The 115,343-nt window shown below is 42.0% G+C and carries 124 protein-coding genes, 5 tRNA genes and 2 riboswitches (2 of these 131 running past the window's edge); of the genes, 30 read left to right on the top strand and 99 right to left on the bottom strand.

Features of this window, described 5'->3' with window-relative positions; all coding sequences use genetic code 11:
- From spoIIIAA to DYE48_RS03475, 5 genes are all read right to left on the bottom strand, one after another.
- Positions 1-4, bottom strand: partial view of a stage III sporulation protein AA gene (gene spoIIIAA, locus DYE48_RS03450; RefSeq protein WP_115822432.1) — the beginning only. 974 nt of this gene lie to the left of the window's left edge; only the first 4 of its 978 coding nucleotides appear in the window; the start codon lies at positions 2-4; its stop codon lies off the left edge, out of view.
- Positions 5-792: 788 nt separating this feature from the next.
- Positions 793-1,350, bottom strand: a complete 558-nt coding sequence (efp, locus tag DYE48_RS03460; RefSeq protein WP_089651755.1) for an elongation factor P — start codon at positions 1,348-1,350, stop codon at positions 793-795.
- An 18-nt stretch (positions 1,351-1,368) separates the two neighbouring features.
- Positions 1,369-2,430, bottom strand: a complete 1,062-nt coding sequence (locus DYE48_RS03465) for a M24 family metallopeptidase (protein WP_115822434.1) — start codon at positions 2,428-2,430, stop codon at positions 1,369-1,371.
- Positions 2,427-2,888, bottom strand: coding sequence for a type II 3-dehydroquinate dehydratase (gene aroQ / locus DYE48_RS03470; protein ID WP_115822435.1), 462 nt, complete (start codon positions 2,886-2,888; stop codon positions 2,427-2,429). The genes DYE48_RS03465 and aroQ overlap by 4 nt, the downstream gene beginning before the upstream one ends.
- Positions 2,889-2,933: 45 nt before the next feature.
- Positions 2,934-3,449 (bottom strand): YqhR family membrane protein, encoded by a 516-nt coding sequence (locus tag DYE48_RS03475; RefSeq protein WP_115822633.1) that lies wholly within the window; start codon positions 3,447-3,449, stop codon positions 2,934-2,936.
- A gap of 346 nt (positions 3,450-3,795) precedes the next feature.
- On the opposite strand from DYE48_RS03475, the gene DYE48_RS03480 reads away from it, so the two are divergent.
- Complete coding sequence (locus tag DYE48_RS03480) at positions 3,796-4,203, top strand: SA1362 family protein (protein ID WP_089651751.1); 408 nt, start codon at positions 3,796-3,798, stop codon at positions 4,201-4,203.
- A 31-nt stretch (positions 4,204-4,234) separates the two neighbouring features.
- Here DYE48_RS03480 and DYE48_RS03485 read toward each other — a convergent pair whose 3' ends face one another.
- The 3 genes from DYE48_RS03485 to DYE48_RS03495 all read right to left on the bottom strand — a co-directional run bounded on the left by DYE48_RS03485 (position 4,235) and on the right by DYE48_RS03495 (position 8,658).
- A complete protein-coding gene (locus DYE48_RS03485) occupies positions 4,235-5,122 on the bottom strand; it encodes a patatin-like phospholipase family protein (RefSeq protein WP_089651750.1) in 888 nt (295 codons plus the stop codon).
- 296 nt (positions 5,123-5,418) lie between these two features.
- Positions 5,419-5,850 (bottom strand): transcriptional regulator MntR, encoded by a 432-nt coding sequence (mntR, locus tag DYE48_RS03490; protein WP_115822436.1) that lies wholly within the window; start codon positions 5,848-5,850, stop codon positions 5,419-5,421.
- A gap of 234 nt (positions 5,851-6,084) precedes the next feature.
- On the bottom strand, positions 6,085-8,658 hold the full coding sequence (locus tag DYE48_RS03495) for a vitamin B12-dependent ribonucleotide reductase (protein ID WP_115822437.1): 2,574 nt from the start codon (positions 8,656-8,658) through the stop codon (positions 6,085-6,087).
- A gap of 371 nt (positions 8,659-9,029) precedes the next feature.
- Here DYE48_RS03495 and DYE48_RS03500 point away from each other — a divergent pair, with 371 nt between their 5' ends.
- On the top strand, positions 9,030-9,410 hold the full coding sequence (locus tag DYE48_RS03500) for a rhodanese-like domain-containing protein (protein WP_115822438.1): 381 nt from the start codon (positions 9,030-9,032) through the stop codon (positions 9,408-9,410).
- A gap of 195 nt (positions 9,411-9,605) precedes the next feature.
- Here the strand turns inward: DYE48_RS03500 and gcvPB are convergent, their stop codons facing one another.
- Genes gcvPB through gcvT form a run of 3 tightly spaced genes read right to left on the bottom strand, consistent with a single transcriptional unit; the run spans position 9,606 to position 13,530 of the window.
- Positions 9,606-11,069 (bottom strand): aminomethyl-transferring glycine dehydrogenase subunit GcvPB, encoded by a 1,464-nt coding sequence (gene gcvPB, locus DYE48_RS03505; protein WP_115822439.1) that lies wholly within the window; start codon positions 11,067-11,069, stop codon positions 9,606-9,608.
- Positions 11,062-12,411: an aminomethyl-transferring glycine dehydrogenase subunit GcvPA gene (gene gcvPA / locus DYE48_RS03510; protein WP_115822440.1), complete on the bottom strand. Its 1,350-nt coding sequence runs from the start codon at positions 12,409-12,411 to the stop codon at positions 11,062-11,064. The genes gcvPB and gcvPA overlap by 8 nt, the downstream gene beginning before the upstream one ends.
- Positions 12,412-12,429: 18 nt before the next feature.
- On the bottom strand, positions 12,430-13,530 hold the full coding sequence (gene gcvT / locus DYE48_RS03515; protein WP_115822441.1) for a glycine cleavage system aminomethyltransferase GcvT: 1,101 nt from the start codon (positions 13,528-13,530) through the stop codon (positions 12,430-12,432).
- Positions 13,531-13,594: 64 nt separating this feature from the next.
- Positions 13,595-13,686: riboswitch (glycine riboswitch) on the bottom strand.
- 3 nt (positions 13,687-13,689) lie between these two features.
- A riboswitch (glycine riboswitch) is annotated at positions 13,690-13,779 on the bottom strand.
- 167 nt (positions 13,780-13,946) lie between these two features.
- On the opposite strand from gcvT, the gene DYE48_RS03520 reads away from it, so the two are divergent.
- Both DYE48_RS03520 and DYE48_RS03525 read left to right on the top strand, forming a co-directional pair.
- On the top strand, positions 13,947-15,590 hold the full coding sequence (locus tag DYE48_RS03520; protein WP_115822442.1) for a DEAD/DEAH box helicase: 1,644 nt from the start codon (positions 13,947-13,949) through the stop codon (positions 15,588-15,590).
- The gene (locus DYE48_RS03525; protein ID WP_115822443.1) at positions 15,587-16,417 is read left to right on the top strand and encodes a YqhG family protein; all 831 of its coding nucleotides are present in this window, start codon (positions 15,587-15,589) and stop codon (positions 16,415-16,417) included. Before DYE48_RS03520 ends, DYE48_RS03525 begins: the two co-directional genes overlap by 4 nt.
- Positions 16,418-16,532: 115 nt before the next feature.
- Here DYE48_RS03525 and DYE48_RS03530 read toward each other — a convergent pair whose 3' ends face one another.
- Entirely contained in the window at positions 16,533-16,715 is a 183-nt protein-coding gene (locus DYE48_RS03530) for a YqzE family protein (protein WP_089651741.1), read from the bottom strand.
- A 48-nt stretch (positions 16,716-16,763) separates the two neighbouring features.
- Positions 16,764-17,246 carry a shikimate kinase gene (locus DYE48_RS03535; protein ID WP_115822444.1) on the bottom strand — a complete coding sequence of 161 codons (483 nt, stop codon included), beginning with the start codon at positions 17,244-17,246 and terminating at the stop codon, positions 16,764-16,766.
- 95 nt (positions 17,247-17,341) lie between these two features.
- Here DYE48_RS03535 and comGA point away from each other — a divergent pair, with 95 nt between their 5' ends.
- The 7 genes from comGA to DYE48_RS03565 are packed head-to-tail and all read left to right on the top strand — an operon-like array spanning position 17,342 to position 21,172.
- Positions 17,342-18,352, top strand: coding sequence for a competence type IV pilus ATPase ComGA (gene comGA / locus DYE48_RS03540; protein ID WP_115822445.1), 1,011 nt, complete (start codon positions 17,342-17,344; stop codon positions 18,350-18,352).
- Positions 18,306-19,358: a type II secretion system F family protein gene (locus DYE48_RS03545; RefSeq protein ID WP_115822446.1), complete on the top strand. Its 1,053-nt coding sequence runs from the start codon at positions 18,306-18,308 to the stop codon at positions 19,356-19,358. The genes comGA and DYE48_RS03545 overlap by 47 nt, the downstream gene beginning before the upstream one ends.
- Before the next feature lie 16 nt (positions 19,359-19,374).
- Positions 19,375-19,692 (top strand): competence type IV pilus major pilin ComGC, encoded by a 318-nt coding sequence (comGC, locus tag DYE48_RS03550; protein WP_115822447.1) that lies wholly within the window; start codon positions 19,375-19,377, stop codon positions 19,690-19,692.
- On the top strand, positions 19,664-20,116 hold the full coding sequence (gene comGD, locus DYE48_RS20995) for a competence type IV pilus minor pilin ComGD (RefSeq protein WP_147299264.1): 453 nt from the start codon (positions 19,664-19,666) through the stop codon (positions 20,114-20,116). Before comGC ends, comGD begins: the two co-directional genes overlap by 29 nt.
- Positions 20,103-20,435, top strand: a complete 333-nt coding sequence (locus tag DYE48_RS03555) for a type II secretion system protein (RefSeq protein ID WP_167449437.1) — start codon at positions 20,103-20,105, stop codon at positions 20,433-20,435. The genes comGD and DYE48_RS03555 overlap by 14 nt, the downstream gene beginning before the upstream one ends.
- Positions 20,419-20,835: a competence type IV pilus minor pilin ComGF gene (locus DYE48_RS03560; protein WP_167449438.1), complete on the top strand. Its 417-nt coding sequence runs from the start codon at positions 20,419-20,421 to the stop codon at positions 20,833-20,835. The genes DYE48_RS03555 and DYE48_RS03560 overlap by 17 nt, the downstream gene beginning before the upstream one ends.
- A complete protein-coding gene (locus DYE48_RS03565) occupies positions 20,798-21,172 on the top strand; it encodes a hypothetical protein (RefSeq protein ID WP_115822450.1) in 375 nt (124 codons plus the stop codon). The genes DYE48_RS03560 and DYE48_RS03565 overlap by 38 nt, the downstream gene beginning before the upstream one ends.
- A 31-nt stretch (positions 21,173-21,203) precedes the next feature.
- Here the strand turns inward: DYE48_RS03565 and DYE48_RS03570 are convergent, their stop codons facing one another.
- Complete coding sequence (locus DYE48_RS03570) at positions 21,204-21,587, bottom strand: Spx/MgsR family RNA polymerase-binding regulatory protein (protein ID WP_089651733.1); 384 nt, start codon at positions 21,585-21,587, stop codon at positions 21,204-21,206.
- A 246-nt stretch (positions 21,588-21,833) separates the two neighbouring features.
- Between DYE48_RS03570 and DYE48_RS03575 the strand changes: the two genes are divergently transcribed.
- Entirely contained in the window at positions 21,834-22,079 is a 246-nt protein-coding gene (locus tag DYE48_RS03575; protein WP_089651732.1) for a DUF2626 domain-containing protein, read from the top strand.
- 72 nt (positions 22,080-22,151) lie between these two features.
- Here the strand turns inward: DYE48_RS03575 and DYE48_RS03580 are convergent, their stop codons facing one another.
- Positions 22,152-22,775, bottom strand: coding sequence for an MBL fold metallo-hydrolase (locus DYE48_RS03580; protein WP_115822451.1), 624 nt, complete (start codon positions 22,773-22,775; stop codon positions 22,152-22,154).
- A gap of 184 nt (positions 22,776-22,959) precedes the next feature.
- On the opposite strand from DYE48_RS03580, the gene DYE48_RS03585 reads away from it, so the two are divergent.
- A complete protein-coding gene (locus DYE48_RS03585; RefSeq protein ID WP_307725367.1) occupies positions 22,960-23,133 on the top strand; it encodes a DUF2759 domain-containing protein in 174 nt (57 codons plus the stop codon).
- Positions 23,134-23,187: 54 nt separating this feature from the next.
- Here the strand turns inward: DYE48_RS03585 and DYE48_RS03590 are convergent, their stop codons facing one another.
- The 6 genes from DYE48_RS03590 to DYE48_RS03615 form a co-directional block, all read right to left on the bottom strand.
- Positions 23,188-23,976: an ABC transporter permease gene (locus DYE48_RS03590; protein ID WP_115822452.1), complete on the bottom strand. Its 789-nt coding sequence runs from the start codon at positions 23,974-23,976 to the stop codon at positions 23,188-23,190.
- Between the two features lie 13 nt (positions 23,977-23,989).
- Positions 23,990-24,676: an ABC transporter ATP-binding protein gene (locus tag DYE48_RS03595; protein ID WP_115822453.1), complete on the bottom strand. Its 687-nt coding sequence runs from the start codon at positions 24,674-24,676 to the stop codon at positions 23,990-23,992.
- Between the two features lie 375 nt (positions 24,677-25,051).
- The gene (locus DYE48_RS03600; RefSeq protein ID WP_115822454.1) at positions 25,052-26,932 is read right to left on the bottom strand and encodes an LTA synthase family protein; all 1,881 of its coding nucleotides are present in this window, start codon (positions 26,930-26,932) and stop codon (positions 25,052-25,054) included.
- A 299-nt stretch (positions 26,933-27,231) separates the two neighbouring features.
- Positions 27,232-28,188: an ROK family glucokinase gene (locus DYE48_RS03605; protein ID WP_115822455.1), complete on the bottom strand. Its 957-nt coding sequence runs from the start codon at positions 28,186-28,188 to the stop codon at positions 27,232-27,234.
- Entirely contained in the window at positions 28,185-28,403 is a 219-nt protein-coding gene (locus DYE48_RS03610; protein ID WP_115822456.1) for a YqgQ family protein, read from the bottom strand. Before DYE48_RS03610 ends, DYE48_RS03605 begins: the two co-directional genes overlap by 4 nt.
- A gap of 66 nt (positions 28,404-28,469) precedes the next feature.
- Complete coding sequence (locus tag DYE48_RS03615; RefSeq protein ID WP_115822457.1) at positions 28,470-29,951, bottom strand: spore germination protein; 1,482 nt, start codon at positions 29,949-29,951, stop codon at positions 28,470-28,472.
- A gap of 138 nt (positions 29,952-30,089) precedes the next feature.
- On the opposite strand from DYE48_RS03615, the gene DYE48_RS03620 reads away from it, so the two are divergent.
- Positions 30,090-30,941, top strand: a complete 852-nt coding sequence (locus tag DYE48_RS03620) for a hypothetical protein (protein WP_244199369.1) — start codon at positions 30,090-30,092, stop codon at positions 30,939-30,941.
- Here DYE48_RS03620 and DYE48_RS03625 read toward each other — a convergent pair.
- The 5 genes from DYE48_RS03625 to rpmG form a co-directional block, all read right to left on the bottom strand.
- Positions 30,938-32,470 carry a rhomboid family intramembrane serine protease gene (locus DYE48_RS03625; RefSeq protein ID WP_115822459.1) on the bottom strand — a complete coding sequence of 511 codons (1,533 nt, stop codon included), beginning with the start codon at positions 32,468-32,470 and terminating at the stop codon, positions 30,938-30,940. The two genes, DYE48_RS03620 and DYE48_RS03625, sit on opposite strands and share 4 nt — an antisense overlap.
- A gap of 109 nt (positions 32,471-32,579) precedes the next feature.
- Entirely contained in the window at positions 32,580-32,765 is a 186-nt protein-coding gene (locus DYE48_RS03630; protein ID WP_115822460.1) for a hypothetical protein, read from the bottom strand.
- A gap of 30 nt (positions 32,766-32,795) precedes the next feature.
- Complete coding sequence (locus tag DYE48_RS03635) at positions 32,796-33,779, bottom strand: L-lactate dehydrogenase (RefSeq protein ID WP_115822461.1); 984 nt, start codon at positions 33,777-33,779, stop codon at positions 32,796-32,798.
- Between the two features lie 92 nt (positions 33,780-33,871).
- A complete protein-coding gene (locus DYE48_RS03640; RefSeq protein ID WP_115822462.1) occupies positions 33,872-34,441 on the bottom strand; it encodes a 5-formyltetrahydrofolate cyclo-ligase in 570 nt (189 codons plus the stop codon).
- A gap of 491 nt (positions 34,442-34,932) precedes the next feature.
- Positions 34,933-35,082 carry a 50S ribosomal protein L33 gene (rpmG, locus tag DYE48_RS03645; protein WP_035509116.1) on the bottom strand — a complete coding sequence of 50 codons (150 nt, stop codon included), beginning with the start codon at positions 35,080-35,082 and terminating at the stop codon, positions 34,933-34,935.
- A gap of 183 nt (positions 35,083-35,265) precedes the next feature.
- On the opposite strand from rpmG, the gene DYE48_RS03650 reads away from it, so the two are divergent.
- Positions 35,266-35,643: a hypothetical protein gene (locus tag DYE48_RS03650; protein ID WP_115822463.1), complete on the top strand. Its 378-nt coding sequence runs from the start codon at positions 35,266-35,268 to the stop codon at positions 35,641-35,643.
- Positions 35,640-36,089, top strand: coding sequence for an endolytic transglycosylase MltG (locus DYE48_RS03655; protein ID WP_115822464.1), 450 nt, complete (start codon positions 35,640-35,642; stop codon positions 36,087-36,089). The genes DYE48_RS03650 and DYE48_RS03655 overlap by 4 nt, the downstream gene beginning before the upstream one ends.
- Before the next feature lie 190 nt (positions 36,090-36,279).
- On the opposite strand, the gene phoU is transcribed toward DYE48_RS03655, so the two are convergent.
- The 16 genes from phoU to DYE48_RS03735 form a co-directional block, all read right to left on the bottom strand.
- Entirely contained in the window at positions 36,280-36,939 is a 660-nt protein-coding gene (gene phoU / locus DYE48_RS03660) for a phosphate signaling complex protein PhoU (RefSeq protein ID WP_089651716.1), read from the bottom strand.
- Positions 36,940-36,958: 19 nt separating this feature from the next.
- A complete protein-coding gene (gene pstB / locus DYE48_RS03665; RefSeq protein ID WP_115822465.1) occupies positions 36,959-37,807 on the bottom strand; it encodes a phosphate ABC transporter ATP-binding protein PstB in 849 nt (282 codons plus the stop codon).
- Between the two features lie 22 nt (positions 37,808-37,829).
- Positions 37,830-38,708 carry a phosphate ABC transporter permease PstA gene (pstA, locus tag DYE48_RS03670; RefSeq protein WP_115822466.1) on the bottom strand — a complete coding sequence of 293 codons (879 nt, stop codon included), beginning with the start codon at positions 38,706-38,708 and terminating at the stop codon, positions 37,830-37,832.
- Positions 38,708-39,655, bottom strand: a complete 948-nt coding sequence (pstC, locus tag DYE48_RS03675) for a phosphate ABC transporter permease subunit PstC (protein WP_089651714.1) — start codon at positions 39,653-39,655, stop codon at positions 38,708-38,710. Before pstC ends, pstA begins: the two co-directional genes overlap by 1 nt.
- A 78-nt stretch (positions 39,656-39,733) precedes the next feature.
- Positions 39,734-40,732: a PstS family phosphate ABC transporter substrate-binding protein gene (locus tag DYE48_RS03680; protein ID WP_115822467.1), complete on the bottom strand. Its 999-nt coding sequence runs from the start codon at positions 40,730-40,732 to the stop codon at positions 39,734-39,736.
- A gap of 208 nt (positions 40,733-40,940) precedes the next feature.
- Positions 40,941-43,088: a peptidoglycan D,D-transpeptidase FtsI family protein gene (locus DYE48_RS03685; protein WP_115822468.1), complete on the bottom strand. Its 2,148-nt coding sequence runs from the start codon at positions 43,086-43,088 to the stop codon at positions 40,941-40,943.
- Between the two features lie 85 nt (positions 43,089-43,173).
- Complete coding sequence (locus DYE48_RS03690; RefSeq protein ID WP_115822469.1) at positions 43,174-44,409, bottom strand: MFS transporter; 1,236 nt, start codon at positions 44,407-44,409, stop codon at positions 43,174-43,176.
- A gap of 102 nt (positions 44,410-44,511) precedes the next feature.
- The gene (locus DYE48_RS03695) at positions 44,512-45,126 is read right to left on the bottom strand and encodes a superoxide dismutase (protein ID WP_089651710.1); all 615 of its coding nucleotides are present in this window, start codon (positions 45,124-45,126) and stop codon (positions 44,512-44,514) included.
- A gap of 176 nt (positions 45,127-45,302) precedes the next feature.
- Positions 45,303-45,375, bottom strand: a tRNA-Phe gene (locus DYE48_RS03700).
- Positions 45,376-45,437: 62 nt separating this feature from the next.
- A tRNA-Ser gene (locus DYE48_RS03705) sits at positions 45,438-45,530 on the bottom strand.
- Positions 45,531-45,541: 11 nt separating this feature from the next.
- Positions 45,542-45,618, bottom strand: a tRNA-Ile gene (locus DYE48_RS03710).
- 3 nt (positions 45,619-45,621) lie between these two features.
- Positions 45,622-45,697, bottom strand: a tRNA-His gene (locus tag DYE48_RS03715).
- A 24-nt stretch (positions 45,698-45,721) separates the two neighbouring features.
- Positions 45,722-45,798: transfer RNA gene (locus DYE48_RS03720), tRNA-Met, on the bottom strand.
- Between the two features lie 800 nt (positions 45,799-46,598).
- Complete coding sequence (locus DYE48_RS03725) at positions 46,599-48,236, bottom strand: Na/Pi cotransporter family protein (RefSeq protein ID WP_089654346.1); 1,638 nt, start codon at positions 48,234-48,236, stop codon at positions 46,599-46,601.
- Between the two features lie 196 nt (positions 48,237-48,432).
- The gene (locus DYE48_RS03730) at positions 48,433-50,217 is read right to left on the bottom strand and encodes a methyl-accepting chemotaxis protein (RefSeq protein WP_115822470.1); all 1,785 of its coding nucleotides are present in this window, start codon (positions 50,215-50,217) and stop codon (positions 48,433-48,435) included.
- Between the two features lie 93 nt (positions 50,218-50,310).
- Entirely contained in the window at positions 50,311-50,931 is a 621-nt protein-coding gene (locus DYE48_RS03735) for an NfeD family protein (protein ID WP_115822471.1), read from the bottom strand.
- 250 nt (positions 50,932-51,181) lie between these two features.
- On the opposite strand from DYE48_RS03735, the gene ispG reads away from it, so the two are divergent.
- Positions 51,182-52,306: a flavodoxin-dependent (E)-4-hydroxy-3-methylbut-2-enyl-diphosphate synthase gene (gene ispG, locus DYE48_RS03740; RefSeq protein WP_089654277.1), complete on the top strand. Its 1,125-nt coding sequence runs from the start codon at positions 51,182-51,184 to the stop codon at positions 52,304-52,306.
- A 34-nt stretch (positions 52,307-52,340) separates the two neighbouring features.
- Here the strand turns inward: ispG and DYE48_RS03745 are convergent, their stop codons facing one another.
- A complete protein-coding gene (locus DYE48_RS03745) occupies positions 52,341-52,913 on the bottom strand; it encodes a DUF4190 domain-containing protein (protein WP_115822472.1) in 573 nt (190 codons plus the stop codon).
- A 115-nt stretch (positions 52,914-53,028) separates the two neighbouring features.
- A complete protein-coding gene (locus DYE48_RS03750) occupies positions 53,029-53,757 on the bottom strand; it encodes a transglycosylase SLT domain-containing protein (protein WP_115822473.1) in 729 nt (242 codons plus the stop codon).
- A 190-nt stretch (positions 53,758-53,947) separates the two neighbouring features.
- On the opposite strand from DYE48_RS03750, the gene DYE48_RS03755 reads away from it, so the two are divergent.
- Positions 53,948-54,232, top strand: a complete 285-nt coding sequence (locus DYE48_RS03755; protein WP_089654280.1) for a DUF2624 domain-containing protein — start codon at positions 53,948-53,950, stop codon at positions 54,230-54,232.
- A 489-nt stretch (positions 54,233-54,721) separates the two neighbouring features.
- Here the strand turns inward: DYE48_RS03755 and DYE48_RS03760 are convergent, their stop codons facing one another.
- Both DYE48_RS03760 and DYE48_RS03765 read right to left on the bottom strand, forming a co-directional pair.
- The gene (locus DYE48_RS03760) at positions 54,722-55,615 is read right to left on the bottom strand and encodes a deoxyribonuclease IV (RefSeq protein ID WP_115822474.1); all 894 of its coding nucleotides are present in this window, start codon (positions 55,613-55,615) and stop codon (positions 54,722-54,724) included.
- Positions 55,616-55,630: 15 nt separating this feature from the next.
- On the bottom strand, positions 55,631-56,950 hold the full coding sequence (locus tag DYE48_RS03765) for a DEAD/DEAH box helicase (protein ID WP_115822475.1): 1,320 nt from the start codon (positions 56,948-56,950) through the stop codon (positions 55,631-55,633).
- Between the two features lie 175 nt (positions 56,951-57,125).
- On the opposite strand from DYE48_RS03765, the gene DYE48_RS03770 reads away from it, so the two are divergent.
- Positions 57,126-58,082, top strand: a complete 957-nt coding sequence (locus tag DYE48_RS03770) for a 4-hydroxy-3-methylbut-2-enyl diphosphate reductase (RefSeq protein ID WP_115822476.1) — start codon at positions 57,126-57,128, stop codon at positions 58,080-58,082.
- A 34-nt stretch (positions 58,083-58,116) separates the two neighbouring features.
- On the opposite strand, the gene DYE48_RS03775 is transcribed toward DYE48_RS03770, so the two are convergent.
- The 38 genes from DYE48_RS03775 to gpr form a co-directional block, all read right to left on the bottom strand.
- Complete coding sequence (locus tag DYE48_RS03775) at positions 58,117-59,235, bottom strand: Nif3-like dinuclear metal center hexameric protein (RefSeq protein ID WP_115822477.1); 1,119 nt, start codon at positions 59,233-59,235, stop codon at positions 58,117-58,119.
- Positions 59,232-59,939 carry a tRNA (adenine(22)-N(1))-methyltransferase gene (locus DYE48_RS03780; protein WP_115822478.1) on the bottom strand — a complete coding sequence of 236 codons (708 nt, stop codon included), beginning with the start codon at positions 59,937-59,939 and terminating at the stop codon, positions 59,232-59,234. The genes DYE48_RS03775 and DYE48_RS03780 overlap by 4 nt, the downstream gene beginning before the upstream one ends.
- Before the next feature lie 69 nt (positions 59,940-60,008).
- The gene (cccA, locus tag DYE48_RS03785) at positions 60,009-60,377 is read right to left on the bottom strand and encodes a cytochrome c550 (protein WP_089654286.1); all 369 of its coding nucleotides are present in this window, start codon (positions 60,375-60,377) and stop codon (positions 60,009-60,011) included.
- Positions 60,378-60,485: 108 nt separating this feature from the next.
- On the bottom strand, positions 60,486-61,019 hold the full coding sequence (locus DYE48_RS03790; protein WP_115822479.1) for a hypothetical protein: 534 nt from the start codon (positions 61,017-61,019) through the stop codon (positions 60,486-60,488).
- Between the two features lie 78 nt (positions 61,020-61,097).
- Positions 61,098-62,231 (bottom strand): RNA polymerase sigma factor RpoD, encoded by a 1,134-nt coding sequence (gene rpoD, locus DYE48_RS03795; protein WP_089654288.1) that lies wholly within the window; start codon positions 62,229-62,231, stop codon positions 61,098-61,100.
- Between the two features lie 37 nt (positions 62,232-62,268).
- Complete coding sequence (gene dnaG / locus DYE48_RS03800; protein ID WP_115822480.1) at positions 62,269-64,080, bottom strand: DNA primase; 1,812 nt, start codon at positions 64,078-64,080, stop codon at positions 62,269-62,271.
- Positions 64,081-64,117: 37 nt separating this feature from the next.
- The gene (locus tag DYE48_RS03805) at positions 64,118-64,579 is read right to left on the bottom strand and encodes a YaiI/YqxD family protein (protein WP_089654290.1); all 462 of its coding nucleotides are present in this window, start codon (positions 64,577-64,579) and stop codon (positions 64,118-64,120) included.
- Positions 64,580-64,834: 255 nt separating this feature from the next.
- Positions 64,835-65,647: a pyruvate, water dikinase regulatory protein gene (locus DYE48_RS03810; RefSeq protein WP_115822481.1), complete on the bottom strand. Its 813-nt coding sequence runs from the start codon at positions 65,645-65,647 to the stop codon at positions 64,835-64,837.
- A gap of 24 nt (positions 65,648-65,671) precedes the next feature.
- The gene (ccpN, locus tag DYE48_RS03815; RefSeq protein ID WP_115822482.1) at positions 65,672-66,301 is read right to left on the bottom strand and encodes a transcriptional regulator CcpN; all 630 of its coding nucleotides are present in this window, start codon (positions 66,299-66,301) and stop codon (positions 65,672-65,674) included.
- An 81-nt stretch (positions 66,302-66,382) separates the two neighbouring features.
- Positions 66,383-68,467, bottom strand: a complete 2,085-nt coding sequence (gene glyS / locus DYE48_RS03820) for a glycine--tRNA ligase subunit beta (protein WP_115822483.1) — start codon at positions 68,465-68,467, stop codon at positions 66,383-66,385.
- Positions 68,460-69,347, bottom strand: coding sequence for a glycine--tRNA ligase subunit alpha (gene glyQ, locus DYE48_RS03825; protein WP_089654294.1), 888 nt, complete (start codon positions 69,345-69,347; stop codon positions 68,460-68,462). The genes glyS and glyQ overlap by 8 nt, the downstream gene beginning before the upstream one ends.
- 284 nt (positions 69,348-69,631) lie before the next feature.
- Positions 69,632-70,378, bottom strand: a complete 747-nt coding sequence (gene recO, locus DYE48_RS03830; protein ID WP_115822484.1) for a DNA repair protein RecO — start codon at positions 70,376-70,378, stop codon at positions 69,632-69,634.
- Positions 70,379-70,396: 18 nt separating this feature from the next.
- A complete protein-coding gene (locus DYE48_RS03835; protein WP_309545149.1) occupies positions 70,397-70,591 on the bottom strand; it encodes a YqzL family protein in 195 nt (64 codons plus the stop codon).
- Between the two features lie 52 nt (positions 70,592-70,643).
- The gene (gene era / locus DYE48_RS03840; RefSeq protein WP_115822485.1) at positions 70,644-71,549 is read right to left on the bottom strand and encodes a GTPase Era; all 906 of its coding nucleotides are present in this window, start codon (positions 71,547-71,549) and stop codon (positions 70,644-70,646) included.
- Between the two features lie 78 nt (positions 71,550-71,627).
- Positions 71,628-72,005: a diacylglycerol kinase family protein gene (locus DYE48_RS03845; RefSeq protein WP_115822486.1), complete on the bottom strand. Its 378-nt coding sequence runs from the start codon at positions 72,003-72,005 to the stop codon at positions 71,628-71,630.
- Complete coding sequence (gene ybeY / locus DYE48_RS03850) at positions 71,980-72,450, bottom strand: rRNA maturation RNase YbeY (protein ID WP_167356112.1); 471 nt, start codon at positions 72,448-72,450, stop codon at positions 71,980-71,982. The genes DYE48_RS03845 and ybeY overlap by 26 nt, the downstream gene beginning before the upstream one ends.
- A gap of 1 nt (position 72,451) precedes the next feature.
- Positions 72,452-74,569 carry an HD family phosphohydrolase gene (locus tag DYE48_RS03855; RefSeq protein WP_244199364.1) on the bottom strand — a complete coding sequence of 706 codons (2,118 nt, stop codon included), beginning with the start codon at positions 74,567-74,569 and terminating at the stop codon, positions 72,452-72,454.
- Between the two features lie 64 nt (positions 74,570-74,633).
- Positions 74,634-75,596 carry a PhoH family protein gene (locus DYE48_RS03860; protein ID WP_089654298.1) on the bottom strand — a complete coding sequence of 321 codons (963 nt, stop codon included), beginning with the start codon at positions 75,594-75,596 and terminating at the stop codon, positions 74,634-74,636.
- 2 nt (positions 75,597-75,598) lie between these two features.
- A complete protein-coding gene (yqfD, locus tag DYE48_RS03865) occupies positions 75,599-76,780 on the bottom strand; it encodes a sporulation protein YqfD (protein WP_115822487.1) in 1,182 nt (393 codons plus the stop codon).
- A gap of 4 nt (positions 76,781-76,784) precedes the next feature.
- The gene (gene yqfC, locus DYE48_RS03870; RefSeq protein ID WP_115822488.1) at positions 76,785-77,078 is read right to left on the bottom strand and encodes a sporulation protein YqfC; all 294 of its coding nucleotides are present in this window, start codon (positions 77,076-77,078) and stop codon (positions 76,785-76,787) included.
- A 71-nt stretch (positions 77,079-77,149) separates the two neighbouring features.
- Complete coding sequence (locus DYE48_RS03875; protein ID WP_115822489.1) at positions 77,150-77,641, bottom strand: hypothetical protein; 492 nt, start codon at positions 77,639-77,641, stop codon at positions 77,150-77,152.
- 28 nt (positions 77,642-77,669) lie between these two features.
- Entirely contained in the window at positions 77,670-78,638 is a 969-nt protein-coding gene (gene floA / locus DYE48_RS03880) for a flotillin-like protein FloA (RefSeq protein WP_167356116.1), read from the bottom strand.
- A 14-nt stretch (positions 78,639-78,652) separates the two neighbouring features.
- The gene (locus DYE48_RS03885; RefSeq protein WP_115822490.1) at positions 78,653-80,011 is read right to left on the bottom strand and encodes an NfeD family protein; all 1,359 of its coding nucleotides are present in this window, start codon (positions 80,009-80,011) and stop codon (positions 78,653-78,655) included.
- Positions 80,012-80,171: 160 nt separating this feature from the next.
- On the bottom strand, positions 80,172-80,618 hold the full coding sequence (locus DYE48_RS03890; protein WP_089654304.1) for a GatB/YqeY domain-containing protein: 447 nt from the start codon (positions 80,616-80,618) through the stop codon (positions 80,172-80,174).
- A 20-nt stretch (positions 80,619-80,638) separates the two neighbouring features.
- Positions 80,639-80,812, bottom strand: coding sequence for a 30S ribosomal protein S21 (rpsU, locus tag DYE48_RS03895; protein WP_008638284.1), 174 nt, complete (start codon positions 80,810-80,812; stop codon positions 80,639-80,641).
- A 94-nt stretch (positions 80,813-80,906) separates the two neighbouring features.
- Complete coding sequence (locus DYE48_RS03900; RefSeq protein ID WP_115822491.1) at positions 80,907-81,476, bottom strand: flavin reductase family protein; 570 nt, start codon at positions 81,474-81,476, stop codon at positions 80,907-80,909.
- Between the two features lie 336 nt (positions 81,477-81,812).
- Positions 81,813-82,484 carry a deoxyribose-phosphate aldolase gene (deoC, locus tag DYE48_RS03905; protein WP_115822492.1) on the bottom strand — a complete coding sequence of 224 codons (672 nt, stop codon included), beginning with the start codon at positions 82,482-82,484 and terminating at the stop codon, positions 81,813-81,815.
- 89 nt (positions 82,485-82,573) lie between these two features.
- On the bottom strand, positions 82,574-83,323 hold the full coding sequence (locus DYE48_RS03910) for a 16S rRNA (uracil(1498)-N(3))-methyltransferase (RefSeq protein ID WP_115822493.1): 750 nt from the start codon (positions 83,321-83,323) through the stop codon (positions 82,574-82,576).
- Between the two features lie 4 nt (positions 83,324-83,327).
- Positions 83,328-84,266 (bottom strand): 50S ribosomal protein L11 methyltransferase, encoded by a 939-nt coding sequence (prmA, locus tag DYE48_RS03915; protein WP_115822494.1) that lies wholly within the window; start codon positions 84,264-84,266, stop codon positions 83,328-83,330.
- Between the two features lie 144 nt (positions 84,267-84,410).
- Positions 84,411-85,541: a molecular chaperone DnaJ gene (dnaJ, locus tag DYE48_RS03920; protein ID WP_089654311.1), complete on the bottom strand. Its 1,131-nt coding sequence runs from the start codon at positions 85,539-85,541 to the stop codon at positions 84,411-84,413.
- A 143-nt stretch (positions 85,542-85,684) separates the two neighbouring features.
- Positions 85,685-87,517: a molecular chaperone DnaK gene (gene dnaK / locus DYE48_RS03925; protein ID WP_115822495.1), complete on the bottom strand. Its 1,833-nt coding sequence runs from the start codon at positions 87,515-87,517 to the stop codon at positions 85,685-85,687.
- Between the two features lie 42 nt (positions 87,518-87,559).
- Positions 87,560-88,090, bottom strand: a complete 531-nt coding sequence (gene grpE, locus DYE48_RS03930) for a nucleotide exchange factor GrpE (RefSeq protein WP_115822496.1) — start codon at positions 88,088-88,090, stop codon at positions 87,560-87,562.
- Positions 88,091-88,207: 117 nt separating this feature from the next.
- Positions 88,208-89,230, bottom strand: a complete 1,023-nt coding sequence (gene hrcA / locus DYE48_RS03935; protein ID WP_115822497.1) for a heat-inducible transcriptional repressor HrcA — start codon at positions 89,228-89,230, stop codon at positions 88,208-88,210.
- 409 nt (positions 89,231-89,639) lie between these two features.
- Positions 89,640-90,779: a radical SAM family heme chaperone HemW gene (gene hemW / locus DYE48_RS03940; protein WP_115822498.1), complete on the bottom strand. Its 1,140-nt coding sequence runs from the start codon at positions 90,777-90,779 to the stop codon at positions 89,640-89,642.
- Positions 90,780-90,852: 73 nt separating this feature from the next.
- Positions 90,853-92,667 carry a translation elongation factor 4 gene (gene lepA, locus DYE48_RS03945; protein ID WP_115822499.1) on the bottom strand — a complete coding sequence of 605 codons (1,815 nt, stop codon included), beginning with the start codon at positions 92,665-92,667 and terminating at the stop codon, positions 90,853-90,855.
- Between the two features lie 96 nt (positions 92,668-92,763).
- Positions 92,764-93,081, bottom strand: coding sequence for a hypothetical protein (locus tag DYE48_RS03950; protein ID WP_115822500.1), 318 nt, complete (start codon positions 93,079-93,081; stop codon positions 92,764-92,766).
- Positions 93,082-93,096: 15 nt separating this feature from the next.
- A complete protein-coding gene (gene spoIIP / locus DYE48_RS03955; RefSeq protein ID WP_115822501.1) occupies positions 93,097-94,245 on the bottom strand; it encodes a stage II sporulation protein P in 1,149 nt (382 codons plus the stop codon).
- A 78-nt stretch (positions 94,246-94,323) separates the two neighbouring features.
- Entirely contained in the window at positions 94,324-95,415 is a 1,092-nt protein-coding gene (gene gpr, locus DYE48_RS03960; RefSeq protein ID WP_089654320.1) for a GPR endopeptidase, read from the bottom strand.
- 161 nt (positions 95,416-95,576) lie between these two features.
- On the opposite strand from gpr, the gene rpsT reads away from it, so the two are divergent.
- A complete protein-coding gene (gene rpsT / locus DYE48_RS03965; protein ID WP_089654321.1) occupies positions 95,577-95,837 on the top strand; it encodes a 30S ribosomal protein S20 in 261 nt (86 codons plus the stop codon).
- Between the two features lie 206 nt (positions 95,838-96,043).
- Here rpsT and holA read toward each other — a convergent pair whose 3' ends face one another.
- Positions 96,044-97,063 (bottom strand): DNA polymerase III subunit delta, encoded by a 1,020-nt coding sequence (gene holA / locus DYE48_RS03970; RefSeq protein WP_089654322.1) that lies wholly within the window; start codon positions 97,061-97,063, stop codon positions 96,044-96,046.
- 349 nt (positions 97,064-97,412) lie between these two features.
- On the opposite strand from holA, the gene DYE48_RS03975 reads away from it, so the two are divergent.
- Positions 97,413-97,547: a YqzM family protein gene (locus DYE48_RS03975; RefSeq protein ID WP_089654323.1), complete on the top strand. Its 135-nt coding sequence runs from the start codon at positions 97,413-97,415 to the stop codon at positions 97,545-97,547.
- A gap of 43 nt (positions 97,548-97,590) precedes the next feature.
- Here the strand turns inward: DYE48_RS03975 and DYE48_RS03980 are convergent, their stop codons facing one another.
- Genes DYE48_RS03980 through DYE48_RS03990 form a run of 3 tightly spaced genes read right to left on the bottom strand, consistent with a single transcriptional unit; the run spans position 97,591 to position 101,053 of the window.
- Positions 97,591-99,861, bottom strand: coding sequence for a DNA internalization-related competence protein ComEC/Rec2 (locus DYE48_RS03980; RefSeq protein WP_115822502.1), 2,271 nt, complete (start codon positions 99,859-99,861; stop codon positions 97,591-97,593).
- Positions 99,858-100,415: a ComE operon protein 2 gene (locus DYE48_RS03985; protein ID WP_115822503.1), complete on the bottom strand. Its 558-nt coding sequence runs from the start codon at positions 100,413-100,415 to the stop codon at positions 99,858-99,860. The genes DYE48_RS03980 and DYE48_RS03985 overlap by 4 nt, the downstream gene beginning before the upstream one ends.
- A 56-nt stretch (positions 100,416-100,471) precedes the next feature.
- Positions 100,472-101,053 (bottom strand): helix-hairpin-helix domain-containing protein, encoded by a 582-nt coding sequence (locus DYE48_RS03990; protein ID WP_167449439.1) that lies wholly within the window; start codon positions 101,051-101,053, stop codon positions 100,472-100,474.
- Positions 101,054-101,125: 72 nt separating this feature from the next.
- On the opposite strand from DYE48_RS03990, the gene comER reads away from it, so the two are divergent.
- A complete protein-coding gene (gene comER / locus DYE48_RS03995) occupies positions 101,126-101,935 on the top strand; it encodes a late competence protein ComER (protein ID WP_115822505.1) in 810 nt (269 codons plus the stop codon).
- Positions 101,936-102,266: 331 nt separating this feature from the next.
- Here the strand turns inward: comER and DYE48_RS04000 are convergent, their stop codons facing one another.
- From DYE48_RS04000 to DYE48_RS04035, 8 genes are read right to left on the bottom strand one after another with little or no spacing between them, the layout of a single operon-like run.
- Positions 102,267-102,983 carry a class I SAM-dependent DNA methyltransferase gene (locus DYE48_RS04000; protein ID WP_244199365.1) on the bottom strand — a complete coding sequence of 239 codons (717 nt, stop codon included), beginning with the start codon at positions 102,981-102,983 and terminating at the stop codon, positions 102,267-102,269.
- Positions 102,984-102,999: 16 nt separating this feature from the next.
- The gene (gene rsfS / locus DYE48_RS04005) at positions 103,000-103,353 is read right to left on the bottom strand and encodes a ribosome silencing factor (RefSeq protein ID WP_089654329.1); all 354 of its coding nucleotides are present in this window, start codon (positions 103,351-103,353) and stop codon (positions 103,000-103,002) included.
- A 45-nt stretch (positions 103,354-103,398) separates the two neighbouring features.
- On the bottom strand, positions 103,399-103,959 hold the full coding sequence (gene yqeK, locus DYE48_RS04010) for a bis(5'-nucleosyl)-tetraphosphatase (symmetrical) YqeK (protein WP_115822507.1): 561 nt from the start codon (positions 103,957-103,959) through the stop codon (positions 103,399-103,401).
- A complete protein-coding gene (locus tag DYE48_RS04015) occupies positions 103,943-104,515 on the bottom strand; it encodes a nicotinate-nucleotide adenylyltransferase (protein ID WP_115822508.1) in 573 nt (190 codons plus the stop codon). Before DYE48_RS04015 ends, yqeK begins: the two co-directional genes overlap by 17 nt.
- 12 nt (positions 104,516-104,527) lie before the next feature.
- Positions 104,528-104,818, bottom strand: a complete 291-nt coding sequence (gene yhbY / locus DYE48_RS04020; protein WP_115822509.1) for a ribosome assembly RNA-binding protein YhbY — start codon at positions 104,816-104,818, stop codon at positions 104,528-104,530.
- A gap of 1 nt (position 104,819) precedes the next feature.
- Positions 104,820-105,656 carry a shikimate dehydrogenase gene (aroE, locus tag DYE48_RS04025; protein ID WP_115822510.1) on the bottom strand — a complete coding sequence of 279 codons (837 nt, stop codon included), beginning with the start codon at positions 105,654-105,656 and terminating at the stop codon, positions 104,820-104,822.
- Positions 105,657-105,667: 11 nt separating this feature from the next.
- Positions 105,668-106,768, bottom strand: a complete 1,101-nt coding sequence (gene yqeH / locus DYE48_RS04030) for a ribosome biogenesis GTPase YqeH (protein ID WP_115822511.1) — start codon at positions 106,766-106,768, stop codon at positions 105,668-105,670.
- A complete protein-coding gene (locus tag DYE48_RS04035; RefSeq protein ID WP_115822512.1) occupies positions 106,768-107,292 on the bottom strand; it encodes a YqeG family HAD IIIA-type phosphatase in 525 nt (174 codons plus the stop codon). Before DYE48_RS04035 ends, yqeH begins: the two co-directional genes overlap by 1 nt.
- Positions 107,293-107,630: 338 nt before the next feature.
- On the opposite strand from DYE48_RS04035, the gene sda reads away from it, so the two are divergent.
- From sda to sigK, 8 genes are all read left to right on the top strand, one after another.
- The gene (gene sda / locus DYE48_RS04040; RefSeq protein ID WP_089654350.1) at positions 107,631-107,783 is read left to right on the top strand and encodes a sporulation histidine kinase inhibitor Sda; all 153 of its coding nucleotides are present in this window, start codon (positions 107,631-107,633) and stop codon (positions 107,781-107,783) included.
- Positions 107,784-108,061: 278 nt separating this feature from the next.
- Positions 108,062-110,398, top strand: coding sequence for a Na+/H+ antiporter subunit A (locus tag DYE48_RS04045; protein WP_115822513.1), 2,337 nt, complete (start codon positions 108,062-108,064; stop codon positions 110,396-110,398).
- A gap of 3 nt (positions 110,399-110,401) precedes the next feature.
- Positions 110,402-110,740: a Na(+)/H(+) antiporter subunit C gene (locus DYE48_RS04050; protein WP_089654337.1), complete on the top strand. Its 339-nt coding sequence runs from the start codon at positions 110,402-110,404 to the stop codon at positions 110,738-110,740.
- Entirely contained in the window at positions 110,733-112,217 is a 1,485-nt protein-coding gene (locus tag DYE48_RS04055) for a Na+/H+ antiporter subunit D (RefSeq protein ID WP_089654338.1), read from the top strand. The genes DYE48_RS04050 and DYE48_RS04055 overlap by 8 nt, the downstream gene beginning before the upstream one ends.
- Before the next feature lie 6 nt (positions 112,218-112,223).
- Positions 112,224-112,700 carry a Na+/H+ antiporter subunit E gene (locus DYE48_RS04060; RefSeq protein ID WP_089654339.1) on the top strand — a complete coding sequence of 159 codons (477 nt, stop codon included), beginning with the start codon at positions 112,224-112,226 and terminating at the stop codon, positions 112,698-112,700.
- A complete protein-coding gene (locus DYE48_RS04065) occupies positions 112,701-113,012 on the top strand; it encodes a Na(+)/H(+) antiporter subunit F1 (protein ID WP_089654340.1) in 312 nt (103 codons plus the stop codon).
- Positions 112,993-113,379 (top strand): monovalent cation/H(+) antiporter subunit G, encoded by a 387-nt coding sequence (gene mnhG / locus DYE48_RS04070; RefSeq protein ID WP_115822514.1) that lies wholly within the window; start codon positions 112,993-112,995, stop codon positions 113,377-113,379. Before DYE48_RS04065 ends, mnhG begins: the two co-directional genes overlap by 20 nt.
- Before the next feature lie 138 nt (positions 113,380-113,517).
- The gene (gene sigK / locus DYE48_RS04075; protein WP_089654342.1) at positions 113,518-114,231 is read left to right on the top strand and encodes an RNA polymerase sporulation sigma factor SigK; all 714 of its coding nucleotides are present in this window, start codon (positions 113,518-113,520) and stop codon (positions 114,229-114,231) included.
- 44 nt (positions 114,232-114,275) lie between these two features.
- On the opposite strand, the gene DYE48_RS04080 is transcribed toward sigK, so the two are convergent.
- The 3 genes from DYE48_RS04080 to DYE48_RS04090 form a co-directional block, all read right to left on the bottom strand.
- Complete coding sequence (locus DYE48_RS04080; protein WP_115822515.1) at positions 114,276-114,503, bottom strand: YrhC family protein; 228 nt, start codon at positions 114,501-114,503, stop codon at positions 114,276-114,278.
- 63 nt (positions 114,504-114,566) lie between these two features.
- Positions 114,567-115,259: a 5'-methylthioadenosine/S-adenosylhomocysteine nucleosidase gene (gene mtnN, locus DYE48_RS04085; protein WP_115822516.1), complete on the bottom strand. Its 693-nt coding sequence runs from the start codon at positions 115,257-115,259 to the stop codon at positions 114,567-114,569.
- A 16-nt stretch (positions 115,260-115,275) separates the two neighbouring features.
- Positions 115,276-115,343, bottom strand: the final stretch of a protein-coding gene (locus DYE48_RS04090; protein ID WP_167449440.1) for a YrrS family protein. The gene runs 634 nt beyond the window's last position; the window shows 68 of its 702 coding nt (coding positions 635-702); the start codon falls outside the window, past its right edge; its stop codon occupies positions 115,276-115,278.

A 115,343-nucleotide genomic window follows, 5' to 3' on the forward strand; every position in this document is an offset into this window, starting at 1 on the left:
TCATCCTCTCCTACTCCTTTATTAGGTTTACTTCATATGTATGTGCTTCTTACGGGCTTATGACTGTGATATGGTATAAAACTAGAAGATTTCGAGAGAGGAACTAGAGGGGGTGATAGAGCGATTGATAGAAACTACTTGCCATACCTTTTAAGCTATATGGCAGGATTCTTGAAGGTTCAGTTTCGAGATATTTATTGAGTGGATGGGACTACGGGGAATGACTCGTTTCCGCGGGAGCGCATTGAGCCTCCTCAGGCTAAAGCCTTGCGGGGTCTCACCGAGCACTCATTTCCCGCAGGAGTCTCGCCATTCCCCTCCGCCCCTTTGCCATGGAAGATTCTCGAAACCACTTCTAGAAAATCAGCTTTTACCATTAACGATAGTGGATCATATAAACCGCTCCACAGAACGTAAAAGCTTGATGCAGAGCACTTTATACTTCTAACAGTGAGATAGTGAAAGACAATCCAACTTGGTAAAGGGGTTCGTTTCTCACCTACATCGAATGGGGTGGTTGGGAAGCTGTGAGACTCCCGTGGGAGAAAGGAGATAGGCGAGATCCCGCAGGACGCAGTCCGAGGAAGCTCGGCGCTCCCCCACAGGAAAGCGAGTAGCTTCCCAGCCGCCCCGATGCTCAACCAGGCAACGAACCCCGGAAACATCTCGAAGCTGAGTCTTCCACAATCGGGAGCTTATATGGAAGAATAGTTTTTCGCTTTGGGGTTTCTGGATGTTTAACACAAAAAAAAGAACCTGCCCTGATTGGACAAGTTCTTTTGAAGATCAAGATTATGCGCGGGATACGTATTTGCCATCTGTTGTACTGATGACCAATACTTCACCTTCATTGATGAAGAATGGCACTTGGACAGTAAGGCCAGTTTCAAGCGTTGCAGGTTTTGTACCTCCACTTGCTGTATCGCCTTTAATGCCAGGTTCTGTTTCTGTAACTTCGAGCTCAACGTTCTTCGGTAATTCGACACCGATCGTTTCACTTTCATAGGACTGGATTTGTACTTCCATGTTCTCTTTCAAATAGTTTAGCTGCTCCTGGATGGTAGCTGTAGGGATTTCCACTTGCTCATATGTCTCCATATCCATAAATGCATGCATATCGCCATTAGCATATAGGTATTGCATTTTACGGTTTTCAATGTGAGCACGCTCTACTTTTTCACCGCCACGGAACGTTTTTTCCTGAATATTGCCATTGCGAAGGTTGCGGAGTTTCGAACGAACAAAAGCCGCGCCTTTCCCCGGCTTTACATGTTGGAAATCCATCACTTGCCAGATATCACCTTCTACTTCAATCGTCAGACCTGTACGAAAATCGTTTACTGAAATCATTTGACTTCCTCCTTTTAATTACAACGTGATTAATTCTTTGGTAGACTTGCTCAATCGTTCATTCCCTGTTTTCGTAACGATTGTATCATCTTCAATTCGGCAGCCGCCGACGTTCGGAACATAAATGCCCGGTTCTACGGTCACGACCATACCTTCTTCAAGCGTGACATCAGAACGGAAGGAAAGTCCAGGACCTTCATGGACATCCAGTCCAATACCATGACCTGTCGAGTGACCGAAATACTCGCCATACCCTTTTTCTTTAATATAATCACGTGTCAGCGCATCCGCTTCCTTGCCGGTGATGCCTTCTTTTATTCCTTCCATACCTTTTAACTGGGCTTGTAAAACGGTATCATAGATTTCCTTTAATTGATCATTGATTTCGCCTACAGCTACAGTTCTTGTGATATCAGAACAATACCCTTTGTAAAGGGCACCAAAATCGAGCGTCACAAGCTCTCCGGATTGGATTTCCTTATCGGAGGCCACCCCGTGAGGCAGAGCTGAACGGTAGCCTGATGCAACGATAATATCAAAACTTGAAGAGGTTGCCCCTTGTTTACGCATGAAGAACTCAAGTTCATTCGATACATCAATCTCCTTCACACCGGGCTTTATGTAACCAAGAATATGTTCAAAAGCATCATCAGCAATCTTAACGGCATCCTTTAATATACTAATCTCCTCATCCGTCTTAATCAAGCGTAATTTTTCCACAAGGCCTGATGTAGGGACAAGTTCTGCTTCTAAAGCTTCGTCATATTGTTCAAAAAGGGTGTAGGTGACATGATCTTTTTCAAACCCTATTCGTTTCAACCCTAATTCTTTAACTTTTTCAGCTACCGTTTTCGGCATAGGCGTTTTATGTTCGAGGATTTCAAACTCTTTCGCTTGCTCTGCCGCTTGTTCTGTATAACGGAAATCTGTAATTAAAACAGCGTCATCCCTCGTCACTATAAGAGCTCCGGAAGAACCGGCAAAACCTGATATATACCTTCTGTTTTTCGGACTCATAATTAAAAGACCGTCTAATTCATTTGAAGCAATCGCTTTTCTTAAATTTGAAAGTTTACTCACGAATGATTTCTCCCTTCACTTTCTATCTTTTGGATCATCCCCAAAGCTGCTAATCGGTAGCCATCGATTCCAAATCCGACCACTTGTCCTGAGCATACCGGCGCTAACATCGAGATGTGGCGGAAAGATTCCCGTTCATGGACATTTGAAATATGGATCTCTACCACAGGTTTTGAGATTGCACTGATGGCATCCCGTAAAGCGATGCTCGTGTGTGTATAAGCTGCGGGGTTAATGATGATACCCTCAGCTTCTTCTTCAGCCCGCTGAATCCAGTCTACGAGATCTCCCTCATGATTGGATTGAAAAGATGTGACTTCATACCCATAATCGGCGGCCGCTTGCTCCACCAATGTCACAACATCATCAAGAGACTTTTTTCCGTACGTATCCGGCTCCCTCTTGCCTAACCTATTCAAATTCGGCCCATTGATTAAAAACAGCCGCTTCTTCCCCATTCACCAATCCCACCATTTCCAAAATTGTCATACACTTTAAGTTTATCATACTCTCCCTTTATTTGAATAAGAATTCACTGTCTCATTGAACTCTCTGTATTCATAGGAAATGGAATACCCGATAAAAACCCCGTATAAAATAAATAAACAGCCTGTTGTAACCCATGTATCACTATTCAATTCCATAAAGGTTGGAATTGCCGGAAAAATCGGGGTCAATAGAAAATAAACGATTGCCCATAGCCCTATTCCATAAAAGGCCCCTGGCCACATGCCATTCCTTTTTTTCAAGAGAAGGTAGTAAATGAGAGCCGTTCCCAATGATAAAATACCAACAATGAGCACAGCTAACACTTCAGCAAGCCATGTTCCGGTCCAATCCGTCTGCCAAAATGAACGGAAAATGAAGGATGCAGGAGACACCTCTGTGAAATTGAAATAATAAGCGAATGCCCCTAAACCACTCCATAAAATCCCGGCAGTAAAACCTGTGACTAATGCTTTTGCTATGACACTTTGCTGTGGCTCTTGTTGTCTTTGGTCTTTTTGTTTTTCAGCCATCTTCATCACCTCTATTCTCATTTTAACCAACCCCAATTTTTTCATGCTCTTTTCAATTGTTGGGCTAGTGATTCATAAAGATTTGAGGTAAAATAAAAGTCCAACCAATTTTATTATTCTATTGTTTAAAAAGCCCTTTTGAAGGAAAGAGTTTACTAAAAGGTACTCTTTCACCATTCAAAAATAATGATGGGCCTGCATATTTTATTCTATAAAGGAAACAATCTTAAATAGCACATAACAGCCTACAATCCGCCGCATCTGATGATGAATAGTGTTGAAATAAGGGTATAGTTCAATAACCAGATATTCATAGTCGACCACTACGAGAAGGGAGGAAAATATCATGCGTAATTGGATGACTCCTATCATTTACACATTGATCGGTTTAGCCATCTTCTTTGTTGGCATTCAGCTGTTTACGAACACGACTGGCTTTCTCACTTCGATCGTCATGATGATCGGAATCGCCGCTCTCATTTATGGAGCCATCTACTTCTTCTTCCTCCGCAAACGCGGTTTTGGAGGAGCAGCAGGTGGAAACCGAAATGAAATGAAAAAATACAAGCAAGCGGTGAAGCAATCCAAACAGAAATACAAGCAACCAACTCCTGCAATTAAGAAAAGTCCTGTAGCCAAAGCACAGACCAAGGCCTCTTCGTTAGGTAGAAAAAACCGAAAACGTTCGAATGCGCCTCAGCTTCGTGTTATTGAAGGAAATAAAAGCAAAGGAAAAAATCGAGCCACCTTTTAATGGCTCGATTTTTTTATTTCATATTTTCGTATCATCTGCTCCACCTTCGTAAAAATTTGCTCGCATGTTCACGACCTAATTCCATCAAAGTCTCTTTTTCTTCTTTACTCATATCAAAATCCGTCGTTTCCACTCCACTGACCGGAATGAAGATAATATCCTTACTCAAAGCCTTGGAAATGTACCTTGCATCATGAGCTTGCTGCATCGTTTTAAAAAGTGCGTGGAACATTTGAATCGCATTTTTGATCTTCTGTTCAGGTAGTTTATCTGGTTCATCACTTAACTTCATTCCAATTACAGGCCTGGTACGGCATCCGTCCTGCTTTTCCCAAATCCACAGAGGGAAATTACTCAATACGCCACCATCTACAATAATAGACCTTCCGCGTTTCCCATGGATTTTTACTGGAATGAAAAAGTACGGGAGTCCTGAGCTCATCCTTACTGCTTTTGCTACAGAGAAAGTAGCCGGATCAATGCCGTAAACTTTCTTTAAATCATCAGGGATGACGACAATTCGCCCTAGCGTCAAATCAGAACAGATCACCTTTAATGACCCAGGCGGTAAGTCCGCAAAAGTTCGAACACCTTTTTCATTAAGCCACTCCTCCAACACATTTTCCAACTGATTCCCTTTATACAGCCCCATACGGTAATACAAAAGAAGCCATTTCATAAATGGAAACAGGCGATCCGTCAATGGAACGTCTACTAGACTAAGAAACGAAAGATTATTGAGTCTTTCCTTCAGTTCTTTAGCTGTGTAGCCGGCAGCTGTCAAACTCGCTAAAATGGCACCAGCGGATGTTCCAGCCATTCGTTTGAATGTGTATCCTTGCTCTTCTAGTTCTTCAAGAGCACCAATGAAAGCAAGGGCCTTCACACCGCCACCGGAAAAAACTCCGTCCACTTTCATCCTGCTTCACCCCACTTTACTACATTATAAACCCGGGTTTGGCAAATTAGAACGAAAGCAAACGAATCCAAATGGAAGGACATTTATGCTGTTAAACCCTGTCTTTCTCTGACACTTAGTACCTCCTTTTCAGTTTCGAGACTTTCGAGCGGGGAATGGTTGCCGAAAAGCGATCCCCCCACACGTCCCTGAAGAACCATAAACATTTCGCAATTAATCCTACAAGATGACTGACCTATCCTATGGGTAAAGAAGTCCATCAGCAAAAAAAACGCATGGAATTCCATGCGTTTTTTCTATTCATCATTCTGTTCTTCATTCTTTTTTTGTACTTCTCTTAACGAATCTACACGGTCTGGTTTCTCATCAAAATATTGAACGAGATCACCGATGCGGTCGATGGAATTCCAACTCATGTGGTGTTCAATTCCTTCAACATCATCGTAAATGTTCTCCTGGTCGACCCCGATAATCTCTAAAAACTGCTCTAATAACTCGTGCCGATAAACGAGACGCTTTCCGACTTTTTTTCCTTTTGGTGTTAAAATCAATCCTCGGTATTTTTCATAGTTCAAGTATTGGTCTCGATCAAGTTTTTGAACCATCTTCGTAACGGATGATGGATGCACCTGCAGATTTTCAGCAATATCAGAAACTCGTGCATATCCTTTATCTTCAATCAAAATATATATTTGTTCAATATAATCTTCCATGCTAGGTGTCGGCATGTTGAACCCCCAATACCCTGTCTTATGTACACGCCCTGAACTGTATGAAGGACGGTTTTTATAGCATATGTTTCCACATCCAAATGATACACCAGATTCCTAACGGTGACAAGCAAGGCCTGTGCTCATGTGTTTTTTGTCTCTCGAACACGAACAAACTTATGGATAGAGCAAGAGTTGATGAAGCATATGGAAAAAAATTAACCGGCCGTTAAAAACGGCCGGTTGTTTTCTTTACAATCCACACTTCAGTTGGGCGTTACAATTCGTACAAGTATTACAACCACCAATATCTTCAACCGTTCCCTGGCGACAAACTGGACACGTATCTCCTACTTCAGATCCGATCGTCACGTTAGTCTTGTCGAGTTCATGGATAGTATCCATAAGAACAACGTGTGGTTTTTTGTCTTCATCTTCGAACAGTTCCGTCTGTTCTCCCTCGAAGTCGTTTTCTTCTGCTTTCAAAGATAATACTTGACTATCTCTACTTCCATCGACATACACCGTACCACCTTTGGCACCTCCACGATATAGTCGTTGGTATACTCTTTCCACTTCTTCGACTGTGTACCCTTTCGGAGCGTTGACAGTCTTAGATATACTGCTATCCACCCAGCGCTGTATAATGCATTGTGTATCTGCGTGGGCTTCCGGACTCATTGTCATTGCAGTGATGAACCAATCTGGGAGCTCATTTGGATCTTGTTCCGGATGAGCATCCAAATATTCCTGAAGAATATCTGCTTTCACCTCGATAAATTTACCCAACCGTCCGCTTCGGTAATAGGAGAATGAAAAGTAAGGCTCTAGTCCTGTACTTACGCCAACCATTGTGCCTGTACTTCCTGTAGGTGCAACGGTTAAGAGATGGGAGTTTCTAATTCCATACGCAAGCACATCTTGGCGTATATCTTCTGGCATTTCCTTCATATAACCGGTTTGAATAAAACGTTCGCGCAGCTCTTTCGTCTCTGCATCCGTTTTTCCTGTTAAGAACGGAAAGCTTCCTTTTTCTTTCGCAAGTTCAATGGATTCACGATAGGCCGTGGTCGCGATGGCTTCAAAGATTTCATCGACCAGTTGATTTCCTTCTTCTGATCCATAAGTGGTTTCACAATAAATCAACAAGTCATGCAGCCCCATAACACCAAGTCCAATTCTTCGTTCTCCCAAGGCCTGTACTTTATTTTCTTCCAGGAAATAAGGGGTTGCATCAATTACATTGTCCTGCATGCGGACACCACGACGAACCGTTTTCTTTAGCTTTTCAAAGTCGACCTGCTTACTCTCTTTATCTGCAACATTTGCCAGGTTGACCGCCGCCAGATTACAAACAGAATAAGGGGCAAGCGGCTGTTCCCCGCAAGGATTCGTAGCGACTACCTTCTGCCCATATGCAGTTGCATTTGTTTTTTCATTGGCATTATCAATAAAGAATATACCCGGCTCAGCCGAATACGTAGCGCAAATATTGATGAGGTTCCATAGTTCGCTCGCTTTTACTTTACGATACGTGCGCACACCGAATCCGCGCGCTTCCCATTCACGAACATCACCACTTTGATGCCATTCTTCATTGTAGATTTCCATTTCTTCCGCTGTATAATTTTCAACATCCGGGAAGCGAAGGTCATAATCCGCGTCATTTTCCACTGCTTCCATGAACTCATTCGTGATACAAACAGAGATGTTGGCTCCTGTCAGGAATTCAGAATTATGAACAGTATAATTTCCACCCAAATAAAGCTTCTCTTCAGCTTCTTGAATGCTCTGGTCCGTAAATCCTCCTTGTCCTTGAATGTGCTTATAATTGACCACACTCTGGTACAAGTCTTTCTCAGTTTCAGTGAGAGGCGTAAACTTCAATTTATCTTTAGCCAACTGCTTGATCGACTCATCCTCGGTGTTCTCAATGAGGAAACGGAGAATTCTTGTATTTTGCATCTTAGAAATAATAAACTCCAGGATGTCGGGATGCCAGTCAGCTAACATGATCATTTGCGCCCCGCGTCTTGAACCGCCTTGTTCCACTAGGTGTGTAAGCTTCGCTATATCATCGAGCCAGGAAACCGAACCTGAAGATTTACCATTCACTCCTCTAGCCAGCGTGTTCCGAGGACGTAGCGTCGAGCCGTTTGTTCCAACTCCACCTCCACGGGACATGATCTCCATCACTTGCTTACGGTGATCCGATATTCCTTCACGGGAGTCTTGAATGTATGGCATCACATAACAATTAAAATACGTTACGTCGGTTTGTGAACCTGCGCCGTACAAAACACGTCCAGCTGGAATGAAATTCAACCCTGATAATTCTTCATAAAAATCGTTAAAGCTTTGTTGTTTCTTTTCTGGATCTGTTTCTACTTCTGAGAGCCCGGACGCATTACGAAGTGCAATCTGTTCGTAATAGACTTCCAGAGGTTTATCGATTGTATCAAGATTACGTTTGATCAATCCTGTCTTTCGTTCTTCTTCATGCTCGAGAACATTTACAAATTCATCTTCCACTCTCACAATCGCCTGGTGGGACTGCCAATCAATGGAATGAATAAACCCAAATCCCCGAGCAGGAAACTTCGGATCGTCCTTAACTGTAAGAACAACGAAATCTCCCTCTGCAAGAGTTAACTTTTCTGTATCTTTAAACGCATACCTATCAAGCATCACTAGTCTTGAAACACCTTTGTGCGTAATCGTCATGGATTCAGTTATCTCATGGACCTGTGGAAATTGCCTGATATCAGCATTAAGGCGCTCCACATCAATTTTCGTGTGTACATCTATGGAGGTGGTCGTCTGCATTTTGCATCTCTCCCTTTAAACTAAAAACTAAATAATTTTCATTTGATATAAGTAACATACCACATCTACAAAAAGATAATCAATATATTGTGTTGTGGTAATTTTCAGTCACCATATATTGTGCTGTTGAACGAATGTGTAGAAACTTGTCAATCAAAAAATCTTGAGATATTAAACGTATGACCCAGAGATTAAAAGAAAAACCAGCTCTCTGTTGTTTCTTTCAGCTTTTTCATCATTTGCATACAACTACCATCTACAATCCTCGACAAAATAACACTTTCACTCAAGTTTCGTAAAAATTTTTTTGAAATACTCCTCATTCCCTCCTATAATAGATAGAGGAATAGAGAAATGAGGGGGATGGAAAGATGGATTTATGGATCTTAATCGCAGCGGTCCTATTGGTTATCGCTTTCGGTTTGTATAGATTCTTCAAAGCAAGAAAAATCATGACCACATTACCAGAAGACAAGTTCCGCGAAGGCTACAGAAAAGCCCAGTTGATTGATGTTCGTGAACCGAAGGAATTTGATGGCGGCCACATCTTGGGAGCAAGAAATATTCCTTTATCTCAAATGAAAAACCGCCTTATTGAAATCCGTAAAGACAAACCTGTTTATCTATACTGCCAAAGCGGTGCCCGTTCTGCACGTGCCGCAATGATGCTCCACAAACAAGGATATGAAGACCTCAATATGCTTGAAGGTGGATTCAAAAAGTGGAATGGCAAAATCAAAGCGAAAAAGTAATCACCCTCCCGGTTCCCTAAGAACCGGGATTTTATTTTTTCTTCCCATTAAACTATCGCTCCCCACGGAAAGCGAACCTTTTCCCGGAGCCCCTAAACTCCCACAAAAGTCTCGAAATCAATTCTTCCACAATCCTGCCATATTGTTTAAGAGATAAAACCCGGAGTCCATATGTAGATGGACTCCGGGTTTTTGTTATAGCTCTTTTTGGTATCTTAATACAGGTTTACGTGCTGCTTGCGTTTCGTCCATACGACTCACAATCGTTGTATGAGGAGCCTCTTGGACTATTTCAGGGTCATTCTTAGCTTCTTGTGCGATTTGAATCATACGATCAATGAAGTCGTCCAGCGTTTCTTTTGATTCCGTTTCCGTCGGCTCGATCATGAGGGCCTCTTCCACATTAATCGGGAAATAAATGGTCGGCGGATGATAGCCGAAGTCAAGGAGACGCTTCGCCATATCCAATGTGCGGACCCCAAGTTTTTTCTGACGTTTTCCTGACAAAATGAATTCGTGTTTACAATGACGGTCGAATGGAAGATCAAATTCCTCTTGAAGACGTCGCATCATGTAATTCGCATTGATAACGGCGTATTCGCTCACTTTTTTCAAGCCTTCTGGTCCCATCGTACGGATGTACGTATAGGCACGGACGTTAATTCCGAAGTTCCCATAGTAAGGCTTCACTCTCCCAATGGATTGTGGGCGGTCATAATCAAACACATACAGATCATTTTCCTTCGTCAAAATCGGTGCTGGTAAGTATTCAGCGAATTCTGCGGTTACGCCGACAGGGCCTGACCCTGGGCCTCCGCCTCCGTGAGGACCTGTGAATGTCTTATGAAGGTTCAAGTGAACGACATCAAAGCCCATGTCTCCTGGTCGTGCATAGCCAAGAATTGCGTTAAGGTTCGCTCCATCATAATAGAGCTTACCACCAGCTTCATGCACAATCGCTGCCATTTCTTCAATATCCTCTTCAAACAAGCCGAGAGTATTCGGGTTGGTGAGCATTAAGGCTGCCGTTTGCTCATCGACCACTCGTTTCAAATCTTGTAGGTCTACAAGACCTCTTTCATCCGATTTGACCGTTACCGCTTCAAAACCTGCGACTGTAGCTGAGGCAGGGTTCGTACCGTGAGCAGAGTCCGGTACAATGACTTTCGTCCGGTTCGTCTCTCCTCTTGCTTCATGATAAGCACGGATCATCATTAATCCTGTCCATTCACCGTGTGCGCCGGCAGCTGGCTGTAAAGTAACGGTATCCATTCCAGTGATCGCTGCCAGAGACTCTTGCAAATCATACATTAAATGTAGAGCCCCTTGGACACTTTCTACCGGCTGGTAAGGATGGATATGACTGAATCCAGTCAGCCTCGCTACATCTTCATTCATTTTCGGATTATATTTCATTGTGCAAGATCCAAGAGGGTAAAAGCCTGAATCCACGCCATGATTCCTTTTGGAAAGGGCGGTGTAGTGGCGCATAATTTGAAGCTCACTTACCTCCGGAAGGTCCGGTTCACTTTTTCTGACATAGGCTTCTCCGATCATGTCATCGACATCTGTGTCGGGTACATCGAACTCTGGCAAACTATAACCCGTACGACTTTCTTGGCTTAATTCAAATATCAATGGAAAGTCCTGATTAGACATGAAGATCCCCCATTTCCTTGACAAACGTATCTATCTCTTCTTTTGTCCGGATTTCTGTTACAGCTACTAACATACAGTTCTTCAGTCTTTCATCGACCTCACCAAGGTCATAACCTCCGATGATCCCTTGATCAAGCAGCTTGTGGTTAACCTCTTTTACGTCTTTGTCTAATTTGACTACAATTTCATTGAAAAATGCTCCATCAAAAACAACCTCTAAGCCATTTTGCTGGAGTTGTTTCTTCATATAGGCTGCTTTTTGGATGTTCATCCAGGACATCTTTTTCAGTCCCTGTTTGCCAAGCGAAGACATCGCTACGGATGAAGCAAGAGCATTCAAGGCCTGATTGGAACAAATGTTGGAGGTGGCTTTATCACGACGAATATGCTGCTCTCTTGCCTGTAAAGTCAACACAAAGCCGCGACGTCCTTCCTCATCCACCGTCTGACCGACGAGTCTCCCCGGTACTTTTCTCATCAATTTTTTCGTTGTTGCAAAATACCCACAGTGCGGGCCTCCATACTGAGCTGGTATTCCGAAAACTTGAGCATCTCCGACAACGATATCGGCTCCAAATTCACCTGGAGGCGTTAAGTATCCTAATGCGAGAGGGTTGCTTGATGTAATCATCATCGCTTTTTTCTGTGTATCCACAATAGCTCTAACCTGCTCCAGTGGTTCGATTTGACCGAAAAAGTTCGGGTACTGGACCACAACACTTGCCGTGTTTTCATCAATTTCTCTTTCTAATTGCTCAAGGTCTGTTCGGCCATCCTTATGGTCAATCTCCACCACTTCAACCCCAGGTCCTTTAACATAGGAATGGATAACAGCTAATGATTCAGGGTGAATCGCTTTCGAAACGAGAACTTTCTTTTTCTTCGTTTGTCCTGCAGACAGGTTGACCGCTTCAGCTAAAGCCGTCCCGCCATCATACATCGAGGAGTTCGCCACATCCATTCCTGTCAATTCACAAATCATCGTTTGGAATTCAAAGATCGCCTGCAGCTCCCCTTGAGAAATTTCAGGCTGATAGGGAGTATAGGCCGTGTAGAATTCCGATCTTGAAATCACATGATCTACAATTGAAGGAATGTAATGATCATAGACACCCGCCCCAAGAAAAGAGGTATGAGATTTCAAATGGACATTCTTTTCCGCAAGTTCCGTTAATTCTTTCATCAGTTGAAATTCATTTTTAGGTTCTTTGATTTCTAAATCACCGTTAAAACGGATACTTTCGGGTATATCTGAGAAAAGTTCATCGGAGTGCTGAACACCGATCACATCCAGCATTTCTTTTTTATCTGTTTCTGTCATGGGCAAATAACGAAACTCCATACTTCCATCCCCCTTGATTTATCTTTTATAAAAAGGTGTTTTGACGACTTTCGCTTTCAATTTCCTCTTACGGACTTGAACCGTCACTTCTGTCCCCTCAGCCGTGTATTCTCTATTAATGAGGGCCAGACCAACGTTTTTCCCTAGGGTCGGTGACTGTGTCCCTGTAGTAACAAACCCAATGACCTCTTCTCCGTCCAGGACATCGTAATGGGTACGAGGAATCCCCTTGTCGATCATCTCAATCCCTACGAGTTTTCGTCCGGGCCCCTCTTCTTTTTGCCTTTTTAAAACTTCTTTACCAATAAAGTCTGCTTCTTTTTTCACTTTCACGGCGAAATTCAATCCTGCTTCGATTGGTGTGATTTCTTTACTAAGCTCCTGGCCATACAGGGCAAGGTTCGCTTCAAATCGCAGCGTGTCACGAGCTCCGAGTCCAACAGGTTTCAAGCCAAACGGTTCACCAGCCTCAAGGATTGCTCGCCACAACTGGGCGCCGGAATCAGCGTGCAGATAAATTTCAAACCCGTCTTCCCCCGTATATCCTGTGCGGGATACAAGGGCCTTTCCATCGACACCCTTCAATTCCACACCTTGTTCGAAACGGAAAAACTTGATGGCTGAAAGATCCGTTTCCGTGATGGTCTGAAGCGCATCTTCCGCTTTCGGGCCCTGGACAGCCAGCTGTACGTATTCATCAGAGACATCTTCCACGGTTACGTCGCCTTCCTGATGTTCTTTTAACCATTCATAGTCCTTTTGACGGTTCGCTGCATTGACAACAAGTAGGTATTTGTCTTGAGCAAGATGGTAAACGATCAAATCATCAACCGTTCCTCCATCTTCATAGCACATAATCGTGTATTGCGCTTTCCCTGGTTCCAGCTTAGACACGTCGTTCGTCAGCATTTTTTGCAGAAAAGGAAGACTATCCGGTCCTTCCACCATCACTTCTGCCATGTGAGAGACATCAAACAACCCTGCGGCTGTTCGAGTGGCCTGGTGCTCCTCTTTGATACTGGAAAACTGCACAGGTAGATCCCATCCGCCAAAATCGATGGTTTTTGCTCCGAGTTTCTTGTATTCAGAGTACAACGGTGTTCGTTTTAAATCTGCCATTGGAACCACTCCTTATCACTGATTTCGCCCATAAAAAAAGAGACTTCACCGCTTGCACGGGAGTCTCTGTCCGTTTCACCAGAAAGTTTCACATCAGGAAAACCTGACGCTTGCTTCTTGGGTGGTTTGCACACAAAATGCAAACACTCTCCAGAGTTGCGTCCTATAGAGGTCTTTTTGCCTGAGAGATTCACAAATGATTGCTTGCTCCTTCGGCGCCACGAACGTGGTCTCTCCCTCTACAGTCATTCGCTTTCGTATTTTTCTAGATTTTACCGGGCATACTATTGTGTAACGTTCACACAATGTTTTGTATATTTTCAGCATCATTATATCACGCGTCTTTCACAAAAGACATGATAATTCTACAATAATTCACAATCTTTTATCATTCCTATTGATGGAGGGCTACAAATATGATCGAAATACATCCAGACCAGTCATTTATTGAATTATTGAGCGAGAACCTGGAACATCCCGACAGACTCGCCACATGGGATGGTTTTAAGCTTGCTTATCAAGCGGCTCAATTTAAAACCGTACCAAAATTCGATGGCCTTCTTGCTCTTGAACACCTTCCCCATGTAGATTTTATGGAACACCAGATTGAAGCGGCAGAAACAGCGGTCCATCAGATGAATGGACGTGCCATTCTAGCTGATGAGGTAGGGCTCGGAAAGACGTTGGAGGCAGGACTGATTCTAAAAGAGTATATGATCAGGGGAAGAGCTAAAAAAATTCTCATCTTGACACCTGCTTCCCTCGTAAATCAATGGATACAGGAATTAAACGAAAAATTTTATATCCAGGCTGCTTCTCCAAGGAAGAAACAGGCCTCTTGGAAAGAATGGGATGTGACGGTTACTTCCATAGATATGGCTAAACGTGAAAACCACAGGGAAGTCATTCTGGATATTGACTACGATCTTATCATTATTGACGAAGCTCATAAGCTCAAGAACCATCAAACGAAAAATTACCAGTTCGTACAGTCTTTGAAAAAGACGTATTGCCTTCTATTAACTGCCACACCCATTCAAAACAAATTGAGTGATTTGTTTAATTTAGTATCCATTCTTAAACCCGGTTACCTCGGAAACTTGACCGACTTTAAGAAGAAGTATAAAGAAAATGCTGCCGATAAGGATAATATCCAACACATCCATTCCCTTGTCGGACATTTAATGATCCGGAACCGTAGAAAAGACACCGGCCTTGACTCTTCCAAGCGGAAAGTTGTCAATGAACGACTTTCGTTTTCAGATGAAGAAATGGATATGTACAAAAAACTGGAAGGATTGAAATCGAACCATCCGTCCTTCACATGGCTGACACTCGCAAAAGAATTGTGTTCTTCCAGAGAAGCTTGTTACATGTCTCTGAACCAACTGAAGAAAAACGCCCCAGATGAAAAAGCAGACTTATATGATGAGTATATTGAAGCGATTGGTCAGGTCCCTCATCACGTTAAAGCCAAACGGATGACGGAACTCATTGAAAAAACCGATGAGAAATTCATTGTTTTTACTGAATACCGTGCCACTCAATTTTATTTGCAATGGTACCTTCAACAGAACGGAATCACGTCCGTTCCATTCAGCGGAAAATTTAATAAGAGTAAACGGGATTGGATGAAACAATTATTTAAGAACAAAGCCCAGGTAATGGTGGCCACAGAAGCCGGCGGAGAAGGAATCAACCTCCAATTCTGCCACCACATGATCAACTACGACCTTCCATGGAACCCAATGCGGCTTGAACAAAGAATCGGGCGCATTCACCGCTTCGGACAAGAGCATGATGTTAAAATTTTTAATTTTGCGATCAAAGATACAATCGAAGATCACATCATGAAGATGCTGTATGAGAAAATCGAAATGTTCAAAAATGCGGTCGGTGACCTGGATCATATCCTTGAGCAGATTCCAGGTGGATCGTTCGAGCACCAAATCCAGTCCATTCTCAAACAGTCGGAGAGTCAAGGTGAAGTAGACATTAAACTCAACAATTTGGTCAGTTATGTCGAACATACGGTGAATGAAAGGAGAGAATCGAGTTGAATGCTCCTAATCCATACAAAACGTTTGTCAAACAGTTCTTTTTATCCCATGGTTGTTCGATCGTAAACGATGCTCCTTCCCATTTCACTGTACAGCTCACAAATGAGATGGATGAGGAGATCATGAATCGACCTTTCTACTGGCATTACATGAAGAAAATGAATCGAGAAGGCGTCCCTATGAAGCTGACGTTCAGCGATACAGATCAGAAGCAGGCGGGTGGTATTTACCTTCATGCAGGAACACCTAAACTTCACCGCTTATACAATACGGCGATTTCGAAAGCACGGACAGCTAGACTTTATGAAGTGGTACATCAGACAACAGGACAAAACCGTGCTATGAGCCCCTGGCTGGTGGTTAATGGGCTGCTGCACTTTCGGGGAAAATATACTAGGGACGAACCCGTTTCCATAGGAATCAACTTAATCCACGGTACGATGATGCTTGGAATGATGGACAAGATTATTAACATGAATTTTGAAACAACCGTTTCGGACTACACGTTTCCTATGAGGCCTGTGATCTCTTTATCCCATGCTTATAAACGCATGGAACGCCATATTGAAACATACGTTGGATCGCTCGATCACCAATGGGCGAAGGATTCTCTGCATCATCTTGAAAAAGAAACCCACTTACTTGAATCCTTTTATGAGTCTGAAGACATCGGTTTGGACTCTTTCACAAAAGAACGGGAGCAGCTCGACAATCGATACAAGCCTTACATTGAAATGGAAGTCATCAACGGGGGATTATTTTATATTTCACAGGAAACCAGTAAGACTTGGATGCAGAACGAAGGAGCAGGCACTGTAAAAGAATAGAATCCATAAGCAAAAAAGCTGGCGGAAGGTAAACTCCAAATGATTCCGTAGCACAGGCTCACTTATGAAAAAACGAAAAAAACCGCTGACTTGCTCAGCGGCTTTTCTTATTCTTTCAATGATTGTTGATTCGTTTCCTTTTGAACATTTTCAAAGCGAAAGGAAGCAATCCGAACCAGTAAAAGGAAGATTTTTTGGAGGGTTTGGATTCTTTTCGTTGCTGCTTCTCATCCTTAGACATGTGCATATACTTGACAACTTCTTCTGTCAAAAACTTTACATAATCATTCTGATTCATGAAAACCCCTCTTTTTCCATTGTTGCCTTTAGTATGCTCCAAACCTTGTTATTTTAGACATCCCACCACTTCTTCGGCGATTTCTTCAGGGGTTTTCTGGTCCACATCAATGACTACATCTGCTGCTTGTTCATATAAACTCAAACGTTCATCAAACCGCTTTTTCTTCTCCGAGTCTTCACCTTTCCACAATGGCCGGTCTGTGTCGCCGGTCAACCTTTCCACGATGGTTTCCCATTCTGCTTTTAAATAAACAACGGTCCCCTCTTGCATAAGAACTCGATTTTCCTCCCGGAGGATGACTCCTCCTCCTGTAGATAGGACAACTTCATCCTTTAAGTGCCTCAAAAATTCTGTTTCCTTATCCCGGAAGTACTGCTCTCCTTTTGAAGCAAACATATCCCGGATCTTCATTCCTTCCGCTTCTTCTATGGCCTGATCCATTTCTATGTATGGGTATTTTGTTTTTTCACTTACCATTTTTGCTATTGTCGACTTGCCACTTCCCATGAATCCTATTAAAAAAATCACGATAATTTTCCCCCTTATAAAAATCATTGCAGGAATTAGGCCCTTTATGTCGAATGTTATAAAAGGCCAAATAATACGAAAGAGGTGGTAAATGATTGAAATCCATCGCTCAATATGCCCATGAACTTATCGTTTCTGCTATCCAGCAAACTGCTACGGACATCCACTTTTCCCCCTATGAAGAAACAGCTTCCATCCATTTCCGCATCCATGGCAACCGTATTTTCCACTCGACGACCCCGCTACCCACGTATAAGAAGCTTCTTTCCTACTTCAAATTCACTTCTGGAATGGATATCGGAGAACACAAACGACCTCAGAACGGAACAATCCAGCATCGCTCCAACCAGAACACATTTGACTTACGCCTATCTACTCTCCCCATAACCGGTACCGAAAGTTTAGCCATTCGACTTCTAAGACCAATGGACCATACCCCGCTTGAACAGCTTTTCCTTTTTCCTTACCAATTAAAAAAAATCCAGCGCTGGTTAAGACACCGTAGTGGCATGATCCTTTTCACCGGACCAACGGGAAGTGGAAAAACCACCACCTTATATGCCTTGCTCCAATCCCTTACCTCAACAAGTTCTTTTCAAGCCATTACTCTTGAAGACCCGATAGAAAAGAATTTAAACAACATCATTCAAGTACAAGTGAATGAGCGTGCAGGTGTGACTTATGATACGGGATTAAAAGCAGCCTTAAGACATGATCCAGATCTATTAATGGTCGGAGAAATTCGAGACAAATCAACCGCACAGTTCGCATTTCGTGCTGCGTTAAGCGGCCACCTCGTCATCAGCACCATCCACGCCCGTGATGCACACGGAACCATTCACCGTCTTAAAGAAATGGGTATCAAACAAACCGATATCGAACAAACCATGATTGCCATCGCCTCTCAACAGCTCATTTCTCTTGAAGGTGCCAAACAACTACCAAAGAGAGCGGCGATTCTGGAACTATTAGAAGGGGCCCAATTAAAAAGAGCGATTGATAGTCAGACCAAACACCAGCAGAATTTCCAGTCGTTCAGACACTTGAGGAGGAAAGCCTATGCACTTGGCTTCGTTGCAAAAAACGAAGTGGACCCGTTTTCGTGACCCGCCTTTACCTGTGGGTCAGCAAATTTTGTTTTTCAAAAGGTGCAGTCATATTTTGGACAAAGGCTATCCACTTCTCGATGCTCTACAAATGACTGGCTGGGATTCAAAATTGAAATCCACATGTGACATCTTGACACAGCACCTCAGCGCTGGTCACCCCATTCATGAAGCTTTTATAGAAGCCCGCTTCTCCCTTTCTGTTACAAACTTCCTCTACTTCAGTCAGGTTCATCATAACTTGTCCAGAAGCTTTCAACAGTGTAAAGACATGTTGCAATTAAAGAAAGATTACAAAGAGAAATTTGTAAAGGTTATCCGGTACCCCGTTTTCTTATTTGTTTTCCTCATCATTGCTTGCACAATCTTACAAAGGACAGTGATTCCCAATTTTTTAAATCTATTTGAAGGTGAGAAAGACGGAACCTTCCGTCTGATGGTCATCATCATGCACGTCATGAATGGGTTAGGCCTCCTCGTCCTTCTGACTGTCCTTCTGCTTATAGCCGTTATGATTATCTTACCGCGGATGACATTAAAAAAAAAGCTGTCGTTATATGAAAGAGTCTCTTTCTTAAAGCTGTACCATTCCTACTCCGTCTCCTTTCTATTCACAACCCACCTCCACTCTTTACTCCAGGCAGGCCTTCCACTAAAGGAGGCAATTGAAATGATCCATGGTCATAAGAAATATGAACTGCTCTCTCATTACTGCAGGCAACTATTACATGAACTGTCAAACGGCAAAACTGTTGCTCAGGCGATCTACAGCTGTCCGTTGTTCAGACCGGAACTCACCAATATTTTTCATCATACCAACGACATCGATGCTTTGAAAGATGAACTTGAACTTCTTGCCGAATTCTTCATGGAGTATCTCAGCCAAAAAATCTCCACATGGCTCCATATCATTCAGCCTGCTTTCTTCATCATCATCGCCACCGTCATCATCTTGATCTACGCATCCATCATGCTGCCTCTATACCAATGGATGAACCAAATTTGAACGAGGAGGAACCCTCATGTTAAAAAACGAAAAAGGATTCACATTAATTGAGATGCTCATTGTTTTGCTTGTCATCTCCGTACTGCTGATCATTACAATCCCTAACATGTCTAAGAACAGTGATTCCGTAAAGGCAAAAGGGTGTGAAGCCCTTCAAAAAACCGTAGAGGCCCAAGTCCAGGCGTACTTCATTGAAACAGGAGCGTTCCCAGCCTCTATTCAAACGTTGGTGGATGAAGAGTATATATCGCAGGATACATGTCCAGATGGTACGAAATTGATCATAAGCTCAGAAGGAGATGTAAGTGAACAAGCACCAACAGAAGGCACATAACGGTTACACCTTTACAGAAATGGTCATCGTTTTATTATGCTGGTCCATTCTGCTCTCTTGTTTCATCCCTTTACAGTACCGCACCTATCAAAACCTTGAAGCAACCCTTACTCTTCAACAACTAAAGGAAGACCTTCTCCTCACCCAACACCTTTCCATGAACGAACATGCTTACTATACGGTGAATTTCGACCAAGAATCAGGAGGCTATTTTTTATATGACACAAAAGAAAGAAAAACAATCTTCCATAGAAAATTGCCCGAGAAATGGGGGATGCGTTTGACTACCCTACAGCCAACGGTGCGATTCAATCAGAAGGGAATCATTCAAAGAGCAGGAACGATGTACCTGTATGCACCACATAAAACGTATAAAGTCGTTTTCCCTTTCGGATCAAGCAGGTTACGCATTGAAGAGATCTGAGGGCTTCACGCTGCTTGAGACCCTATGTGCTTTTACACTTTTAACGATCATCACACTATTTACTCTTCCTTTACTTACCGAAATAAGGACTGCCCAAAAGGATCTTCAAACAGAAAGAGAAGCCATCTCACTACTTCATAACGAATTCTTTGAACACAGGATAAGGAATGGTCCACTTCCTTATACAGCAAAACATCAATTGCCTCATGAAATCACTCTAGTCTTTCAATCAGAAGAAGAATGGATCGCAGGCTGCGTATTATGGAAAAACCAGAGAAATGAAAACAAGGAGTTCTGTTTGCATGAAAAAAGGGAATAGGACAAGTGAAAGAGCGTTTACATTGTCGGAAGTATTGATCAGCCTAATGGCGACCATGATTCTATTAACGATCTCCGTCCCCTTATTTTCTTTACTAAAAGGATATGACTATTACTCTGAATTATCGGTTGATCAGCTGAGCGCAGTGATCCAATGGGAAATCAACCAATGTCGTTCCTACAACGTTTCAGATCATTCCATCTCATTGATTGATAAGCAAAACCGCCATATTGTCATGGAGAAGTATGGAAAAATCTTCAGGCGAACCGTCGACGGATCTGGACACGAAACCCTCATTCAAAATGTAGGAGCTATTTCTTTTGTACATGAATCTCCTTCAATTCTTATGGAGGTAAAAATTCATGATCAACCCTACACGAGAAAAATCCATCTTCCATAATGCGCATGGCATCGTCTTCCCCTGGGTGCTCATTTTTTGCTTTTTACTTCTCATTGTCACATTAACAACCATCAACCAGTATAAAAACCACCTGATCCTTATCAAAAGTCATCAAGCTTCGGTTGTAAAACAACATATCCTCGACACTTCACGAATGAAATTGGATGCAGAATTAAAAACAATCCCTTTAGAACAAAAGCAATACTCTTCTGCCTTTCTTACACCGGATGGTGAAAGCTTGGCGGAATGCACACGTGAAGAAAGTCAATGGGTATGCCTATGGAATATAGTAGTAAACGGTAATCAATCTCAGGTAAGAACTTTCCAAAGACCATAAAAAAATCGCCCCTCATCGAGGGACAATGCTTTTATGAAATGTTTTGTTTATATTCCATCCGTTTATCTGTAATCCCACGTAGTCCATCCAAATCATAACCGATGACTAATTTATCTCCATTCGTCAAAATCGGCCGCCTTAACAGCTTAGGCTTCTCAATGACCAGCTCTAGAAATTCATTCAATGTTAGGTCCTCTACATCTAGGTCAAGCGTTTTAAATTCTTTGCTTCTTTTCGCTAAAATTTCATCAATCCCGTGGGTGGTAAGTGACAAGATTCTCCTCAATTCCTCAGCGGTAGGAGTTTCACGAAACAGGTGCTGTTCGTTAAAATCCACCCCTTGACTCTTTAACCATGATTTCGTGCGTCGACAGGATGTACAACTTGGGTATGTGTAGAATTTTAACTTTTCCATGTTTAACGCTCCTCGCTTTTTTGTATAACTTTATTGTATATTGATTGTATAACCTTTGTACAATATTTTAAACTCCTTTTTTCTATTAGACAAATAATTTTCACAACTTGGAGGGTTAAGGAATAAGGACAAGCGGGAATACAAATACTGAGAAATGAAAGATGAATACGTTTTATTTACAATTGTATCCGGGTCGTTTATAATATGAATGATAGTTTAACGATAGAAAAGGAGGGGGAAAAAAGCATGGATCGTATGTTTCGAGTAATGGCCTTTTGGACAGGTATCTTCGCTGTCATGTTCTATACAGGCGATATGATGGAAGCTTCCTTATTATCTCTAGTTCAAACGGCTTTTTTCCTTACTATTGGTTACCTTAAGCTGTCAGAACGTATGTATGTGTACATATTTTTCTCATACTTGACAGTCTTCATGATCGGATTTACGTATTATTGTTCCTTTATCTTAGTACCAGGATTTGGTGGCCACTAAACAAAAGAACCTGTCATCCTTATAAAAAGGATGACAGGTTCTTTTTCTATCTCTTCTTTTTCATGGCACTGATTAGGTTAGAAACGGGTTTTCTTCCCGCTCTTCTCCTATTGTTGTCGGCTGGCCGTGGCCTGGAAAGATGCGCATGTCATTACGTAAAGGAAGAAGCTGTTCTTTAATGCTTGTCTCAAGAACTTCCCTGCTTCCTCCGGGTAAATCTGTACGTCCGATGCCCCTTTGGAACAAGGTGTCTCCAGCAATCGTAAGACGCTGGTTCCTAAAGACAAAGGAAACACTTCCTGGCGAATGTCCCGGGGTATGACGGACTTCAAATGGGAAGTTACCTATTTGCATTTGACCTATTTCAAAGTAGTGATCCGCTGGTCGAGCAGTAATTTCCCCTAACCCGAATAAGGCAGAACCGTTCTTTTCTGGATCCCCCAGCCATTCTGCTTCTTTTTCATGTATGTACACCGGAGCCCCATAAGCATCCCTTACGGCATCTACGGCTCCAATATGATCGAAGTGTGCATGTGTTAGTAGGACCGCAATGACATCAAGTTCTCTTTCCTGTAAGTAGTTCTGTAACTTCTCAAAATCTCCACCTGGATCAATGACCAGCGCTTTATGATTTTCATGGATGATATAAGCATTCGTCGCTATCGGCCCAAGCGGTAACCTGGTTATTTTCTTCATTCTTTACACCTCATTTATTCGTTTCTTTTTAAATTTATTGGCTTTATCGTACAATGTGTAAAAAAGATGTAGATAACTCGACAATTTTTTGTTTATACTATAAAATAGATAAGTACCAATAATAACTACATATAGTATAACATCTATCCTTTGTGGATGATAATAATGAAAAGAGACTTAGGGGGTGCTGAATTTGGTAACAGCTATTCTTCTTTTACTCGTAACAATCTTGTGTGTTTGGGCAATTTTCCGTGAACTTAAAACAAAAAACTTCTTTGCTGTTCTTTTTGCAGGTGCATCAGCATTGATTTTCGGATGGTTCTCAGTCATGACCATCTGGTACAACTTATTCGGTTAAACAGTGAAAGCAAGCAGACCTATTAGGTCTGCTTGCTTTTTTATAGGGATTATATCAGGAACGAGAACTTCTAATTTCTTCATCCGTTTGCAACAACTGTTTGTTTTTGTTGAAAAAGTACCTGTACATACATAAAGTAATGAACATGGCACTCAATGAAACGGAAGAAAAAATACTGAGAGAGATGACTAACTGATACTTGATGGCCATAACAGGTGAAACACCACCCAGAATCAAACCAGTCATCATTCCCGGAAGCTGAACAAGACCTATGGTTTTTAGCCGGTCGACGTTAGGTATTAAAGAAGCATGCAACGTATTTTGAACAATCAGATGAGAGGCCTGCTTCGGTTCTGCTCCTAAGGATAAGGAAGCGAGCAACCGGCCGTTGTTTTCTTTAAACTCATTCTTCATTCGTTCAAGAGCAAGCCCCATAGCAGTCATACTGTTGCCAATGACCATTCCACTCATCGGAATGACCTCTGAAGGTTTAAACTGGATCATGTCAAATAGAAGCCACAAACTCAGCACTCCGACCTCAATGGCCAAAAGGCCTCCAAAAAGAATAAACCCGACATAAGGCAAGTCCTTCCCTTTTTGCCTGGCATGAAAGGTTGCAATGATGATCATGACTGTCAACATGAATGGGATGCCGTAACGAGCAGGTAGATCAAAAAGGAATGTTAATATGTAACCGATAGCAAACAGTTGGACCGTTCCTCTACCCGTAGACCAAATGACATTTTTGCTCACACCCAGTTGGTAATAATAAGACAATGCTAAAGGAACGATGACGAATATGATTAAAAAGAATAGTGACTGATTCGATATTTCTGGTTCCAAATCTTCTTCCTCCCTACTGCTCTAAAAACTTCGCAAGTTCTTCTGTTTTCGGATGATCAAGCATATCCGGTATTTTTCCGTCTTCTACGATCCGTCCATCACTAATAAATAATCCCCGATTCCCAAGCCTCCGTGCTTGATTTAAGTTATGAGTAACCATGAGCATCGTGAGTTTATGTTCTTCCATCAAGCACTCCAGAACCTCTTCAATTTCTTCTGCCGTGCGATAATCCAGGGCGCTGGTCGGCTCATCGAGTAGTAAAACTTCGGGTGAATTGGCCAAAGTCCTTGCCAGGGATACCCGTTGTTTCTCCCCGCCCGAAAGCTGATCCACATCTCTTTCCAAATAATCGGAAGGGAGTTGAACGTAATCCAATAATTTTTTCCCTTGCTGTTCTTCCCAATCACCAAACAATGATGGTCCGTATTTAATGTTATCCAATACGGTTCCCGGAAATAAATTAGGTGCCTGCAAGACGAGACCCACTTGTTTTCTTAAGGCAGTGATGGAATGTTCTTCAATCGATTTCCCGTTAAAGTAAATATCCCCCTGATCTGGGTCATTCAGACGGTTCAATAAGAATAATAATGTACTCTTCCCCGCGCCTGAAGGGCCGAAGAGGATGACTTTGTCCTGCTTTTCAATTGTAAAATTAATATCTTGAAGAACCCCTTGGTACACATGCTCAAAACGAAACATACCATTCCCTCTCTCTCCATAAAACGTTGTTTGTAAATATCATTACCCTTATATGTATGAATTTATGTGAATAGCGGAGTAAAAGCTGCTTTAGTGTTTCTATCAACGCTCCCTGTTCCTCCGTATGCCTCGATTACTAAATTTTCACTTTAGAGGATGGGATTTAATGAGACTTTCCATCAAAATTCAAATAAACCTCCTCCTCCTTTATAAAGCTTATCAGGTTTTTATTAAGATATCTAAATTTTAAGGCCGCTTATGACTGGATATTCGCTTCAGATGCCTTTTGGGCCTAACCGTTTTCATATCGAAAGTTTCTCATTTCTTACACAAACAAAAATAAAGCCGCTAAGACAATGTCCCAGCGGCTTTTCCTTATTTTTCTGAGTGATCAAAATCGTAAAACCTGAACAAGTCACCATAAATGATATTATCCGAGTAATTCATTTCTTTGCTCACTTTTTCTTTAATGGGTTGGCAGGCCTGTGCGTTCTCTTCAGGAAGAGGCTCTCCTGAGGAGCGATCATAACACGTTTCATTTGAGTACAAATAATCTTTTGTAATGAAGCTGCCGTCTCTTAAAGCAACGAAGTCTTTATTTTTTTCGGCGAACATATTATCACCGAAAGTTAAATCTCCATTCTCTTCAATACCAAGGAGATGGAGTAATGTCGGTTTAACATCAATTTGACCGACAACCTTATCTTGTACTCCCCCACCTTCATATCCTGGAATGTGGATCATAAATGGAACTCGCTGTAGTTGTGTTTGCACATAAGGGTCTACTTCTTTTCCTAGGAATTGACCCATGGCTTTATTGTGAAAATCACTAATCCCATAATGGTCACCCATAAGAACAATAATGGAATCTTCATAAATACCGGCATCTTTCAACTGCTGGAAAAATTGTTCCAATGCTTCATCCGTGTAACGAGCGGTTTGAAAATAAGAATTCAACGTTTTTGAATTGGAATCATATTTATCGATATTCGCTTTTTCCTCAGGAAGTTCAAATGGAAAATGGTGAGTCAAAGTAATGAACTTACTGTAGAACGGTTTTTCCTGTGATTGCAAATATTTAATGGATTGTTCAAAAAATGCTTTGTCTTCCAGTCCCCAACCAAAAGAGTTTTCAGGGGTCACTTCGTAAGATTTCTCATCATAGAACTGGTCATACCCTACATTGTCATACATGACGTCCCTGTTCCAAAAGCTTGCGTTATTGGCATGAAAAACAGATGTTTCATAACCTTCTTCATTCAATATTTCAGGCAAAGCATTGTATTCATTCCCTGCATGTGTGAAATACACAGAGCCTCTTCCCAACGGGTAAAGGGAATTTTCAACAATAAACTCCGAATCGGATGTTTTCCCTTGTGCTGTTTGATGATAGAAGTTTTCAAAGGTGATCGTGTTATTGCTTTGTTTCAAATCATTAAGGAACGGCGTCGTTTCTGTACCATTGATCTCTGAATCAAACAGGAAGTTCTGGAAAGACTCGACACTTACAAAAATAACGTTTTTATCTTCTGCAATGCCATATAGCTCGGAATCTTTATTCGTTTGATCAGGAGAAGTTTCTTTTAAATACGTTTCTATTTCACTGATTTCACTGCCATCAGCAAAGACGCGCTGAGCCTTTGTTTTCGTTTGCATCGTAGCATCATAAAGGTGGTAGTTGTATATACCAATATTCTTCACAAGGTATTCCCGGTCAAAGGCCCGTACAAAAAGCATCGGACGTTCAATCTCTGCAAGCACAACATTCCCTGCCAAAAGCAAAAATGTTACAGCTGTAGCTGCAATTTTCCCACGTTTCGGGAGTTTTACAGTAAGGTCAAACTTTTGTCGGCTCAAATACCATACGAGTGCCACATCAGCGAAGATGAAAATGTCTTCGATGTGAAGCAATGTCAAAAAACTTCCTGTAAGGTCTGCGGCGTTGTTCCCCTGGAATAATACAGGAATGGTAATAAAGTCTGTAAAGTTCCTATAGAAAATCAAGTTTAAGAATAAGACCAATGAACCGATCAACGTCGTCCATCGTAAATATTTCATTTGATTTTTAGGTTTCATCCATACACTGATGGCGAAAATCAAATAGGCACTGGCAATCGGATTAAATAAAAGTATGAATTCTTGCATTGGATTCTCAATCGATAAATCGAACATGAATCTATACACGACATATGTCTTCAGACCAAATAACAATGTCGCAATGATAAATAATGGCATGTTCTTCATTCTCCATTGCATCATGGTTCCTCCTCTAGTACGATACTGGTCCTTTTTAACAAAAATTAACCAGGTTCCTTATCTTCTTTAACAATTTCCACTTATAATCCATATTAAACTCTTTCTTCATATATGACGTAAATGGTCCCATAAAGGTTTCATTAAATTTACAATTTCCATCATTTTCAAAATGATGTGATGGAGCTTTTCTTATCATAAGACAAAAACATTATAAAAAGAAGTCCTAGCGGTTAAAATCTTTTTACAAATATTATACAAATGAAACATAAAAAAGTTGGAGCCCCGAGGCTCCAACTTTTTTAATTATTCTTTTTAACTAAGAAAGCTCCACCAATGACACCGGCATCATTCCCTAATTCCGCAATGCCAAAACTCGACGCTTCAGCCGTTCTTGGTAAGGCATATTTCCGATAAGCTTTTTCAAGGGGTTCCAGCAGCAATTCTCCTGCCTTGGATACTCCGCCGCCAATCACGATTTTTTCCGGGTTGATAGCAATTGCCATGTTTGCAATCGCCATTCCAAGGACATCTGTGACTTCCGCAATCACACCACTCGCTGCTTTATCGCCATCCTTGGCTGCTTCAAATACATCCTTGGAGGTCAACGTCGCATCATTTAAATACGCATTCAGCTTAGATTCCGGGTATTTTTCCGCTGCTTCTTTTGCCTTTCTTACAATACCAGTCGCTGAAGAAACGGTCTCAAGACATCCGGTTTTTCCACAGTTACAAGGAGCTCCACCATCAGGTACAACTGTGACATGGCCTAGTTCTGCTGCTGTACCATTGGCTCCATTAAGAATCTGCCCGTTTGCAATAATGCCACCACCTACACCAGTACCAAGAGTAACCGCAATCAGTTCTGTGCACCCTTCTCCGGCACCGAGCCAATTCTCACCTAAAGCAGCCAAATTAGCATCGTTATCTACCCATACAGTCATTCCTGTCAAATCTTTGAGAAGGTTTCCGAAGTCAAAATCTTTCCAACCAATATTTACGGCTTCATGAATATAACCTGTTGTCGTATCAACAAACCCTGGTGCTCCTGCGCCAATCCCTACAACCATCGACGTGTCAATGGCCTCTTCTTTCAAAGTGTTTGAAATGGACGCTGCGATATCAGAAGGAATGGCTTCTCCCTGATTGTCAGTATTGGTTGGGATCTCCCACTTTTTAGTGATTGTTCCGTTTTCCTCAATAATAGCCAATTTTACTGTTGTTCCACCGATGTCTGCACCAATATAGTAATGACTCATCGCTTTTCCTCCCCTAATAGACGATCCTTTTGTTTCGCGATTTCACTTCTTAAAAGCAGTATGGCCATCTGATAGTCTTCTGACGGCATGCATTGGGCCTTGTACAACTCCCTTACTTCATCTTCCATCATTTCTAAATCGGCCAACCTGTCACCTATGTAAATGATCGTTCCAAATTTTTTCAAGTACTGCTGAATATCATAAATCGTTTTCATTCTTCATCACCACCATTCATTATACCAATACCTTTCAAACTTGAAAACGTAAAAAACCCCGATCGATCATCGATCAGGGTCATCTGGGTGTAAAAATGCCGGTCTCCGGTTTTTCAAAGGTATCGGAGAACGGAGCAAGACATCTCTTAGTGGTTTCCATGAGAAAGGTAGGAACGGCCATAAGTATGGTGTTTTGAATGACTTCATGCTGGAAATATAAAGCAGCCAAAGAGTAATCCCTAATACATACCCTTTTAACCCGAATAAGCCAGTTATGAGAAGCAGCACAAGCCTTGTTATCCGATCAGCCAGTCCAAATTCGTAACTAGGAGTAGCAAACGTCCCAATAGCAGCAAGAGCTAAATATAAAACCACTTCGCTTGAGAACATCCCAACCTCTACAGCTACTTGGCCAATCAATATGGCAGCCACTAAACCAAGAGCGGTCCCTAACGTAGATGGAGTATGGATCGCTGCCATACGAAGCATATCGATGCCTATTTCTGCAATTAGAAACTGGACGATGAGCGGCAGGGTTCCCGTGTCCGTAGGTCCAATAAATGCGAGGGCTTCAGGAAGCAAATCCGGCCTTTTAGAGAAAAGAAAATACAGGGGCAAAATAAAGATCGACGCAAAGAAAGCGAAAAATCGCACGGCACGCAAATAAGCGCCTACCAACGGTTTTTGTCGATATTCTTCTGCATGTTGTAAATGGTGCCAAAAGGTTGATGGAGTAATCATGACACTCGGTGATCCATCTATAATTACGAGAATATGCCCTTCATAAAGGTGGGCAGCTGCCGTATCAGGACGTTCTGTGTACCGGATGACTGGATAGGGGTTCCAATATCGGCCACTGATATATTCATCAATGGTCTTTTCGGCCATCGGGAGTGCATCCGTATCAATGTCCTGTAATACTTTCTTCAATTCTTCGACCCGGTCGGAATCTGCAATATCCTTGACGTAACAAATACACACGTCCGTTAATGATCGGCGTCCGATTTGCAAATATTCCATTCTTAAAGAACGGTCTCTGATTCTTCTTCTCGTCAAAGCCGTATTGAAGATAATAGTCTCTACGAAACCGTCTCTCGATCCTCTCACTACTCTTTCGAGATCAGGCTCTTGCAGTCCACGAACAGGATAAGTACGAGCGTCAATCATAATGATTTCATCGACGCCTTCGACGACTAACGCTGTGGGGCCTGCTAACACCCAATCCGCAGCTGCATTCAAATCTTTTTTCTTCTCTAACTCCACATAAGGAAGATGGGTTTTCAATAACTTCTCAAGAGGATCCGGGTCCAGTTGATCTGGGTCCAACTTTGAGAGGAGCTTCATTAAATAGTGAAGAATATCATCTTTTACAAAGCCATCTACGAGAAATAAGGACATGCCTCGTCCAGCGTAGACAAGATCAAGATGAACCATGTCGAAACTTTCTTCCACTCCAAGCCGATCTTTGAGATACGATACATTTTTTTCATAACTATCAAATAAACGTTGTTCTTCCAAAACGCATCCTCCTCTTAACCTTCTTTGCATAGTTTCTTCCAAATTTAATTATTCATACACAGAAGGAAGAGGTAGGATTATACGCATGTCCGTGGAAAATGGGACATATCCTGAACTATAGATCACCTATGCAGAGAGGATGTATGAGGAGATGATGGTTTGAGAAAAGTGTGGGTACATTGGGTACTTGTTCCTTTGGCCTTAGCCATATTCATCGCATTATATACTCAATATTTTAATGAAGAGTCAGTCATCAAATATTTCCCTTTAGATGAAGGAAGTGGGTTTCATTCTTACGGGACTACCTTGAATTTCGCTTCCGAGGAAGATGAGGACGAGTATGAGATTCTATGGAATATGTTCTCAGAGAGTGATAAAGCCATGTACTTGAGACAGGACGTCTCCCTTTTATATGTAAATGGGAGACTAAAAGGTGTGGTGAGCAAGTGGGAGGAAAACACATCAAAAATAAAGAAAGAAACGTCATTACACGGAGAAGATAGTCAGAAATACCAGGCTATCTCTTTCCACCACGGGGAAATACATGAGGATAGTGGTCCGATAAGAAGCATCCAAGCAAGCTCGAAGGACGAGCTTTATGTTATCGACTCTCCCCATTCAAAACGAACCGCATTCAAAGAACCAGCAAATCAAGAGGAGGAAGAATGGAAACAGCGACTGGATCATTCCATTCAGCAACAACTCGAAGTCCAATGGGAAGAGTTGCTAACATACTACGGCATCAACAAAGAAGATTACACCCTTGTTCCATTGACTGAACTCGCAGCATTTGAAGACAAGCCGCTACCTGGAACGAATGAAGATGACTCAGAACGAATAAAAGGACAACTTTGGGAAGGTTTGTATAAAAACTATGTGGTGGGCATTAGTGATACAAAATCCTCCCACCCTATACAAAGCTATATTCCACTCATTCTTTTTGATAAAAAAGGAAAGCATTTGATCGTCCTTTATGAGGATGATACTGGGAAAAAACATCGCCTCATTCAGTCCTATTAACGGAGGTTGTCGAAGAGTTCTTTAAAATCCTTTTGATCAGGATTAATGTCAGCGGCTCGTTCCGCATGGTCAGCCGCTTTCTCTTCTTCTCCTACCTGTTGGTATAAGAGGGCTAAATTATAATGAGCTTCTGCCATCTCAGGGGAGAGTTCAAGGACACGGAGCAAATCTTTCTTTGCTGCACTGGTTTCGCCTTTTTGTAAATACGCAAAAGATCGATTGAAAAGAAGAGCAGCTTCATATTTACCAGGTTCCTCCAAGGCTTTACTAGTGATTTCAATCACTTCGTCATAGTCACCCGATTGATTTAACTCCTGTGTCTCCTGGACCTCGCTCAACCCTTCCTCATCATTGAAAAGTCCCATATAGCCAGTAACCGCCATACCTGAGATAAGCAATAAATAAATCACAAAAGCAATCAACTGTTTAGACCTATCCCTCTGCTTTGGCATTCGTACGACCGCAGTGGCAAAGAAACCGCCGATCATTCCTCCGATATGTGCTCCATTATCAATTTGAGGAACGAGCAATCCGAATGAAATATTGATGATGACGATAAAAATGAGATTCCAACCCATTGTTCGGAAAAACAACTGTTTATGCTGGACACCAAAGAACAAGAGCGCCCCAAACAAACCGAAAATGGCGCCTGATGCTCCAGCTGCCACATGAGGATTCAACATAAAACTCGCCATACCGCCAAACAAACCCGAAAGTAGATAGGTCCAGGTGAAACGCCACGTCCCGTACAACTTTTCAACGGCAGTACCTAAGTAGTAAAGGGCGAACATATTCATAAATAGATGGAGAAACCCTATATGTAGAAACATAGAGGTGGCGATCCTCCACCATGCCCCGTCCACGATTGCTGGATTGAATTTTGCACCGTATTGTATAAGGGTTTCTACTGAAGTACTATCACCCACCCATTCAATGTAAAGAAAAATTAATACATTGACAGCAAGTAAAAAGTAGGTCATTCGAGGTTTGCCATAATCGAATATCGACATAACTTGTCTTCTTTGATCTTGTTGTTTTTTGACAAGCTGATGTTTCAAGTATGGAAGCATGGCCTCCATTTCGGTTTCACTAATCTTCTGATCAATGAGAGGTTGTTCTAATTGAAAGGCATCATAAAGCTTCTTCTTTTCTAATGTTTTGTTTTTATCATCCATATAGTAAAGAAAAATTGGATTTTTTTGTGATGAAGGGATATCATTTTCAACATTCTCCCACTCTTCCACAGGAGGGTACTCCGAAACATACAGAACATGGAATTGGACTTTTCCGCCTCGGAATAATTTTTTGTTTTGAGACAACTGTCGATATGATTTTTCCAGGTCCCTCCGCAATTCATTCTTCCAATTGATTTGTTTATGAGATAAACGGATGACATGCGTCTGCCAATCATGTTCTTTCTCAAGCCAAACTTCCCCTCGTTCTGTACTCATGTTAAGCACTTGAAAGTCTTGTGCTACAACCAGGTCATAGGTAAGTTTCCATAAATAATATTCTTGTTCAATAAACACGTTGCATCCCCCTCAATAACACCTACATCATATCATGCCCCTTTGTTAAGGAGCTAACTGAAAGCATTGAAAAAAGCCGCCAGGAATATATCCTGACAGCTTATTATATTCATAGCCCACGGAACATTTGTGAAAGAAATTTTTGCCGAATCCAAGGAATGTTCATGGACAACCGGACAAGGATCTTCCGAAGAAAAGGGATTTTCGTAACGAAGTCCAACGCTTTGTATCGGTACTTATAAATCGTTGCTACAACCGAGCCGATGATCATGACCCATCTGAAAAATTGACGCATCTCATCCACCTCTTCTTTTGTTAGGTGAACTTATCTTTCACTAGAGTCCCCATCCTTATACACATAGTTATGAATGACAGGTTTCATCGTTTCCTTTAATAAGGAAGCAGACGCATGAAACTTTTCCATTTCATCTTGATCAAGATTCAATTCAATGATTTCTTGAATTCCTCTTCGATTAACAATCGCAGGCACACCTATATAGAGATCATCCATGCCATACTGACCCTGTAGATAACCCGATACAGTCAAAACCGCGTTTTCATTGTGAAGAATCGCTTTTGTTAAACGAACAAGCCCCATTGCGATCCCATAATGAGTGGCTCCTTTGCGTTCGATAATGTGATAGGCGGCATCTCTGACCTGTTCAAAAATACCTTCAAGGTCTTTTTCATCATACAAATCAGGATGGTCTTTGATACGGTCGAACACAGAGCGTCCAGCGACGTTTGCGTGACTCCAAACCGGGAGCTCAGAGTCTCCGTGCTCCCCCATAATATACGCATGGACATTACGTGTATCGATATTGAAGTATTCACTGAGCTTGAAACGTAGTCGAGCTGTATCAAGGATTGTCCCTGACCCAATAACACGTTCAGCAGGAAGGCCGGAAAACTTCCATGTCATATAGGTTAAGATATCAACAGGGTTTGTTGCTACAAGGAAAATACCATCAAAACCACTCTCCATTACGGAATCAACAATGGACTTAAATATGGCCGTGTTTTTTTCAAGCAAATCCAACCTTGTTTCGCCGGGTTTCTGATTCGCCCCTGCTGTAATGACGACAATATCCGCACTTTCACAATCAGCATAGTCCCCAAACCATATCTTCTTGTTTGCAGGAGCAAAAGCAAGGCCATGATTCAGATCCATCGCATCGCCTTCCGACTTTTCTTTGTTCAAATCAATCATGACCAATTCATCTGCAACTCCCTGGTTCAATAAAGCAAACGCATAGCTGGAACCTACCGCACCCGTACCGATTAGTGCCACTCGATTTACATGTTCCAATCCAACCCCTCCTCATTTAATCTAACCCCATTATAACTCATAAGTTTGCTCAATACTTCACAATGAATGAATGTTTTGTGACATCCTCAGAACTAAAGATAGTATGTAGATCGAACGCCGCTTTCTGTAAGCACGTATTCCACTCTCTGGTCAAATTCTTCGAAAGGAAGTGGTGAGTATTCTTGTCGATCCGATGCAATCATTAATGTCTTCCCCGGAAACCCTTCAATGAAACGATCAAAATATCCCCCGCCGTAACCTATTCTGTATCCTTTTTCATTAAACAATAGCCCTGGTACAAGAAGAAGATCAATATCATTTTTCTTCACCAGCGCTGAGGCTTCAGGCTTGGGTTCTCTTAAACCAAAATAGACTCTCTCCAATTGATCATACTTCTCCAGGTGGTAAAATTCCATCTGCCTACTCTCAGGAATACATTTTGGCACGACCATCTTCTTGCCGGTCCGCCACCCTTCCTCAATAATAGGTTCTGTAGACCATTCATGCGTTTGAGATAACGTGACACCCACTATATGGGCATCCTTCCAAATTTCACTGTTGAACAATTCCTCCTGCATTTTTGCTTCTATAAAGAGTCGCTCTTTCACACTAATGTCCTGAAGAATCTTCTTACCTTTGAACCTGAGTTCGTTCTTTTCCATTTTCCACACCTCATCTTCTACTCATAAGATTAATTTTACAAAAGCTCCCGTTTGTGGAAGACTCAGTTTCGAGACTTTTGTGGAGTGGATGGGGGCGGAGGGGAATGAACTCCTAAGGACGCTATTCTGCATGCGAAAAGCTTGTTATAGAGCGCTTTATGCTTATAACACCAGGATAGTGGAAGGCCCCCTCCCACAGTAAAGGTTTCGTTTCTTACCTTCATAGAATGGGGTGGTTGGGAAACTGCGAGACTCCCGTGGAAGAAGGAGATAGGCGAGATCCCGCAGGACGTAGTCCGAGGAAGCTCGGCGCTCATCCACAGGAAAGCGAGTAGCTTCCCAACCACCCCTGACGCACAACACGGCAAGCGAACCACGAAAAGTCTCGAAATCGAGTCTTCCACAATCCTGCCATATTGTTTAATAACGAATATACAGGCGATTAGCAGAGGTTTAGATATAAAAAAAACAGTAGGAAATAATCCTACTGCTTACTTTGTTTCACGGTGAAGCGTGTGCTTCCCAACGCGTGGGCTGTATTTCATAAGCTCAAGACGCTCTGGGTTTTTACGCTTGTTTTTTGTGCTAATATAATTGCGGTCACCAGTTTCGGTGCATGCAAGTGTAATGTTTACGCGCATTATTATTCCTCCTAATCATAAAAGCTATTCACTGTCTCATTCACATTATCAGACTAATTCATAATACCAAAAACAGTTGGACCTTTCAAGTAGTTATTCATGTAAAAACGGCGAAATATCCCATAGCCATGCCTCTGTTTCTATGATATAAATAAACGTGGATAACCAAAGGAGTGATACAGCTTGATTTATGTGATTGGTACAATGGCTGCTGTTGCCCTTGGTCTTTTCGTTCTTTCATTTTTTATGAATGACCGCATGAAAGAACTAGAAAACCAAGTCGAACAGGTCAATATGACAATGATGCAAAGCAACTACCAGCTCAAAAAGAAAATGAAGGTTTTGGAAGAAGAGCTTCTGGCTGAAGATTTAACTCAAGAAATAATGAACCAGCCTCCGAAGAAAAAAGAAGCACCTCAAACCCTTCCATTAGTCGATACTGTTCGATCCATGTATCAAAAAGGCTATAAGACCCATTACATAGCAAAACAGACGAATTTGAGTGAGCATGATGTCCATTCGATGATACAACAGCAAAAAAGTGGCGGTGTTCAAACATGAAACAATGGACACGATCTTACGCCCTAGGTTTACTTACGGCGGTTCTTGTGTTTGCTATATCCTACTGGAACACAAATGCGACATCCACGACAGCCGTAGAAAAAGAGTATAAAACGGAAGAGTTGATTGAACAGCTCGAAAGGGAAGGATATCGAACTTTAACTACGGATGAGTGGGAAACTCTCAAGGAAAACGATAATAGAGAAGCATCGACTCCTACCCCTGTTGAGGAACCTATATCGACCTTTTCCATTGACATCGTCTCAGGTACTACAACAGATGATATCAGTGAAAAACTGCTGCAGGCCAATATCATTAAAGATGATGCTGCGTTTGAATCCTTTATGAAAGAAAATGACTATAGCCGTTATATACAAATTGGTCAAGCTACTCTAAATTCAGAAATGTCGCTTCAAGAAATTGCTGAAGCTATTACATCGAAGTAAAAGAAGCCGTATTTTTTGTGGCTTCTTTTTTCTTTTAAAATTAACGTAATCTCCCCACCCTTTTAAGCATCTAAGGAGGTCTATACATCATATATAGAATCATATAACCGTCATCTAATAACGAAAGACGGCAAATACGTTAATACTAAAAGACATGAACCGAAACAATCTATTCATGTCTTCTCTTCTATTATTTATTCAAATCGTAAGTTCTTCCCTTTACCAGATAAAATATACTTTCGCCGATGTTCGTAATATGATCAGCGAACCTTTCAATATACCTGGCTACATAAGCCATCTGCATAATGTGCTGGATCTGTTCTGGATTAATCGCCGTCAATTCCAGCATTTCTTTTACAATCGAACCATACTTTTTGTCTACAACATCATCCATTTCAGCAAGCTTCTTCGCTAACGATATATCTTCATACTCAAAGGATTTGATTGCCAAATCCACCATATCCATAGCAAGGACAGCCATTTCACGTAGCTCAGGGTCAATTTCAATGCCATGCTCTTCACCTAAATGAATCGTTGCCTTCGCAATATTGGTCGAGTGATCGGCCATACGTTCTAAATCGCTAGAAATTTTTATAGCAATGATGATCCTTCTCAAATCCCTTGCTACCGGCTGTTGCTTTGCCAGCATCAGAATAGCATCATCGTTTATCTTTTCTTCCTTACGATCGATGGCTGCATCATCCTCCAGGATTTTTTTTGCCGCCTCAACGTCCCCTTGATATAGGACATAGATCGCTTGGTCGAGTGAATCTTTTACATTATGAGCTAACTCTTTAATTTGTTTCTTTAAATCTTCGAGTTCTTCTTCAAAATGAACACGGATTGACATGGATATCCCCCCTAAAAAATTAGCCGAAGCGTCCAGTAATATAGTCCTCTGTTCGCTTATCGTGAGGGTTCTGGAACAAGTTATCTGTGTCAGCGAACTCGATTAATTCTCCATTTAAGAAGAAGGCTGTTTTATCTGAAATACGAGCGGCCTGCTGCATGTTGTGCGTGACAATAATAATGCTGTATTTTTCTTTTAACTCCTGAACAAGCTCTTCTACTTTTGCCGTAGAAATCGGGTCTAGAGCTGAAGTCGGCTCGTCCATTAAGATAACATCCGGTTCAACCGCTAGAGCACGTGCGATACATACACGCTGCTGCTGACCACCAGATAGACCATAAGCATTTTCATTTAGACGATCTTTCAGCTCATCCCAAATCGCCGCACCTCTTAAACTTTTCTCAACGATTTGATCTAATACTTCTTTCTTTTTAATTCCATGGATTCTTGGTCCGTAAGCTACGTTATCATACACACTCTTAGGAAACGGGTTAGGCTTTTGGAAAACCATACCTACCTTCGTACGAAGGTATTCTTCTTTATATTTACTGTTGAAGATTTCCTGGTCACGATATTTAATGGAACCGGAAGTCTTTACAATCGGCACCATTTCCACCATGCGGTTTAATGTCTTTAAGAATGTTGATTTTCCGCAACCCGAAGGCCCGATAATTGCTGTCACCTGTTTCTCTGGTACCACCATGCTTACTTCGTATAAAGCTTGATCAGAGCCATACCATAAGTTCAAATCATTGACTTCGATAATGCTATTCGTTTTCTCTTTTTTAATTCCCTCTTTTTTAACCTCAGGCTTCGCTGTTCTCTGGTTCACCTTTTTATTTGTTTTCTCTTCCATTACTTTATTCATATTGAAACCCTCCTCATCCTAATTAAAGACGACGTTGATATTTGTTTCTGATCAAAACAGCAATTGAATTCATGAGTAGCAACACGGCTAAAAGAACAATGATTCCTGCTCCTGCTACATACTGCCATTCTTCCTGTGGTCTACCTGTCCAGTTATAGATCTGAATCGGCATCACCGTGTATTTAGCAAGTAATGACTCCGGTAACGTGTAGATCGCAGTGGCTGCACCTACGATAATTAAAGGCGCAGTCTCACCAATTGCACGAGACAAAGCGATAATTGCTCCGGTAAGAATTCCCGGAATTGCAGCTGGTAAAATCACTCGTGCAATGGTTTGCCATTTAGAAGCTCCCATGCCATAGGATGCTTCTTTAATTTCGGCCGGAACCGAACGAACAGCTTCTTGGGCAGCTACTACGATAACAGGAAGAATCAACAATGCCATCGTTAGTCCACCAGCAATGAGTGTATAACCGAAATTAAACATATAAACGAAGAACGTTAATCCTAGTAGTCCGAACACAATGGAAGGCACCCCAGCTAAGTTTTGAATGTTTACTCTGATAAATTCCGTAAACTTATTTTTAGGTGCGTACTCTTCCAAATAGATCGCTGTCGCAACACCTATAATGACAGCAAAAATAGCAACAATAATCATTAAGAATACTGAACCGATCAAACCAGCATAAATACCCGCTTCTTCCGGATAGGGTGCTGGGAAGTTCAAAATATAGTCAAGACTTAGATAACCAATTCCTTGAGTCAATACACGATAAAAAAGTAAGACTAGAAAGACTAATCCCACTGCAGTAGCCATACCAAACAAGACCATAAGGACTTTGTTGAAGGCTACTCTCCCTTCCATACGTTTCTTGATATTTTGTTCATTTTGACCAAGCATCAATATTCCTCCCTGAACTTACGAGAAATGTACTGAGCAATAAGGTTCATGACGAGTGTGAAGACAAACAACGTCATCCCTACTGCATACAAACTGTAATAAATGGTAGATCCGAAAGTGGTATCACCTGTTGCTGCTTGCACAATGAAAGCAGTCATGGTTTGGATCGATTCTGTCGGATTGAATGTCAGATTAGGTGTAGCCCCTGCTGCGATCGTTACAATCATTGTTTCTCCGATAGCTCTTGATATAGCAAGAACAATGGATGCGATGATTCCGGATAGTGCAGCAGGTAAAACCACCTTAAATACAACTTCTAATTTTGTTGCACCTAATCCGTAAGCTCCTTCCCTTAAAGCATTAGGAACAGAGTTCATAGCATCTTCTGAAAGAGATGCGACCATAGGAATAATCATGATTCCGACAACAAAGCCACCACTTAGGGCGTTGAAAATCCCTAAATCAGGAATGAAGGATTGAAACATTGGTGTAATGAATGTCAAAGCAAAATAACCATAAACGACAGTCGGGATTCCTGCTAAAACTTCGAGCACAGGTTTGATCACACGTCTTACTTTATCATTTGCATATTCACTCAAAAATATGGCCGACATGAGCCCCAAAGGTACAGCTACAAGCGTGGCGATCAAAGTGATGAGTAATGTACCCCCAATCAATGGAGCAACCCCATACTCACCGGACCATGGTGACCAACTTGTTCCTGTATAAAAATCAACTAAAGACACATTGGAAAAGAAGCCAATAGACTCTCTCAACAAAGTAAATAATATCCCTACAGTTGTTAGGACACTAACTGCAGCACAAAGAAGCAAGAAAAAAGGAATGATTTTCTCTATTCTTTCCCCGAAACTCTTCTTCTTCTTATTCCTTTCAATCATTTGTTGGACGTCAATCATTTTCCCCTCTGATTGTAACCCCTTGTCCATGTTAAAAACTCCTCTCATCCATAAGGCAAGGTGAGACCCCAATAAAGTCTCACCCTCCTTGTTAGGTTTTCAAATCAATTACTCTGCCCAGCTTTTCGCTGTTTCAAGTTGCTCTTGATACTTATCTTCTGGAAGAGCTACATACCCAACTTCTTCAGCAGCTTTCCCAGCATTGTTCAATGTGTACTCTACGAAGTCACGAACTTGTGGTTTTTCTTTATATGCATTCACGTTTACATAAGTGAATAGCGGACGGGAAAGTGGTGTGTAAGAACCGTCTTGGATTGTTTCACCATTTGGCTTCACATATTCTTCACCGTCTTCAGAAATTCCAAGAACTTTCAATACATCTTCATTTTCAGCATAGTAAGCATATCCGAAGAAACCGATTGCGTTTGGATCGTTTTCAATACCGCGCACAAGTACGTTGTCATCTTCAGAAAGTGTAGTATTTTCTCCTTCTTTCATCGGCTCTTCTTCTAGAATTACTTCATTGAAGTAGTCGAATGTACCGGAATCATGTCCAGGGCTGAAGATTTTAATTTCTTCTTCTGGCCATTCTGGATTGATATCAGACCACATTGTAGCGTCTGAAGATTCAAGGAAAATTTGTTTCAACTGATCAATTGTCAATTCTTCAACGAAATCGTTTTGTTGACTAACAACAACAGAAAGACCATCATAAGCTAGTTCAAGTTCTTCCAATTGAATGCCGTTTTCTTCAGCAGTTGCCATTTCTTCTTCTTTAATAGGACGAGAAGCATTACTTAAGTCAATTTCGCCTACTGTGGATTTTTTGAATCCACCGCCGGAACCGGAAGAGTTTACTGTTACGTTCACATCAGGGTTTTCCTGATTGTAAGTGTAAGTCAAGTTTTCCATGATCGGGAATACAGTAGAAGATCCATCAATCGCGATTGGTCCGGATACTTCTTCTGAGCCTTCAGCGTTTGTGCCTTCTTCTGAGTTGTTGCCTTCTTCAGCTGCTGGTTCCTCTTCAGATCCTCCGCATGCAGCAAGTACTCCCAGCACTAGGATGAACATTAGCATTAGTGCTAAACTTTTAAAGTTTTTCATTTCTTTCTCCCCCTATATTTGTGGTTATGTTTTTTGTTCGACGGCTTGGCCATCTCACATTTTATATATTAACGAGAGAGTTTTAATGACATATGAATCAAACGTAAAGGTTTTGTAAATTGGCGTTTTTTGTTGAATAAACACCCTTATGTTTGGATAATCCACACAATTCTTCCGTTAATATAAAAAAGGAGTGATACTTGTCGTATCACTCCTCAGTTTCTGCTTCTTCATCTGAATTATTCGCTTGTATACCGTTCTCTTTACGTTCCTCTTTCAGTTCAAAATACGCTTGCCCGATCCGTGCACCAATTTTGTTGCTGATATCAAACGTGCTTGTTGCGTTTTCTCCTAAATAAGGGGAGACAATGGAGAAAGCAATTTCAGGATCATTCGAGGGTGCATATCCAACTAAGGTTTTATTCAATAGATTCTTATAGGTTGTTCTTTCCCCATTTTCATCAAACACAGCTTTGAATGCTTGTGCTGTTCCTGTTTTGACAGCCATATTATACTTTGCATAAGGCTCTTTAGAGAACACATGACTGGCTGTCCCCTGATTTGTTTGAGCCACTTGCCTGAACCCTTCCTGGACTCTTTCAATATATGACTGATCCATTTCTAATTGGTTCAACACCTGTGGACTATAATCTTTGTACAAAGGACCCAGTCCATCTTCTAGTGACGGCTCATGAACACTTTTCACCAATCTTGGCCTCATTCTGTCACCGCCATTAGCTATGGTGGATACATATTGGTTTAACTGCATCGGCGTATAAGTGCTGAATTGTCCGATGGAGAAGTCCAGGATGTGTCCTGGGTTCCCAATTTCACCAGTGACTCCTAAACCTTCATAAGGGAAGTCTATACCTGTTTTTACGCCAAGGCCTAGCTGATTAAAATTAAAAATGAAATTATCAAATGTTCCATCTTTTAAAGACAGATAGTTCATATCATAATTGTTGCTATACTCTTCACCCAAGTACATCGCAAGGAAGTACATATAGACGTTTGAGGATTGTTGAAGAGCTGCAATATCATTGACTGTACCTATATTAGACGTGTAGGAACCTTTTTGCCTTCCAGCAATTGTTATAGGTTTATCATTGATCCAAGTATTAGGTGTCACGGCCCCTTCATGTAAACCAGTCAAGACAGTTGCTCCTTTTACTATGGATCCAGGCATATAGGAATTATAAAGAGCCTGATGGGATGTATCGGAGAATCTGGATTCCCCCTCTTCAGGATTTCTGTTGTAGGTTTGACCTGTAATCGCCAAAATTTCTCCTGTATTTGGATCGGAGACGACCGCAACCGAATTTTCCAGGTGTCTGTTTGGACCAGGCGCTTTGCGAATTGCTGCTTCCAGCTCCTCCTGAACAATCTTGTTGACTCGTTCTTGCAATTCCATATCAATCGTCAGGACGAGATCTTTGCCTTTCTCTCCTTCACGAATCACCTTGGAATTAATTACATTATTGTTCTTATCCGTTTCGTATTGGACCTTTTCTTTCGTACCTCTCAGTACATCCTCATACTCTTGTTCCAGCCCACTTGTACCTACTCGATCATTACGGCTGTAATCCAGCGACATGAAATAATCCAGTTTATCTCGCGGAACACCTTGTTCTTTCGAAGTAATGCTGCCAATATAACTGCGGAAAACAGAATCATATGGATATGTACGCTCCCAATCCGATGTCACATTGATCCCGGGCAACTCAGCTAAGTGTTCGGCCACAACAGAATATTCCCTTTCAGAGATATCCGTATTTTTCAAAACGTGAGGAGCAAGAGCATAGGCTTTGTCTAATTCCTTCTTAATTGCTATGATCTCCTTCGTTTGGTTGTCATAGCCAGCAATTTCGTCTTTTCTAATGCTATCTAATTGAAGTTGATAGACTTCACCATTATCCAATTCTGATGTATCCTCATCTTCAATACGCGCAGTAACTTCTTCCTGATTTTGAAGAAAGAAGTACTCCTTAAGATCTCTATCCGTTAACTTCCCTTCAAATTCCATATCTATATATTTAGATATTTCTTCAGCTAATTGCAGCTTATCTTTAGGTTGAACACCTTTTGGAGGTGTATAGGTAATTGAATACAACGGCTGGTTATCAACCACTACACGGCCATATCGATCATACATTTCTCCCCTGGGTACTGGTATGCTGGTCGTTGTGTTTTCTGTACGGTTAATTTCTTCCTGGGCCTCTTCCCCGTTTAGAATTTGAACGACCCCAAGTTGAAGTATGATCCCAGAAAATATTAGGAATACAACAAAAAACACCACGTTCAATCGGAAAGAAAGGTGTGACTTGTGCTTCGATTTGTTTTTTTGCTTCTTTCCCATGAACTCCTCTCCTTCTTTTCATGCTTCATTCATTATAGCATTTTTTATGCACCATAGAATAGACGAAGCTCATGGGTTATTGGGTTCAATTATGTGACGATTCTGTGCACTGCGTGTCAATACCCTTCACAAAGAAATAAATAAAGAAATGACCGCCTCCAACAATCAACAAAATATAAGGGATTCCGGTTTCCGGCGGGATAAGAGTTATGGCAAAAAGGAAAATTACAATGGACAATACTCTCCCGATATTAAGAAAAATTTCTCTGACTACAATGTATTCAATCCGCATTTCAGCTGCATTCCACGATTTTCCTATAACGTCGTACGTCAAAGAAATATATGGCACATAGAGTAATGGGAAAAATACACCTGCAACCCCTGCATAGATGAGCAAAAGAGCCATCGTATCACTGAACAGTAAAATCAAAACGCTCAGATATAAAGCCAATCCTGATATGAGAATCGCCTTCTTCCTCCTCCTCGGTTTAACCCACCGACTGACAAGAAAATAAAATAGAAAAGAAAAACCAGAATAAACCAAGTTGAATACACCTAAAGACAACTCATCTTCAGTCATTAAAAAGATCCAGATAGAAACAGCAAATAAGAAAGTCCCTTCTCTGAAGCCCTGAGAAACATGAGCATTCAATATACGTCTCCAATTTGAGTTATTCTTTCTCTCTGATACAATTCTACGGAACGAAAAATTGCCCTTAGCCTTTCTTCTTGATAAACCAAAACTTACAAGGACAGCAATTATGAACAAGCCGAAAGAAATAGTGAAAATAACGGTGTATCCAGTAAAATTGTTCAACCTGGAAATGATATATCCGGCAAGTATCGGACCGGTCATTCCACCAAGAGATTGCAGCACACCAAGAAATCCATTGAAAAAATCCCGGGTATCAGGTTCGGTAATTTCAAAGGTCAATACATTGTAAGCAAGCCAATAAAAGCCATACCCTACCCCCAATAGTGAACCCAGCATAATATTAAACGTAGCGGCCCTTTCACCCACGAGTAACACGGTTAAAAAAAACAAAGAGAGAACGGTCACGCCGGTTCTCAACACGATTACACGATCTATTCTCTTCGCGCACTTGCCCGCTAATATGAAAGTTAATGGTTGTAAGACATAAATGGCTAAATTATATAGAGCTATGTCAATGTAGCTATTGGATTGTTTCCATAAGTATATATTCACAAATGTACTGGATAAGAATATACCGAGAGAGTATAAGCCTCCAATGAGAAGTAACAGCAATAAATCTTTTGATACATTTTCGTGGCTGAGCCACACACGCAGCTTACTCACCATATCCATGTCTCCTTTGTGTTCACCTTTAGTGTTTTCAGAACAAAAGGAGATATACAAAAAGAGAGGCATGGATTAATATCCATGCCTCTCAGTTATTTTCAATTATTTAGCTGCGTCGAAACGCTTAGCCACTTCATCCCAATTTACAACGTTCCAAAATGCTGAAACGTAATCAGGACGACGGTTTTGATAGTTCAGGTAATATGCATGCTCCCAAACATCAAGACCTAAGATTGGAGTTTTACCTTCCATAATCGGAGAATCTTGGTTAAGAGTATCGATTACTTCAAGGTCACCATTATTGACTACTAACCAAGCCCAACCAGATCCGAAGCGGCCTTTGGCCGTTTCTTCAAACTTTTCTTTGAACTGGTCGAAACCGCCGAACGTATCATTGATTTTCGTAGCAAGATCACCTGTTGGTTCACCGCCACCATTCGGAGACATGATTGTCCAGAAAAGGCTGTGGTTTGCGTGGCCTCCTCCGTTACGGCGCACCGCTGTGCGGATATCCTCTGGTACAACAGAAAGATTATTGGAAAGAAGCTCTTCCAAGGATTTGTCTTGAAGATCTGCATGCCCTTCAAGTGCATTGTTAAGCTTTGTCACATATCCGTTGTGGTGCTTCGTATGGTGGATGTTCATTGTTTCCTTATCAATAGTAGGTTCTAGTGCATCATAAGCGTAAGGTAGTTCTGGTAGTTCAAATTTAGCCATAATGTAACTCCTCCTTTAAAATAATATGTAAAACAGAAGCATTCCGCTTCATATTTTACATTATCAAACGGAAAATTGATTAGCAAATGTTTTGCATCACGATATTAAGAATTCCCTGAATGCAAATTTTAAAACATAAAAAAACAACCAAGCATCACTTGATTGTTTAAACTGAGTGGCTCGGGACGGAATCGAACCGCCGACACACGGATTTTCAGTCCGTTGCTCTACCGACTGAGCTACCGAGCCATAATTATATTTATTATTTATTATTGGCCATGCCTCGATAATCTTTCATCAATTATGTATCATGGCGGAGGAGGAGGGATTCGAACCCCCGCGGGCCGTAAAGCCCCTGGCGGTTTTCAAGACCGCTCCCTTCAGCCAAACTTGGGTACTCCTCCGTAACATGTTGTGGTGGACCCTGCAGGACTCGAACCTGCGACCGATCGGTTATGAGCCGATAGCTCTAACCAGCTGAGCTAAGGGTCCACATGGGGCGGTTGATGGGAATCGAACCCACGAATGCCGGAACCACAATCCGGTGCGTTAACCACTTCGCCACAACCGCCACGTTTTTTTATTTATGTATGTTTGGTGGCGGTGGAGGGAATCGAACCCACGACCTCACGGGTATGAACCGTACGCTCTAGCCAGCTGAGCTACACCGCCAATTGATATCGCTTGTGAGCGACTTTAATAATATAACATTTCCATTTAAAAGCGTCAACTGTTTTTTTCTCTTTCAAATCAGCGACAAAAATAATATATCACGCTCTTCTCTTCCAATCAAGGTTTTTTTAAAGAAAAATAATGTATTGAATATACTTTTACATATGCTCCCTATTGTAGAAGACTCAGTTTCGAGACTTTTGGTGAGTGGACGAGGTCTGCGGGTACTAGCTCGCTTTCCGTGGGAGCGCAAGGAGCACATACCACGCATCCTTTAAGGAAGACTGACCTAGTTGGAATAGTGAATGACAATTCCTGGCCGTGGATAAAGGGTCAGGGAAACAACGATTTGCAGTGCTTTGAATCAGTCAGTAGCAAAACACACACGTTTGTGTCTCTATTCGTTTTTCATGCGGACGTTTCCCAGACCCTATTCCCGGGCCTTATTCGTGCAGATGCTATGGTTAAAACCACTCTATAATGCCGTGAGTAAACAGGTCTTTATTACAGAGCTCGGCAGGTTACTGTTTGGGGGATTTCGAGAACCTCATATGGCAAAGGGGCGGAGGGAAACGGTGAGACTCCTGTGGGAAGTGCGTGGTAGATGAGACCCCGCAGAGCGTTAGCTCGAGGAGGCTCATCACTCGCAAACGGAAAACGAACCTTTTCCCGGAGCCCTAAACTCTCACAAAAATCTCGAAATCGAGTCTTCCACAATCCTGCCATATTCTTTAATAACATTTTTTATATTACATATCCGTTAAACAAAAAAAGGCGGCTGTGTCAGCCGCCTTTTTCCTTTATAGACTTTCCTTTTCTCCCAATACTTCCTCAGCAATGTTCACGGCATGGTCACCGATACGTTCTAAGTTGCTGATCATGTCTACAAATACAATACCTGCTTGTCCTGTACACACACCTTCGTTCAAACGGATGATGTGTTTCTTACGATAACTACGTTCCATACGATCCAACTCATTCTCTTTTTGGACGACGGCCAATGCTTCTTCGCGGCTCATCGTTTCAAGAGATCTTGTCGCCTGCTTGACGGTCATTAGCGTAAGGTCAAACATTGTATTCAAATCCTCAATGGCCTGAGGGGTAAGGTTCACTTTATTTGAGTTCTTATAATCGATCAGCTCAATGATATTCTCAAAGTGGTCACCAATACGTTCTAAATCTCTGACAGAATCCATTAGTGCCGAATGCTTATGACTTTCCTCATCCGAAAGAGAAGCTTGAGAAAGATCCACGAGATAATCTGTTATTTTACGATCAAGGTTGTTCAAAGCATCTTCAATCTGCATGGCAAGTTCAGAGTGCTTTTGCTGTTTATTGTTCAAATAAAGGCTTGTCTCTTCAAGACCTTTATAAGCATATTCACCCATACGAACAACTTCTTCTTTTGCTTGGTCTAAAGCAAGGGATGGAGATTGTTCAATAAAGATCGGATCCAAATGCTGTGGTTTATGGTCAATTTCTGAATCTTTCCCTGGTACCAGTTTAATGACAATCCATGCGAGGACTGCAATAAACGGGAATTGTACAACCGCATTAGCAATGTTAAAGGATCCGTGAGCGAAGGCAATTGTCATTTCAGGCTCTAGATCCATACTCGTTTGTAACCAGTTCACATATCTTTCAAATGGAACTAGGAAAATCAAGAATACGGTAGCACCTAACACATTGAATATGACGTGAGCAAATGCAGCTCGCTTCGCGCCGACACTTGCACCTATGGAAGCAAGAACTGCTGTAATTGTTGTACCGATATTATCTCCAAACAATACAGGAATAGCTGCTTGTAAATCCACAAGTCCTTCTCCCAACAACGTCTGCAAAATTCCGATTGTTGCACTGGAGCTTTGTACGATAACCGTGAATAGGGTACCTACAATAACACCCAAAATAGGGTTATCACTCATACTTACCGTCAAATCTTGGAAAGCCTGTAATGATCGAAGTGGCTTCACTCCTCCACTCATTACTTCAAGTCCAAAGAACAAAGCACCTAGACCAAAGATGGTCTGACCAAAGTTCGCAACTTTTTTACTTTTGAAAAAGAATAGCAAGAAAGCACCAACGGCAAGGATTGGCAATCCATAAGCTTTAATATCTATACCAATAATAAATGCGGTCATGGTGGTACCAATGTTGGCACCCATAATAACACCAATCGCTTGTCTGAATGTCATGAATCCTGCGTTGACAAGACCAACTGTCAGTACGGTTGTCGTACTACTACTCTGCAAAAGAATCGTAACGACTGTACCCGCGATCACACCCATAAATGGATTGCTCGTGAAGCGGTCTAACAGTTCCCTCAAACGATCTCCCGCCGTACGTTGTAGTCCATCCGCCATATACTTTAAGCCGAATAGAAAGATACCGAGTCCACCGATGAATTCAAATATCATCTGTTGCACATCGATTTCCATGTTCTCCACCCTTTCTTCATCCAAGTTTCATCATTTTTCTCTTTATTAAAACAACCTCACTCATATTAACCATGGAAAAAGCTTTTGTAAAGGCAATTCATGAATCTTAACATTAAATTTACATTCGCATAATACCAACACAACCGTAGTGTGTTATTTGAATTTTCCGATAAAAAAAGGCCCTCATAGGGACCTTTTATGAAGCCTTCTCATTTATTGTAGAAGTATCTTTATATTCTTCTTTTACATCTCCCTGGGATTGTTCCTCTTTGAATTCTTCCTTTTCAAATTGATTGGAAGCAATAATAAGGGAGAGCTCTTGGGTAAGTCCTATCAGATCAGTAGTAAAAGCATCAAAGGTTTGCATCGTTATTTGTTGGCGGTTAGAAGTTTCTACTAATTCCCCTGTTGAACGAGCCTGATTTGATGTAACTTCTTTCATGCCTTCAATCACATTTTCCATACGCGGCATAACCTCTTTGCCTTCTTTTAACTGATATTTAGTGGACTCTAATTGTAAATTAAATGTACTCATTCCATCCGATAAATTCCTGAAGGCATCTTTTGAGATATCCATTTGCAGCTGCCTTTCCTGAATTTCTCTTTCCATTCGGTCAAATTGTGTGGAAAGATCTCCTCCGAGAGACATGACATCCTTCATCCGCTGATCAATATCAACAGCTGCTGTTCTGGACCGATCCGCCAGTCGTCTAACTTCTTGGGCCACTACGGCGAATCCTTCTCCATGCTGTCCGGCACGAGCCGCTTCAATAGAAGCATTCAATGCAAGCATTCTCGTCTGCTCTGCAATATTTTGTATTTTGGTTCCCGAATCCTGGATGTTCAACATGTAATTTTGAAAAGATTCGATTTTTGAAGTCATTTCTTGAATTTCTTTTCTCAAACTGTGGAAAGATTGTTCGACCTGCTCCACTCCTCCATTTCCCACTTGAACAGCTTCATTCATTCTTTCCTGTTCTCCAAAAAGGTTTTCCAACGTTTGGTGTATCTGACCGAATACCCTATTCAATTCATCGAAAACTTCTTTTTGGCTGTCCATATATTCTGAAGTTTGATTACTTTCCTCCTGGACTTGATTCACACTTCTGCTTAAATCCTGATGGACAAGCTTCAACTCCCGAGAGGAATCATCCATCTGTTCTCCTCCCTTTTCAAGTTGAACAACAGCCCCTTGAAGGGAAGATAGAATCTCCGCAATTTTATGTATAAGCTCTTCATAACTTTTTCTTAACGACTGGATCTCAGGAAGGCTTGTATTAATGGAGCTTGCTTCACTAAGAACCCCATTTCTCGCTTGCTTCATAACATGTTGCATCTGTTTCACTGGATGAACGATTTTCCCTACAACCAAATAAACAATTATACCAATCGCTATTGTGGTAATGAGACCTAATATCAATGTGTACATGGCCATTTGGCGCACTCCACTCATAAAATCCCTCTCTGGGACTCCAAGAACATAAATTCCTTGTAATTCTTGGACAGGTGCGTAAGATAATACAAAACCTTTCCCATCCAACTGCACGGTTTCTGTACCATTCTCTTTGTTCAGAAGTTCCTTCGCAAGAGGTTCAGGAAGAGGTGCTTCATCCATTGTAGGGTACGAATAGATTCCCTCGTTATTAATGAGATAAGCTTCAGAGGATAAACCATCTTGTTGGATTTGCGCCTGTTGCGCATTTGAGTATCCTTCCATGCGTTTTGTGAATTCTTCCTGGTCTCCAACGAAGGCGTACATCAATTGTTCTGCTACATCCTGAGCCATCAACAACTCGCGTTCCAGGCGATCCTGAACCAAATCCATTTGATTTTCTTTAGCTTTCATGTAAGAGAAGAAACCAATCATGGAAACTGATATAAGCACGAGAGCACAAACGATGGCTGTCAGCCTTATTTGCAAGTTGATTTGAGACCATAGCACTTTTAACGCCACCGGCTTGAATCGTATCCCTATTTTCATAAAAAACACTCCATCTCTTTGATTGATTGCACAAACAAAGTATGACGACAGAGTGTTAAGGGATTGTTAACGATTTTTTAAAGTTTGGTAATTTCACAACTTCTTGACCAGGATTTTTGTACCATCTACTTTCACGACCTTAATTTTATCCCCGGAGGTAATCCACTGGCCGTTTGAAACAGCACTGTATTCTTCATCCTCAATTCTTATCGTACCTACAGGTCTCATATCTGTGAGAGCTTCTCCTTTTTGATCAAGTAAGTACTGGTACTTTTCATTCATTGAATTATACCCCATCTCTGACGACAGCTGATCATTGAGAGCCATTTTCGACCACATCTTTCTGTGCTTGAAAACTTTCAAGAACAGCAAAGAAGCCGCTCCACCTAAAATAACCCCTATTACACTGTACAAACCCGCTACCCAATTAGGTGCACTGAATCCGACAGCAATAATCATCGTTACAGCACCAATTACCGCCAGTGTCCCATCATTCAATAGTTTCCCATCAATAATCATAAGAATGATTCCCAGAAAATATACGAGCATCATGACGATGAACATTTCTGTTTCAAGATAACCTGAAAAATAGACAGTTATAAAGCCGAAACCGATAATCGCAAACACTCCACGCATGTTAACGAGTAATTCCCCTATTAAAAACATAGTACCGAGAAAAGTAATAAATAAAGCGATCCAATCATAAGTAAACATGATGGTTCACATCCTCTCCTTAATTACTATATGTACGTCCGAAGATGTCCTTTTGTTTCAAAGTTACAATTATTTTTTCTCCACTAACCCCATGATATAATGATGACAACATTTATGAGTTTACACAAATTTAACTCACAAATGTGCATATTTAAGGTTCCTGACTTCTCATTTATAAAAATAGCCCTTATAATGAAGATTGGAATTCATCTTGCATACCTTTTTGTGAATATACAAAGGAGCGATATTAATGGCAATTACGCACAGAAAAGATACTCGTCCCGTAAGAGTCGGAGACGTTACGATAGGTGGATCGGATGAGGTTGTTATCCAATCCATGACCACCACCAAAACACACGATGTAGAAGCAACAGTCGCTGAAATCAAGCGTCTAGAGGAAGCCGGATGTCAGATCGTCCGAGTGGCTTGCCCGGATGATCGAGCTGCTGACGCCATTCCTGAAATTAAAAAACGCATCAATATCCCACTGGTTGTTGACATCCACTTCGATTATAAAAAAGCTCTGAAAGCCATTGAAGGTGGAGCAGATAAGATTCGTATTAATCCTGGGAACATCGGGAAACGCGAAAAAGTCGAAGAAGTCGTGAAAGCAGCCAAAGCAAAAGGCATTCCAATCCGAATCGGAGTCAACGCAGGTTCTCTTGAGCGCCATATCCTTGAAAAATACGGTTACCCGACCGCAGACGGAATGGTTGAGAGTGCTTTGCATCACATCAAGATTCTCGAGGACCTTGATTTTCATGACATCATTGTGTCCCTTAAAGCTTCTGACGTGAAATTGGCGATTGAAGCGTATGAAAAAGCTGCTGCAGCTTTCAACTATCCAATTCACTTGGGAATCACTGAATCAGGAACCCTTTTCGCAGGTACTGTAAAAAGTGCTGCCGGACTTGGGGCCATCTTGAGTAAAGGGATAGGAAGTACCGTAAGGATCAGCTTGAGTGCTGACCCTGTGGAAGAAGTAAAAGTAGCGAAAGAACTTCTCAAATCATTCGGTCTTGCATCGAATGCTGCAACATTAATTTCCTGCCCGACTTGTGGACGGATTGAGATTGACTTGATCTCTATCGCCAATGAGGTTGAAGAATATATCCAAACCATTAAAGCACCAATTAAAGTAGCTGTACTCGGCTGCGCAGTTAATGGTCCAGGTGAAGCGAGAGAAGCAGACATTGGGATTGCCGGTGCCCGCGGGGAAGGTCTACTCTTCCGCCATGGGGAGATCATCCGTAAAGTACCTGAAGACATCATGGTCGATGAACTAAAGAAAGAAGTCGACAAATTGGCTGAAGAACACTACGAAAAAGAGCGTAAAGAAAAAGAGAAACTAAAACAAGAGCAAGAACAATCCTAAAAAAAGGTGACCCTGATCAGGGTCACCTTTTTGTTTATATCAAGTTATAGATCGGCGCGAAGAATAATGAAAATGCGATGGAAACGATACTGACAATAATCGCCATATTCCCTAACGTATCGGCTCCGCGTCGCTTACCAATGATCCCGAGAACAATCCCGGCCGCACCGAGAATTAACGGAGCAAAAAAGAAAGAAAGGATCGCGGCGGATAATCCCAACCAGCCCATCCCCACTTTTACATCTTCCTCTTCTTCCATTGTTGTTTCTTGTTCTTCGTTATTCATCGGCTCATCGATCGGCCCTACGGCCGCTTCCTGAGCGAACTCTTCCTCATAACTATCGCCATAAACAGGCTCATCTGATTCACGACCGTGATTATCAACGGCGACAACGTCATCAAAGTCAGAAGCTCTGGCTTCGCTGTTACCAGGTTCTTGTCGTAAATCATGGTCTTGAATTTCTTCAAAAGCTTCGTTCAACACCTGTTCTGTCGAAGGTTCGTCATGTTCATCAACAGCCTCAACATGCACTTGTTCTATTTCATCCCCATGCTCAGGGGCCTTTTGTGTTTTATGATTCTCAACAGTATCTTTCGGATCATGCATTAGAATACCCTCACTTTCTGTTTGAAGAATCATGATTATTATATGGAGAGCCCAAGAAATTACATGAGGGATTTGATGGTAAAAAACCGCCTGACATCACGTCAGACGGTTACAATCAATTCGCTAATACTACGGTCGTATGACCTTCTGCTTTCTCTTGAATTTCTTTTGCATACCAGCTTTCGGCATGTCCATTTTCTTCTTTATATTCCTTCAAGCCGCCCATACCTCGGTGATAAGCTGTGAGTGCTTCGTCCCAATTATCGTATTTGTTTTGTAAGAAATCTAAATAAACTAAAGATAATTGCATGGAATAATAAGGGTCGAAAAGCAACTCTTCTTCATAAGGTAAGCCAGCCATATCAGCAATCCAAGGAGCCGTGTTTTTCATAAATTGTGACATCCCATAAGCATGTCCATATTTCGTTTCAGGTCCTACGAGCTCAGGATCAAAGGTTCCTCCTGTTTCCACTTTCAGTAACTCATAAACAAGAAAAGGGTTGATTTTATAGCGCTCTGCTTCCTTAACCAGGTACATGGCCCAGGATTTTTTGAAATTCCCATCACTTTCTTTTACGAGACGGTCTGCCTTTTTCTCAATTTCCGGCCACGTATGATACCCATTTTTTTCTTCTGCTGCTGAAGGCTGTTCCTTCAAATAATCATTCGTGGACTGTAGCCGCTCAATTTCCTTGGATAGCTTTTCATTTTTATTTTTCAATTCCTGCTTTTGATCAGCCAGGGCTTTTTCCTGCTTTTGGTTCCATTGGTTTATAGTAAAGAATGCCGCCACAACGAGAAGCAATGCAATACCCGTTGTCCAAAGAGGTTTTTGTTCCTTCATATTTGTTTCACTCCTTCACTTTCTGCACATTGGTACTTTTGACTAGTACCACACTGAACCCATTGGCTTATACTAACCGATTGGTATATGTAATTCAATTGAAACACTTATAGACATAATTTTTTAAAAACACAAATCCTTCTCAACATTCATATGGTGTAGTAAATACGGTGAGAGGGAGTATAAGCCTATGAAGAATGTGGCACAACAGTTAATTACCCAGAAATTGAAACAGTTAACCGTAAAAGAACTACTTTTTTATAGTCAGAAATATCAAATCCCAATAACTAAGGATGAAGCTGCTGCCATTGTCACAGCTTTAAAGAAAAACAAGGATAACCCCTTCGACCCTGATGGAAGAAAGCGCATGTTCAGCAAACTCGCGAAAATCACATCAAAAGATACGGCAAGATCTGTATATAAATTGCTCATGAAAATGTCCAAAGAATACGGTGTTGAGCATTGGTTAAAATAACTTACCCCCATATTAATTCAACAAAAGCTTCCTTTTGTTGAGGTCTCAGTTTCGAGACTTTTGTTGAGTTTGATGGGGGCTGCGGCAAATGGCTAGCTTTCCTCGGGAGCTTGGTGAGCCTCCTCGGACTGCGTCCTGTGGGGTCTCACCAAGCACTTTTTTTCTTTAGAGGTCTCCCATTCCCCTCCGCTCCTTTACCATATAAGTGCCTCGAAACCACCCCTGGAATAAGTTGCTTTTACTCACAAGGAAAGTAGAGCTATATGAAGTTCCATAATCGCTATTCTGGATAAAAAAAGCTTGCTATAGAGCGCTTTATTACTATAGATCAGGAATTGTAAAAGACATTCCTCCTCGGATAAGGGCACAGCCACCCCTGACACCCAACACGGCAACGTACCCAGAAACATCTCGAAACTGACGCTTCAAGAACCCTGCCATTTACTTTAATGACTAACGAAAAAAAGAAGGAGCACAAGGGCTCCTTCTTTATTGCTGCATGATTTTATCTTTTAAACCTTCGTCAAATACGCCTTCTTTGACCATATCAATTTCATAGCGATACGGAGGCTTTTTATTTTTCTTATCTTCCCCTACATATGGTGTTTCAAGGATTTTTGGTAGATCTTTCAAGGTCGGATGATGAATGACTTTATGAAGAGCACCAAAACCGATATGGCCGAACCCGATGTTCTCGTGACGGTCCTTGGCTGCCCCTTGGATATTTTTACTGTCATTTACATGAATGACTTTCAGACGATCGATCCCGACGACTTTATCAAATTCATCTAAGACGCCATCGAAGTCCTCAATCACATTGTAACCTGCGTCATGAATGTGACACGTATCCATGCAGACAGATAATTTCTCATTAAGGTTCACCCCATCAATGATCTTTGCCAACTCATCGAAACTTCTCCCGATTTCAGAGCCTTTCCCCGCCATCGTTTCAAGGGCAATTTGAACCTTTTGGTCTTTATGAAGGACTTCGTTCAAACCTTCAATGATTTTTGGTAAACCTTTATCTACCCCTTGTCCAACGTGCGACCCTGGATGAAGAACGATTTGCCTTGCTCCGAGAGCTTCTGTACGTTCGATTTCATTTCTTAAAAAATCAACACCAAGCTGGAACGTTTCCGGCTTTGTTGTATTGCCAATATTGATGATATAAGGAGCATGGACCACGATGTCGCCGATGCCATTCGCTTTCATATGCTCCGTCCCTGCTTCAATGTTCAACTCTTCAATGGGACGGCGCCTTGTGTTTTGCGGGGCTCCTGTATAGATCATAAATGTGCTCGCACCATAGGAAGTTGCTTCTTCACTAGCGCCCAGCAGCATTTTCTTCCCTTTCATTGAAACGTGTGACCCAATCTTCAACATAAGATCTACCCTTTCTTATTTCTTCTTGAAACGGTTCTGTTTCAGCTTTCTCATATTCTTATCTGTCTGTTGCTTCATTTTCTTCTTATAACCAGGCTTCACTTTCTTCGGTTTCCGTACCATCTGCTTTGCTTTTTTCTCTAGATCGGAAGCATGTCGTTCACGGTTCTGTCGCTCGTTGTAGGCATTTGTTTCTTTCCATTCACCGTTTTTTACTTCATAAAATTCAAAAGTAAGTCCTTTTTTCTCGAGTTTCTGAATGAGAGGAAGGTCGGATTCCTTATACAAATTAATAGCCGTTCCTTGCATTCCAGCTCGAGCTGTTCGTCCTACTCTGTGAATGTAGAATTCTTCTTCTTTCGGCATCTGGGCGTTGATGACATGACTGACGCCTTGAATATCGATCCCTCGTGAAGCAAGATCTGTGGCTACAATATATTGATAGCGCAAGTTTTGCAACTCTTTAAGCATTCTTTTTCTTTCTCTTGGTGAAAGCCCACCGTGAAGAATTCCTGTTTCAAGACCTCTGTTCATCAATTCACCAGCTAGCTCGTCGGCATGATTTTTGCCATTTGTAAAAATGATGGCCAAATAAGGCTGGATCGCCTTCGATATTTCAACAATCACATCGGCCGGGTCTTTATGTCTTAGCGGGACTAGTCGATGCTCCATCGTTTCTGGTGATGGTTTGTCATCTTCAATCTGGATGTGTGTAGGGTTCGTCAAATATTTCTTTAAGAATGGTTGCAGTCGTTCTGGAATGGTAGCTGAAAAGACGAGCATCTGTACATCCTGGTCCATCCGTACAAGAATTTGGTCTACCTCTTCAATAAAGCCTAAATCCAGCATCAGGTCTGCTTCATCCAGCACAAACGCTTTGGCTTGGTAAAGATCAATCGCCTCTTCTTTAACCATGTCTAAAATACGACCCGGTGTTCCGACGACAATGTGAGGAGGTCTGGAAGATAGTTTTCCGACCATTTTTTGCTTATCCGTACCACCTATGAGGAGTTTTGAACGCCAAACCTCTTCTTTTCCAGCCATTTGAATTGCTTTTTTTACTTCATCCTGAATTTGGATGGCTAACTCTCTTGTGGGCGCTGTAACCACAAACTGTACGTGGTCTGCCTCGTCATCCATATGATTGAACAATGGAAGTAAATAGGCATGGGTCTTACCTGATCCTGTATGGGACTGTCCGATAAGACTCTCCCCTCTCAAGGCTGCAGGCAGTACCTGCTTTTGAATGGGGGTGGGTTTCTTAAAACCTAATCCCTCTACAATTCGACTGACTGTAGAAGTGATGGCATATTGATCAAATGTGTGCTTACTCATAACCGTTCTCCTTTAATGTAAAATGTTCCTTCCTTATTATAATAGAGCTGAAGGTAAATTGCACGATAACCTTGTCTTAGAACGTCTTTCTTTGTCATCTTTCCCTTTACCCTTTATAATGATAATGGTATCTTTAAAGTTATTGGATTGGATTTATAGAGGAGGACGTTAATCAATGGAAGTCATTAAAATCGCCCCTCGCGGTTATTGTTATGGTGTAGTAGATGCAATGGTCATTGCTCGAAACGCAGCTAAAGACCCGAATCTGCCACGTCCTATATATATACTAGGTATGATTGTCCACAACTCACATGTAACCGACGCCTTTAAGGAAGAAGGAATCATTACTGTTGATGGAAAAAATCGCACCGACATGTTAGAAGGCATTCATGATGGAACGGTTATTTTTACCGCTCACGGTGTTTCTCCTCAAGTGAAGGAGCGCGCGAAAGCGAAAGGTCTCACCGTTTTAGACGCCACTTGCCCTGACGTGACCAATACCCACAACTTGATTAGAAAAAAAGTGGCTGAGGGATTTGAAGTCATTTACGTAGGGAAAAAAGGACACCCGGAACCAGAAGGCGCTATGGGCGTAGCACCAGGTAAAGTCCATCTCGTCCAAACGGAAGAGGATGTGGAAGAACTCAACATTGATCATGACAAATTGATGATTACTAACCAAACGACGATGAGTCAGTGGGACGTCTATGATGTTATGGAAAAAGCGAAAGAAAAGTATCCGCAACTCGAAAAACAGCAGGAGATTTGCATGGCAACCCAGGTACGTCAGGAAGCTGTTTCCGAACAAGCGGGCGAAGCAGATTTAACGCTGGTTGTTGGTGACCCGATGAGTAACAACTCCAATCGACTTGCCCAAGTCTCTATGGAAAAAGCTGGTACAACGGCTTACCGCATTGCTGATGTAACAGAAATTCAATTAGAGTGGTTGGAGGGTGTCGAGAAAGTAGCCGTTACAGCGGGCGCTTCAACTCCAACTCCTATAACAAAAGAAGTCATTAAGTTCATCGAACAGTTCGATCATAATGATGAAAGCACATGGATTCGCGAGTCAAAAGTTGAGCAGAAAAAGATTCTGCCGCCCGTCCGTGCCAGAAAAAAAGTGAAGAGATAGAAAAAAGGATGAAAGCCAGAGCTTTCATCCTTTTTTATACAATTGTAAAGGGCTCCGTCTCCGCTTTGGAAACAAAAATGTTCAAATCTCCATCTTTATTACACTTCTCATTTAAGTACCGTTTTACTTTCGGACAGACGACTTTTTCAACGTGATGACCGGGGTCAATGACGGAAAGCCCCATTTCCATGGCATCTTGTGTCATATGAAAAGTCATATCTCCGGTAATATAAACATCGGCCCCACTTCTCTTGGCTTTATGAATGTATTTTTCACCACTGCCTCCAAGAAGAGCTACCTTCTTCACTTTTTTATCCATATTACCAGATACACGCACATGAGGGACATCGTACTCCTTCTTGATCAGCTCGACGAATTCCCTTAAAGTCACAGGGTTTACGAGTTCTCCTACACGCCCTGCCCCCATTGATTCACCTTCATTTAATAATGGATAAACATCATAGGCGACTTCCTCATAAGGATGAGCCTCTTCCATCGCTTTCAAGACTCCGGATAGGCGTGATTTTGGAACAATCGTCTCGATTCGTTTTTCATCCACGATTTCAAGTTTTCCTTGTTCACCGATATACGGATTCGTTTCATCTTCCGGTTTGAATGTCCCTTGCCCCGAAAGTTGATACGTACAGTGACTGTAATGACCGATATGCCCTGCACCTGCCTCACTAATCGCATCCCGTAATTCATCTGAATGGTTTTCAGGGACGAAAACGGTAAGCTTTACGACTGAGTCGCTTCCTGTTTCGATCAGCGGCCGACAATTCGTTACTCCGATCAGTTCGGCCATAACATCATTCACACCGCCTTTGGCAATATCAAGATTCGTGTGAGCAGCATAAACCGTGATGTCATGTTTAATCAGTTTTTGGACAATTCTCCCTTTAGGTGTATCCAAATTAATTTGATTCAATTTGACAAAAAGCAGAGGGTGATGAGCAATGATTAAATCCACTTCTTTGTCAATCGCTTCGTCTACAACATTCTCCAAAACATCCAGGGTAACCATGATGTTTTTCACCGGTTTATTGAGGGTGCCAACCTGGAGGCCCACATTATCCCATTCAAAAGCCAACCCCTTGGGTGACCATTTTTCAAATTCACGGATGATATCCTGGGCTGTGTATGTTCGATTCATGATTGCAATACCTCCTCTAACCATTCCATTTCCTTTTGGTGTTGTTTCAATTTCTCTTCATCAGGAGAAGTCGCTCGCTTCATCTGTTTCACAATATATTGTTTCTTCTTCCATTCCTCTTTACATTTTTGGATAAACGGCTCTGTTTTTTTCTCTAATAAAAACGGCCCCAGCCACATTTCCTTCTCTATGATTTGCTGATGGTAACAGGAGGAAGGGTCTCCCTTTTCTGCCACAAGGATTTCATAAATGTGCCCACTTTCCTCTACAATTGTCTCATCGATAAGTGTATAGTCATGTTGGAAGAACCACCTTCTAAGAGATCTTGCGTCGATGTTGGGTTGGACGACAATTCGATTGACTTCAGAAAGCTTATCTTTTCCTCCCTCAAGAATATCACGGATTAAAGGTCCACCCATTCCAGCAATGACAACCTGTTTTATTTCTCCAGGATCAACAACTCCGAGGCCGTCACCGAGACGGACATCAATGCGATCCTCAAGCTTATGTTTTTCCACTTCGTTTTTTGCACTATCATATGGGCCTTGATTCACTTCACCTGCCACAGCTCTTGCTTCCGGATCATTCAAACATACAAAGCACGGAAGATAGGCATGATCCGAACCAATGTCCGCAAAATGGGCCCCTTTCGGTAAATAGTCGGCAACAAGTGCTAAACGTTGAGATAATTGATTTACATTCATAGACTCTTTCCTCTCATAAAAGAAAAGCTTTCTGATTGGCCAGAAAGCTTTTCGTTCTTCTTCTTATTGTTATTTCTTTTCAGCAAGCCATTCGGCCAATTTAGTTGCTTGTTCTCCTGTGTAAAGACCAGCAGGCATGGCAGAACCTTTACCATTTACGATGATGTCATTAATTTCTTCAGCTGAATAGCGGCTTCCTACTTGTTGAAGGTTAGGGCCAGCTCCCCCGCCAAGGTCTCCACCGTGGCAGCTTGCACATTGGTTCTGATACAACTCTTCAGGACTTGCACTTGCGGTTTCTTCTTGCTTCTCACCGCCGCCCTCTTCTTCATTCTGAATAGCTTCGCGTTGATTAATCCCAGCTGCAGATACGACAATCATAACGACGATCCCCAGCACAGCGATAATTGCGAATGGAATCACAGGGTTCTTTCTCATTTGTTGCAACCTCCTTATGTATTCCCTCATATAGAATTTTCGTGTCTATTCGACTATATTTATTTTACTTGAAAACCGTTACTTATTAAAGAGATATCATGTGAAAACTTATGAAACAATGTAAATAATTAAAAAAATGAAGCCAATGACACCTGAATAAAAAAGCGTTTTCACCTTCCATAACCATCCAAGATAAATCCACAAGGTCAAGTTTAAAGTGAGCGTTATGTAAAAGGACAGCCCCAGACCTATCATATTTTGATTAAGGTGAACGGTTAAAAGCAGAAGAATTAACGCACCATTGAGAAGCGGAATAAAAAGCCAGTCCGACTTTTTATATTGTAACCAACGAATATGAATCCATACCCCGATTACAAAACTCGACAAAACCACTGTTTGCATTATGATTCCCATTTCAGTAAAATAAATGACAAGAAATGAAAGGGGTAACAAAAAAGCATTCATTGCCATGAACATATAAAAGGCGAGGCTTTGTGCACCTTTAGCGCTCTCTTCGTTCTCCTGACCTTCCCCTTGAGTATAAAGCGCTAACAAGAAATTGCAATATTCATCCGGAAGCAAATGATTTTGTTTCCAGTACCTGATTTCATCAACGATGGTTTTTGTCCTTTCATGTTTCATAGCAGCCTCCAAAAGAAAAGATAACTCAGGAGCCCTCCCGCATCCATTTGCGAAACGACCCCTGAGTCGGAAGAATCTTTATTCCATGAAGTCCTTCAAACGTTTGCTCCGGCTTGGGTGGCGGAGTTTACGCAGAGCCTTCGCTTCGATTTGACGGATTCTCTCGCGAGTTACCCCAAACACTTTTCCTACTTCTTCAAGTGTTCTTGTACGTCCATCATCCAAACCGAATCGAAGTCTGAGTACATTTTCTTCTCGATCTGTCAATGTATCAAGGACATCCTCAAGCTGTTCTTTCAACAGTTCATAAGCTGCATGATCTGAAGGAGATGTCGCTTCCTGGTCTTCAATGAAGTCACCTAAGTGAGAATCATCTTCCTCCCCGATTGGTGTTTCTAATGATACCGGTTCTTGAGCAATCTTTAGAATTTCACGGACTTTATCTGGAGTCAGGTCCATGTCCTGTGCAATCTCTTCCGGCGTTGGTTCACGGCCAAGATCTTGAAGAAGTTGACGCTGAACACGAATCAGTTTGTTGATCGTCTCCACCATGTGGACAGGAATACGGATCGTACGAGCTTGGTCAGCGATCGCTCTTGTAATCGCCTGGCGAATCCACCATGTGGCATAGGTACTGAATTTGTAACCTTTACGATAATCGAATTTTTCTACCGCTTTGATCAGACCCATGTTACCTTCTTGAATTAAGTCAAGGAAAAGCATACCTCGACCTACATATCTTTTAGCGATACTTACAACAAGTCGCAGGTTGGCTTCTGCTAAATCACGCTTGGCTTCTTCGTCGCCATTCTCAATACGTTGAGCAAGACTGATTTCATCTTTGGCAGAAAGCAGGTTCACTCGACCGATTTCTTTGAGGTACATACGTACAGGGTCATTGATTTTGACTCCAGGTGGTACACTCAAGTCATTAAGATCGAACTCTTCCTCTTTATTCAATTGCTTCATACTTGGATCTGATTCAGAATCCCCGATTACTTCTACACCTTGTTCATTCAGGTGTTCATAGAATTCATCCATTTGATCAGAGTCCAGTTCGAAGCTCGATAGTTTTTCCGCTACCTCTTCATATGCGAGGATCCCTCGTTTTTTCCCTAACTCTACCACTTGCTCTTTCGCTTGCTCAAGTGTTAATTCTGTTTGATTCTCATTTTCTTTAGAACGTGATGGCTGTTGTTGCTTATCTGCCATAAGTCCCCCTCCTTCCAACAATCTATACAAACTCTACCTAATGGTGTTTCAATTCTTTCTTGCGCTTGATGATTTCCATCGCAATTTCTGCTGCTCTGATCGGCTCATTTTGTTGTTCAGCCTTTTTCAACTCAGATTCAAGGTTTCTAATATCCGTTCGATCCCACTGTTCTGATCGAATCCTTGTGATGTAATCGTGGATTTCCTGATCAGAAACTTCTTCGCTGACAGGTGCCATTGCAAGCTCGATCGCCAAATTTTTGATGGAAGCATCTTCAATCATCTCGACGAACTGACTGATATCCGATTCATTGCCGTCTTCATAATATGCATAAAGATGGGTGACAATGACCTGATGGTCTTCAATATTGAAAGCTCCTCCGATTTCCTCTTGAACTTTATCAGCGATATATGGATCTCTCAACATATACGCAATCAGTTTTCTTTCTGCATTATGAAAAGCGGGTAAAAGTTTTTTTTGAACCGTTGGCTGCCTTGTATCATTAGTATATCGGTTCTTAGGCTCCTTATCCTTAACACCGCTTTGTGATCGAATCCGCTGAACTTCTTCTTTCAGAGTTTCTACGGAGAGCTGAAATTCTGTAGCGATTTCATTCAGGTAGTGCTCTCGTTCGACAGCACGGTCAAGCCCTGCAATCTCTTGTAATACCTTTTCGATATAAGTGATGCGATCTCCTTCTACTTGCAGATTATAATCTCTTCGCAAGTAATTCATCATAAAGGAAATGTACGTATCACTCGTATCAATGATTTCACGTTTGAATCGGTCCCCGCCATACTTTTGGATGAATTCATCTGGGTCGAGCTCATCAGGGACACGAGCAACGTAGGTTTGACAACCTACACTTTTTAAGAGTTTCGCGGCTTTGACAGCTGCTTCGATTCCTGCGCGGTCACCATCATAGCAGATGATGATCTGCTCTGCGTATTTCTTCAAAAGGTTTGCCTGCATGTTTGATAAAGATGTCCCCATCGTACCTACGGCATGGTGGATATCTGCTTGGTCAGCAGAAATGACATCTCCGAAACCTTCGAACAGGATGACCGTTTTTTCTTTTCGAATGGCGGAACGGGCGAGATCGAAGTTATAAAGCAGACGCCCCTTATGGAAAAGTTCTGTCTCCGGGCTGTTTAAATATTTAGGTTCCTGTTGTCCGAGAGCCCTTCCCGCAAAAGCCACGGTTTTTCCTAAATGGTTCCTGAGTGGAAAAATGACTCTCCCACGGAACCTGTCCGCATATTCTCCATGATCATTGGTACTGAGCAAGCCTGCTTTAACCATCGTCTGTGGATGATACCCTTTCTTTTCAAGGAATGTAACGACAAAGTCCTTAGAATCCGGGGAATATCCAATTTGGTATTTTTGGATCGTTTCATCCGTAAAACCACGGTCGATTAAATATTGGTAAGCTTCCCGACCATCTTTGGAATTCTTTAACAAATGATGATATAATTTAGTCAACCATTGATGGGCTTCAAGCATCGCCTGGGATTCTTGGCTCTTTTCTGACGGGGCCTCTTCAGATAATTGATCAGGAAGATCGATACCAGTCTGCTCAGCCAGTTGTTTTAGTGCCTGGATAAAACTAAACCCTTCAATCTCCATCAGGAAGGTATAGACATTCCCTCCCTTTCCACAACCAAAGCAATGAAAGATCTGCTTATCTTGAGAAACGGAAAAGGAAGGAGTGTTTTCCCCGTGGAAAGGACAAAGGCCGAAATGGTTCCTGCCTTGTTTTTTCAAATCGACGTAATTGCCGATCACTTCTACAATATCCGTTGACCTTCTGATTTCATCGACTTTTTCTTCTGGAATATGTCCAGCCATAAAATCACCATACTACTCAATTATTCTCGTTCAAAGCTTAAAACCCTTCATGTTCTGACAACAATTTTTGGAAAACAGATCGGAACTTTTCGCGATCATTCGCTGTAAATGCCGATGGGCCTTTCCATTTCTTTCTCTGCTTCATTGTCTGCTGCCGTATGAACTTTTGGTTCATGATGTTGTCTGCATCATTTTCTCTAACCAGTTTACCTCTTGGAGTAAGTACATAAACCCCTTTGGAAGTCAATAATACAGCCAGCGAAAGATCCTGGGTAATAACGACATCGCCTTCTCCAACTTGATTAAGGATATACAGATCGACAGATTGCGATCCGTCATCGACGAACATCCATCCAGCTTCTGCTTTCTCCCGACTATAATGATTGACGGTTGCTATGAAATAAGGATGTAGATCATACTGCATACAAACATCGATGATTTCCTCTTGTACTGGACAACTATCTGCATCGACATAAATATGAACATTTAAATTTGGCATAGTATCAATATTTCTACAATAAGCGGTAGAATCCTCCTTAAAAGTGAATGTTTTATTTTTCTGAAAAGTTTGTGCTTTCTCTGACTCCTTATCAGAAAAACTTGGTAGGAATGGACATCCCTTCACTATAAGGATTTTTACCACAAATAGATATTATAATACATTCCTATCATTTACGCTATGTCTAATTGTACCTAATTTCATTCTTCCCAACAAAAGTCGCGCTTAATCAAAGCACGACTTCCGCTATTTGTACTATTCTTGGGCATTCTGACGTAATTTGTTCATAATGACATTGGCTGTCTCTTCGACGGCTTTGTTCGATACATCAATCACCGGACAACCAATCCGTTCCACAATCCGATTGAAGTGGTCGATTTCCTGCTGAATACGAGTCATATTCGCATAACTTGCTTGATCTCCAAGCCCTAATGACTTTAATCTTTCTTTTCTTATATCATTTAGTTTTTCTGCACTGATACTCAAGCCTATGCATTTATCAGGATCGACACGGAACAATTCTGATGGTGGTTGCACTTCCGGTACAATCGGCACATTCGCTACCTTTAGGCGTTTGTGAGCCAAATACTGCGACAATGGTGTCTTGGATGTTCGAGAAACACCGATAAGCACGATGTCCGCTTTGGAAATACCACGTGGATCACGCCCGTCATCGTACCGGACAGCGAACTCGATGGCCTCAACTCTCTTAAAGTAATCTTCATCCAATTTATGAACAAGACCTGGTTCAAGACGAGGTTTAATTTGTAGGTGGTTTTGCATAACCTCCATCATCGGCCCCATAATATCGACACACTGAATGCCATGCTTTTCAGCTTCTTGTTTCAGATGCTGTCTAAACTCTGGAATCACCAATGTAAAACCGATCATCGCCTTATGTTCTTTGGCTTGCTGTACCGCCTCGTTGATCGTCCCTTTATCTTCCACATAAGGAATTCGCTGCAAATCAAAAGGCCCGTCATCAAACTGACTGAGACATGCTTTTACGACCAGTTCTGCGGTCTCTCCAACGGAATCTGATAAGACATAAATTAAAGGCTTTTCCATACTATCCCTCCTCCCCCTCTAAAATTACAAATGTTGGTCCCTGGCCAATTCCACGAGTGCTTTCGTAATATTCGTTTTCGTCAGTCTACCGACTACTTTCAACCCTTCCTCACTAGGTTGAACGACAGGTAGACCATCAATTTGTTTTTCAATCAACTTCTGGGCCGCATCCAGTAACAAATCTTCAGGTTCACAAACCGTAATATTCGGCATTCTTGTCATAATGATATGGACAGGAACGGACGTAAGATCCTGATTACCGATACTCGCTCTCAGCAGATCTTTCCTTGATAAGACCCCTGTTAAAATGGAATGTTGATCCGTTACGAAAAGCGTCCCAACGTCTTCTAAAAACATGGCACAGATGGCATCGTAAACAGATACATCTTCTTCCACAACTATCGGGCGGGATTGATATTCATCCACTTTGAACTTCTTCAGCTTCTCAGTAAAAAGCTCAGATCCTGTTTTCCCCGTAAAGAAGTAACCGACACGCGGGCGGGCGTCCAAGAAGCCCGCCATTGTCAAAATGGCTAAGTCTGGACGCAGCGTAGCCCGTGTCAAGTTCAGCTGATCCGCTATATTCTCACCTGTAATCGGCCCGTTATCTTTCACAATTTGAATAATTTGCTCTTGCCGGTTTGATAGTTCCAATCTTTCTTCACCCCGATCACTAACTGTGACATACTATTTTTAATTATAGCTCATTTTTAATTATCGGTAAAAGAAAGCTGATTAGAACTGTTGTTTCCATTCAATGGCATTCAAGTCTGCGAACGCATAGACGTCTTCAGAAATCTGTTTCAATAGCCCCAAGCGATTGCGGCGTATGCTTGCATCTTCCGTCATAACCATCGTTGCATCAAAGAAAGTATGGATTGGACTTGCAAGCTTGGATAACTGATTCAGAGCCAGGTCCAGGTGAGTCTCTTTTAATGCTTGTCGATAATCTTCATGTATGTGTTGATAAGCATCATACAATTGGCGTTCTTGTTCATTTTCAAACAATGAAGGATCGACATCCGCAGCATCTGCCTTCTTCGCTAAATTCAATACACGACCGAGTGCTTCATGCACAGATTTGAAAGAAGGATCTTGGCGTTTTTCTACTAAAAGAACCGCTTTTTCCTTCGTCGTGGGATAGACGCCGATGCCTCTTGCCAACACAGCTTCCACAACATCTGGAGCGACTCCTTCCTCTTTCATTAAATAAGCCGCACGCACTCGGAAGAATTCATGTAAGTCGTTATGAACTTCTTTTTCATCACGAGTTGGGAGATCCAGTTCATAATAAAATTGATGCACGAGATCAATCAATTGCTCAACTGGAAGCGACCATCCATGTGCCGTTAAGGTTTGCAGAATACCTAAAGCCTGGCGTCTCAATCCGTAAGGGTCCTGTGAACCTGTCGGAATGATGCCGATAGAGATACTACCTACGATTGTATCCAGTTTATCTGCAATACTGACAAGAGAACCCATGGTTGAAGAAGGTACGGGTCCATTTGCTTGACGAGGCATGTAATGTTCATTGATGGCTACAGCTACCTCTTCCTCTTCACCGAAAATTCGTGCATACTTTTCCCCCATCGTTCCTTGTAGTTCTGTAAATTCATCGACCATCTGGGTGACAAGGTCAAACTTACAAATTTCTGCTGCCCGTTTCGCTTTTTGCAGCTGAGTTTCTTCAAGGCCGATCCATTCCCCGAGTTTACCAGTAATGGCTACGATCCGTTGGACTTTATCCGCTAACGTACCAAGCTCTTCCTGGTAGACCATGCGAGAAAGCTTCTTCATCTTTTCATCAATGCTTCCCTTTTGATCTTCTTCATAAAAGAACTGAGCATCCTTAAGACGCGCCTTTAAAACCTTTTCGTTTCCTTTTGCTACCGTCTCAAGGTGCCTGTCATCCCCATTACGAACGCCGACGAAATGAGGCTTCAACTCTCCGTTCAGAGAACGTACCGGGAAATACCGCTGATGCTCCTTCATCGAAGTAACCAGTGCTTCTTCAGGAACTTCAAGGAATTCTTCAGAGAACGTGCCGCTGAAAACGGTCGGATATTCGACTAAATGTGTCACTTCGTTCAATAACTCTTCATCTATAATCAGCTTCCACTCATTTTCCCTTTCAAGCTTCTTCAGCTGATCTACAATCTCCGCTTTTCTTTCCTCTACCGAAGCCATGACATACTGTTCTTTCAACGTTGGTTCATAAGCATCAGCTTCAGCAACTGTCGTTTTGGACCCTAAGAAACGATGGCCGTAAGTCGTATTTCCTGTTTCAACCCCTTCGATTGTAAAAGGAATGACTTCTTCTCCGAAAAGACCGATCATCCAACGGATTGGACGTGCATAACGCAGGTCGCGATTTCCCCATCGCATGTTTTTAGGGAAGGTAAGCGATAAGAAAACATCACGGAAGTTCTGAAGAAGTTTAGTGGTTGGTTCTCCTTCAATGAACTTATTGACATGAACATATTCCGTGCCTTTGATTTCTTTGAAATAGATATCATCTACATCTTTCCCTTGACCTTTAGAAAACCCGATGGCCGCTTTCGTCCAGTTTCCTTCTTCATCAAGAGCGATTTTCTTCGCAGGTCCTTTTGCTTCCTCTTCAATATCCGGCTGCTTTTCTTCAACATTGGTAATTTTAACAGCCAATCTTCTTGGAGTGGCAAAGCCTGTGATGTCTCCGTAAGGAATCCGGTTATCCTTGAACCATTGAGCTGTTTTTTCTTGCAGCTGATCTAAAGCATCATTGATAAAACGAGCGGGAAGCTCTTCTACACCTAGTTCAAATAATACGGTATTACTCATGGTGCCCCTCCTCCTTCTTCAACATCGGGAAGCCTAGACGCTCCCTTTCCTCTACATAGGTTTTAGCAATTTTCCGAGCCAGGTTTCTTACACGGGAAATATAACCGGTTCTTTCCGTTACGCTAATGACTCCTTTGGCATCAAGCAAATTAAACGTATGGGAGCATTTCAGAACATAATCATAAGCCGGAAAGACAAGTCCTTGTTCCATGATTCGCTGTGCTTCCTTTTCATAAGTTGAGAAAAGATCGAATAACATGTCCTCATCAGAAGCTTCGAACGTATAAACCGAATGTTCATATTCCGGCTGTGTGAAAATATCACCTACCGTTACTCCGTTGGTCCATTCTAATTCAAAAACATTTTCTTTATCCTGAATGTACGAGGCCAGTCGTTCCAGACCGTACGTGATTTCAGCAGAGACAGGCTTAGCTTCAAGACCGCCGATTTGCTGGAAATACGTAAATTGAGTGATTTCCATGCCATCCAGCCACACTTCCCAACCAAGACCTGCAGCACCTAAGGTTGGGTTTTCCCAATTATCTTCTACGAACCGAATGTCGTGTTTCTTCGGGTCAATTCCAAGGGCTTCCAGTGACTCTAAGTACAATTCCTGGATGTTATCAGGAGAAGGTTTCATAATGACCTGAAACTGATGGTGTTGATATAAACGGTTCGGGTTTTGGCCATAGCGTCCATCAGCAGGACGGCGGGACGGCTCTACATAGGCAACGTTCCACGGCTCAGGTCCAAGGCTCCGTAGAAGCGTCATAGGAGACATCGTTCCTGCCCCTTTCTCGGTATCGTAGGCCTGCATAAGCAGACACCCTTGCTTTGACCAATGATTCTGTAATGTTAAGATCATGTCTTGAATATTCATACGTTCCCTCCTAGAAAATGACTTGCTCAAAAGAAAAAGACCCCGTTCCTACGTCTGCATCCAGACATAGGGACGGGGTCTCCGCGGTTCCACCCTAATTGCTTCCCAAAAAAGGAAGCCACTTTCATCATCGCTCCAGAACGCCTTCACCAGCTTGTTTCCGCTTGTCTCTCACCGTCACAAGCTCGCTATTGGAAACAGAAAAACCGGTTACTACTCTCCTTCACAGCAACACGTTATTTAGTAATAGAATCATACTCTAATTCCAGCAAAATTGTCAAACCTCAGTCTGAAAACAAATCCAGCTGCTTTAAAAATTTCTTTGATTTAATGAAATATCCACCATATCGATCATAGTATTCATCCATAATGTGACGCAACAATTTTTTATTCTCTTCTTTCATCGTAATCTGACCAAGTCGCTTCACATCCATATGTAAGAACACTCTCAGCAATTTTGGTAAAGGATCCGGCAAACCATAGGCTTGTGGGTCCCGCTGTTTACAACGAAAGCACAACAGACCGCCCTCTGTCATTGAAAATGCAAAAGGACCTTCCTGACTGCCACACTGGATGCAGTGATCGACGACCGGAGCGAACCCCGCTTTTTTGTACATTTTCAATTCATACATCAACGTCAGGATGTTTGGGTCCTTTCCTTCATTCATCCATTGGAACGTTTGAAGCAACTGTTCATAAAGAAAAGGATCCGGCTGTTTTTCTTCAATGAGCTTATCGGTTAATTCTGCGATGTAAGACGCATAAGCCGTTTTTACAATATCCTCGCGAATTGACCTTAGGGAAGATAACATTTCCCCTTGACTCATTGATCCTAAGCCGGACCCTGTTTGAATTAAAAATGTGCCGTGGATGAATGGTTGGGTGATTGAGGACATCCGGCTCTTTGGTTTCTTAGCACCACGAGCCATTACGCCGATTTTCCCTTTTTCTCGTGTCATCATCGTGACGATTTTATGTGTTTCACCGTAATTATTCGTCCGGATGACGACTCCTTCCACCTTGTCCATCAAATGGCTCACCTGCTCTGTTTACGAATGGAATTCATCCGTAGATATTGGTTCAGTAGGGGAAGCGAGCTGTTCTTGAGACTGCTGATCTTGAGACTCCAATTCTTTCATCAATAAATAAGTTTCCACACTACCTGTTTGACTGAAAACGTTCCATGAAAGCTTGTCGCGCACAAGAAACACCGCCTTTCTTATCATCGCTAAACGAGTGTACATTACTAGAATGCTTCCCCTTACTGAAAACATAAGGCTTAATTTTTTCCAACCCTTAATATTCGTCTTCTCGGTAGCCGAAATCACTGAGTTGGATTTGTTTGTTTCTCCAGTCTTTTTGCACTTTGACCCAAAGTTCCAAATACACTTTGCTTCCTAACAGGGATTCGATGTCTCTTCTAGCTCTCTTACCGATCTCTTTTAGCATGCTGCCCTGTTTACCGATGATGATGCCTTTTTGAGACTTTCGTTCCACAATGATGGCCGCTTGAATTTCCACTTTGTCGTGTTCATTCCGAGGCTCAATCCCTTCAATGACAACAGCAATGGAATGAGGGATTTCCTCACGGGTCAAATGTAAAACTTTTTCCCTTATAAATTCGCTGATGACAAAGCGTTCCGGATGATCCGTAATTTGGTCTTCTGGATAAAATTGCGGACCTTCAGGTAAATGTTTTTTTAGAACGTCCAGTAAATGATTGACGTTATTGCCTTCAAGCGCTGAGATTGGAATGATTTCTTCAAAATCAAGCTTCTCTTTGTACTGATCAATTAAAGGCAGTAAGTCATCCGGGTGTACCCTGTCAATCTTATTGATGATTAAAAATACAGGCTGGTCAACACGTTGCAGACGGTCCAAAATGAATTGGTCCCCTCTCCCGTATCCTTCTTCTGCATTGATCATAAAAAGGACGGCATCCACTTCGTTCAATGTGTTCTCTGCAACGTTCACCATATAGTCTCCAAGCTTGTGCTTTGGTTTATGGATTCCAGGAGTATCGATAAAAATGATTTGCGATTCTTTATCTGTCATGACTCCCTGGATTTTGTTTCTGGTTGTTTGGGGTTTATCACTCATGATGGCGATTTTTTCACCGATCACACGATTCATGAACGTCGATTTGCCTACATTCGGACGACCAACGATCGTAACAAAACCCGATTTGAAATTCTCTGTCATAAATGTTCCTCCAATAAATGTTCACGCATTCGTTCTGCTCCATTTTACTATATCATCTTCTCAGTTACATTCCTATTCTCATATCATGAAAAGCTTGGGGAGGAAAATGATAATTCCTATGATGACCGCTCCAATACTTGCTACAAGGACAGCCCCGGCAGTAATATCCTTAATAGAACCGATGATAGGGTGGTGTTCAGGATGGTAAAAATCAAGCAGCCTTTCCATAGCAGTATTGACCATTTCAAGGCTTAAGACCATGCCCACGGTGAGGAGGATAGTGATCCATTCCCACTTAGACAAACCGAATACGAAAGCCGCGATGATGACTAAAAGAGCTACCGACAGATGAATGCGAAAATTCCGCTCTGACTCATACACTTCTTTTATCCCATTCCAAGCGAAACGGAAACCGATCCCTGTTTTCTTTTTACGATCTTTGAAGTCCGAACTCATGTAAAATTTCCTCTTGTCTGCCGAACATTTTCTTCTCATCTTCTTCATTCATGTGATCATAACCTAGCAGATGTAAGAAGCCATGTAACGCCAGGAAGCCGAATTCTCGTTCAAGAGAATGGTTATAGTCCTCGGCTTGTTCTTTCGCCTTATCGACAGAAATGATAATATCTCCTAGCATGAGCGGCATGTTCTCATCCAACACATTCATTTCGTCTTCCCCAAGTTCCTGCATGGCAAAAGAGATCACATCTGTCGGTTCATCTTTTTGACGGTAATTGCGGTTGATTTCCTGAATTTCTTTGTTATCCACAAAGCTAACAGAGACTTCCGCATCCCCTGTAACTCCTTCTTTTTCTCCTGCAAAACGGATAATACGTTGAATCATATCAACAAATGCTTCATCTACTGAATTGGTTTCGTCTTGAAAATCAATGGTAATCATATTATTTTGCCTCCTTGACTAATGGTTTGGTTTCCGGGTATTCGATTCTTGAATGAAAGATGCCCTGCAACGTTTCACATATGGCTGTTTCCATTGTCTTCAACTCATTAAACGTCAAATTGCTGTCATCCAGCTGACCATCAAGCATGCGGTCTTCCACAATGGATTTCACGATTTTTTTGATTTTTCCTTCTGTCGGATGAATCAAAGACCTTACAGCTGCCTCCACAGAATCGCAGATACATACGATTGCTGCTTCCTTACTTTGAGGTTTCGGACCAGGATACCTATAATCATCTTCTTTGGTATCTTCGTTCATTTCCTTGGCCTGATAATAAAAATACTTCAAAAGTGTCGTCCCATGGTGTTGTTTAGCGATATCAATAATCTCGTCTGGAAACTTACTCTTCTTCAGCATTCTCGCGCCGTCATATGGGTGGTTAATGATTATCTCAGCGCTTTGTTCAGGTTCCAGAAAATCATGCGGATTTCTCATCCCCATTTGATTCTCAATAAAATAATGGGGATGGACGGTTTTTCCGAGGTCATGATAATAGGATGCCACACGTGCAAGTAGACCATGAGCTCCAATTGATTCACACGCCGATTCGCTTAAATTGGCTACCATGACACTGTGATGATACGTACCTGGAGCTTCCACGAGTATTTTACGTAAAAGCGGGTGGTTGGGACTGGCAAGTGTTAGCAATTTCTGATCAGAAAGGACTCCGAAACCGGTCTCTATGAAAGGAAGAAAGCCGAGCGTCAGTACTGCCGAAAGAAAGGCGCCGCTGACTCCATACCCACTATACAGAAACACTTCCGTCCATGAGTATTTTTCAAAAGAAATGAATAGAAAGAAAAGGATCGCACATATATTGGTAAAGGCAACACCTGCACTTGCACTCACAATGGACAACCTATCTTTACTTTGGGTAAGGAAAAAGATGCCTGCCAGCTGAGATAGCAGCAAATACATTCCTGCGGTTGCATGAAGAGCTCCAGCTAACTGTCCGTTGAACAACAAGCAAGCCATTAAAGAATAGACCACCGCCAGCACAATCGCAAAACGCTCAGAACAAAGGATTTTAACAATCATGACACCTGTGACAGCGGGTACAAGATAGTACACAGGTTGTTCCATTGATCCGAACAAACTGAACACTTTCATGAGTGCAATAACCAATACGGATACAAATGCGGATATGAAGAGATGATGAACAGTCCAGTTGTCCTTTTTAACAGCCCTCCTGTATTCGGCGTACATAATAGCGCCTAAGAGGATTGCAAACATGGCTAGTCCAATGGATGGAAGTAAATTGCGCTGTTGATCGAGCAGACCGGTCAACAGAAGATCATCATAGATATCCCCTGTTATCGTAGCTCCCTCTGCAACGATCACTTCTCCTGCTCTAATCATGACTGGCTCGACAGTAGCAGCCGCCTTTTTAATGGCTGTATCCGTTTTTTCAGGATCGAACAAGGAGTTTTCAACAAGAGCAAAAGTCCCTATATCCGAAATGACTCGCTTCAAATGTGATGGTGTTTCTGAATATTGTACTTTCAGCTGAATCCTTCGTTCTAAACCTTCAACTTCAGATCCTTGCACCCCTTCTTTAAAATAGTTATGTAAAAGGGTCTCAAGCAGCTGCTGACTCTCATTCAAAGACGGTTGATCCACCCTCAGCAAAGGTAGAAAAACTTCTGTAGGAAGACCTTCAGAAAGTTCATCCGTCAGAAGCGATTCAATCATGGTAATTTGTTCTTCTTTAGTCAGGTTTTCCCCTTGGGTTTTGGTCTCTTCCACAACATCATAAATTTCACTTACCATCCTAAGACGTTCTTCTGTAATATCTTCAGAAATCGTATAATGATCCTCAACGGACTGAGTAACTTCTCTCAGTTGCTGCTCTGTCTTGTGTTTGTTTTCTATGGTGATGGGGGAACGGATGGTTTCGGGTGCGGTGCTGTATTTCTCAAGCTTATAAGTTTCCGTGTGGACATTTGGAATGGCAAGCGCAAAAAAGAAAACAGCAACAACGAACGCGGGTAATGCAAGCAACAGCTTTGACTTGTGCATGTTAAGTTTTTGAAGCTGTTGAAGGAATCGCGCCTTCAAATCACCCCACCCCTTCCTGATTTATTCCATGTAAAGACAATAAATAAGACCCAGTCGCTGGGTCTTATTTATTTTCCCCTTCATATGCATCGATAATCCGCTGCACAAGTGGGTGCCTGACAACGTCGGATTGATCCAAATGAATGAAGGCAGACCCTTTTACTTTACCTAACCGCTCCTCGGCGACTCGCAAACCGGACTTCACGCCTTTTGGAAGATCCACTTGCGTGATATCTCCCGTTATAATCATTTTTGAACCGAATCCTAAACGAGTCAGAAACATCTTCATTTGTTCAGGTGTCGTATTTTGAGCTTCATCCAAAATAGCGAATGCATCATCCAGCGTCCGCCCTCTCATATAAGCTAGCGGAGCAATCTCAATCGTTCCTCTATCTATCAAGCGCGCTGTATGTTCTGCGCCAAACACATCGTGCAAAGAGTCATAAAGAGGCCTTAAATAAGGATCGACTTTCTCTTTTAGATCCCCTGGAAGAAAACCTAAACTTTCTCCGGCTTCCACTGCGGGACGAGTCAGGATGATCCTCTTCACATCTCCATTTTTCAAAGCATTGACGGCCATAATCACAGCAAGGTATGTCTTTCCTGTACCAGCAGGGCCAATACCAAAGACAAGATCATTCTTCTTGATCGCTGCGATATAATTCCTTTGACCAAGGGTTTTGACCCTGATTGATTTCCCTTTTGAGTTTTTCGTGATTTCATCTTCGAACAATGCTTCGAATTGATTAATTTTCCCTTTTTTAGCGAGTTCTACAGCATAAACGATATCTCGTTCCGTAACAGTCAAACCTTTACGAATGATTGCAAGAACGCTGTTGAGTATTTCTTCAACAAGCTGAACATGTTCCGCTTGACCGGATACTCTGACTTGTTCCCCGCGTGAAATGATCGTGACTTTCAGCTGTTCCTCAATTTGCTTGAGGTTACGGTCTTCTGTACCAAAAAGGGCTAATGCTTCTGTTGTATTATCTAATTGAATGTCCATTGTTTTTAAATCTTCTGGCATACTCAATCTCCTTGACTTACATACTTGGTCACTGCAATATTTTCATAAACTTTGTACATTAGGATTAATTTTACTTTACCATTCTCCTCACTGAGGTGCAAAACTTTTTCATCCTTAATTTCCGCATCTTGATCGAGTTCTTGCTGAAGGTTGCTCCTCGCTGATGAAACCCCAATCTCTTCGATATCTTTCCTGGATGATTCATACGCTTTTCGGTCAATCGAATAGTAGTCGATCGTCTTCATGTTCACAGGAATGTGGAACCCAAAAATACTCCAGTTTGATGAATGTGATTCTTCCCTGAAGTCTCCTTCCTCTCCTCGCCAAAAACCCCAAATAGGAAGAGCAAACTCCCCAATCTTCAAGTGATATTCACTTTCAACAGAACCATCTGTCAAGGAAAGCACTTGTTTCATAGGAAGGCTTTGAGCGACACGGTACCATGTTTCTGCAATTACTTCTCCTTCAGAATGTATAAATAGATCCTCTTCTTCCACTAACTGACCCGTGGCAAGGATTTGTCCTTTTTGTACAACGTCATAAACCGACACCATTGGACGACCCTTTTTTATAAATGTTTCAATAATCATCCCTTTTTTGGCTGCTACAAGGTTTGATGGGCGAGTGTTCATTTCTGTATCGTATCTTGTTTTCTCCACCCCATACAAATGATAGCTCGTCCCTTGTTTTTTTACACCAATCCATAAAAGGTCCGGGATATCTTCCAATAACTGCTGTTGTATTTCAATAGGATCCTTCATCCCTATCGTTAGTTTTCCAGGAGAGACCCCATAACTATTCAATTTACTTTCAACATCTGCTTCAAGTTCCGGCGATAGTCCGTCTACCTTGATGGACCACAACGTATTCGCGAGAACAAAAATGATTACAACCGCTGCGATGAAAGCGAGAAGAACCGACAGCCTCCCTATCATATGCTGAATAATAAATGGAAGCCCTTTTCCACCTTTGATGGATATTTTACAACGGTACTTCTTCCTTAATTGTCTAAAGATTTTCCAATCCTTTAACCGAATCGTTAAAATGACGAGAGAAGCATCCAATCTTCTCATATTTGTGATGTGACAGCCACGTTTCGTACATGCTTGCAAAAAAGGTTCGATTAACGGTCCCTCTACTTGTACCGTCATGATTCCCTGAAAGAAATCATGCTGGTTCTTCATCGTCTCACCCCCCTTTTGTTTCCGGCAAAAATTCTACGGATTTAAGTTCACCTTCCAGTAATAACTCTTCCTTCAGCATCATTTTCACACCCAGGTCTTTCCCCAAAATGCGAACCTGACCTTTTTTGTATTGAATTCGAACTTCTTCATCAGAAAAATGAAGGAGGCCTGTATGATTTTCTATGTACACATGAATGGACCCAATTGTTGTTATTCTAGGAAGATCCAACATGACATCAGATGGTAAATCAAAGTAACGACTGATCCAAGTCCGTAATTGCTGCTGCCATTTTGACATGCGACGCCCTCCCCTCTTTTCATTTATACGAAAAACGCACGAATTGTATCACTACAATTCGTGCGTTCTGCTTATCTTTTTCGCGGGTGGGAGCTGTGAGGCTTGCGAGCACGGGGTGGACCGAGAACTTCAGCCATTAAAATCCCCTCAGCTAACCGCTTTTTATCCCACTTTCTTGTTTTTTCTATAATTGGACCATTTTGATTTAACTGCGCAGAAGGTGTAGTTTGTTTTTTCCTCACCTGATCAGGGAATGTATAGATTTCCCCTTCCCCTCCTTGAGGATCTTCATTTCGAGCCGTTTCCGCTTCGGCCAGTTTTTTCTGTTTGGTCTCATAGTAATCCCGCAACCTATCTTCCCCTAATGTAGTCTTCGTTTCCTTTTCCTGAAGATCTGGAGAAGGACCACTAGGGTAGGCAGGAGGAACTGGAGATGTTTTCTTTTCAGGCTTTTGTTTATTCTCATTTTCTTTTGTCATCCCGCTAAACCAGCTGATAATCCCGCCAATAATAGCAGCAAGAATAAGGAAATTACTGAAAATGAGCTCAATCAGATCTCCCATACAAATTCTCCTTTAAGGTACTCAAGGATTATTTTTCTTCTTCCTCTTCATCGGACATTTTACCAAGCGTGTTTCTCATATCCGTATCCGCATTGATGTTCTGATAGTTCATGTAATCCATGACGCCCATCTTACCGGATCGCAAAGCTTCGGCAAGCGCTTGAGGCACTTGGGCTTCGGCTTCGACCACTTTCGCCTGCATTTCTTGTACGCGCGCACGCATCTCTTGCTCTTGAGCAATCGCCATGGCACGGCGTTCTTCCGCTTTCGCCTGTGCAATATTCTTATCTGCTTCCGCTTGGTCTGTTTGCAGGATGGCTCCGATGTTCTTCCCGATATCAATATCCGCAATATCAATGGAGAGAATTTCAAAGGCGGTTCCAGCATCTAAGCCTTTCCCTAATACATTTTGTGAAATCCTATCTGGATTTTCCAATACTTTGTTATGATTTTCGCTTGACCCAATAGTGGATACAATACCTTCACCAACACGAGCAATGACTGTATCTTCACCGGCACCACCGACAAGTCGGTCAATATTTGCTCTTACCGTAATACGCGCCTTTGCTTTCACTTCAATACCGTCCATCGCCACACCTGCGATGAATGGCGTTTCAATAACTTTTGGATTAACACTCATTTGAACGGCTTCCAAAACATCACGACCAGCGAGATCAATGGCTGCACAACGCTCGAAGCTGAGTTCAATATTTGCTCTTTGTGCTGCAATTAGAGCGTTTACTACGCGATCAACATTACCACCTGCTAGGTAGTGGCTCTCTAGTTGGTTTGTATTCACATTCACCCCAGCTTTATGGGCCTTGATCAACGGATTGATCACACGTGAAGGAATAACCCTTCTTAATCGCATACCTACTAATGTGAATATACTAATTTTCACCCCTGCAGCTAGAGCACTGATCCATAGCATGACAGGAATAAATGTAAACAACACCGCTACTACGATAATAATGATACCAATGATGATGATTGGCATTAATTGTTCAAGTGTCACTTTGTTTCCTCCTCTTTTTCTGCTTTTTTAACCTCACGCACAACAATACGTGAGCCTTCTGTTTTGATAATTTTTACTGCTTGATGAACAGAAATGAAACCACCTTCAGATACAACATCCAACCGTTCACCATTAAAATCAGCTGTACCGGAAGGGCGGAGTGGTGTAATCGCCTCCCCTTCCATTCCGATTAAATCCAAACGGTTTTGTGAAGATACATATCCTTTTTCAGATGAAGTGGAATCATTTAAAATGATATGACGAAAGAAGCCTCTTTCCAAACCAACAAATTTGAATAGTACAATGGATACAACAATTGTCACCAATAAAGCAATTCCTATACTCATGGCCATATGACCCATATCCGCTGATGAAAGCATTAATGAGGATACTATCGCTACGACCCCAGCTATTCCTGCAATGCCTCCTGGTAAAAAGAATTCAGCTATCACTAACCCGATCCCAAGGACGAGCAGAATAATCGCTTCATATCCGGCCAGGCCAGCAACAATGTGACCATAAAAAAACAGCACAAGCGAGAGCGCTCCCATTGTTCCTGGTATGCCAAAGCCTGGTGAATACAATTCAACAACGAGGCCAATACTTGCAACGGATAATAAGATTGGAATAACAACAGGATCTGTCAGGAATCTGGCAATATTCTCAGAAAGAGTAGGGTTCTCCTCTATGACGGTGGCATCAGACAAACCAAGGACGCTGAGAAGCTCATTACGGTCGTCAACGATTCCTTCAGCATAGCCTACCTCTTCTGCATCTGTTGCTCCCAATGTCAAAAATTCTCCCTCAGGAGCTCCATAATCCTTTAAATCGACGGAGGAATCGGCCATAGCCCGTGCATATAAAGGGTCACGTCCTGTAGATTCAGCAGCTGCTACCATGGATGAAATCCAGGCCGATTGAGCCTTCTTATCAGCAGCCGTTCCATCAGAATTAATGACCCCGGATGCGCCCATGGTCGCTGTTTGCTTCATGTAAATCGCATCTGCGTTTAAGGCAATATATGAACCAGCCGAATAAGCCCTGTTTGTTACAAACGCACTATTCGGAACATCTAAATCTTGAAAGATTTCTCCTATATCACCCGCCGCATCCACGCGACCTCCCGGCGTATCGATTTCAAATATAATATGATCCACGCCATTTTCACGAGCTTCTTCTGTCGTTCGGTTAAGGAATGCAGCCATCCCACGCTCCACCGTATCTTTTACGGGAATGACATAAACTGTCTGACCTTCCCCGTCTGCTTGCACCGTTGATTGAAGATGGAAGAATGATAAAACGCTTCCTAAAATAAGGAGTATCCCCCAAACACCTAAACGTAAAGACCGCTTCATTCATTTTCACCTCCTTTACAGGTAGCCTTCCCACCATATAATACGTTTACGAAACAAAACCATGGTTGGTTTCAAAAAAGTTTAGTACTTTCATAAACGCATCGAAGAGATGTTTAGTGTATGTAAAAAGGCCTCCCTTAACAAAGAGAGGCCTTTATATTTACGATAGTTGCTGAAGAACGAGCTTATTGACCTTGGTTCCGTCGGCCTTGCCCTTGACTTTAGGCATGACGGCACTCATGACTTTACCCATGTCACTCTTAGAAGTAGCGCCTACTTCCTGAATCGTCTCATCAACGACTTGCTTGAGTTCTTCATCTGTCAGCTGTTTCGGCATATATACTTGTAAAATCTCAATTTCACGTTCGAGTCCTTCTACAAGATCTTCACGTCCAGCTTCTTTGAATTCATGGAGGGAATCATTTCTCTGCTTTACCTCACGAGATAAAACAGTCAATTCTTCTTCTTCAGATAATGAGTCTTTTCCCAGTTTTATGGCTTCATTCTGCATAGAAGCTCTCACCATGCGGATCGTCGATAATCTTTCCTTATCGCGGGCTTTCATGGCTGTTTTCATATCCTGGGTGAGACGGTCTGTAATTGTCATCTCTTCAACACCCTCTTTAATTACTTACGCTTTCTAGCCGCCTCAGACTTTTTCTTACGGCGTACGCTAGGCTTATCGTAATATTCACGCTTACGATATTCCGCTAATGTACCACTTTTTGATACATCACGCTTAAAGCGACGAAGAGCATCTTCAAGAGACTCGTTTTTACGAACGCGAGTTGTTTTTGACATGCTAATTTCCCTCCCTCCGAAGCAAACAAAACTGTTTCTCTTGTATGGGAACCCCCCATACCTTTGACAATTATATTATATGCATGTCATATGGTCAACTTTTTTTGAAAGATAATGGGGCGTTAACTTCTCTGATCTCTACCTCTTTATCCAGCCCCATATAACTTGAACGCCCGAGGTAGAGCGGAATGTTCAAGTTTTCAAAGTTCGGCAACCCATTTTCAAGAAATTTTTCTTCCTTGTAGTGACAGCCCTCTATGTCACCGATCACCCAATCATGGTCCCCTGTAGGAACGATTTGATGGACTTGGCTCTCGTAGGCGAGATAAGCACGTTCAAGCAAAGGAAATCCATTCCGCTCCATTCTCCACGGCTGATCGTACATTTGGTTTTTATCAACATCCCTTCCTGAAACAGTCCCGCTGTACTGGATGAATCCCGCCTCCTCAAAAGGGAGGAAGTTGATCGTAAATTGGGTCGATTGTTTTACCATCTCATATGTATGCCTTTCTCTTCCTATAGCTACGCCGTACATGGGTGGGGACATAGATAAGTATGCGTGCCAACCGGCAGCCATAAAGTTGACCTTCCCTTCGTGAAAAACCCCCACAACGGCTACCATCCCAGGGTAACTGTGCATTTTAACATGATCTTTCCTATTCATCTCATCCCTCCTCCCTTATACATTCTTTCAAATAACCTCGAAAGTCAAACCCCACTACTCTCTCCTCCATTATAGCTCCCGATTGTGGAAGACTCAATTTCAAGATGTTTCCGGGCTTCGTTTGCCAAAATGGGAGTCATGGGTGGTTGGGAAGCTACTCACTTTCCTGTGGAGGAGTGGCGAGCTTCCTCGGAAAGCGACTCATTCCCCGCAGCTCCCATCCACTCAACAAAAGTCTCGAAACTGAGTCTTCTACAATCCTGCCATATTCTTTAATAAAGGCGTGAGCTCATAAAAAGAAGCCATCCCCTTTTCGAGATGGCTTTTTTCGTATGATTAATAATCAGAAGTTCCTTGTTCGCCATTTACGATGGCGATTCCAGAGCTTGCACCTATGCGAGTCGCACCAGCTTCGATCATTGCTTTTGCACCTTCGTAGTCACGGACTCCGCCGGATGCTTTCACTCCCATTTCCGGGCCGACTGTTTTACGCATCAAGCTGATATCCTCAACCGTAGCTCCTCCACCAGAGAAACCAGTTGATGTTTTGACAAAGTCTGCTCCAGCAGCTTTTGCAAGTTCACATGCTGCTACTTTCTCATCCTCTGTAAGAAGGGAAGTCTCAATGATTACTTTTACAATAGCTTTTCCTTCCGCTTCACGAACGACTGCTTCAATATCTTGTTGGACAAGTTGTTTGTTCCCTGATTTTAACTCACCGATGTTGATTACCATATCAACTTCAGTTGCGCCTTTTTCAATAGCTTGCTTTGTTTCAAAAGCTTTTGTTTCTTTCGTTGTCGCTCCTAGTGGAAAACCAATGACAGTACAAACCTTCACATCTGTTCCTTCTAGTAACTCGGCGCAGTAAGATACCCAGTGAGGGTTGACACATACAGATGCAAAGTTTTGTTCTTTTGCTTCCTCGCAAATTTGGGTGATCTTATCTTTCTGTGTGTCGGGTTTAAGCTGTGTATGATCAATCATTTTAGCTAGATTTTGTTCCATTTGTAGATCGTCCTTTCAAGTTTAAGTTGTCCGTACATCTATTACATCTTAGCATGAAAGCGATTAAAATGCGAGCTAATCTCTCTTATTCAAACTTCTTCCAACTTATAAGAAAGACTGGAAAGGAAATAAAGAGGGGCTGTTTCCATTCGTAAAATTCGCGGACCTAACCGAATCGAGTTGAACCCTTCGTGTAATAGTTTTTCCACTTCACTTTCAGTAAATCCACCTTCAGGTCCGAAAACTACTAAAACCGACTCCTCCCGCTTTAATGATTCGAAAACCTCACTCAACGAACGAGACTTTTCTTGTCTCGCCTCTTCCGCATATCCGAATAAACAGTGGTCATATTGCTCTTTTAATTCCAAAAGCTGATGAATAGTATGAACAGACTGAACCTCAGGGATAATGGTTCGTTCAGACTGCTCACTCGCTTCTTTGGATATTTTCTGCAATCTCTCGACCTTCTTGACTGCTTTTTTCTGATCCCATTTGGCAACGGAACGATCGGCTTGGTATGGAATAAAAGCAGAAGCACCAAGTTCTGTTCCTTTTTGGACAATTTGCTCCAGTTTATCCCCTTTTCCAAGACTCGCTACGATCGTCACGTGGACAGGAAGTTCCCGGTCTTCCTCCATCCAGGTGACAACAATACAATGGACAACGTCCTCAGCCACTTTTGTGATTTCGCATAAAGCGGGGCCTTTTTCTGGATGGATGGCTACAAGGTTGTCCCCTTCCCCCATTCGCATCACTCTTACAATATGATGGGTATCTTCCCCATTCACATAAAGGGCGTCATCGTTCCAACATTCTTGATCAACAAAATAACGTTGCATGCAATCACTCCGGTTTTTTCGCGATAATGCTGACCCAGTCTTCCATCTTGTTCGTCTCAACAATTTCAAAACCTGATTGAATCAATTGTTCTCGAACCATTTCCTTTCGTCCAGAAATAATTCCGCAAGTAATGAAATATCCTCCAGGCTTGACGACTCGGTAGGCATCATCTGTGAATTTGACAATAATCTCTGCCAGAATGTTTGACACAATTAAATCTGCTTCCCAGTCTACTCCCTCAAGAAGATCATTAAGTTTAGATGTGACTTTATCTTCCACACCATTTAAAGCAGCATTGTTCTTTGTACTTGAAACAGCTACATCATCTAAATCATAGGCATACGCATGTTGGGCACCCAAAAGCACAGAGGCTACACTTAGTATTCCAGATCCCGCTCCAACATCCAGTACCTTATCTCCTTTTTCTAAATACTGCTCCAAAGCCTGTATGCTAAGAACTGTTGTCGGGTGTGTACCTGTTCCAAAAGCCATTCCAGGGTCCATTTCAATAATGATTTCATCACTGGATACCGGCGTGTAGTCTTCCCAGGTCGGGATGATCGTGATCTTTTCTGAGATCTTGACTGGTTTATAATATTTTTTCCACGCGGTTGCCCAATCTTCTTCATGAATTTCACTGATCGTCACATTATTGTGCCCAATATCAATGCCGAATTCTGTTAGATTTGATACAGTTTTTTTAATTCCATCAACGGTTTCACCAAGAAAACTATTCATAGGCAGGTAGGCTTTAACATACACGCCTTCAGCCGGATAATCATCTGGATTCAATTCGTAAATTTCTCCAAGCTTCGTTTTCTTTCTTTTCATATCTGATGGGTCTTCGATGACGACGCCACTCGCTCCTGACTCATGCAGAATATTTGACACCGGTTCAATTGCTTCTGTTGTCGTATGGATACATACTTCAGACCATTTCATTGATGATCCACCCTCTTCATTATTTTTTCTAAGTACCTATGGATAGTCAACCAGACTCTCAAGATAAAAAGTGCCTGCACGAAAGAACGGGAAATTCCATGAACTACCCATCAACCAATCGTACAGACACCTTCCTTTTAACCTTTAGCTGTCTCCCTTAAATGCACGCTTCATACGTTCGAAAAAGTTCCCGTGCTGCTCATCTGTGGCTTCATTACCACTAATATCATTAAATTCACGAAGCAATTCTTTCTGTCTTTCCGTCAAATTCTTAGGGGTTATGACTTTCATCTTAACATGCTGGTCCCCTTGCCCACGGCCATGGACGTTCGGTGCGCCTTTCTCTTTCAAACGGAATGTCTTTCCTGTTTGTGTTCCTGCAGGCACTTTCAACTTCACATTTCCGTGTACGGTAGGGACTTCAATTTCATCCCCAAGTGCTGCCTGTGCAAAGGTAAGAGGAATTTCACAGAAGATGTGATCGCCCTCACGTTGGAAGAATTCATGTGGCTGAACGCGGATGACTACGAATAAGTCGCCAGCCGGACCTCCGTTGACACCTTCTTCCCCTTTACCTTGGACACGAATTTGTTGGCCGTCATCAATACCTGCTGGGATATCCAGGTGAATTTTCTTGCGCTTTGTCACACGGCCATCGCCGCCACAGGTGTTACATTTGTCTTTGATGAATTTACCTGTTCCTTGGCAGTGATGACAAACACGACGGTTGACGACGCGACCGAACGGTGTGTTCTGTTCTTGATTGACTTGTCCTGAACCTTGACAGTGGGAGCAAGTTTCAGGTGATGTTCCTGGTTTAGCGCCGGAACCATCACAAGTATCACATTCTTCTTCCATTGGAATTTCGATATCGGTAGACTTACCAAAAATGGACTCTTCGAACTGAAGGGTCATTGTATATTGCAAATCCGCACCTTTACGTGGAGCGTTCGGATCACGGCGTCGTCCTCCACCACCGAAGAACATATCGAAAATATCGCCGAAGCCGCCGAAGTCTTCAGCGCCTCCACCGAAGCCTCCAAAGCCGCCCTGGTTAGGACCGGCATGACCAAATTGATCATATTGGGCACGTTTTTGCTGGTCGCTTAACGTTTCATAAGCTTCTTTCGCTTCTTTGAACTTTTCAGAAGCATTGTCTTCCTCACTGACGTCAGGGTGATACTTACGCGCCAGTTTTCGGTAGGCTTTCTTTATTTCATCTTTTGAAGCATCCTTGGACACGCCAAGGACTTCATAATAATCACGTTTACTCACTTGTCGATCACTCTCCCGGACGCTATTACATAAGGTTTATATTAACATTGAAAATCTAGGCAGGCAAACGTCACCTCTTTGCCTATTCATGAAAAAAGTCAAAGTCAAGAAGAACCTGACTTTGACTTTTTTTCTACCTTTTCTTACTTCTTGTTCTCATCGTCGTTCACTTCTTCATAGTCTGCATCAACGACATCATCTTCAGCGCCGCCGCCTTCTTGGCCTTGAGCAGCTTCAGCCTGTGCTTGTGCCTGCTCATAAAGCTTCACAGAAAGAGCTTGCACTTGTTCTTGAAGTGCTTCTTTCTTCTCTTTGATTGCTTCTAGATCTTCGCCTTCAAGGGCTGTCTGAAGTTCTTCTTTCGCAGATTCAGCTTTTTGTTTTTCTTCTTCACTTACTTGTTCGCCAAGATCTTTGATGGTCTTGTCTGTCGTGAAGATCAGCTGGTCCGCTTCGTTACGAAGTTCAATCGCTTCACGTTTTTTCTTGTCTTCTTCAGCGTTTTCTTCCGCCTGACGAACCATTTCTTCTACTTCCTCATCAGAAAGGCCAGAAGAAGACTTGATTGTGATGGATTGTTCTTTATTTGTACCCATGTCTTTAGCACGTACGTTAACGATTCCGTTAGCATCAATGTCAAAGCTTACTTCGATTTGAGGCACACCGCGTGGTGCTGGTGGGATATCTGTCAACTGGAAACGACCAAGTGTCTTGTTATCTTGTGCCATTTCACGCTCACCCTGCAAGACGTGAATGTCAACAGCTGTCTGGTTGTCAGCAGCAGTTGAGAACACTTGAGAGTGGCTCGTCGGAATTGTTGTGTTACGTTCGATCAATTTCGTCGTAACGCCGCCCATTGTTTCGATTCCAAGGGAAAGTGGAGTGACGTCAAGAAGTACAACGTCCTTCACATCGCCTTGAAGTACGCCACCTTGGATGGATGCACCAAGCGCGACAACTTCATCAGGGTTTACGCCTTTAGAAGGTTCTTTGCCGATTTCTTTTTTAATGGCTTCTTGTACAGCTGGGATACGAGTAGATCCACCTACAAGAATAACTTTGTGGATGTCACTTGCACTCATGTCTGCATCTTTAAGAGCTTGACGTGTCGGTTTCATAGAACGCTCAACAAGGTCAGATGCAAGCTCTTCGAATTTCGCACGAGTCAAGTTCATCTCAAGGTGAAGCGGTCCTGCTTCTCCTGCTGTGATGAATGGAAGAGAAATTTGTGTCTGCGCAACACCAGAAAGGTCTTTTTTCGCTTTTTCAGCGGCATCTTTAAGGCGCTGTTTTGCCATTTTATCCTGGGACAAATCAATGCCGTTTTCTTTTTTGAATTCAGCTACCATGTGATCAATAATGACTTGGTCGAAATCATCTCCACCTAGACGGTTGTCCCCGGCTGTAGAAATAACTTCAAACGTTCCATCTCCAATTTCAAGAATGGATACGTCAAATGTACCGCCACCAAGGTCATAAACAAGAATTGTTTGGTCTTGGTCTTCTTTATCAATGCCGTAAGCAAGTGCAGCTGCTGTCGGCTCATTGATGATACGCTCTACTTCAAGACCAGCGATTTTACCAGCGTCTTTTGTAGCCTGACGCTCAGCGTCGTTAAAGTAAGCTGGTACCGTGATAATTGCTTTATCTACTGTTTCTCCAAGATAATCTTCTGCATAGCTCTTGATATACTGAAGAATGATGGCAGAAACTTCTTGAGGTGTATATTCTTTACCTTCAACTTCTACCTTGTAGTCTGTTCCCATATGACGTTTGATGGAAAGAATCGTGTTCGGGTTTGTAATCGCCTGTCGTTTAGCGACCTCCCCTACTTGACGTTCACCATTCTTAAATGCAACAGCAGATGGGGTCGTACGGTTCCCTTCAGGGTTGGGAATTACTTTCGCTTCTCCACCCTCCATTACTGCTACACAAGAGTTTGTTGTACCTAAGTCAATACCAATGATTTTACCCATGGTTAAATGTCCTCCTTTACGTACTCGTTCATAAGATAATTTTTACTGGTTCACCTTTACCATTGACGGGCGGATAACCCGATCTTTCAGGCGGTATCCTTTTTGCAACTCTTCTACGACAATATTACTTTCATAATTTTCGTCTTCGACTTGCATGATCGCCTGATGCATATGAGGATCGAATTCTTCCCCTTTAGCAGGAATTTCTTCGACGCCTTCTTTTTCCAGAGCTGCTTTAAATTGGTCATAAACCATTTTCATTCCATCTGCGAAGTTTTTGGCAGCATCGCCATCCACTTCCACCTGGAGAGCTCTTTCAAAGTTATCCAAAGCCGGGATCAATTCCTCTACAAGGCTCTGGGATCTATATTTCCTATCCGCCTCTTTCTCTTTTTGAGTACGACGGCGGAAATTATCATAATCCGCTTGCAAACGAAGCAGTCGATTATTGATTTCTTCTTTTTCCTGACGAAGCTGTTCCAATTCATCTGTCTCTTCTACTACCATTTGTTCAGATTCCTCATTTTGAGCTTCATCTTTTTCATCAATGATTTCTTGTTTGTTCTCTTCCATGACTTCCACCTCCTACTTTCCATTACACCGTTACTGACTATAACATGAATCCTTATCCTGAAAAAGCATGACACATAATGAAGTGAAGGGCCGGCTGACCCTCTTCTTTTTTCCGTCCTAATACCAGGCACGGAAAGTATCGGTCATATGCTTTGATAAGACGTTCATCAATGAAAACATTCGGTTATACTCCATGCGAGTCGGACCTAAGAGGGCAATTGTACCCACTTGATCATTCCCGAGCTGATAACTTGCCGTAATCAGACTGCAGTTTTGCATAGCATCAAAAGGGTTTTCTTGTCCTATTCGGACTTGAATTCCTTCCTTGCCGGTCCGCAGCAAGTCAGCCATCTCACTTTCCCGTTCGATGGTGGCATATAAAGACCTGACTTTATCAAGGTCCCTGAATTCAGGTTGCATGAGAATGTTTGTCTTTCCACCAATGTACAGTTTCGTCGGATGTTCATCCACAAGAGCTGCACGCAAATACTGGAAAGCTTCTTCGTGATGATCTGTATGTGTTTTTAATAGATCATTGATCTCAGAATAGAGTTTCTCATGCAATTTTACTAACGGGACTCCTTGGAGCCGGCTGTTTAAAATGTTCACCATCTTTTCCAGATCTGCACCCTTGATCTCAACAGGAACATTGAAAGCGCGATGCTCCACATGACCGGTATCCGTAACTAAAATGGCAATAGCAGACTGATCAGACAATGGCACGATCTGCAGTTGTTTTAGTTTTGTTTCGAATACTTCAGGTCCAAGGACAATGGATGTGTAGTTCGTCAAATCGGAGAGAATACCTGCTGACTTCTGAACCACACGTTCAAACTCCATCATTTTATCATCGAATGCTTCCCGAATTGTCACAATCTCTTGACTGGAAAGGCGCAATGGAGAAAGAAGATGGTCGACATAGAAGCGATACCCTTTTTCAGAGGGGACCCTTCCGGAAGATGAATGAGTTTTTTCAATAAAACCCAGTTCCTCTAAATCAGCCATTTCATTCCTTATCGTTGCTGAACTGAATGTTACAGCATCTTTTTTGGCTATTGACCGTGACCCTATAGGTTGTGCGGTCAGAATGAAATCATCAATAATGACTTGCAAAATGAGCAATTGTCTATCTGTTAACATCGATGATCACCCCTGTTAGCACTCGTTTGGAGTGAGTGCTAAATCTAATAATAAATTATCAAAAGGGTTGAGGGATGTCAACGGATAAAGCTCTTTTTTTTAGTCGTTCCTCCCTGTCCTTCTTCTCTTTTAGAAAATGTCCCTTTTATACTTGATGTTCCGTTCCCTAAAGCACCCATTTTGAAGACAGGAAGTTATAGACAGTGACGCAATAAGAGTTCGGGTTGGGAGAAGGAAACAGACTCGCTAAGGAGGCACTGGAAACCCATCTTTAACAAGGCCCTCGAGGTGTATCGCCTAGCTCCTTCTTTTGCGGAATTCTCACCTTTACCCACCCTACCCATATCATTGTAAATCAACGGACCTTTCTTATGGCGACCATTTATAGATGAGGAACGTGTAGATATCGTTATTCATCTAATAAGAACTCTTGGAATACTTCATTACCAAGAATGCGACCTTTGGATGTGAGACGAATATGGTCAGCGTCTTCTGCTATTAAGGAGCGCTCTCTCAGTTCCGTAAGCTTGTTTCCGAAAACATCTACAAGTGTTTTCCCATACTTTTGTTGGAAGAGCTCTTTCGATACCCCTTGTGTCTTTCTGAGGCCGAGAAACATTTCTTCCTCCAGCTGTTCTTTCAGACCAATAGGTTCCTCGTGGAGAACGGGTTTTCCATCTTCCGTGGCTTTCTTCACATAGGCAGGCAGAGGACGGATATTTATTGTCCGTTTACCCGGAAGATACCCATGAGCACCCGCTCCGATTCCATAATAATATTCATTATTCCAGTATGTCAGGTTGTGTTTACTTTCAAACCCAGGCTTGGCAAAGTTGCTGATTTCATACTGCACAGCGCCAGCTTCTGCTAATTTACGCTGTAGTAATTCGTACATTTCTGCTTCATCATCTTCTTTCGCCTTGGAAAGCTTACCCTTTTTGTACCGTTGATAAAACACAGTTTTCGGTTCAATTTGTAGAGAGTAGGAAGAATAATGCGGTAAGCCGAACTGCATCGCTTCATCAATGGTTTTTTCAAAATCTTCAACCGTTTGTCCCGGGAGAGCATACATAAGATCTATACTCACATTCGTTAAACCCGCCTGAACTAGACGATCAATATTCGTATAAACATCTTTTACTTTGTGTACACGACCAATCTTTTCCAGCATATCATCATCGAAGACTTGAACTCCGAGTGATATACGATCGACGCCATACTCTTTTAACAAACGTACTTTTTCCACATCTAAATCACCAGGATTTGCTTCAAAGGTGTATTCTTCACAGCCAGCAATATCAAAATGATCATCAATCATTTGTAAAAGCTTTTCTAACTGCTTATGGTTCACGGCTGTCGGGGTTCCGCCTCCGACAAAAATGGTTCGTAAACTCGCTTTTTCTCCAGGGATATAGGTGTGAATTTCTTTTTCCAGTGCTTCTAAATATTCATCTGCCAGTCGCTCATTATAGAAAAACTTCGTAAAATCACAATAGTGACAAATCTGCTGACAAAAAGGGATGTGAATATATGCGGATGGGATTTTCATGGATGTTACCACCTTTCATAAGGAAAACCGCAAGAGAAAAATCTCCTGCGGTTTCAACTGTCTTCCTTTAGCTTTAGTCTTCGTTCAAGTCAAGGACCGACATGAAGGCCTCTTGAGGGACCTCGACAGATCCGACCATCTTCATGCGCTTCTTCCCTTCTTTTTGCTTTTCAAGCAATTTACGCTTACGGGAAATGTCTCCGCCGTAACATTTGGAAAGAACGTTTTTACGCATCGCTTTGATCGTCGTTCGAGCCACAATTTTATTTCCGATCGCGGCTTGGACAGGAACTTCAAATTGCTGTCTTGGAATTAATTCCTTAAGCTTTTCAGCAATGAGCTTTCCGCGTTCATACGCAAAGTCACGGTGTACGATGAAGGACAATGCATCAATGGTATCCCCATTCAACAAGATATCCATTTTCACGAGGTTGGAGACACGGTACCCAATCAACTCGTAATCAAAGGATGCATATCCTTTTGTTTGAGATTTCAGGGAATCAAAGAAATCATAAACAATTTCAGACAATGGAATCTCATAAACGATATTGACCCTATTGTCATCTAAATACTGCATATCCATGAAATTACCACGTTTACGCTGACAGATTTCCATGACTGGACCGACATAATCGTTAGGGACCATGACCGTTGCTTTAACAAAAGGTTCCTGAACTTCTTCAAGTTTCTGGTTATCCGGCATCATGGAAGGATTATCCACATTGAAGACGGATCCATCTGTAAGTGTCACCTGATATATAACACTTGGTGCGGTCGTAATAAGATCGATCTTATATTCCCGTTCGATACGTTCTTGAATGATTTCCATATGAAGCATTCCCAAGAAACCACAACGGAACCCAAAACCAAGTGCTTGGGAAGTTTCCGGTTCAAATTGAAGGGATGAATCATTAAGTTCCAAGCGTTCAAGAGCATCTCTAAGGTCGTTATATTTGCTCGCATCTACAGGATACATTCCGCAGAACACCATCGGATTCATCTTTTTATAACCAGGCAGTGGTTCGGCTGCAGGGTTATTGGCAAGTGTAATGGTGTCCCCCACACGACTGTCGCCGATATTTTTAATTGATGCCGTCAAATAACCGACATCCCCGACATTCAACTCTTTCAATGGGGTCGGGGTCGGGCGGAACACACCCAGTTCGTTCACTTCGAATTCTTTACCCGTCGCCATCATTTTAATTTTATCGCCAAGTTTGATAGAGCCTTCACGAACACAGGTATAGGCAACCACACCTCTGTAAGAATCGTACAAGGAATCGAAAATCAGAGCCTTTGTCGGATCTTTGACATCGCCCTCAGGAGCAGGAATATCGCTTACGATCCGCTCTAAAATCTCATCGATTCCTACTCCTTCTTTAGCTGAAGCAAGAATGGCATCAGAAGCATCGATCCCGATGACATCTTCAATTTCTTGTTTAATCCGCTCAGGATCTGCACCAGGAAGGTCAATTTTATTAATGACCGGGATGATTTCCAAATCGTTTTCCAGTGCTAGATAAACATTGGCTAATGTTTGTGCTTCTATTCCCTGGGCAGCATCTACAACCAGGATCGCCCCTTCACAGGCCGCTAAACTACGAGAGACCTCATATGTAAAGTCGACGTGGCCCGGGGTATCAATTAAGTGGAACGTATAATCCTGTCCATCGTTCGCTTCATAAGACAATTGAACGGCATTTAATTTAATCGTGATTCCACGTTCACGTTCAAGATCCATTGCATCAAGGAATTGTTCTTTCATTTCTCTTTGTGTTAAAGCTTTCGTTTTTTCCAGAATACGGTCTGCAAGCGTCGATTTCCCATGGTCGATATGGGCAATAATCGAAAAATTGCGGACCCTTTCTTGTTTAGATTGTGCTGTCAACTTAAATCACTCCTACTGAATTCGACACAAATATCTAGGTTGATTATAGCAATACGGCTAGCATTATTCAATGTAAACCCCAACAACATCTGAATCTTATTCTCCCGACTGGATGATTTCAGACAAAACAACGATGACTCCATTGAAGCTCGAAGCTACCCCTTGCCCCATCCCTCCGGCAAGCTTAGAGATCCAGGGTGCTCCAGATTCTATATTAGGAGGGGCGCAAAAATCATCGGAACCCGGTGATATGGATGTTTGCTTTTCCACGCTATGATCCACTTCTTGCTCTGATATTTGAGTCGTCACCACAGCGGGCCGGTCATTCAGCTTTTCGTTCGTTTTATCAATGCCATAAAAAGCTCCCGTCACAAAAACAATGATAACGATGAGTCCCCCCGCCAACCATTTCATTGCGCCCCTCCTCCATCAATCTGTGGATACTTTTTCATCCTCGAAGTAATAATCACTGAAAACTTCAGCCATCACATCTGCTGAACGATACAACTCATCTAAATGATTATAAACTCCGCCAAACTCGATAAGTATGGCATTCGGATGCAAGTCCTGGTTATAAATGCCGTCTACCCCGGAACCCTTTTTCGTAATGACTCCTCGGCTGATCCCTGGATATTTCTCCTCGAGAAGCTGATGAATTTTGGATGCGAGTTGTAAGTTCTGTTCATATTGAGGGTGTTCCGCACCTATGACAAAAGCGAAACGCGCGTAATTTTTTCCGTTGATCGTCGTTGTAGTGTGCTCCTTGGAAAGTGAATCCCTATGAAGGTCAAACAAATATCGGATGTCACCATTCTGACTGATGGCTTCTTCAACAACGGGTCTCACGGCATCATAGGATTGATAATATTCCATTCCTTTTTCACTTCTTAATGCAGCTACATCTGTTGTATCAACAATCGTTCCAATCCCTCTTTTTTCTAACCCTTCGCCAAGACGTTCTCCAATAAGAGTAATATTTACTTTTCCATCGTGGTCCGTGGACTCATCCGGTAAGTGTGGATAAAAAGATTCTGTGTTGTGCGTGTGGTAAATGTAAACACGATCTTCACCCACTGGTTTCTCTTCCAGTTTGCCTTCGTCTTCGTTATTTTCTTCCACATCCCCTTCTTCCCCTCGGTCATCTACGATCATAGGAGGTTCTGACTCAATAGGGAGTGTGGAATAGTCCGTCCCTTTACCAGCAATGATAATTTGACTGTTGTAAGAAGACAATCCAGGGATTTCCCTTCCCAGGAGGCTTCTTGGATCATTCGGTGTTAGGCTCGTGAGTAGTTGAAAAGACAATGTGGTCAAGCTCGGAATTCGATTCCCTTCCGGATGGGCATCTTTAAAGGAGCGGTTTTCCATTTCGAACAGATATAAAAAAGCACTGCCTTCAAGCTTGGTTGTCCATTCTTGTATCGTACTTGAATAAATACGATAGGTCGTTTTTGCCCCTGTAAGAATACCGATACCAATAAATAATAAAAGCAAAACGGTGACTGCGATGATGGTCCACCTTGTCCCCTGCTTCATATAACTTTTCTTATTTTTCTTCATGATCGGGTAACGAGACATGAAAAATCCTCCCCCTCATCCACTATCTAGTAAATGGTATGAGAGAGAGGAATTTAATAGAACCTCTCTATTAAATCATTATTTCAAATAAGATTGTGCTTCTCCATCTTCTATACCCGGATGCAAGGCCCCATTGATCCCTTTAGCAATGACATGAGCCATGTCCTGGATAAAGCTGTCCACCTCTTTAGGTGTGACCATCAAATTGTGGCCCAGAGGGGTCAGCACTTCTTTAATCAGTTGTTTCTTTTCCATCTCTTCTAATTGGCCGAACATGCCCATGACCGCTTTGCTTTGCTCTTCATTCGGGTGGTCTTCAGCCGTCAGCGTCTTTCTTTCAAACGGGTTCATGGCAGGTGACAAAGCATTGGACGGACGGTCTTTTTCCCGCCACTCTCTGCCAAAATGTTTTAACACATAATCAATCGCATCACTCGTGATGGTCACCGCATCTACTACTGTTGGTACACCAATGGAGATCACAGGAATCCCGTATGTCTCTCGGCTGATTTCTTTCCGCTTGTTGCCCACACCAGAGCCTGGGTGGATCCCCGTATCAGAGAGTTGTATGGTCGCATTGATGCGATTGATTGAACGTGATGCAAGAGCATCGATGACCAGAACGAAATCCGGTTTCGTTTGTTCTATGATTCCATGGACCATATCACTGGTTTCAATACCAGTGACACCCATGACCCCGGGCGTGAAAGCAGATACGGGACGGTAGCCATCAGATACGGTTTCCGGATGAAGCTCAAATAAGTGGCTCGTTACATAGACTTCTTCTGTTACCAATGGTCCTAAAGCATCCGGGGTCACATTTTGGTTACCAAGGCCGACAATTAACCCACGGTCCATATCCTTTATTCCACACTCATTCATCAATTTTCTTAGCTGGCCGGATAACGTTTTGGATAAATTCACTTGCAATTGATGATCCTGCTTACGAATAGCGAGCGATTCTAACGTGACATAATGCCCCGCTTTCTTCCCAATTCGTTCAGCACCCGCTTCATCTACCGTTACATACGTGATTTTAATATCATTCTTTTCATTTTCATGAACCTCAACCCCATCAGTATCTGAGGATCCGGGTTCATCTTTCACATTCATTTCCTGTGCCTCAAGTGCCAGGTCCGTTCTCAACGTGTAGTCGAAATTTTCCTCCATTCACTTCAACCTCCTTAAGAAAATCTTCTCCCAAGCAGATAAAAACTATGCAAATGAAGGGATTGGTAATGAGATAAGTATTGAAAACAGCTTACCGCTCTGGTAAAATGTCTCTTGTTCGATATGAATGAGTTTTTTGTTTTTACCTAGGAGGTGAAACTATGCCTAACATTAAATCAGCGAAAAAACGTGTACGTACGAATGATGACGCTCGTTCCTTGAATGCAGCTTTCAAATCTGACATGCGTACAGCGGTTAAACGTGTAGAAAAGCTTGTTGAAAGCAAGGATGTAGAGAACGCGAAAGAAGCACTTCCTACAGCTGTTAAGAAAATCGACAAAGCTGTTCAACGTGGTGCCCTTCCTCAAAACACAGGGAACCGTAAAAAATCCCGCCTAACTAAACTAGTCAACGCATTATAATTCATTCGTAATTTATGACCAACAGACGATCCTTCTTTCTTGAATGGGTCGTTTTTACATGAAAGAAGCCCTCCGATTCATCGGAGGGCTTCTTTTCGTTTAATCTTCATTAAATGGAAGACTCAATTTCAAAATTATTAGAGCCGTTATGTTAGGGATCAGGTTGGCTTGAAAACGACTCGTGATCAAGTATATTGGATCAATAATTATGAAGAAACGGGTGTGTTTTGTTTGATGTTGATCAAGCGATAGAGAAGCATTTCAAAAGCCAGGGCTTTCTCCATTTTCCCCTGCTTCAAATTGTAGTCAGTTTCTGCAAGTTGATTCATAATTTGATCCAGTTCCTGTTGGGTGAAGGCACGCTCTCTTTTAAGCGCCATTTTTATAACGTAAGGGTGGGCCTTAATATAACTTTTCATTTGATTTTGGCCGTATCCTTTTTGTTTGAGTACCTTCGCTTGACTGATAATCCTGAATTGAGAAGCCAGAAGGGCAGTTAAAGCGATCGGCTCCTCATTCAGTTTTTCCAGATCTTTATAAATCCGAATGGCTCGACCCAAATCTTTTTCCATGACGGCATCGACAAGTTTAAGCCCTGAAGCTTCTGCACTGTGGGAAAGAAGCTGCTCTGCGATTTCTCTCGTGACAACGCCGCCTTCTCCGACATACAAAGCCAATTTTTCCATTTCTTTTCTAAGCGCCATAAGATTTGCACCAATTTCTTGAGTGAACAGTTCATGAATCTCTGGAGGAACGGTGATATGTAAATCATTCGCTAATGTTTGGACCCATTTGTCAACGTCCCATTCTTTAACCGGCTGGCAACTGATGACTTCTCCGTTCTTTTTTAATTGTTTGAACACTTTTTTCCGTTCATCCAGCTTTTCATAAGGAGCAACTAGAATAAGCACCGTGTATTCCGCAGGATTTTGTAGGTATTCCAGCAGCACCTCCGTGTCATGCTCGAACGGAAGTTTATCCGGCTTCGCCTTTAAAAAGACGGGATGATTGGCAATAACCACTTTCCCTTCACCAAGAAATGGAAAGGTTTCTGCATCTGTAATGACATCCTCAATAGGTGTCTCTTCTAAATCATACTGGGAAATATTAAACTCCCGGTCTTCTTTCTTTAATGTTTTTTCAATGATTTTATTTTTATGTTCTTGAATTAAATAGGATTCTTCCCCATATAATAAGTACACTTGTGATTGTTTTACATTGACCATAATGTGGTTGTCCTTCCTTTATAAAAAAAGAGTACGGCGCCCCATTAAGGGGAACTCAGTGTCACCATTTTATGTTTCTTTGGAATTTCTGTCAAAATGGTGTGCTGATATCGCCGTATGAACCATCTATATAAACGCCATTCCAAAAGCCCCGGGAGCTCTTGGAGAGGACGATGTTGTTCCTCTCTTGCGTTTAGTTTGACCGCTTACGTAAGAATTATCTGTGACAAGTCTTGCTAGGAGTGGGAAAGGTATGAATCATCAATGAAAATTCGTTTTCATGCCCGGTAAATGTAGATTTTTGGTTAAAAATGGACTATACTTAATAATTGATATAGGAGGGGTAACAGTGAACGAGTTTAAAAACGATATTCAATCCAAAACTAATGATGTGATCGACTCTGGGTTAGGGTTTGTATTTTCATTTGTTTTCTTCTTCGTTATTTTCTTCATCGGTGTTTTGTTTTCTTTTCTCGGACAGTAATTGGATACAAAACCGGAAGGCTGCTGTTTTCGGCAGTCTTTTTTTATTCTCTGCTCGCATTATACGGGAAAAATGTTGAAAACGTTCCACTTTGCCCAGAAAAAATGTATTGGACGGCTCCATGTCGATTGGTTTGAAGCAATACAACTCCATGCTCGGTCAATCTTTCCACTACCTCTTCATGAGGATGACCATACCTGTTGTCTACACCGGCTGAAATCAACCCGATCTTAGGATTCACCCGCTTCAATAACTCTTCTGATGTTGATGTATGACTTCCGTGATGGGCAACTTTCAATACATCTTTCTGCCCTATACGGTTTCTCTTTACGATTTCCCTCTCAATAGGAGCAGATATATCCCCCGTGAAAAGCCACCGCTTCCCACCTATTACGCTATCCAATACGAGCGAATTGTCATTTGGGTCACCATGATCTTGATCTATAACTGGGTGCACGACACGAAATTCATGGCCTCCTACCCAAACGCTTTGTTCTGCGCTTACTCTCTCCACTCTTACCTCACTTTCGTATTTCTCGGTATGAAAAGGACTGACGTACATTCGATCGACATCCACGGCTTCAAGAATAAAAGGAATACTTCCGCTGTGATCCGAATCTTCGTGAGTGATAAATAAAGCATCAATATGATCAATCCCTCGTGACTGTAAATAAGGCAAGATTACTTCCTTCGCTGTCTTTTCCTTGTTCGTTGTAAAAATCGGGGGTCCCGCTGCATCAATCATAACGACACCTTTCCTATAAGGCAGTTCTATAACGAACGAATCGCCCTGACCGACATCCAACATAGTTACGACACCCTCCTTTGAGAAATATGGAGTCGAACTATAAAAAACAAGTACAGAAACCACGGCAAGGGAAGCAGTAAAAGCCTTCACGTTTTTCTTTTGTTCCCAATTCCTCATCACCACTAAAAAAAAGCATATATACACAACGATATAAATAGGGGGAAGTTCACCAATCACCCAAGGGTAATCAAGATATTTTGATAACCTTATTAGAAAGGACAGAACAGATTCATGGACGATGGCAAATGCACGAGAAAGAACCGAACATAAGGCAGGGGCGAGAAGGGATAGGATAAAGAGGATCATCAAAAAGGGGATTACAAAAAACGAAAAATATGGAACAGCAATCATGTTCATCCATAAAGAAAAGGGCTGAAATTCATAAAAATAATGGATTTGCAATGCAAGAAGTGATAGCTGACTCACCATCCCTATGACCGCTGACTGCATCCATTTACTTTCATATTGTTTCAAAATTGGAATAGTGAGTAACAAACTAAAAGTAACTAAAAACGAAAATTGAAAACCAAGGTGGTAAAAATAAGACGGAGAAGAAACCAATAAGAATAGACAAGTGAAGGAAAGGATGTCGATTAGGGGGATCTTTTTTTGGAAGGAGCTTGTGAAGATAAGAAGCACGCCCATTAACCCAGCGCGCATGACAGATGGAGCACCACCCGAAATAAACATATAAAAAGGCAATAGTAATAGCAAAAAAAGCTTGGATTGTTTTTTGGTTGCCAGACCTGTACGGTACAAAAGAAAGTAAGTCCCCCCAAGTGTAAGCCCAACGTGAAGTCCTGATATGGCTAGAATGTGGGACAAGTTAAACGCTCTAAACCATTCAACCGTCGATGCGTCGATCAGGCCTGTATCTCCAAATATTAGAGCCTCCATCCATATATAAGTACCTAGGTGAACACGTTCTTTAACAGTCAATTTCAATTGTTTCCTTGTGTCGTACAAATGGCTGATCCACGATTCTCCTTCACACTGTAGAGCTGCTTCATCATTTATGAGGATTTGAGCATGAATGCCTTTGTCTGCCATATAAGCACGATAATCAAACTGCCCTGGATTCCGAGCACTATCTAAAGGTTCTGCCTTTCCTTTCACCGTACATAAGGCTCCATGCTTCCACCCGGGAGAAAAATCATTCTCATTCTCTTTCAAAAAACGGACTAGAAATTTTCCTTCTTCCCCTTTCACCACCATGGAGATTGATTGAGCCGTTTCTGTTACATCAGAAACAATTGTACCTTCTCTTGATTCATGATCGAGGAGTTGAGGGTAAAAGGAAGAGGTGCTTGGGGAAAGGTGGATATATCCACCTATTCCAAACAGAAAAAGAATAAATAGAAAGAGAAGATGCCGGCGGTAATTGATGAGCCAGTAAAGCATAATAAACACAAATACAAAAAAAGTGAATCCTTCTTGAATGGATAACACCCCGCCAAGCACAAAAGCTAAGACGGGGATGTGCCAGGATCCTCTCAAAAAAATCACCGGCTCTCAAGCTTTAAGAGTTGTGATGCTTCTTTTACAAGCTGTTCAGATTCAGGATCTTCCATCATTTCAAGTTTCTCAAGCATCTGTTTAATGAGAAGCTTGTGCTCAAATTGAAGCGGTTCCTTTTCAACCGGAACCTTTTGTACACGAACACCTGACTGTTGCAGGACTTCAATAGCGTAGGGGTCATTTTTGTAATCTTCACTATAATAAACGGCTTCTATCCCCGCTTGAATAATTGCCTTTGTACAATGCAGACACGGAAAATGAGTCACGTAAATTTCTGCCCCTTCTGTAGCAACACCGAACTTTGAACACTGCAGGAGTGCGTTCATTTCGGCATGAATGGTACGGACACAATGACCATCCACTACATAGCATCCCTCATCAATGCAATGAACACCTCCCGATACACTTCCATTGTATCCCCCGGCAATCATTCGCTTATCTCTTACAATAACAGCGCCTACAGCTAACCTCTGACAAGTGCTGCGTGATTTTAACAAATAGCTTTGTGACATAAAGTATTGATTCCAAGTAATCCGCTCCATTATGTAACCTCCACTTTTTTCATCAAGTTTACTCTGACGTATGCGTTCCGTCAAACTTACGGAACGGTGATCATTTCCTTGAGATTTTCCAACGTCTTTTCACCTATTCCAGGGACGTTCACTAGATCTTCCAGAGAAGAAAATGGGCCATTCTCTTCTCTATACTTGATAATACTAGCAGCTTTCGAGGGTCCAATTCCATTCAATTTTTCCATTTCACTTGCTGAAGCACGGTTAATGCTTATTTTTTCAGCTGCTTGTGAACCCTTTTCGACTATTTCATCGGATGATACTCGTTCGGAGGCTACAAAGATCACCATTTCATCTTGTATTCTTTGCGCCAAATTCACACTCGTAGGGTCAGCCTCTTCTGTCATTCCCCCGGCTTCTTTGATAGCATCGTCAACTCTTGTTTCTTCTTTCATTGTATATACACCGGGATGATGCACTTCCCCTTTTACATCGACTTTTACAGAAACAGAACCAGGAGCTTCTTCGACTGTTTCAAGAGTGTCCGTCTGCTCCACTTCCATTTCGACCATATGGCTCTCAGCATCATCTGCAGGCTTGAAAAAATAAAGAACACCAGTGACTGCCAGGACAATAAACACCCACACGTATCTTTTTAATACGCTCATTCTCTTACCTTCTTTCATAATTGAATATTTTCAGAATAAGGATATATAGGTAATCATTAAGGAGGGATTCCAATGAAATGGGGAATCATCGGCACAGGGAATATGGGGAGTATGCTCATCTCTACGCTTATTAAGAGCGGAGCCGTACCTGCTGAGAAGTTGACGATTTACAACCGAACCATAGAAAAAGCGGAAAAGATCCAAGAAGAATTTCCAAAGCTTCATGTAGCGAAGAATGTATCTGAGCTGCAAAATAACAGTGACATCATTTTCATATGCGTCAAGCCGCATCATTACAAAAACATCATCGATGAATTAGAAGGAAAATGGTCTGAAAATCAATGTCTTGTCTCCATTACAAGCCCGGTCGCAGTGGATCAATTAGAAAAAGTCACGCCTTGTCAGGTTGCACGGATTGTACCATCTATAACGAATCATGCATGGTCTGGGGTAAGTTTATTCACTTTTGGATCAAAGATAAAAAAGGAGAATCGCGACTTATTAAAAGAGACTTTCAAACACATTTCCACACCTATCGAAGTTGAAGAAAAACATATCCGTGTAGCATCAGACATCGTATCATGCGGGCCTGCATTCATCAGTTACCTGCTCAGCCAATGGATAGCAGCTGCTGGTGATATTGCGGAACTTCCTAAAGATAAAGCGACGTCATTAACAGAAAATATGATGGTTGGACTGGGAGAACTTTTAGCACAAAAAGTAATGACTCTGGAAGAATTAATGGAAAAAGTGACTGTAAAGGGTGGGGTTACGGGAGAGGGGTTACAAGCTCTAGAAGATCACATTGGGCCATTGTTTCAAAAAATGTTTGAAGCTACTCAAAATAAACATAAAGAAGATAAAAAACACATTAATTTATAAGTTACACATTCGACAAAAGATCCAATTTTCCTGCAATAACCATGCTTTTATTGCAGGATCTAATCTCTATTAAGATAGGCTTCGCTATTCATTGAAGTGGTGTCGAGATACTTATATGGTAAAGGGCGGCGGGGAATGGGGAGCCTCCTGCTGGAATAGAGGGCTTAGTGAGACCTTTTGCTTAGCCTGAGAGCAAGGGCTCCTGTGGAAAGCGAGTCATTCCTCGACACCCCGGTTCCTTTCACACAAACATCTCGAAAATCAAGTCTTCAAGAATACGGACAGAGCAACCTAAAAAAGAGTCCGCTATTTACGGACTCTTTCATAACTTCTATCCTTTTGTACAGACAAACAACCATCGTTCTCCTTCAATGGAAGGCGTCTCACTAAAATCCGAAAAGACTCCTTGGGCTTTGAAACCTGATCGGGTGAGCCAGGATTGCAAAGCTTTATGATCATACCCTCGCTGTTCATGAATTTCATCAAAACGTTGATATTTACCATCATCTTCTACAAAGAATGTTAAATCATGTACAAGGCTATTTTCCAGCTCTCCGGGATCACAGAACCAAATGAAAGATAGATCATCACGGACTTCAGCAAATGTTGCACCACTGAGATCATTACGAATATGATCTATAGAGTGCACATCAAACATAAATACTCCCCCGTTAGCAAGGGATTGATAAATGGAACGGAACGCTTGCTGTACCTTCTGTTCATCTGTTAAATAGTTGAATACATCACAGTAACTGATGACACAGTCGTAATCAGCTAAACCTTCTAATGAAGTCATATCCTGTTGAATCCATTCGATTGCAGCCCGAGGATTTTTCTTTTGCGCGACGGCCAACATATCAGATGACAAATCGATCCCCGTCATATGATAACCTTCATTATGGAGGCGATGGGTGATCTCCCCTGTTCCACAACCTACATCAAGTATTTTTTGACCTTCTGGACGGTACTGTTGAAGTATTTCCTTCGTAAAATCCACCCATTGACCGTAGGGTGCATCCTGCATAAGGAGATCGTATACACGCGCCATATCCCCGTAGCTCATATTAGTTTTCTAATCCTTCTACAGCGACTGTGTCTGCATCGCCCCATAGTCTTTCCAAATTGTAGTAATGGCGTTCATCTTTATGGAAGATGTGGCAAACGATATCATTAAGGTCGACAAGTACCCAGCGGGCTTGCTCAAACCCTTCCATTCGCTTCACTTCTATCCCATTTTCTTCTGCTTGATTTTTCAATTCCCTCGCAATGGCTTGCACTTGGCGTTCATTGGACCCTTCACAGATTAGAAAATAGTCCGCGATTAAAGAAACTTCTGACATATCTAAAACAACGATATCCTGTGCTCTTTTTTCATCGCACGCTTGTGCTGCTAAATTTACCAATTCTTTACTTTCCATGGGTTTCCTCCCTATTTCATCTCTATCTTTTCCATGATCCATTGATCATATTAAGTCATTATATGCATGAAACGTGTCCGGATAAACGGTCCTTTCCTTACCAATAAGAAAAATGATTGTATTTTTCAAAGCTAAGGCACATGCTTCATCCAAATTTTCTTCTGCTTTCTTCCGTACTTGATCTACTCCAGGAAACTCACGGCCGGGTTCTATATAATCAGCTAAAAACACTACTTTATCCAACGTGGACATGTGTTTTTTTCCTGTTGTGTGGCAGCTGATGGCAGAAATAATTTCACCATCTGTAAGCCCGACCTCTTGTTCAATCATCAACGCCCCTACTGGTCCATGCCACAACTCATGATGATAATCCAATAGAGCCTTAGGCAGGCGACGGTCACTCTCAATCCAACGTTCCATGAGCTCTACAGGTTTATACTTCGCATAATCATGGAATGCAGCTGCCAGTTCCGCCTTTTTAACATCTGCTTGAAACCGCTCAGCAAGTTCAACCGCCTGGTCTGTCACTCTCACTGTGTGTTCGTATCTGGAGGTTTTCAAGGCAGGACGCACATATTCAAGTGCCTCCTCACGACTTATTTTCATACAGATGATGCTCCTTTATAAAAGAATCCACAACTTCCGGGAGTAAATACAGAACGCTTCTCCCTTGTGAAATACGTTCGCGTATCATCGTGGAAGATACATCGACTGAGGGAATATCAACAAAATGGACAGGAATTTCATTATTCCACCCATACCCAGGCCTTTCAACCCCAATAAATTGGACCATTTTCGAAAGGTCTTCAACCCGGTGCCATTTCGGTAAATGCTCAACCATGTCTCCTCCAATGATAAAGAAGAACTGATAGTCAGGAAATTGCTCCACCAAATCAGTCATGGTATCAACCGTGAACGATGTCCCCTTCCGGACTAATTCAATATCACAAATGCGGAAGTGCGGATGTTCCTTGATCGCTGTCCGCACCATGGCAAGTCGTGTTTCAGGCTTAGTTGAAGACTCCTGCTTATGAGGGGGGATATAGGAAGGCATGAACCATACTTCATCAAGGTCCATGGCCTCACGGGAAAACTCACCCATAATTAAATGACCTTGGTGAATAGGGTCGAACGTACCGCCAAGAATTCCAACTTTTTTCATTGACCTTCCCCTTTATGGTAATTCGATTTGTTTATTCTCTTTAGACTCTTTATAAAGAATGATCGTATTTCCGATCACCTGGACAATATGAGCATCTGTTGCTTCAACAATCTCATTCGCAACGACATGATTATCTTCAAAGCAGTTTTGTAAAATGCTTACTTTTATCAGTTCCCTTTTTTCGAGGGCTTCATCAATTTGTTTCGTCATATTTTCATTCACACCGGCTTTCCCTACTTGAAAAATCGGCTGTATATTATGGGAAGCCGCTCGTAAATGCTTCTTCTGTTTACTTGTTAACATTCTATACCCCTTTCAATTTCTGTTCGAATTCATTGAGCAATAGCGAAGATTCAGGTTCAGTGTCTGTCCATATTTGAAAGGCATAAACCGCTTGCTGCAACAGCATTTCATGTCCAAAATGGAGACGCGCTCCCCTTTTTTCCGCTTCGTTTAAGAATTTCGTTTTCATAGGACGGTAAACAATATCGCTTACAACAGTCCCTTTTGTCAAGTGATCCAGTGATACGATCATTTTGTCATGATCAGGGTTCATCCCGACCGTCGTCGTTTGAACAATTAAATCATAATCCATAAGGGTATTTTTCGCCTGTTCAAGTGTCAGGGGACTAGAGTACGCCTTTGAAGGAATATCCTGAATGAGATCCTCTGCTCTCTTTATTGTACGATTCGCTATGTCTACACGAGCGATATCAGATCTTGTTAGAGCTTCGAATATCCCTCTTGCCGCCCCTCCGCTTCCTAACAAAAGGGCTTTTGCATTATTGTGAAAAATATCCGGGAAACGATTCTTCAGAGAGTGGACAAACCCCCTGCCGTCGGTATTATACCCGATCCAACCTTGATTGGTGTGATGAACAGTGTTCACAGCCCCCAAGTGCCGAGCGCTTTCATCCAGACCATCAAGGTATGGGATGATTTTCTCTTTATAGGGCACAGTCACATTGAAACCATCCAAGCCTTTTTCTTTCAATAAATTGACTTTTTCTTCGAACTCATCCGGTTGAATTTCCAACAGTTCGTATTTCCCTTCAATCCCCTGTTGTTCCATAAGTTTTTCATGTATCCATGGAGACATGGAATGACCAATCGGGTGGCCGATCAACCCTAGTTTGTACAAGTGATCCCCTCCTATATGAGTGACTCTCTCAAGGACACCTTCACTCCCTCTGGTACGTGTGCCGTAACCGTGATGCCCCCTTCTGGTACAGTCACCCAACCTAGTCCAGAAAAGACGATATCCGTTTTGTCTTCTTTGATTTTTAACGTGTGACCTTTTAACGGTGGAAGCTTCTCAATTGTATCTTGATCTGGTGGTGATAATAATTCTCCCACATGATTTTTATACAGTTCGTCTGCTTTTTCCAATTTTGTTCGATGGATAGTCAATTCATTAGAGAAGTGGCATACAAAAGAACTCCGTTCACCTGCTTCAAAATCAAGTCGAGCGAGCCCGCCTACAAAAAGCGTCTGCTCTTCATTCAACTGATACACTTTCGGCTTGACTTCTTTACGGGGTGTAATAAGCTTTAAATCCTTATCGGATACGTAGTGAGCCATCTGATGACGTTGGATAACCCCAGGTGTATCGTAAAGGGAGCTCTTTTCATCTAAAGGAATATTAATAAACCCTAAAGTTGTACCAGGGAAATACGATGTCGTAATGGCGTCCTTAACACCAGATGTATTTGAAATAAGGGTGTTGATAAATGTTGATTTCCCAACATTCGTCGTACCAACCACATAAACATCGCCATCTTCACGGTATTGATCGATAGCTTGTGATAATTGCTGGATCCCTTGATTTTTCTCCGCTGAGATTAAGTACACACCTTCAACCTCTAAACCATTCTCTTTAGCTGAACGTTTTAACCAATGTTTAACTTTCCCGTGGTTCACTGACTTTGGAAGTACGTCCATTTTGTTACCCACAAGAATGACAGGATTGTTTCCAGTCAGACGCTTCAATCCTGATATAAAACTTCCATTGAAATCAAAGATATCTACTAGCTGAACAACCAGCCCTTTTGTATCACTGATTTGGTTCAACATCTCCAGGAAGTCATCATCTTGAAATGGAACATCCTGCACTTCATTATAGTGTTTTAAACGGAAGCATCTCTTGCAAATGATGTCTTCTCTTTCTAGTGCTGACGCAGGTGCATAGCCTGCGTCTTCTGGGTTTGTCGTTTGAATGACGGCTCCGCATCCTTGACATTGTATTTCAGCCATCACTGATCTCTCCTCTGCCATGTAATTTTCCCTTTTCTTCGCATCCAATTTAATATTCGTCTTTCAATCTTTCTGTTAAATTTTGTAATAAACCCGTCGGTTTCTACTATAGGAACAACCAAGATTGTATGAAAGCCAGCGGAATTTCCACCAAGGACATCTGTCAGCAGTTGATCACCGATCACGGCAACTTCACCCTTTTTAAGCTTCATCTGTTTCTGTGCTTTCTTGAAAGCCTTCGATAATGGCTTCCTTGCACTATGGATGAAAGTCGTATCCAATGGTTCCGAGAAGAGCTTAACCCGAGCTTCATTATTGTTAGACGCAATAGTCACCTGGATGCCATGATCACTCATTTTCTTGAACCATCCTTTAATGTCTTCCGTGGCATCAGGTTCATCCCAGGCGACAAGGGTATTATCTAAATCGGTGATGACACCTTTGATTCCTTTATCTTTTAATTGGTCCGGGTCGATATCAAAAACGCTCGGCACATGTTCATCTGGTAAAAAGTTTTTTAACATCTATACAGTTCATCTCCTCATACAACGGCAAAATCTCCTTCACCATCATATACAAAATCGAAGCATGTTTCAAAAAGACTTATAATAAGAACAAAAATCGTTCGACAAATCCCGACAAAAATAGGTTGTGGATAAGTTTATGCACATATTCCACACAGTAACTTCTTTGTTATCACTCATGTAAACCTCTTTTTTCAAAAAGTTATCTACAATTTTATGTAGATAACTTCCATATTGTGGCGAAATAAGGGTCGTGATAAGGTAAGAATACATTAAAAATTGAGACGTTCAGTGATTCAAATTAAGCGGGAGGTGACTGTCACATGTGTGACAGCGGCATGAAGCAATTATCGGATTCCCTACTAATACAATCTTACCACAAAGCCATTGAACTCAATCTTTCAGATGAGTTTATAGAACAAATCAAACGAGAAATAAACGCGCGATCCATCCAGCACCTTTTAGATAAGCATATTTCACATGTGGGCTGAATTTTACACTTTATGACAAAAAATGACTTTCTATTTGAGAAACGCTCGTCCATTCAACAAAGGACGAGTTTTTTTATGACTTTTTTTATTTGGTTAAATGATGTCTTCCTTCTTATTTATAAGGACAGACTAAATAAAGCCTATCGCCGCATATCCCCGGTATGCTACAGTTGAATAATGAACCTTTTTTTGATTACAATTGAGTGAACACATTGTTACGAACATCCAAAATCCAATTAAAAATAGAGGAAAGTTACGTCAAAGGAGGAACATACCACATGTTGGTGGCTGTATTATTGCCCTTTATCATTGCTATCTTTATCCCATTGTTAAGTAAATGGAAAGAAAAGGTTCACACAGGATTCTTCGTTACAATTGTACCTGTGTTGATTTTTATTTATTTTGCCCGCTTTTTAGGTACTGGTTTCGAACCGGTCGTCCATGAGTACTCGTGGATCCCATCCCTGGACATGAATATGGTCTTTCATCTGGATGGTCTGAGTTTACTTTTTGTTCTATTAATCAGCGGAATCGGCGCCCTAGTTGCCTTCTATTCGGTTTTTTACCTACATAAATCGGAGCAACTGGGACATTTTTATGTGTACTTTCTCATATTTATGGGCTCTATGCTGGGAGTTGTATTATCTGATAACGTATTTGCCCTGTACAGCTTTTGGGAATTCACTTCCCTATCATCTTTCTTATTGATCGGATTTTGGAACTATAAGAAAGAATCAAGATACGGTGCATTAAAATCGATGCTCATCACTGTCTTTGGTGGATTAAGTCTTTTGGGTGCTCTAATCTTTATGAGTGTATTGACGAACACGTCAAGTATCCGAGGAATGATTGATCAACAACAGTTGATCCTTAACAATGAATATTTCCCATTGATTCTGATTCTATTACTGATGGGTGCTTTTACAAAGTCTGCTCAGTTTCCGTTCCACATCTGGCTGCCGGATGCTATGGAAGCTCCAACTCCAGTCAGCGCTTATTTACACTCGGCAACAATGGTGAAAGCCGGCATCTATCTGGTTGCCCGCTATTCCCCAATGCTTTCCGCAAATGAATGGTTCTTTATCATTGTGTCTATTGCAGGGATTGTCACATTATGCTGGGGTTCTTATATGGCTGTAAGACAAACAGACTTGAAAGGAATTCTAGCTTTCTCAACAATCAGTCAACTTGGAATGATCATGGCTATGCTTGGATTCGGTACAAAAGCAGCAATTTTTGGTGCTGTTTTCCATATTCTTAACCATGCTACGTTCAAAGGTAGTCTATTTATGGTTGCCGGCATTGTAGACCATGAAGCAGGAACAAGGGACATCCGTAAACTTGGCGGATTGATGACATTTATGCCTATGACAGCCACACTTGCATTATTTGCCTCGTTCTCGATGGCTGGGGTACCCCTACCCTTCTTAAACGGGTTCTATAGTAAAGAGATGTTCTTTGAATCTTCGTTGCATTTGGAAGCCGCGAGTTCCGGCATTGCTGGAATACTACAAACGAGCGTGCCCTACTTAGCTGTTTTCGGTAGTATATTTACCTTCGTATATTCCATGTACTTTTTCTTCGGAACATTTCGTGGTCAATCACACTTGAATGAACTGCCTAAAAAACCGCATGAAGCTCCTATCGGTATGCTCATTTCACCGATTATTCTAGTAGCTGGTGTGGTCGTCATTGGCTTGTTCCCGAGTTTGATCAATGAGCCTTTCATTGCCCATGCGGCTGAAGCTGTCAAGGGGGTCGGGTTAGAAGAGAAGGACATATATTTCTGGCATGGATTTATTCCACCATTCATTATGTCCCTTACAGTTCTCGTATTTGGAAGTATCTTAGCCCTTTCTAGAAAAGTATGGGCTCCCGTGTACAACGTTGTGCCCGGCGTTCTAAGTATGAACAAAGTTTATGACGGTACCGTTGATCGAGTAGAACGATATTCAACTACAATCACAAAAGGATATATGAATGGTTCTCTCGGACGATACGTCCGACTCATTTTAGCAGCCATTATCGTCATTTCATTTGCCTTTATGGCGATGACTGGTGGATTTACAGTGGATACTTCTACTGTAGCGGAAATTACGGCTCCTGAAATACTTGTCGCCGTTACGATGGTCATAGCAGCTATTGGTACCGCTCTTACCAATAATCGAATAGCTGCAATCCTTATCTTAGGTGTTGTAGGTTATGGATTGTCGATGCTGTTCGTATTATACCGAGCACCTGACCTAGCTCTTACTCAGTTAATTATAGAAACAGTAACCGTCGCTTTGTTCCTGCTTGTCTTTTATCATTTACCGAAGCTGCGAAAAAAAGACGAGCCTGTAAGTACGAAGGTGCTTAACCTCGTCATATCTATCGGTTTCGGTGCGTTGATGACAATGGTGGCCATTTCTTCTCACAGTAGTAAGTTCTTTAAGTCTATTTCTGAATACTTTACAGACAATTCTTACAAGCTCGGCGGCGGAGACAATATTGTAAACGTCATCCTTGTTGACTTTCGTGGATTGGATACCTTGTTTGAAATTGTTGTACTTGGAATTGCCGCCATGGCGATTTACGGATTGATCCGTTTTAGAAAGAACAAGGAGGAGGAATAATACATGGAAATTATTATGGCCGTTCTAGCCGGCATTCTCTTCACGATGGGTGTCTACAACCTCCTTCAAAAGCAATTGTTACGAATTATCATAGGGACAGGCCTCATATCTCATGGGGCCCACCTTTTCATCCTGACAATGGGAGAGTTGAAAACAGGAGCACCGCCAGTACTGACAGAGGGAGTAGAAAATTACACGGATCCGCTCCCGCAAGCATTGATTTTGACTTCAATCGTCATAAGTTTCGGTGTTACTAGCCTACTACTTGTATTAGCTTATCGTGCTGCAAAAATTAACGGCACTGATAATATGGAGCAATTAAGGGGTAACGATTATGAGTAACTTAGCTGTATTGCCTATTCTGCTGCCTTTATTAGCAGGCATCTTCTTAGCTTTCATACACAAAAAAACAAAATTAGTTCGAAATTTATCCAAAGCTTTTGCGATTATTAATCTCCTCGTTGTCGGGTTGATTTTCATTCAAGTGAGAGACAACGGGAACATTGTCCTTGAAATGGGGAGCTGGGAGGCACCCTTCGGCATCGTACTTGTCGCTGATCTACTTGCAATAACTTTGGTTCTGACGACAAACATCATTGCGGTGGCCAGTGTTTTCTTTGCACCTCAATCCTTATCAGAAAAAGAAGAGTCCTTTTACTTCTATACTTTCTTCTTCATGTTGATCTCGGGAGTGAGCGGTGCATTTTTAACCGGTGATTTATTCAACCTTTTCGTATTTTTCGAAGTACTTTTGATGGCTTCCTACGGTTTGATCGTGCTTGGGAATGGTAAGGCACAACTTAGGGAATCGATTAAATATGTATTGATCAACTTATTTTCTTCCATGTTGTTCGTCACGACCATAGCTTTCCTTTATTCGGTTGTAGGAACAGTCAACATGGCTCAAGCTGCTCAACGTGTTCAGGAAGTGGACCAGCAGGGGATTTTAACGACAATAGCCATTTTGTTCTTCTTTGTTTTTGCAACAAAAGCGGCTGTGTTCCCTCTTTATTATTGGCTGCCACGACCTTATATATCTCCAAATCCGGTCGTATCCGCTTTATTCGGGGCCTTGTTAACTAAAGTAGGGGTTTATTCGATCTTGCGGACGTTCACACTGATCTTTAATCACGAGGTCGCATTGACACATACCCTGTTCATCTACTTAGCAGCATTGACGATGATTTTTGGTGTTGTTGGCGCTCTTTCAACGAACAATATCAAGCTGATTGTCGCGTATAATATTATCCCAGCTGTAGGTTTCATGCTTATGGGGATAGGTGTTTTCACAGAGGTTTCGATAAGCGGGACCATATATTATCTTGTTCATGATATGGTAATCAAAGGAGCACTCTTCATCCTGGTGGGGGCCACTGCTTATGTAGCGGGGACATCGGATCTCCGTAAAATGGGTGGGTTGATTCACCATTATCCCGTTCTCGGATGGCTTATGTTTCTAGCATCCTTGGTATTGGCAGGAATACCACCATTCAGTGGTTTTATCGGTAAACTATTATTATTACGCGGCGGGTTAGGCGAAGAGGAAATTTTCATCGTCATCACCGCTCTCATTTCAAGTCTACTGATTCTATTCTCGATGATCCGGATTTTCATCAGAGGATTTTGGGGAGAAAAGATGGATATTCCTGTTCCGGAGCGAGAGAAAAGAGGAAAACGAATGGCGCTTCCTGCTGCGGGACTGCTTACGGTTTCCATTCTCCTCGGTGTAGGTGCTGAATGGTTCTTCCCGACAATAGAAACCATCTCTCAATACATGATGGATCCAGAACTCTATATTGATTCTGTGTTAAAGGAGTAGAAGCTGATGCCTTTACAAATCGTACTGAACATCATCATCGCTATGATGTGGATGTTCCTGAGTGAAACATATAATTTCACAACCTTTTTTGTCGGTTATATCTTAGGAATCATACTCCTCTTCGTCCTGCAGCGTTTTGTACCAGATTCATTCTATATGAAACGGGCGTGGAAGTTTTTCCTTCTCATTCTTTTGTTTATACGAGAGCTTTTCTTATCAAACATCGACATTGTCAAGCATGTCTATAAGCCAAAAATGGATATGCAGCCAGGGATATTCGCACTTCCGATTGATGTAAAAACAAACTTTGAAATCACTCTTCTCGCCAACTTGATTTCATTAACTCCCGGGACCTTATCTGTCGTAGTCAGTGAAGATCATACGAAGATCTTTATCCATGCGATGGATATGCCGGATGTTCAGGAATCTGTTAGCGAAATTAAAAATTCATTTGAAAAGCGTATCATGGAGGTGACCCGTTAAATGGAAGACATCCTTAATGTGACACAAACATTGATACAAATATCAGCTACCATTGCTGTTGTAGCTGTAGCTATCTCCGTGATCCTCCTTTTGTATCGCGCAATTCTCGGACCGACAAATCCGGACCGGGCGGTTGCCCTTGATATCATTGGAATAAATCTAATGGCCTTGGCTGGACTAATCGCCGTCCTGCTCGTAACGACAAGGTTTAATGACGTCGTCCTACTGATTGGTATTCTACTCTTCATCGGTACGGTCGCACTGGCGAAATTCTTAGAAAAGGGTGTTATCATTGAGCGGGACATGGATTAATTTAATTTTTGACATCACTATATGTCTGTCTCTATTGATTGGTGCCTTTTTCCTTGTCTCTGGTTCCATAGGGATTTTGCGTTTTCCTGATGTGTACACACGGCTTCATGCAGCGACAAAAAGCTCGACCCTTGGAGTGGCCGGAATTATGATCGGTGCTTTTCTATTTCACTACGTAGAACATGACATCGTAAGTGGTAAACTGCTTCTTGGAATATTCTTCGTCTTGTTGACAGCCCCTGTCTCCGGACATATGATCTCAAGAGCTGCCTACCGTGCCGGCGTGCCTCTTTGGGAAAAGAGTGTAAAGGATGAATACGCAGAAGTCTTAAAAGAAGAGCAGAAGCGACAAGCACCAGATTCATAATCCGACATGCCTCCATTCTCATGGGGGCATTTTTTTACGTTTATGAACATTATTTTTAACCACAGACAAGCACAGACGACTTCTCAAGGACATAAGTATGTTGTAGGCATTCGCCTAATCCTTGAGGAGGTGCGTCCTATGAGCAGTCTCATCGCTTCCATCCTTTATTTTTTCAAAGAGTCTCTCTTCTTCATGTCTTATGTAAAAAACCAGGCTTTCCCGAACCCCCTGCCTCCAGAAGAAGAAGCCAAACAGCTCCAGTTGATGGCAGAAGGGAGTCATGAAGCCAGGAACAAACTGATTGAGCACAATTTACGACTTGTCGCACACATTGTGAAAAAGTTTGAAAACACGAAAGAGGACTTTGAAGACCTTATCTCTATAGGGACGATCGGTTTGATCAAAGGTATTGAAAGTTATTCGACAGGAAAAGGGACGAAACTTGCTACCTATGCCGCACGCTGCATTGAAAACGAAATTCTCATGCACCTCAGGTCAACGAAAAAAATGAGCAAAGACATTTCGTTGCAAGATCCGATCGGCCATGATAAAGAAGGGAACGAATTGAACCTTCTTGATATTCTACAGGCAGATGTAACGGATATTGTCGAGGAAATCCAACTTCATATGGAATTGGAAAAAATTAAAGATTTCATCACTGTATTAGATGAGCGGGAAAAAGAAGTGATTATCTTCCGATATGGACTGAATCAGACAGAAGAGAAGACTCAGCGGGAAATAGCCAAAGAGCTGGGTATATCGAGGAGTTATGTATCAAGAATCGAAAAGCGAGCATTAATGAAAATCTTTCATGAGTTCTATAAGCAGAGCAAACAAGGGAAGAATGGATAAAAAACAGCCACTACCATCTTATGAGAATGGAGTGGCTGTTTCATTCAGTCCTCTATGAGTTGTCGCTTCCATTTTCTGATTTTCAAAGTCATGATGAATGCTGTCAAAAGTGCTGTACCAATGACAGGATACAAAAACAAATAGGCTTTTGTAGCATATTCATAGAGGCTGATCAATGTACCAATATAAAGATACGTGCTCATGATTAAAAGTGTCATCACGAACCGCTTATAATCCATTACTTTTTTCTTTAACCATTGGGAAGTATCCAAAACGGTCCACCTCCTACTATGAATCGTAACATATGAGAATCATAGTATCGGTGGAAATGATTGTCATTCGTAATTCTTAACCATTTCCATGATCATGACGGCTGCATTTTCGGCAGCTTTCGGTAAGAATTGATCAAACGAAATTGACGATTCCTTACCAGCAATATCGGACAACGCTCGAATGACAACAAATGGTGTTCCATACTTATAACAAACCTGGGCAATCGCAGCGGCTTCCATCTCTGCTGCAATCATTTCAGGAAACTTACCTCTCACAAAATCAACCTTCGCTTCCTCTTGCATAAAGGAATCTCCGGTAGCGATGATGCCTTTCGCTGCTTTAGCATCTGTCTTCTCAACTGCATCCATCGCTTGTTTAACAAGGTTTTCATCCGCAGCATACATGTCAGGCATTCCTGGGACTTGACCATATTTATACTTAAAAGCTGTCACATCGACATCATGGTGTGTCACTAAGGAAGATATGACCACATCTCCAACTTCAAGATCTTTGGCAAAACCGCCGGCTGATCCAGTATTGATGACGGCATCAATTCCATATTGTTCATGAAGAATAGTCGTTGCCATGGCTGCATTAACTTTACCAATGCCCGACTTTAAAAGAACGACTTCTTTCCCATGTAATAGGCCATCAACAAAAAGACTGCCCGCAACCTCTTTCTCTGACGCTACATCCATATTTGCTTTTAATAATTCAACTTCTTCATCCATAGCTCCGATAATTCCAATTGCCATAACCGAACTTCCTCTCTCAACCGTTTTTATTTTTTAAGACCTCAAGTCTCACTGGTTTATAACCCTGTCCTTCAATCCAGTCAA

This window comes from Halobacillus trueperi (assembly GCF_003386945.1).
Taxonomy (GTDB): domain Bacteria; phylum Bacillota; class Bacilli; order Bacillales; family Halobacillaceae; genus Halobacillus; species Halobacillus aidingensis.

What these genes read in the sequence shown, in the direction of transcription:
- efp (WP_089651755.1), bottom strand. Translation starts at nt 1,350, where the DNA reads ATGATTTCAGTAAACGATTTTCGTACAGGTCTGACGATTGAAGTAGAA.
- aroQ (WP_115822435.1), bottom strand. Translation starts at nt 2,888, where the DNA reads ATGGGGAAGAAGCGGCTGTTTTTAATCAATGGGCCGAATTTGAATAGG.
- DYE48_RS03475 (WP_115822633.1), bottom strand. Translation starts at nt 3,449, where the DNA reads ATGGCTGAAAAACAAAAAGACCAAAGACAACAAGAGCCACAGCAAAGT.
- DYE48_RS03480 (WP_089651751.1), top strand. Translation starts at nt 3,796, where the DNA reads ATGCGTAATTGGATGACTCCTATCATTTACACATTGATCGGTTTAGCC.
- DYE48_RS03485 (WP_089651750.1), bottom strand. Translation starts at nt 5,122, where the DNA reads ATGAAAGTGGACGGAGTTTTTTCCGGTGGCGGTGTGAAGGCCCTTGCT.
- mntR (WP_115822436.1), bottom strand. Translation starts at nt 5,850, where the DNA reads ATGCCGACACCTAGCATGGAAGATTATATTGAACAAATATATATTTTG.
- DYE48_RS03495 (WP_115822437.1), bottom strand. Translation starts at nt 8,658, where the DNA reads ATGCAGACGACCACCTCCATAGATGTACACACGAAAATTGATGTGGAG.
- DYE48_RS03500 (WP_115822438.1), top strand. Translation starts at nt 9,030, where the DNA reads ATGGATTTATGGATCTTAATCGCAGCGGTCCTATTGGTTATCGCTTTC.
- gcvPB (WP_115822439.1), bottom strand. Translation starts at nt 11,069, where the DNA reads ATGTCTAATCAGGACTTTCCATTGATATTTGAATTAAGCCAAGAAAGT.
- gcvPA (WP_115822440.1), bottom strand. Translation starts at nt 12,411, where the DNA reads ATGGAGTTTCGTTATTTGCCCATGACAGAAACAGATAAAAAAGAAATG.
- gcvT (WP_115822441.1), bottom strand. Translation starts at nt 13,530, where the DNA reads ATGGCAGATTTAAAACGAACACCGTTGTACTCTGAATACAAGAAACTC.
- DYE48_RS03520 (WP_115822442.1), top strand. Translation starts at nt 13,947, where the DNA reads ATGATCGAAATACATCCAGACCAGTCATTTATTGAATTATTGAGCGAG.
- DYE48_RS03530 (WP_089651741.1), bottom strand. Translation starts at nt 16,715, where the DNA reads ATGAATCAGAATGATTATGTAAAGTTTTTGACAGAAGAAGTTGTCAAG.
- DYE48_RS03545 (WP_115822446.1), top strand. Translation starts at nt 18,306, where the DNA reads ATGCACTTGGCTTCGTTGCAAAAAACGAAGTGGACCCGTTTTCGTGAC.
- comGC (WP_115822447.1), top strand. Translation starts at nt 19,375, where the DNA reads ATGTTAAAAAACGAAAAAGGATTCACATTAATTGAGATGCTCATTGTT.
- DYE48_RS03560 (WP_167449438.1), top strand. Translation starts at nt 20,419, where the DNA reads ATGAAAAAAGGGAATAGGACAAGTGAAAGAGCGTTTACATTGTCGGAA.
- DYE48_RS03565 (WP_115822450.1), top strand. Translation starts at nt 20,798, where the DNA reads ATGATCAACCCTACACGAGAAAAATCCATCTTCCATAATGCGCATGGC.
- DYE48_RS03570 (WP_089651733.1), bottom strand. Translation starts at nt 21,587, where the DNA reads ATGGAAAAGTTAAAATTCTACACATACCCAAGTTGTACATCCTGTCGA.
- DYE48_RS03575 (WP_089651732.1), top strand. Translation starts at nt 21,834, where the DNA reads ATGGATCGTATGTTTCGAGTAATGGCCTTTTGGACAGGTATCTTCGCT.
- DYE48_RS03580 (WP_115822451.1), bottom strand. Translation starts at nt 22,775, where the DNA reads ATGAAGAAAATAACCAGGTTACCGCTTGGGCCGATAGCGACGAATGCT.
- DYE48_RS03595 (WP_115822453.1), bottom strand. Translation starts at nt 24,676, where the DNA reads ATGTTTCGTTTTGAGCATGTGTACCAAGGGGTTCTTCAAGATATTAAT.
- DYE48_RS03600 (WP_115822454.1), bottom strand. Translation starts at nt 26,932, where the DNA reads ATGCAATGGAGAATGAAGAACATGCCATTATTTATCATTGCGACATTG.
- DYE48_RS03605 (WP_115822455.1), bottom strand. Translation starts at nt 28,188, where the DNA reads ATGAGTCATTACTATATTGGTGCAGACATCGGTGGAACAACAGTAAAA.
- DYE48_RS03610 (WP_115822456.1), bottom strand. Translation starts at nt 28,403, where the DNA reads ATGAAAACGATTTATGATATTCAGCAGTACTTGAAAAAATTTGGAACG.
- DYE48_RS03615 (WP_115822457.1), bottom strand. Translation starts at nt 29,951, where the DNA reads ATGCAAAGAAGGTTAAGAGGAGGATGCGTTTTGGAAGAACAACGTTTA.
- DYE48_RS03630 (WP_115822460.1), bottom strand. Translation starts at nt 32,765, where the DNA reads ATGCGTCAATTTTTCAGATGGGTCATGATCATCGGCTCGGTTGTAGCA.
- DYE48_RS03640 (WP_115822462.1), bottom strand. Translation starts at nt 34,441, where the DNA reads ATGGAAAAGAACGAACTCAGGTTCAAAGGTAAGAAGATTCTTCAGGAC.
- rpmG (WP_035509116.1), bottom strand. Translation starts at nt 35,082, where the DNA reads ATGCGCGTAAACATTACACTTGCATGCACCGAAACTGGTGACCGCAAT.
- DYE48_RS03655 (WP_115822464.1), top strand. Translation starts at nt 35,640, where the DNA reads ATGAAACAATGGACACGATCTTACGCCCTAGGTTTACTTACGGCGGTT.
- phoU (WP_089651716.1), bottom strand. Translation starts at nt 36,939, where the DNA reads ATGTCAATCCGTGTTCATTTTGAAGAAGAACTCGAAGATTTAAAGAAA.
- pstB (WP_115822465.1), bottom strand. Translation starts at nt 37,807, where the DNA reads ATGAATAAAGTAATGGAAGAGAAAACAAATAAAAAGGTGAACCAGAGA.
- pstA (WP_115822466.1), bottom strand. Translation starts at nt 38,708, where the DNA reads ATGCTTGGTCAAAATGAACAAAATATCAAGAAACGTATGGAAGGGAGA.
- pstC (WP_089651714.1), bottom strand. Translation starts at nt 39,655, where the DNA reads ATGGACAAGGGGTTACAATCAGAGGGGAAAATGATTGACGTCCAACAA.
- DYE48_RS03680 (WP_115822467.1), bottom strand. Translation starts at nt 40,732, where the DNA reads ATGAAAAACTTTAAAAGTTTAGCACTAATGCTAATGTTCATCCTAGTG.
- DYE48_RS03685 (WP_115822468.1), bottom strand. Translation starts at nt 43,088, where the DNA reads ATGGGAAAGAAGCAAAAAAACAAATCGAAGCACAAGTCACACCTTTCT.
- DYE48_RS03690 (WP_115822469.1), bottom strand. Translation starts at nt 44,409, where the DNA reads ATGGTGAGTAAGCTGCGTGTGTGGCTCAGCCACGAAAATGTATCAAAA.
- DYE48_RS03695 (WP_089651710.1), bottom strand. Translation starts at nt 45,126, where the DNA reads ATGGCTAAATTTGAACTACCAGAACTACCTTACGCTTATGATGCACTA.
- DYE48_RS03725 (WP_089654346.1), bottom strand. Translation starts at nt 48,236, where the DNA reads ATGGAAATCGATGTGCAACAGATGATATTTGAATTCATCGGTGGACTC.
- DYE48_RS03730 (WP_115822470.1), bottom strand. Translation starts at nt 50,217, where the DNA reads ATGAAAATAGGGATACGATTCAAGCCGGTGGCGTTAAAAGTGCTATGG.
- DYE48_RS03735 (WP_115822471.1), bottom strand. Translation starts at nt 50,931, where the DNA reads ATGTTTACTTATGATTGGATCGCTTTATTTATTACTTTTCTCGGTACT.
- ispG (WP_089654277.1), top strand. Translation starts at nt 51,182, where the DNA reads ATGGCAATTACGCACAGAAAAGATACTCGTCCCGTAAGAGTCGGAGAC.
- DYE48_RS03745 (WP_115822472.1), bottom strand. Translation starts at nt 52,913, where the DNA reads ATGCATGATCCGAAAGATACTGTTGAGAATCATAAAACACAAAAGGCC.
- DYE48_RS03750 (WP_115822473.1), bottom strand. Translation starts at nt 53,757, where the DNA reads ATGAAGGAACAAAAACCTCTTTGGACAACGGGTATTGCATTGCTTCTC.
- DYE48_RS03755 (WP_089654280.1), top strand. Translation starts at nt 53,948, where the DNA reads ATGAAGAATGTGGCACAACAGTTAATTACCCAGAAATTGAAACAGTTA.
- DYE48_RS03760 (WP_115822474.1), bottom strand. Translation starts at nt 55,615, where the DNA reads ATGTTGAAGATTGGGTCACACGTTTCAATGAAAGGGAAGAAAATGCTG.
- DYE48_RS03765 (WP_115822475.1), bottom strand. Translation starts at nt 56,950, where the DNA reads ATGAGTAAGCACACATTTGATCAATATGCCATCACTTCTACAGTCAGT.
- DYE48_RS03770 (WP_115822476.1), top strand. Translation starts at nt 57,126, where the DNA reads ATGGAAGTCATTAAAATCGCCCCTCGCGGTTATTGTTATGGTGTAGTA.
- DYE48_RS03775 (WP_115822477.1), bottom strand. Translation starts at nt 59,235, where the DNA reads ATGAATCGAACATACACAGCCCAGGATATCATCCGTGAATTTGAAAAA.
- DYE48_RS03780 (WP_115822478.1), bottom strand. Translation starts at nt 59,939, where the DNA reads ATGAATGTAAATCAATTATCTCAACGTTTAGCACTTGTTGCCGACTAT.
- cccA (WP_089654286.1), bottom strand. Translation starts at nt 60,377, where the DNA reads ATGAGAAAGAACCCTGTGATTCCATTCGCAATTATCGCTGTGCTGGGG.
- DYE48_RS03790 (WP_115822479.1), bottom strand. Translation starts at nt 61,019, where the DNA reads ATGAAACATGAAAGGACAAAAACCATCGTTGATGAAATCAGGTACTGG.
- rpoD (WP_089654288.1), bottom strand. Translation starts at nt 62,231, where the DNA reads ATGGCAGATAAGCAACAACAGCCATCACGTTCTAAAGAAAATGAGAAT.
- dnaG (WP_115822480.1), bottom strand. Translation starts at nt 64,080, where the DNA reads ATGGCTGGACATATTCCAGAAGAAAAAGTCGATGAAATCAGAAGGTCA.
- DYE48_RS03805 (WP_089654290.1), bottom strand. Translation starts at nt 64,579, where the DNA reads ATGCCAAATTTAAATGTTCATATTTATGTCGATGCAGATAGTTGTCCA.
- DYE48_RS03810 (WP_115822481.1), bottom strand. Translation starts at nt 65,647, where the DNA reads ATGGAAAAGCCTTTAATTTATGTCTTATCAGATTCCGTTGGAGAGACC.
- glyS (WP_115822483.1), bottom strand. Translation starts at nt 68,467, where the DNA reads ATGAGTAATACCGTATTATTTGAACTAGGTGTAGAAGAGCTTCCCGCT.
- glyQ (WP_089654294.1), bottom strand. Translation starts at nt 69,347, where the DNA reads ATGAATATTCAAGACATGATCTTAACATTACAGAATCATTGGTCAAAG.
- DYE48_RS03835 (WP_309545149.1), bottom strand. Translation starts at nt 70,591, where the DNA reads ATGTACACTCGTTTAGCGATGATAAGAAAGGCGGTGTTTCTTGTGCGC.
- era (WP_115822485.1), bottom strand. Translation starts at nt 71,549, where the DNA reads ATGACAGAGAATTTCAAATCGGGTTTTGTTACGATCGTTGGTCGTCCG.
- DYE48_RS03845 (WP_115822486.1), bottom strand. Translation starts at nt 72,005, where the DNA reads ATGAGTTCGGACTTCAAAGATCGTAAAAAGAAAACAGGGATCGGTTTC.
- ybeY (WP_167356112.1), bottom strand. Translation starts at nt 72,450, where the DNA reads ATGATTACCATTGATTTTCAAGACGAAACCAATTCAGTAGATGAAGCA.
- DYE48_RS03860 (WP_089654298.1), bottom strand. Translation starts at nt 75,596, where the DNA reads ATGCCAGAAGATTTAAAAACAATGGACATTCAATTAGATAATACAACA.
- yqfD (WP_115822487.1), bottom strand. Translation starts at nt 76,780, where the DNA reads ATGAAGAACCAGCATGATTTCTTTCAGGGAATCATGACGGTACAAGTA.
- yqfC (WP_115822488.1), bottom strand. Translation starts at nt 77,078, where the DNA reads ATGTCAAAATGGCAGCAGCAATTACGGACTTGGATCAGTCGTTACTTT.
- DYE48_RS03875 (WP_115822489.1), bottom strand. Translation starts at nt 77,641, where the DNA reads ATGGGAGATCTGATTGAGCTCATTTTCAGTAATTTCCTTATTCTTGCT.
- floA (WP_167356116.1), bottom strand. Translation starts at nt 78,638, where the DNA reads ATGCCAATCATCATCATTGGTATCATTATTATCGTAGTAGCGGTGTTG.
- DYE48_RS03885 (WP_115822490.1), bottom strand. Translation starts at nt 80,011, where the DNA reads ATGAAGCGGTCTTTACGTTTAGGTGTTTGGGGGATACTCCTTATTTTA.
- DYE48_RS03890 (WP_089654304.1), bottom strand. Translation starts at nt 80,618, where the DNA reads ATGACAATTACAGACCGTCTCACCCAGGATATGAAAACAGCCATGAAA.
- rpsU (WP_008638284.1), bottom strand. Translation starts at nt 80,812, where the DNA reads ATGTCAAAAACAACTCGCGTTCGTAAAAACGAGTCTCTTGAAGATGCT.
- DYE48_RS03900 (WP_115822491.1), bottom strand. Translation starts at nt 81,476, where the DNA reads ATGAATAGGAAAGATCATGTTAAAATGCACAGTTACCCTGGGATGGTA.
- deoC (WP_115822492.1), bottom strand. Translation starts at nt 82,484, where the DNA reads ATGGAACAAAATCTAGCTAAAATGATTGATCATACACAGCTTAAACCC.
- DYE48_RS03910 (WP_115822493.1), bottom strand. Translation starts at nt 83,323, where the DNA reads ATGCAACGTTATTTTGTTGATCAAGAATGTTGGAACGATGACGCCCTT.
- prmA (WP_115822494.1), bottom strand. Translation starts at nt 84,266, where the DNA reads ATGAAATGGTCTGAAGTATGTATCCATACGACAACAGAAGCAATTGAA.
- dnaK (WP_115822495.1), bottom strand. Translation starts at nt 87,517, where the DNA reads ATGGGTAAAATCATTGGTATTGACTTAGGTACAACAAACTCTTGTGTA.
- grpE (WP_115822496.1), bottom strand. Translation starts at nt 88,090, where the DNA reads ATGGAAGAGAACAAACAAGAAATCATTGATGAAAAAGATGAAGCTCAA.
- hrcA (WP_115822497.1), bottom strand. Translation starts at nt 89,230, where the DNA reads ATGTTAACAGATAGACAATTGCTCATTTTGCAAGTCATTATTGATGAT.
- hemW (WP_115822498.1), bottom strand. Translation starts at nt 90,779, where the DNA reads ATGAAAATCCCATCCGCATATATTCACATCCCTTTTTGTCAGCAGATT.
- DYE48_RS03950 (WP_115822500.1), bottom strand. Translation starts at nt 93,081, where the DNA reads ATGAAATGGTTGGCGGGGGGACTCATCGTTATCATTGTTTTTGTGACG.
- spoIIP (WP_115822501.1), bottom strand. Translation starts at nt 94,245, where the DNA reads ATGTCTCGTTACCCGATCATGAAGAAAAATAAGAAAAGTTATATGAAG.
- gpr (WP_089654320.1), bottom strand. Translation starts at nt 95,415, where the DNA reads ATGGAGGAAAATTTCGACTACACGTTGAGAACGGACCTGGCACTTGAG.
- rpsT (WP_089654321.1), top strand. Translation starts at nt 95,577, where the DNA reads ATGCCTAACATTAAATCAGCGAAAAAACGTGTACGTACGAATGATGAC.
- holA (WP_089654322.1), bottom strand. Translation starts at nt 97,063, where the DNA reads ATGGTCAATGTAAAACAATCACAAGTGTACTTATTATATGGGGAAGAA.
- DYE48_RS03985 (WP_115822503.1), bottom strand. Translation starts at nt 100,415, where the DNA reads ATGGAGCGGATTACTTGGAATCAATACTTTATGTCACAAAGCTATTTG.
- DYE48_RS03990 (WP_167449439.1), bottom strand. Translation starts at nt 101,053, where the DNA reads ATGAGCGTATTAAAAAGATACGTGTGGGTGTTTATTGTCCTGGCAGTC.
- comER (WP_115822505.1), top strand. Translation starts at nt 101,126, where the DNA reads ATGAAATGGGGAATCATCGGCACAGGGAATATGGGGAGTATGCTCATC.
- DYE48_RS04000 (WP_244199365.1), bottom strand. Translation starts at nt 102,983, where the DNA reads ATGGCGCGTGTATACGATCTCCTTATGCAGGATGCACCCTACGGTCAA.
- rsfS (WP_089654329.1), bottom strand. Translation starts at nt 103,353, where the DNA reads ATGGAAAGTAAAGAATTGGTAAATTTAGCAGCACAAGCGTGCGATGAA.
- yqeK (WP_115822507.1), bottom strand. Translation starts at nt 103,959, where the DNA reads ATGAAAATAAGTCGTGAGGAGGCACTTGAATATGTGCGTCCTGCCTTG.
- DYE48_RS04015 (WP_115822508.1), bottom strand. Translation starts at nt 104,515, where the DNA reads ATGAAAAAAGTTGGAATTCTTGGCGGTACGTTCGACCCTATTCACCAA.
- yhbY (WP_115822509.1), bottom strand. Translation starts at nt 104,818, where the DNA reads ATGTTAACAAGTAAACAGAAGAAGCATTTACGAGCGGCTTCCCATAAT.
- yqeH (WP_115822511.1), bottom strand. Translation starts at nt 106,768, where the DNA reads ATGGCTGAAATACAATGTCAAGGATGCGGAGCCGTCATTCAAACGACA.
- DYE48_RS04035 (WP_115822512.1), bottom strand. Translation starts at nt 107,292, where the DNA reads ATGTTAAAAAACTTTTTACCAGATGAACATGTGCCGAGCGTTTTTGAT.
- sda (WP_089654350.1), top strand. Translation starts at nt 107,631, where the DNA reads ATGAAGCAATTATCGGATTCCCTACTAATACAATCTTACCACAAAGCC.
- DYE48_RS04045 (WP_115822513.1), top strand. Translation starts at nt 108,062, where the DNA reads ATGTTGGTGGCTGTATTATTGCCCTTTATCATTGCTATCTTTATCCCA.
- DYE48_RS04050 (WP_089654337.1), top strand. Translation starts at nt 110,402, where the DNA reads ATGGAAATTATTATGGCCGTTCTAGCCGGCATTCTCTTCACGATGGGT.
- DYE48_RS04055 (WP_089654338.1), top strand. Translation starts at nt 110,733, where the DNA reads ATGAGTAACTTAGCTGTATTGCCTATTCTGCTGCCTTTATTAGCAGGC.
- DYE48_RS04060 (WP_089654339.1), top strand. Translation starts at nt 112,224, where the DNA reads ATGCCTTTACAAATCGTACTGAACATCATCATCGCTATGATGTGGATG.
- DYE48_RS04065 (WP_089654340.1), top strand. Translation starts at nt 112,701, where the DNA reads ATGGAAGACATCCTTAATGTGACACAAACATTGATACAAATATCAGCT.
- sigK (WP_089654342.1), top strand. Translation starts at nt 113,518, where the DNA reads ATGAGCAGTCTCATCGCTTCCATCCTTTATTTTTTCAAAGAGTCTCTC.
- mtnN (WP_115822516.1), bottom strand. Translation starts at nt 115,259, where the DNA reads ATGGCAATTGGAATTATCGGAGCTATGGATGAAGAAGTTGAATTATTA.